Source organism: Microbacterium sp. NPDC058269 (assembly GCF_042881445.1).
In the GTDB taxonomy this organism is placed as follows: domain Bacteria; phylum Actinomycetota; class Actinomycetes; order Actinomycetales; family Microbacteriaceae; genus Microbacterium.
Genome location: NZ_JBHVXT010000003.1, coordinates 621,734 through 733,675, shown reverse-complemented (window position 1 = coordinate 733,675; position 111,942 = coordinate 621,734). Strand labels below are relative to the sequence as shown.

The window sequence follows — 111,942 nt, the reverse complement described above, 5'->3', positions numbered from 1 at the left end:
CCCGATCCCGTTCGACATCGTGCCCACACCCGGAGTGCCGGTCACCGGGTTCGGTCCGGAATGGCCGATCATGCCGAGTGCTCTGCGCGACCTCCTGGTCGACCTGCACACCCGGCATCCGCAGCTGCCGCCCGTGATCATCGGTGAGAACGGTGCCTCGTTCCCCGAGCCCGACCGTGCCGCGCGCGTCGAGGACACCGATCGGATCTCGTACCTCGCCGGACACATGGCGGCTGTCGGCGAAGCGATCGATGCCGGGGTGCCCGTGGAGGAATACACAGTGTGGTCGCTGCTGGACAACTGGGAGTGGGCCGACGGCTACACCCAGCGGTTCGGGCTCGTCCACGTCGACTTCGATACGGGCGAGCGGACGCCCAAGGCTTCATACGACTGGTATCGAGAGGTCATCGGGGCCTCGCGTGCAGCGGCTCCGTCGACAACGGGTACGGGGGAGCCGCGATGACCGGGGTGGCAGGCACTCGTACCGTGCGCGCGGGTGCCCGATGGATGACCCTGTTCACGTTGGCGTGGCTGGCGATCTGGACCGTGCAGCTCACGCCGGTGCAGCTGCTTCTGCCGCTGCAGCTCGACACCCCGGAGGACGACTGGATCCGCGGGGTCGTCTCCTCGGGACTGGTGTTGGGGATCGGCGGGCTCGCGGGCATCGTCGCAGGTCCCGCTGCGGGTGCCCTGTCGGACCGCGCAGCCGCGGGGCGCCATCGTCGTCGCCCTTGGGCCGTGGGCGGTGCGCTGTTCACCGCTGTCTGCCTCGTGCTTACGGGGTACGCCCAGGGCCCGTGGGCCGTCGGCGCCGGTTGGGTGGGGGTGTCCATCGGTGTCGCCGTCTCGTCTGCCGCCTTCACGGCGCTCATCGCCGATCAGCTGCCGACCACGCAGCGCGGTGCCGCCTCGGCCGCGGTCGGCTCCAGCCAGGCCGTCGGAATCGTGGTCGGGGTGGGGCTCGTCGTCCTGCTCGGCCTCGAGATCCGTCACGGGTACCTGCTCCTCGCCGGGATCATCGCGGTCGTCGGTACGACGGCTGCGCTGCTGCTGCCCGATCCGCCGAGCACGGAGGCGATGCGACCGAAGCAGATCGGACGACGCCGTCTGGCCTCGCTGCGAGATCGAGACTTCGCCTGGATGCTCTCCGGGCGCCTGGTGACGAATGTCGGCAACGCCCTCGGAACCGCGCTGTTCCTGTTCTTCCTGCTGCACGGCCTCGGCCAGCCCAGCACGGTCGCTCAGGACAACCTGCTGCTGCTCATCGTCGTCTACACCGTGTTCGTGGTGATCGCTTCGGTGGTCACGGGAATCGTCTCCGACCGCACCGGGAATCGCCGAACGCTCACGGTGGCCGCGACCGTCGTCCAGGCGGCCTCGGGGGTGGCGATCGCGCTGGTGCCGACGTTCGAGATGACGATGGTGGCTGCCGCTCTCATGGGCCTCGGCTACGGAGCGTTCTCCACCGTGGGCCTCGCTTTCGCCGCCGACCTGCTGCCCGACGAGCAGGATCACGCGAGAGATCTCGGGATCGTGAACGTGACGGCCGCTCTCGGGCAGCTCATCGGGCCGGTACTGGGAGCGGGGCTGGTTGCGCTGGTCGGCGGCTTCTGGCTCGTATTCGTCGCAGCGGCGGTGCTGTCCCTCGTCGGCGGGCTGCTCACGGCCTTCGCGCGGCAGCCGGCCCGGGAGTCATGAGCCCGAGGAGTCAGGCGCCTCGCCCTGCTCGGCGTCATGCTCCACCGTCGCGATGGCGAGCTGCAGCACGGCGTTGAATATCTGTGGCCGCATCGCGGTGACGAGGTGCGTCGTGCGCGGCACGATGATGAGCTCGGCGTGCGGGGCCAGCCGTCGGAACAGCGACTCGTTGAGCCTGAGCTGGTCGTACTGCCCGTTCACGAACCAGAGCGGAATCGTGATGCGCGGGATCGCGGCGGCGATGTCGAGCGCGGCCAGGCTGCGCAGTGCGGCGTCCTGGGTGTCGAGCGCGTAACCACCGGCGGCGAAATCGGATCGGGTCTCCCGCGGGATGGTGGCCTCCAGCATCCGTCTGGTGAGCCACATTCCGCGGTCGGGGAGTGAGTCGACGGCCCGGGCGAACAGGCGGTAGGCCCGTAGGCCGGCGCCACGGGGGAGCGACGTACAGGCGGCGGCTATCAAGCCGGCGACCGGCGGGCGCTCTGCACCGCCGGCGTAGGCGAGGCACAGCAGCCCACCCATCGAGTGACCCACCAGCACCACGGGACCGTGCTCTGCGGCGGCGCGCACCGCGACATCGATCGTGTGCAGTGCCTCGTGAAGGGTGAAGTCCTCCTGCATCCGGGTGCCATGCCCCGGGAGATCGACGGCGGTGAAGGAGTAGCCGCGCTCTTCGAGGTAGACGGCCTGCGACCGCCACATGGTGGCTGAGGTGCGGATGCCGTGCACGAAGACGATCTGGACGCTCACGGGATCAGCATAAGGAAAGCGGGGCCGGTGGATGAACCACCGACCCCGCTTCGACACGATGTGTGTCAGAGAGTGTTACTTCTCCCAGCCGACGTTCTCGACCGGGGTGATGCCGAACAGGTCCAGACCGACGTAGGGCTCGGGCGTGAGGTTCGCCAGGCCTTCCTTGACGGTGTAGATCTGCGGGCCGTTGTACAGCGGGATGAGACCCCAGCGCTTGTAGATCTCCGGCTCGAGCTTCATCGCGGCCGCGGTCTGCGCCTCCGGGTCGGACTGCGACTCGACCTTGTCCTTGATCTCGGCGTCGAGTTCCTCGTCGCCGACACCCGAGAGGTTGAGTCCCGAGTCCGAGCAGTACAGCTGGCAGAACCAGGCGGCACCGAACGGGTCGGAGGAGGTGAAGCGGAGACCGGAGACATCCCAGTTCTTCGAGGTGTAGTCCTCGGAGAACTGGCTGGCCGGACGGACCTCGACCTTGACGTCGATGCCGATCGCCTTCTCCTGCGCCTGCAGCGACTGTGCGAGAGCCTTCTGCGTCGCGGAGTCCGCCCAGATCGGGTAGACGACGGAGAGCTTGACGCCGTCCTTCTCGCGGATGCCGTCGGAGCCTTCCTTCCAGCCGGCCTCGTCGAGGAGCTTCTTAGCGCCCTCGACGTCGAACTTCCAACCGGCGGCCTTCATCGAGTCCTCGTAGCCGGGCTGGAACGAGAACAGGGTCAGCGAGCCGGCCGGGTCCTCTTCGTAGCCGAGGCCGTTCCAGGCGATCTGCTTCTGCTGGTCGATGTTGATCGCCTTGAAGAACGCCTCGCGAACCTTGACGTCCTCGAACTGCGGCTTGGTCGAGTCGACCTGCAGGATGGTGTTGGCGGTCTGCTGAGCGCGGTACACCACCGCGCCGTCGACGTCCTTGACCTGGTCGATGAGCTCCTGGGAGCCCGTCTCGACCATGTCGACTTCACCGTTCTTGAAGGCGTTGACGCCGGCCTGGGCGTCCATGCCGGTCATGGTGACTTCGTCGAGGAGCGGTGCGTCGCCCCACCACTCGGGGTTCGGCTTGAAGGAGATGTAGCCCTTGTTGGCGTCGAACTCGTTGACGGTGTACGGACCAGCGCCCCACTCGGGGTGCGGGTTCTCGATCATCGCCTCGTTGAAAGTCGTCGGGTCCGCGAGCGCCGGGTGGATCACGCCGCCGTTGAACGGCATCTGCGGCCAGGCGAACTCGCTCTTGAACGTGACGATCGCGGTCTTCGCGGTGTCGCCCTGTTCGACCGACTCGATGTCCTTGTAGCCGTCCGTCGCGTTGGGGTTGAAGCCCTCGTCGTAGGAACGGTTGGCCTTCCACGTGGCGTCGATGGCCGTCCAGTCCATGTCGGTGCCATCGTTCCAGTGCGCCTCATCGGTGAACGTGAAGGTCAGGACGGTCTTGCCGTCCTTGACTTCGTTCTTCCACTCGGAGAGGTAGTTGTCGTTCTTGTACTGCGTGCCGTCCGGCTTCATCAGGATGATCTGCGGCATGTACCACGACGCGACGCGCTGGGTGTCCGCGCTGCCGTCGCTGTTGAACGAGTTCAGCTGGGGCGGGAGCTCACGGATGGCGAAGTTGACCGTGCCGCCCTCCTTGAGGTTCTCGCGGGGCTGGGGGTTGTAGTTCGCCATCTCGACCTCGGCTGCTTCGCCGTTGTCGCCCTTGTCGCTACTGCCGGTGTTGCCGGTAGCGCACCCGCTGAGCGCGAGTGCGAAAGCGCCGGTGAGTGCCAGCGCTCCCATCAGCTTGTACTGCTTCATGGTGCTCCTTTCGCCTTGCGGCGTGTCATAAGGGGAGAATAGTTCGCCGAGTGCACGAATGCTCCTGCGGCAAGTGAATCTGGACTAACTGTTATCGGACGGTGATCCGTCGCCCGATCACGAGGCGACGGGACGCGCCGTCACCGTCGCGGGATCGAACACGATCCGTTCGCGGGTGCGCTCGATATCGGGGTCGGGGACCGGGATCGCGGACAGCAGCGCCTTCGTGTAGGGGTGCTGCGGGTTGTCGAAGACATCGTCGACGTCGCCGTGCTCGACGAAGTCTCCGAGGTACATCACGGCGACCCGGTCGGCGATGTGTCGGACGACGGACAGATCGTGCGCGACGAACAGGTACGACAGGCCGAGCTTGACCTTGAGGTCGTCGAGCAGGTTGATCACGCCGGCCTGGATCGACACGTCGAGCGCGGAGACCGGCTCGTCGAGCACCAGGATCTTGGGGTTCGTCGACAGGGCCCTGGCGATGCCGATTCGCTGACGCTGGCCACCGGAGAACGCCTGCGGGAAGCGATCGCTGTGCGCCGGGTTGAGACCGACGAGATCCATCAGCTCTTTCACACGCTGGTGCGCCTCGGCCTTCGGAGTGCCGATCGCCGAGAGCGGCTCCGAGATGATATCCGCGACCGTCATACGCGGATCGAGTGCGCCCATCGGGTCCTGGAACACGATCTGGATATCGCGGCGCAGCGCGCGCTCCACCTTGTGACTGTGGATGTCGTTGACGCTGGTGCCCGCGATGACGATGTCGCCGTCTGTCTGCTTCACCATGTCCATGATCTGGAGCAGTGTCGTGGTCTTGCCGCTGCCGGACTCGCCGACGATGGCCAGCGTCTCGCCCTCACGCACGTCGAAGCTGATGCCCTTGATCGCGTGCACCTCGCCGACCTTGCGCTTCAGGAACGCACCCTTGAGCAGCGGGAAGGTCTTGGTGAGGTTCTTCACCTCGAGCGTGATGGGGCGCTCCTCGCGGGGGAGTCGGGTGAGCGCGCTCTCCGGAGCTTCGCGCACCGGGTACACGGGGAGGCCGCCGAGCAGGCCGCCGTCGGTGATCTCGTTCGCGCGGATGCATGCCGCGCGATGCTCCTCGCCGCCACCGGTCAGCACGGGCAGCAGCTCGGGCTCGCTGGTACGGCACGCATCCATGACGATCGGGCAGCGGTCAGCGAACGGGCACGCGTCCGGCAGGTTGATCAGGAGAGGCGGGTTGCCCTTGATCGGGGTGAGCGGTTCTTTCTCCGCCTTGTCGACACGAGGGATCGCGCCGAGAAGACCGATCGAGTACGGCATCCGGGTCTGGTGGAAAAGCTCGCGCACCGGCGCCTGCTCGACGGGTTTGCCGGCGTACATGACCATCACATCGTCGGCCGTACGGGCGACGACACCCATGTCGTGGGTGATCATCATCACTGCGGCACCGGTTTCGGCCTGCGCCTTCTCGATCAGGTCGAGGATCTGGGCCTGGATCGTGACGTCGAGTGCGGTCGTCGGCTCGTCGGCGATGATCAGCTTCGGGTCGTTCGCCATGGCGATCGCGATGACGACGCGCTGGCGCATGCCGCCGGAGAACTCGTGCGGGAAGGACTTCATCCGCTTCTCGGGCTCGGTGATGCCCACCAGCTTGAGAAGGTCGATCGAACGTGCGGTCGCCTCCTTGATGCTGAGGTTGCGGTGCACCGTCAGTGCCTCGATCAGCTGGGCGCCGATCGTGTACACCGGGGTGAGAGAGGTGAGCGGGTCCTGGAAGACCATCGAGATCCCGTTGCCGCGGATGGCGGAGAGCTGCGTGTCGGTCTTGCCGAGGAGCTCCTGGCCGTCGAACACGATGGATCCGGTGACCTTGGCGTTCTCGTCGAGCAGGCCCATCACGGCGAGAGAGGTGACGGACTTTCCGGAGCCGGACTCGCCGACGATGCCGAGGGTCTTACCTGCCTCGAGGTCGAAGGACACACCGCGGACGGCATCGACGCGGCCGGCCTCGGACGCGAAGCTGACCCTGAGGTCGCGGACGGACAGTACAGGGCTCATGCGCGGCCTCCAGCAGCCGAAGTGGGATCGAGGGCATCGCGCAGTCCGTCGGCGATGAGCGCCATCGACACGGTCAGCAGGGTGAGGATCAGCGCGGGGAAGTAGAACAACCACGGAGAGCTGGTGATCGAGGAGCTGCCCTCACCGATCAGCGAGCCGAGGGACACATCCGGGATCTTCACGCCGAAGCCGATGAACGACAACCCCGTCTCGGTCGTCACGGCGGCGACGATACCGAGGGTGAAGTTGATCACCAGCAGCGATCCGATGTTCGGGATCAGGTGACGCGTCACGATGCGCAGGCCGCGGACGCCCATGTAGCGCGCGGCTTGCACATACTCCCGCTCGCGCAGAGACAGGGTCATCGTCCAGATGATCCTCGCAGGGAAGAACCAGCCGACGAAGATCATCACGAACGCGATGACCCACCACACTCCACCGGAGTCGTTCGAGATGATCGACAGCAGGAGGAAGGTCGGCACCACCATCATGAAGTGGATGAAGAGCAGGGCGAAACGCTCGAACCAGCCGCCGAAGTAGGCAGCCGCGGTACCGACGAGCGCCGAGAGGATCGTGGTGCCCACCGAGACCGTGATCGCGATCATGAGGGATCGCTGCAGGCCGATGGCTGTCTGCACGTAGGTGTCGTTGCCGGCGCCGTTGGTGCCGAACCAGTGCGCCGCGGACGGCGGCTGGCTCAGGGCGAGGAAGTCCATGCTGTCGACCTGGTACTGCGACAGCAGCGGTCCCAGTGTCGAGAACAGAATCAGCACGAGGAGGACGACGACGCCGCCGACGGCCGGCTTGTTGCGCATGAACCGGCGGGTGTAGAGCGCCCACTTTGACAGCGACTTGCCCGAGGCGCAGTCGGCGGTCGGTGGTGCGACCGGTGGCTCGACGAGAGGGTCGATCATATCGGTGGTCATAATCAGCTCACCCTCACTCGCGGGTCGAGAACGACGACGACGACGTCGGCGAGCACTGCGCCCACCGCGGTCAGCACGGCGCCGAATGCGGCGACGGCGACGACGCCGTTGATGTCGTTGTTGTTGATGGTGTCGAGGAAGTACCGGCCCATGCCCTGCCAGGCGAAGATCCGCTCCGTCAGGACCGCACCGGTGAAGATGGTCGGGATCGTGAAGGCGACCTGCGTCGCGACGGGGATGAGTGACGTCCGGAGGGCGTGCTTACGGATCGCCTGCGACTTGGTCAGACCCTTCGCACGCGCGGTGCGTACGTAGTCGGCGTTGATGTTGTCGAGCAGGAGCGACCGCTGCAGGAAGTGGTACTGCGCGTACCCGACGATCACGAGCGCGATCGTGGGCAGCGTGAGGTGCTGGAGTGTGTCGACCAGGACGGGGAAGAAGCCGGTGACTCCGGGACTCGACGAGCCGGTGACGTAGAAGATGCGCACGCCGGTCCACTCGTTGAGGGCGATCGCGAGAAGCACGACGGCGAGACCGGCCACGATGATGTTCACGTTCATCGTGATGATCGAGGTCGCCTGGCCGATGCGGTCGGCGAGCTTGTACTGGCGAGAGGCGGTGTAGACGCCGAGCCAGATTCCCAGCACCGCGGCGATGATCGTCGCCCCGAGAACGAGCTCGGCGCTGACCCACATGCGGTACGAGACCTGTTCGTTGACAGACTGACCCGTCGGGCTCACACCCCAGTCCCAGCGGAACAGGATGCTGCTGAACCAGTTCCACCACCGCTCGATCAGCGGGACCGTGTCGCTGAGGTTGCGCGGGATGAGGACGTTGTCGATCTGCTCAGGGGAGAGCGGTGGACGCCGTCCCACGTAGTTGCTGCGCGGATCGAGGAAGCCCCACGCCAGGAAGAACGTGAGATTCGTGGCGACCACGATCATGAGCAGCCAGCCGAGTGTTCGGCGCAGGAGGTACTTGATCAAGGGGGGTCAGTCTTTCTCTTCTACAGACGCGCTCGGGATCTGCCGACGCAACGCTGAGTCAGTTGGATACACAATCGCCATCCACCGAACTCTGCGACGCGACGACCATCACGGGGTGTATGACGGAGTCTTATCGCTTGCGGGATCCGGTGTCACGGATTTTCCCTTGGCAACTTCGGGAGACTATCACCGGTATGGCCGAATCGGGGATTAGCCTCCCCTGACCGTACAATCGAGTGGACATGTCCCCACGCGCTCTCACTCCTCTTCAGCCTGCTGCGACGCCGGCTGCGCAGATCCGTAACTTCTGCATCATCGCCCACATCGATCACGGCAAGTCGACGCTCGCCGACCGCATGCTCCAGATCACGGGGGTCGTCTCCGATCGCGACATGCGCGCGCAGTACCTCGACCGCATGGACATCGAGCGCGAGCGTGGCATCACAATCAAGAGCCAGGCCGTTCGGATGCCGTGGGAACTCGATGGGCAGACCGTCGCGCTGAACATGATCGACACGCCCGGCCACGTCGACTTCACGTACGAGGTCTCGCGTTCGCTCGCGGCCTGCGAGGGAGCGATCCTGCTCGTCGACGCGGCGCAGGGAATCGAGGCGCAGACCCTCGCGAACCTCTACTTGGCGCTCGAGAACGACCTCCACATCATCCCCGTGCTGAACAAGATCGACCTGCCGGCGGCAGATCCGGAGAAGTACGCGAAGGAGCTGGCCTCGCTCATCGGCGGCAAGCCCGAGGACGTTCTTCGGGTCTCCGGCAAGACCGGCGTCGGCGTCGAGGAACTCCTCGACCGGTTGGTCCAGGAGATCCCCGCGCCGACCGGTGACGCGGATGCTCCGGCCCGTGCGATGATCTTCGACTCCGTATACGACGCCTATCGCGGTGTGGTCACCTATGTGCGCATGGTCGACGGAAGCCTGTCGCCGCGCGAGCGCATCCAGATGATGTCGACCGGCGCGAACCATGAGGCGCTCGAAGTCGGCGTGTCGAGTCCGGAGCCGACCCCGACCAAGGGACTCGGTGTCGGAGAGGTGGGTTACCTCATCACCGGTGTGAAGGACGTGCGCCAGTCGAAGGTCGGCGACACCATCACCACGTCTCGCAAGCCGGCGTCCGAGGCTCTGCCCGGTTACACCGACCCGAAGCCGATGGTCTTCTCGGGTCTGTACCCGATCGACGGCAGCGACTACGCCGAACTGCGCGAGGCCCTCGACAAGCTCAAGCTCTCCGATGCTTCCCTCGTGTATGAGCCGGAGACCTCGGTCGCGCTCGGTTTCGGTTTCCGTTGCGGTTTCCTCGGGCTGCTGCACCTCGAGATCATCACCGAGCGCCTGGCCCGAGAATTCAACCTCGACCTCATCACGACCGCGCCCAGCGTGATCTACGAGGTGCTCACGAGTGACACCGGCGAAACGGTCACCGTGACCAACCCGAGCGAGTACCCCGACGGGCGCATCGGCTCGGTGTCGGAACCGATGGTCAAGGCGGCGATCCTGCTGCCGAAGGACTACGTCGGCACGGTCATGGAGCTGTGCCAGTCGCGCCGCGGAACGCTCCTCGGCATGGAGTACTTCTCCGAGGAGCGCGTCGAACTGCGGTACAACATGCCCCTCGGCGAGATCGTGTTCGACTTCTTCGACCAGCTGAAGTCGAAGACCCAGGGGTACGCGTCGCTCGACTACGAGCCCTCCGGACAGCAGGAGGCCGACCTCGTGAAGGTCGACATCCTCCTCCAGGGCGAGAAGGTCGACGCGTTCAGCTCCATCGTGCATCGTGAGAAGGCATACGCCTACGGAACGATGATGGCCGAGCGTCTGCGCAAACTCATCCCTCGCCAGCAGTTCGAGGTGCCGATCCAAGCCGCGATCGGTGCGCGCATCATCGCCCGCGAGACCATCCGCGCTATTCGCAAGGACGTGCTCGCCAAGTGCTACGGCGGTGACATCACCCGCAAGCGCAAGCTCCTCGAGAAGCAGAAGGAGGGCAAGAAGCGCATGAAGATGGTCGGCCGCGTCGAGGTCCCCCAGGAGGCGTTCATCGCCGCGCTCTCGGGAGACGTCGAAGGCAAGGACAAGAAGTAGCGACGCCTGATCGCGCCCGGGGATGTGACCTCCCGCGGCGCGTGGGGGTGTTCGCTCAGGCAACGCGAAGTAGGGTGGAAGTCATGCGGCGCGGGACTTTCCGAGACGACACGGTGGACTATGCGGCCGTGGGTGCGACCCATGCGCCCGACCTGATGCAGTACCCGCCGGAGCGCAGCATCCCGGCGGAGGAATCCTGGCGGATCGGCAGTGGCCTCGAGCGGTTCCAGACCGCCGGTGAAGCGCTCCTGTCGTGGACGGCGCAGCGCGCTGCCGGCCTTTCGGTCGAGGATGTGCGTCCTGCACCGGGGCCCGCCTACGCCGGGGTGAGCTTCGATGCCGAGGGCAATCCGATCGCTCCGAGCAAGCGCGATGTGGAGCCGCGTTACGACGCCGAGGGGATGCCCTTCGTCGGGGCGGGGATGACCCTGCACCTTCGAGGACGTGTCGCCGGCATGCGTGCCGATTCCGAGCTCCGCGTGATCTCCGTCACAGAAGAGACCCGACGCGTCGGGTTCGTCCTCGGCACGGTCGGCGGCTCGGTGGTCAGCGGCGAAGAGTCTTTCGACGTGGACTGGCGCGAGGACAACGACGAGGTCTGGTTCACCGTCCGGGCCTTCGATGCGCCGAACGGTCTTCTCTATCGCACGATTCCCGCACTCGTGAAGCGTCGTCGTCGTGAGCTGTTCGCACGCTATCTCCGGGCGATCTCTCCGCTCTACGCGACCCCGCTCTGATGGCGGGACCGCTTCCCCTCGGGGATCCCGCGCCAGCGGACGGGCGTCTGCCGTCCGACCTCGCGATCGACACGGCCGTTCCGTTCTCGGCATACCTGCACATTCCGTTCTGCACCGTGCGCTGCGGTTACTGCGACTTCAATACCTATACGTCGACCGAGCTGCGCGGGGCGAAGCAGGAGGACTACGCCTCGACGTTGATCTCCGAGATCACTCTGGCCCGTCGGGTACTGGACGACGCGGGTGCGCTGCGGCCGATGGACACGGTCTTCTTCGGCGGTGGTACGCCGACGCTTCTTCCCGCGGGTGACCTGGCTCGCATGCTCGACGCAGCGACCGGTGCCTTCGGGCTCTCCGAGGGGGCGGAGGTCACCGTCGAGGCGAACCCTGACACGGTGACGCCCGAGGTGGCGCGCACTCTGGCGGACGCCGGGGTCACGAGGATGTCGGTGGGGATGCAGTCGGCCGTTCCCCACGTGCTCGCCGCGCTCGATCGCACCCACCGCCCCGAGAACGTGCGCACCGCCGTCGCCGCTGCGAAGGACGCCGGTCTGGCCGTGAGCGTCGACCTGATCTACGGGGCGCCGGGGGAGTCGCTCTCCGACTGGGAGGCCTCTCTCGATGCCGCTCTCGCCCTCGAGCCCGACCACATCTCCGCCTACGCGCTGATCATCGAGGACGGCACGAAGCTCGCCCGCCAGATCCGCCGCGGCGAAGTACCGACGCCTGATGACGACCTGCAGGCCGACATGTACGAGCTGGCCGATGCTCGTCTCGCCGACGGCGGCTTCGACTGGTATGAGGTGAGCAACTGGGCGCACACGCCCGATCGCCGTTCTCGGCACAACCTCGCGTATTGGCGGGGGAGCGACTGGTGGGGCTTCGGTCCTGGTGCGCACAGCCACGTCGCGGGGCTGCGCTGGTGGAACGTGAAGCATCCCGCCGCCTACGCGCAGCGCCTCGCGGCATCCGAGTCTCCGGCGGCCGGTACCGAGCGCCCGGACGACGAGTCGCGGACGCTCGAGCGCATCCTGTTGCTCAGCCGCATCCGTGAAGGGATCGCCGTCGAGGACGTGCCGAGCGCGAACCGGAGCAGAGTCGCCGGGCTCATGGCCGATGGACTCGTCGATCCGGTCGCGGCGCTCCAGGGGCGTATCCAGCTGACCTTGCGCGGCCGCCTTCTCGCCGACGCCGTGGTCCGCGAGTTGACCGACTGACCGCCGGTCGGGCTCAACCCGGGAGCAGATCCATCCCGGCTGTTCGTCGCTGCGTCACCGTCGCGCTGTCCGCATCGAAGAGACGGGTTCGGCGACCGGACCCGTAGACGGGCCAGCCGGGGTCGCCCGAGGTCACGAACCCCACCCATGCCGAGTTTATCTCGACCGCGAGTTCACGCGGGGCACCGGGACCGGCCATGCGCTCGGCCTCGGCATCATCGAGCCGGTCGAACACGAAACCGAGCTCGAGAGCATGGGCCGCTCGCAGGTCTCGCACCGGACTCGGCCAGGCGAACTCGTAGACGTGGGTCACCCCCGGGCGGGCGGCCGCCACGCGGCTCAGGGGCGCGCGCAACATCAGGTCCGTGACGAGCTGACCGAACACCTCACCCGTGCTCGCCCCGGGGAAGGCGGATCGGTACTCGTTCACGGCACGTCTCGGGATGCGCGAGAGCAACCGTGCGGCCTGCAGCTTGAGCTCGCTGATGCCGGCCAGTGCCTCAGGCGGGAACCAGAGTCGGTATTCGTCGGTGTTGCTGCCGATCAGCAACGGAGTGTCGATCTCCTTCAGCACCTCATGCGGTGACCGCGGAAGGCTGTCGGGGTCGATGGCGAACTGGAAGCCCGGCGCCCCTCCGAGGGGCGAGGATCCTGCGGACTGCGCGCGCCGAGCCTCCAACAGCTGCTCTGGCGTCAGCGCGGCGAACGCGTCGCGATCGGCGCGGACGCCGAGTCGCTTCGCCAGCTGCGCCGTCACGCGCCCTGCCTTCTTCGGAGTCTGCGCCTGAAGCGGTCCCGACTCGATGATGGCGCGACGGATCAGCTCACGGGACTCATCTCGAGCGAGGAGCCCGGCGACGATCGCCCCACCGGCGGACTCGCCCATCGCGGTGATCTGCGCGGGATCGCCCCCGAACGCGCCGACCTCGCGGTACACCCATTCCAATGCGGCGGCGGCGTCGCGCAGACCGAGGTTTCGCGGAGCCCCTTCCAGCACCGAGAAACCCTCCGACCCGAGCCGATAGTTGATCGAGACGAAGACGATGCCGGCCGCGGCGAAGACCGTGCCGTCGTAGAGGGGCAGCGCAGCGGTGCCCCTCTCCAGCGCGCCGCCGTGGATCCACAGCAGGACGGGTGCGCCTGAGGTACCGGACGGAGCCCAGACGTTCGCTGTGAGGATGTCGTCGCCGTCGATGCGCACGGATCCCAGAAGCTCGCCGATCGCCCCCGCGTACGGAACCTGCGGTGGAGTGGGGCCGAACTGCGTGGCGTCTCGCACGCCCTCCCAGGACGCGACCGATCGCGGTGCGCGGAACCTGTTCTCGCCGAACGGGGCCTGTGCATAGGGAATGCCGAGGTAGCGGACGATCCCGGCCTCCTCGGTGCCGCGGACGATGCCGTTCGACAGGGTGACGTGGGGCACGGGGGTCATGAGCGTCATCCTAGGGTCGCGCGCACCCGGTACGGGGAAACCCGAGCTGCACGGGGTAGGATTGGCACTCTGAACGTCCGAGTGCCAGCGGAAGGGAAGGGTGATGGTCACAGAGCGAGGACTCCAGGTTCTCCGCGCGATCGTGCAGGACTACGTCGAGACCCACGAACCCGTGGGTAGTCGATCCATCGTCGACCGGCACTCCTTCGGCGTCTCGGCGGCGACGATCCGCAACGACATGGCGCTGCTCGAGGATGAGGAGCTCATCACGGCTCCGCACACCTCGTCCGGCCGTGTGCCCACAGACAAGGGCTACCGCGTGTTCGTCAACCACCTCGCCCAGCTGCGGCCGCTCTCGTCGGCGCAGCGGTCGGCGATCGAGTCGTTCCTCGGCGAGCCAGCCGACCTCGACGACCTCATGGTCCGCACGGTGCGGGTGCTGACGCAGCTGACCGGTCAGGTTGCACTCGCCCAGTATCCGTCGTTCGCGCGCGCCCATGTCACGCATGTCGAACTGGTCGCGCTTGCACCGAATCGACTTCTGATCGTGCTCGTGACCGATGCGGGCGGGGTCTCGCAGCGCATGGCCGTCGTCTCGGAGGCGATCGACGACGCCGACATGGCGGTGCTCCGTGCTCGGCTGTCCGCGTTGATCACCGGTCAGGGCATCGGCGAGGCGTCCGACCGTCTCCAGGCGCTGCTCGCCGCCGAGGAGAAGCCTCAGGACGCGGTGCTGCGCACGCTCGCCGGTGTCGTCATGGACGAACTCGGCGGATTCCGCCAGGAGCGCCTGGTGATGGCGGGAGCGGCGACCCTCGCCCGCCGGGAGCAGGACTTCCGCGGCAGCATCCATCCCCTTCTCGAAGCCATCGAGGAGCAGGTGACGCTGCTGCGTCTGATGAGCGAGATGGTGACGGACGAGCACGGGCTCGCCGCCAGCATCGGCACCGAGAACGCACCGTTCGGTCTCGGCGAGGCGTCGATCGTCGCCAGCAACTACGCCGCGCCCAGCGGCACTGCACGCGTCGGCGTGATGGGGCCGACGCGCATGGACTACCCGAGCAATCTCGCCGCAGCGCGGGCCGTGGCCCGCTACCTGTCGCGGATGCTCGACGAAGACGAGGCCGGCCGCTGACGCGGCCGCCGACGGACACACGCAGAAAGGCGATTGTGGCGGACCACTATGAGGTTCTCGGGGTGTCCCGAGACGCTTCCACCGACGAGATCAAGAAGGCGTACCGACGCCTCGCCCGGCAGCTGCACCCGGATGTGAACCCGGGAGAAGACGCTGCGGAGAAGTTCAAGCTCGTCACGCACGCGTACGACGTGCTCAGCGACGATGATTCCCGCCGGCGATACGACATGGGCGGCGGAGACGGCGCCGCGGGCAACTTCGGAGGATTCGGAGGCTTCGGCGACATCTTCGAGACGTTCTTCGGGGCCTCGCAGGGCGGCGGTCGGGGTGCGCGTCCGCGTTCGCGCCGAGAGCGGGGTCAGGATGCGCTCGTCCGTGTGACGCTCGACCTGGGAGACGTCGTGTTCGGTGCGCATCGCGATATCGACGTCGACACGGCGGTACTGTGCGAGACGTGTCAGGGATCCTGCTGCCAGGAGGGAACCTCTCCGGTCACCTGCGACATCTGCGGTGGCTCCGGTCACGTGCAGCGGCAGGTGCGCAGCCTGCTCGGCAACGTCGTCACCTCGCAGCCCTGCGGCACGTGCGAAGGCTACGGCACGACGATCCCGTACCCCTGTGGCACGTGTGGGGGTCAGGGGCGTGTACGTTCGCGCCGCACGGTGTCGCTCGACATCCCGGCCGGCGTCGAGACGGGGCTCCGTCTGCAGCTTCCCGGCTCCGGCGAGGTCGGCAAGGCGGGTGGCCCGAACGGAGACCTGTACGTCGAGGTGACGGTCAACCCGCACGCGGCGTTCAGCCGTGAGGGCGACGACCTGCTCGCGACGCTCGAGGTGTCGATGACCGACGCGATCCTTGGCACCGAGACCAAGATCCAGGGGCTGGACGGTGAGGTCGACCTCGAGATCCGCCCCGGCGTCCAATCCGGCGACGTGCTCACGATCAAGGGCCGGGGCATCACCCCGCTCCGGGGCACGCAACGCGGTGACCTCAGGGTCGGCGTGCAGGTGCTGACCCCGACCCGCTTGGACTCCGCGCAGCGGGCGCTGATCGAGGAGTTCGCGAAGAAGGTGAAGTCGCCGGAGCCTCAGCTGGCGCAGTTCCAGCAGGGACTCTTCTCGAAGCTCCGCGACCGTTTCCGCAGCCACTGATCATGGCGCTGCACTTCCTCGTCGAATCGTCGACCGGCGTCGGAGTCGGGGACCTCGTGTCGTTGACCGGTGCCGAGGCGAAACACGCGGCCGTCGTGCGGCGGCTTCGCGTCGGTGAGGCCGTCACGGTCGGCGACGGCGCGGGGGTGTGGTTGGTCGGCGTCGCCGAAGAGGTGTCTCCCGCGCGAGTCGACGTGCGTATCGCGGAGCGTGTCGACCATCCCGCGCCGGTGCCGAGAATCGTCCTGGTCCAGGCGCTCGCGAAGGGCGATCGCGACGAGCTCGCCGTGCAGGCCGCCTGCGAACTCGGCGTCGACGAGATCGTGCCGTGGCAGGCGAGCCGCAGCGTGTCCCGCTGGGAGGGGCCGAAGGCGGTCAAGGGGCGAGAGCGCTGGGCGACCATCGTGCGCGAGGCGGCCAAGCAGTCCCACCGCGCGTGGCTCCCGCAGGTGGTCGCGCCGGTCTCGACGAAGCAGCTCGCCGAGCGTACGGCCTCGCAGCGTGTCCTCCTGCTCGATCCGACGGCCCCCGTGCGGCTGTCGGAGATCGAGCCGGACGGCCGTGACCTGGTGCTCGTCGTGGGCCCGGAAGGCGGGATCTCCGAGGAAGAACTCCACCGGCTGACGGAGGCGGGGGCCGAGCGCGTGCTGCTCGGTGACACGGTGCTGCGCACCTCGACGGCCGGCCCCGCCGCGATCGCCGTGCTGTCGGTCGCCCTCGGCCGATGGTGACCGCGCCACGACAGCCCCGCGACAGGCGCAGGGCTGTGTGGACGCTGTGGTCAGTAGACTTGACGGCATGACGGAACCCTCGATCTTCACGCGCATTCTGAACGGGGAGATCCCTGCCGAGATCATCGGCGAGACCGACCGCCTCTTCGCCCTGCGCGACATCGCCCCGCAGGCACCGGTGCATCTGCTCGTCGTGCCGAAGACTGCGGAGTACCGCGATGTCACCGAGCTCGCTGCCGGCGACCCCTCCCTGCTGGCGGACATGGTCGCCTTCGCGGGCACGCTCGCGGGGGAGCACACCGACGACGGTGACTTCCGCCTCGTCTTCAACACCGGCGTCAACGCCGGACAGACCGTTTTCCACGTCCACGCGCACGTGCTGGCCGGGGGATTGACCGAGAAGAGCGTCGGTGCCTGAGAACCACGAACCCCAGGAGCGCAGTCTGGGCGGCCAGCCGCCTGAGGCGGTCGAGAAGATCTATGCCGACGGCGTCGCGATGGTGCAGCTGCTCGGGCCGCAGGACCGCCTGCTCCGGATGCTCGAGAAGGAGCACCGCGACGTGCAGGTGCTCGTGCGCGGCAACGAGATCACGCTCAGCGGCAGCACGGATGCGGTCGCGAGGGCGAAGGCGCTGGTCGACGAGCTTCTCGCGATGACCAAGGCCGGTCATGATCTGGCTCCGAGCGACGTCTCCAGTTCAGCGCGCATGCTGCGGCAGGAGGGGGGACCGCGCCCGAGCGAGGTCCTGGGAGAGGCGATCCTGACCACACGTGGCAAGGTGATCCGGCCCAAGACCCTCGGGCAGAAGGAGTACGTCGACGCGATCGAGGAGAACACGATCGTGTTCGGCATCGGTCCCGCCGGCACAGGTAAGACCTACCTCGCGATGGCGAAGGCCGTCCAGGCCCTGCAGCGCAAGGAAGTCACCCGCATCATCCTCACGCGTCCCGCCGTCGAGGCGGGGGAGCGGCTCGGATTCCTCCCCGGCACGCTCACCGACAAGATCGACCCCTACCTGCGCCCGCTGTACGACGCCCTCAACGAGATGATGGATCCCGAGATCGTCCCGCGGCTGATGGCGACGGGCACGATCGAGGTGGCGCCGCTCGCCTACATGCGCGGCCGCACGCTGAACGACTCCTTCGTGGTGCTCGACGAGGCGCAGAACACCACGCCCGAGCAGATGAAGATGTTCCTCACACGTCTCGGCTTCGGCACGCGGATGGTCGTCACGGGCGACATCACCCAGGTCGACCTTCCGCAAGGATCCTCCGGACTCCGCCTGGTCACGCGGGTTCTCGACGGCATCGACGACATCCACTTCTCCCGCCTCACCAGCGATGACGTCGTGCGGCACTCGCTCGTCGGTCGCATCGTCGACGCCTACAGCGAGTACGACGAGAAGCGCACGGCGCAGCGGTTCGAGCGCGAGCAGGCGGCGGAGTTCGCCAACCGGGCCGAGCGCAGGGGAGCACAACGACCAGGACCGCGTGACCGCGCGCCGAAACGAGGACTCTCATGATCGAGATCAACAACGAGTCGGCCATCGACGTCGACGAGACCGTGCTGCAGCGACTGACCGATTTCAACCTCGCGCAGCTGCACGTGAGCCCGGACGCCGAGGTGGCCATCGTTCTCGTCGACGAGGGCGCCATGGAGGCGCTGCACGTGCAGTGGATGGACGAGCCCGGGCCCACAGACGTGCTGAGCTTCCCCATGGACGAGCTGCGCCCCGGTACGGAGGACCGCCCGACCGCGCCCGGTCTGCTCGGCGACATCGTGCTCTGCCCGCAGGTGGCGGAGACGCAGGCCCAGGCCGCAGGACACACCCTGATGGACGAGCTCATCCTGCTCACAACCCACGGGCTGCTCCACCTCCTCGGATTCGATCACGCCGAGCCCGATGAGGAGCGTGAGATGTTCGGACTGCAGAAGGAACTGATCCAGGGTTTCGCCGCGGCTGAACGCCGGCGATGACCGCGGCTCTCCTGCTGATCGCCGCCGTGCTGCTGGTGGCGTTCGGCGGTCTCATGTCCGCGATCGACGCGGCGTACGGAGTCACTTCGCGCGCGGGGCTCGCCGACATGGCCACGGAGGGGCGCAGGGCCAAGGCACTGGGGCGTATCGCCGCGGACCTCGATGCGCACGTGAACGCCGTGGCGTTCATCCGCGTGCTGGCGGAGGTGACGGCCGCCGTGCTCGTGACGGTGGCGTTCACCATCCTGATCGAGAACAACTGGTGGGCGATGCTCGCCGCCGCCGTCCTCATGACCGCCATCACCTTCGTTCTGGTGGGGGCGAGCCCACGATCGTTCGGACGCCAGCACGCCGAGGGCATGATCCGCGGCACGGCGTCGATCGTGCGGGGGCTGCGCATATTCCTCGGTCCGCTCGCTCAGGGTCTCGTGGTGCTCGGCAACCGGGTCACTCCCGGCACGGGGCGCAGCTCCTTCACCAGCGAGGATCAGCTCTTGAGCATGGTCGACGAGGCGGCGTCGAACGACCTCATCGAGGAGGACGACCGCGATCTCATCCACTCGGTCTTCGACTTCACCGATCAGTTCGTCCGCGCCGTGATGGTGCCCCGCACCGAGATGGTGACCGTCGACGCCACGGCGACCACGGACGAGGCGATGTCGCTCTTCCTGAATCGCGGCGTGTCCCGGATGCCCGTCGTCGACGACGATGCCGACGACGTCGTCGGGGTGCTGTATCTCAAGGATCTGGTGCAGTTCGCCTACCGCGACGACAGCGCGTGGCGGGCGGCCTCGATCCGTCCGATCGCGCGACCGGCGACCTTCGTGCCGGAGTCGATGCGCGCCGAGACCCTCCTGCAGCAGATGAAGCGTGACGCCGTCCATGTCTGCCTGGTGATCGACGAGCACGGTGGGATCTCGGGGCTCGTGACGCTCGAGGATCTGATCGAGGAACTCGTCGGCGAGATCTCCGACGAGTACGATCAGGTATCGGCGGAGTTCGTCGATCTCGGTCACGGACGATACCGCGTGAGCGCCCGCCTCTCGCTCGAGGACGTCGGCGACCTGTTCGGTCTCGAGCTCGAGGACGAGGACGTGGACTCGATCGGCGGCCTGCTCGGCAAGGCGCTGGGACAGGTGCCGCAGCCCGGTGCAACGGCGACCGTGGAAGGTTTGATACTCACGGGCGGTGCGTCGCGCGGTCGTGGGCGAGGAATCGCGACGGTGTTCGTGGAACGTGCGGCGGGGGAACCCGACGCTTCGCAGGATGAAGGAGATCGAGACGATGACTGACGACACTCGAAGCGGGTTCGTGACATTCGTCGGCCGCCCCAACGTCGGGAAGTCGACGCTCACGAACGCGCTCGTGGGTGAGAAGATCGCCATCACGAGCGAGAAGCCGCAGACGACGCGTCGAGCGATCCGTGGCATCGTCAACCGCCCGGAGGGGCAGCTCGTCATCGTGGACACCCCGGGGATCCACAAGCCGCGCACGCTGCTCGGCGAGCGGCTGAACGATCTCGTGGAGCAGGTGCTGGGTGACGTCGACGTCATCGGCTTCTGCGTTCCCGCGAACGAGAAAGTCGGTCCGGGAGACCGACGCATCGCCGCCTCGCTCGACGGCTACCCGCGCGCGAAGAAGATCGCGATCGTGACCAAGATGGATGCGGCCGGACGTGACGAGGTCACAGAGCGGCTGATGGAGGTCGACTCGCTTCGGGAGGACTGGGCCGCGGTCATCCCGCTGTCCGCGCTGACCCGTGAGCAGCTCGACGTCCTCTCGGACGAGATCCTGACGCTCATGCCGAAGGGACCGGCACTGTACCCCGAGGGCATCACGACGGACGAGTCGCAAGAGGACCGGATCGCCGAGATGATCCGGGAAGCCGCCCTCGAGGGCGTGCGCGATGAGCTCCCGCACTCGATCGCCGTCGTCATCGATGACATCGCGTCGAGGGAGGGCACCGACCTGACCGATGTGCACGCCTCGATCGTGGTGGAGCGCGACAGTCAGAAGGCGATCATCATCGGGCACAAGGGAAAGCGGCTCAGCGAGGTGGGGGCGCGAGCGCGTGTCGGTATCGAGGAGCTGCTGGGAACACGTGTGTTCCTCGGTCTGCATGTCAAGGTCGCGAAAGAATGGCAGCGCGATCCGAAGCAGCTCGGCAGACTCGGATTCTGAGATGACATCCGGCACCACGTCGATGGCGGCGGGAAGGCCGCCGACCCCGGCGACATGAGGGGTCGCAGCGAAGACCCGAATCCGCTGCGCAACGAGGTCTTCACCCGAGTGTTCGATGAGCACTGGGCAGCAGTACGTCACCACATCGAGGGCGTGGTCGGCGCGGAGGAGGAAGTCACCGAGATCGTCTCGGAGGTGTTCCTGCTCGCGTGGACGAAACTCAGACCTGCTCGACCGCCGAGTCGGGTCTGGCTGCTGCGCGCAGCGGATCGGCGGCTGCGTGCTCGTTCAGGCCGGGCATCGACTCCAGCCGGTGCGATCGACGCCGTGCATCTCGGTGTCTCGGGTGAAGGCGGAACGCAGGATCACCGCGGCCGCGTGGAGGTGATCCGGGCTTTGGCTGTCCTCACCCCAGGTCAGAGGCGTATCATCATGCTCACGTACTGGGATGGACTCGCGGTGGGGGAGATCGCGGAGCTGTTGCGCGCTTCTGAGTCCCGAGTGCGGAAGACGCTGGGACGTGCGCGGGAACGCCTGCATGCGGAGCTGGGCTCGGAGGGGCTGATAACGGGTGATGACTGAAAACGCCGTGCTCGAACGGCTGCTGAGCGACGCCGATCCCGCGCCGACGCCACGTGACGCCGCCCCCGACGCGCGGGCCCTCGCGACTCGCGACCGCATTCTCCGCACGAGCACCGCACCGAGACGTCGTCGTCGACGCGCGCTCGGCTGGGCATCTGGCCTGACGGCGGTGGCAGCCTCGACGGCGATCGCGTTCGCCGTGTTCTCGCCCCAGGGCGCTGCGGTGGCGGGGATGCCGTCACCGCTCGACTTCGACGGCTCGGTCACGGTCGCTCAGATCGTCGACGGCGCCGATGCAAGCCTCGCCGCGACGCCCGGCCCCGCGGTCCCGGAGCGCTCGGTCAGAACCGCCTCCTGGGGGTTCAACGTCGAGGTCGATTCGAGGACGACCACGGTGGTGCCTCAGCTTTCGATTCTGACGTGGGAACCGGATGGTTCCGGACGCGCGACCACGATCGACGGGGTTCCGTACGATCCGTCCGATGCGGTCGCGAGCAATGCCGCCGAGGTCACCAGCAGCGGGAGAGTGGTCAACGATCTGGTGATGGCGCCCGGCGACTTCACGACCCCCTGGACGACCGTGCCCGGCGAGACGCGCGACGACATGGTGGCCATCCTCCGTGCGTTCGGGATGCCGGAGGAGCCGACCGCATACGACGTGGAGATGGCGTTCACCTCCATCCTCGGACAGTGGACGTTGACGAATGCGCAGCACCGAGAGCTCCTGCTCCTCCTCGAAGAGGCCGGTGGCGGTCAGGCGCTCGGAACGACGACGGATCGGCTGGGGCGTCCCGTCACCGGCATCCGCGTGCTGTCTCCCGACGGGGCGGTGAGCGACGTGGTCCTGGTGTCCCGCGATACGGGCCGGATCGTCGGGGTCGAGCGCACCGTTCTGATCGCCGATGAGCTCTTCGCCGCAGGCTCGATCATCTCCTACCAGATGTGGGACGTCGATGAGGAGGTGTTCCGATGAGACGATCGAAGACTCTCGCGGCGATCATCCTCGGGATGGTCGTCACGCTCGGAGCGACTCCGGCGATGGCGGCGGAATCGGGCGATCGTGAGGTCGATCCCGCTGTCGCGGCCATGCTCGAAGAGGTGCCGGGCGGGATCGTCCTCGATGCGACGCGAGCCGTATGGCCGGAGCTCGGCATGGAGTTGCAGGTCACGGCGAAGTCGAGCATCTCGGCGCGCACGGTCGGAGGCTGTGCGACCGGCAAGACCTGTGCTTTCAGCCTCGCGTCCCTCGGCGGGAACATCCTGAGCTTCAGCTCGTGCAGCGTCAACACCGTGCCCGCGAGCTTCGTGACCAGGTCAGCGGCGAATGCACGGACCTCCGGGTACATGCAGGCGCGGAACGGATCGTCGGTGCTGGCCACGATCTCCGCGGGGAACTGGTCCAACGTGTCGGGCACGGTCACGAACCTGCGTTGCGTCCTCTGAGAAAGCGTCGTGCGCTGTGACCTCGGCTGACCTGAACCGCGCGCGGCACTGGGTCGCGAGGATGTGGGGCTCGCCCGATATCTGGGAGTTCGTCGAGGCCGAGGTGCCTGCTCCCGATGCCGGTGAGGTCACGATCCGTGTCCATGCCGCCGGGGTCAACCCCGCCGATGCGAAGCATGTCGCCGTCCCCCGCTCGGGCGTCCAACTTCCCGTTCCGATCGGATACGAGGTCTCGGGAGAGATCTCGGCGATCGGCGCGGACACCCGGATCGGCTCGGGTGCTGTCGAGATCGGCGACGAGGTCGTCGCCTTCCGCGTGCGCGGCGGTTATGCGACGGAGGTCACGCTTCCCGCCGAGAAGGTGTTCGCCAAGCCATCGACTCTCACACATCCGGAGGCGGCGAACCTGCTGCTCGTCGGCACCACGGCCGCGGAGATGCTCGCTGTCACCGGTGCGGCGCCGGGGGAGACGATCCTGCTCCACGGCGCTTCGGGCGCGGTCGGCGTGAGCGTGCTGCAGCAGGCGCGGCTCCGGGGCATACGGGTGATCGGGACGGCGAGCGAGGCCCGCTTCGACGAAGTGCGAACGTTCGGAGGTCTTCCCGTTCAATACGGCCCCGGGCTCGCGGATCGAGTGCGTGACCTGGCGGACGCTCCGATCGCCGCAGCACTGGACGCGGTGGGGACGGACGAAGCCGTCGACGTCTCCCTCGAACTGGTCTCAGACCGTCAGCGGATCGTCACGATCGCCGCCGCCGGCCGCGCGGAGGCCGAGGGAATCCTGGCCATCGCGGGGTCGATGCCGGAAAGTGCCCGCTTCCGCGACGAGGTGCGCAGCGAGCTGATCGCCCTGGCGCAGAACGGCGATCTCGTCGTCCCCGTAGCCCGCACCTTTCCCCTCAGCGCGGCGCCCGCGGCGCATCGACTTCTCGCCAGCGGCCATCCCGGCGGCAAACTCGCGTTGATCCCGTAGATCAGTCGATCTCCCGGAGCACGGACGTGACGACCACGACACCGTCGCCGTACTCCGAATCTGCCGCGTCCTGGATCGCGCCGTCGTCCCACACGACGCTCAGCCAGACGTAGCCCCGATCGGTGCGGAGTGTGAGGGCCCCATCACCGAGGCGGGTCGAGAGGTCGTCCTGGATCTGCGTGAGCTCGTCGGTCGGCGTCTTCCCGTCGACACCGTCCGTGGGGTCTTCCGGCGCGATCGGGTCGTACAGTGCGAGCATGATCGGTGCGTCCGTGGTCGTGAGTCGCTCGCCGTCGTAGGTCGCGTACACGGCGTACGCACCCCACGTGATCTCGCCGCTGGACTCGCTGCCCTCCACACCTTCCCAGGACCAGTCGTCGAGGGGGACGCCGCTGCACTGCGGAGGATACGACTCCATGATCGCTCCCATGCACAGCTGCACCTCCCCGGCCACGTCCAGCACCGTGCCCACCCCGATGACGCGCCCTTCGGGGAGGTCGGGTCGGACGTTCTCGAGGCGGTGCTCGGCGGGCACCGTTGTGCTCGTCGGGGCGGCGGAGCTTCCGGGACCCGTCGTGCAGGCGGTCAGCAACAGGAGGCCGACGGCTGAGGCCGCGGCGATGATCAGGCGACGCTGCGATGTGCTCATACCGGCAAGTGTCGATACCGTCCGGATCGTCTCACGCTCGTCGAAACCGCGAGGGCATCCCTGCTAGCATGACCTCATGCCTTTCGGCGGTCTGCTTCTTCTTAGCTGCCGCGACGAGTCCTAAAGCTAGGGCCTTCCTCGTCGCGGCGCTTGTGTTGGCCCGTTCATCTTGACGAAGAGAAGAAGCCCCATCATGCAGAACACTCAGCGCCCGTCCGCGATGCCGATCCACAAGTACCGGCCGTTCCACGAGCAGATCAGCGTCCACCTGCCTGACCGCACCTGGCCCGACGCCCGCATCACCGAGGCGCCTCGCTGGTGCGCGGTCGACCTCCGTGACGGCAACCAGGCGCTCATCGATCCGATGTCGCCCGAGCGCAAGCGCGTGATGTTCGAGCTGCTCGTCAGCATGGGCTACAAGGAGATCGAGGTCGGGTTCCCCTCGGCGAGCCAGACCGACTTCGACTTCGTCCGCCAGCTCATCGAAGAGAATCTGATCCCCGACGACGTCACCATCCAGGTGCTGACTCAGGCGCGCGAGCACCTCATCGCCCGCACCTACGAATCGATCGCCGGCGCCAAGCAGGCGATCGTGCACCTGTACAACTCCACGAGCGTGCTGCAGCGCGAGGTCGTCTTCCGCACCGACAAGCAGGGCATCATCGACATCGCGCTCGAGGGCGCGCGCCTGTGCCGCCAGTTCGAGAAGACCATTCCCGACACGAAGGTCTACTACGAGTACTCGCCGGAGAGCTACACCGGGACCGAGCTCGAGTTCGCGGTCGACATCTGCAACCAGGTGATCGAGGTCTTCGAGCCGACTCCCGACCGCAAGGTGATCATCAACCTGCCGGCGACGGTGGAGATGGCTTCCCCGAACGTATACGCCGACTCGATCGAGTGGATGAGCCGCAACCTCGCGCACCGCGAGAACGTGATCCTGTCGCTGCACCCGCACAATGACCGCGGCACGGCGATCGCTGCGGCCGAGCTCGGCTATATGGCCGGAGCCGACCGGATCGAGGGCTGCCTGTTCGGCAACGGCGAGCGCACCGGCAACGTCGACATCGTCGCGCTGGGGATCAACCTGTTCACGCAGGGCATCGACCCCCAGATCGATTTCAGCGATATCGACCAGGTCAAGCGCACGGTCGAGTACTGCAACCAGCTGCCCGTGCCGGAGCGCAGCCCGTGGGCGGGCGACCTGGTGTTCACGGCGTTCAGCGGTTCCCACCAGGACGCGATCAAGAAGGGTTTCGAGGCCATGGCCGTCCGCGCCGAGGCCGAAGGCGTCACCGTCGACGACATCCCGTGGGCTGTTCCGTATCTGCCCATCGACCCGAAGGACCTCGGGCGCTCGTACGAGGCCGTCATCCGCGTCAACTCGCAGTCGGGCAAGGGCGGCGTCGCCTACCTGCTGAAGGCCGACCACGCGATCGATCTGCCCCGCAAGCTGCAGATCGAGTTCTCCGGTGTCGTGCAGGCCAAGACGGACGCCGAGGGCGGAGAGGTCACGAGCGAGCAGATCTGGTCGATCTTCAACGACGAGTACCTGCCCGCCGCCGACACCGCGGCCAAGTGGGGACGCTTCGAGCTCCTCGCGACGCAGACCCGCAGCGACATGTCGGGTGACGTCGCGCTCGACGTGGTCCTGCGCGACGACGACCAGCAGGTGTCGGTCACGGGGAACGGCAACGGCCCCGTCGCGGCTTTCGTCGAGGTGCTGCGTGGTCAGGGCTTCGACATCACGGTGTACGACTACGTCGAGCATGCTCTCAGCGCCGGAGGCGACGCACAGGCGGCGGCCTATGTCGAACTGCAGGTCGGCGATCAGCGCCTGTGGGGCGTCGGCATCGACGGCGACATCTCGACGGCTTCTCTCAAGGCCATCGTGTCGGGAGTGAACCGCTCGATCCGCACGCGTCAGCAGGAGCTCGCGGCGGTCTGACTCTCCGCACAGACGACCGCGGCCGGAATCCCACGTGGAATCCGGCCGCGGTCGTCTGAAAGCGCGAGCGTCGTCGTCAGAGGGTCATTCGACCCACTGCACCAGCTGCCAGATGAGCCCGTTCGGATCGGCGAACTGGCAGAAGCGCTCTCCCCACGGCTCGGTCTCCGGGGGAGTGACGACCCGCGCCCCGGCGTCGGCGATGCGCGCGAAGTCGCCGTCGATGTCGTCCACGACGAACACGAGCAGCGTGCCTTCGCCCGCGGAGCCGGCGACCTCCCGCGGGCGGAAGGTGCTCAGCCCGGTCTCGAGGAAGATGACGTTCGGCGGCGAACCGGGATGCTGCAGCGAGACGAAGCCCTCAGCGGACATCGCCTCCTCGAATCCGAAGTGTGTTTTCGCGAAAGACGCCGAGGCGGCGACGTCAGGGACGTTGAGCGAGATGGCGGTCTGGGTGATGTTCACGGTCTCTCCTGTCCTAAACTACGTACAACGTAGAGAGTTAAGTCGTGCCGTAGGGAGGATATTCCGAAATGGCGAAGAATCTCGTCGATCTGCTCTGGCGCAAAGAGGAGACCGCCGTCGCCGAAGGCCGCCGGGGGCCGCGTTCCCGGCACTCGACCGATGAGGTGGTGGCGCGGGCCGTCGAACTGGCCGACGCCGACGGCCTCGACCACGTGACCATCCGCGCACTCGCACAGTCGCTCGAGCTCACCGCGATGTCGATCTACACGCACGTCAACAGCCGCGACGACCTGCGGGCGCTGATGGTCGACGAGACGCATGCACGGATGGTCGGGAGTCCCGTCGACGGGCCAGGATGGCGCGCTCGCGTGCGTGGTGTGGCCGCGGACAACCTCGCTCTGCTGTGTGCGCACCCGTGGTTGCTGGACATCGACGACCCGCGCATCGTGGCGGGACCCGGCACCATCGCGAAGTACGACCGCGAGCTTCACGCATTCGATGACGTCGGCCTGTCCGATGTCCAACGCGATGCAGCGCTGTCCTTCGTGCTCGACTTCGTCAGGGCGACTGGGGCGAGAATGCGCGAGAGTGCCGAACGGGAGCAGTTCGGACCGTTCTGGGCCGAGGCCGGCCCGCGGCTGACACGGTACCTCGGCGAGGGCTTCCCTCTCGCGCAGTCCGTCGGGCGGGCGGCCGGCGAGGCGATGGATGGACCCTATGACGCCGACGTCGCGTGGGAGTTCGGGCTCGCGCGCGTGATCGACGGGCTGGCCGGCATCATCTCGGACTCGTGAGGGCGCTGAGCGGGTGCGCCCGTGCGTCTCAGAGTTCGGCGCTGGGCTTCACGATCGCGATGGCGCCGGTCTCGGCGGCGACCTTGCGGCGGTAGATGCGGCGCTGCTCCGGCAGGGAGACGTCGAACGTCACGGCGAGGATGCGGATCACCGTCGTCACGGCGATGCCGACGACGGCGGCGATGGTGATGGGCATTCCCAGCGCCACGGCGATCACGATGAATGTGCACCCTGCGCCGGCGGCGACCGCATACAACGAGCCGACGTGCATGATCGCGGTCGGCAGACCCATCAGCATGTCGCGGAGCACGCTGCCGCCGACCGCGGCGCAGACCCCGATGAAGACCGCCGGTACCTCGGGGATCCCGAACGCGAGGGCCTTGCTCGTGCCGAAGGCGCCGAACATGCCGATCACCACGGCGTCGAGCACCACGATCGCCGTGTTCAGACGGGTGAAGAGTCCTGCCAGCAGCATCCCGAGGAGAGCGGCCCCGCCCGCGGTCACCAGGTACCACTGGTTCTGGAGCGTCGCGGGAGTCTGCCCGAGCAGGATGTCGCGGATCAGACCACCGCCCATCCCGATCATGATGCCGATGATCGCGACCCCGAGCCAGTCGAGCCGACGCTGGCCCTGGAACCCCGATGCGAACATCGCGCCCTGGACTCCGCCGAGGCCGACGCCGAGCAGGTCCGCCCACAGCGGAATGGTGAAGAGCGGTTCGGTCACGCGTCCATTCTCGCGCACGGAGGATAATCGAAGGGTGCCCACCTATCGAGACGAAGCGGTGATCCTGCGCACCCACAAACTCGGTGAGGCGGATCGCATCGTCACGATGCTCTCGCGCCGTCATGGCAAGGTCCGCGCGGTGGCGAAGGGCGTGCGCCGGACGTCGTCGAAATTCGGTGCCAGACTCGAGCCGTTCATGGTCGCCGACGTGCAGCTCTATCAGGGACGCTCCCTCGACATCGTGCAGCAGGCCGAGTCGCTCGGCTCTTACGGAACCGACATCGCCGCGCACTACGACCGCTTCACCGCGGCGAACGCCATGGTCGAGACGGCGGATCGTCTGAGTGACGCCGAGGCGACCCCCGATCAGTATCTGCTCCTCGTCGGCGGACTGCGGGCGCTGTCTCGCGGAGAGCATGTCGCCCGGAGCATCCTCGACTCGTATCTGCTGCGCGTGATGTCGCTGTCGGGGTGGGCGCCCTCGCTCGACGAGTGCGCACGGTGCGGCACACCCGGGCCGCACTCGCGGTTCGTCGCGCAGCTGGGCGGCGTGGTGTGCCAGAACTGCGCCCCCGCCGGCAGCCCGCGCGTCGCCGAGAAGACCCTGGGCCTGCTCCGATCTCTCATCGCGGGGGAGTGGGACGTGATCGACGCCGCTCCACACGCCGACACCGCCGCTGCGTCCGGACTCGTCTCCGCCTACGCCCAATGGCACCTGGAGCGCGGCATCCGCTCGCTCGCCCACGTGTCCGACATCACCTCAGGAGGAGAACGGTGAGCCCGAAGCCGTACACGCACAAAGACGCCGTGGCCTATCGCCCCCTGGACTGGACGGGCGTGCGCCCGCCCGCATTCCGGGCAGTGCCCGAGCACGTCGCGATCGTGATGGACGGCAACGGCCGCTGGGCCAACCGCCGCGGTCTCAACCGCATCGAAGGCCACAAGGCGGGCGAGGAGGTGCTGCTCGACGTGGTCGCCGGCGCGATCCAGGCGGGCGTGAAGCACCTCTCGGTGTACGCCTTCTCCACGGAGAACTGGGCACGATCTCCGGAAGAGGTCCGCTTCCTCATGGGCTACAACCGCGACGTGCTGCACCGCCGCCGTGACCAGCTCAACGAATGGGGAGTGCGCATCCGCTGGGCCGGCCGCAAGCCGCGGTTGTGGGGAAGCGTCATCAAGGAGCTGCAGCACGCCGAGCAGCTGACGCGTGGCAACGATGTGCTCACCCTCACGATGTGCGTGAACTACGGCGGCAGGGTCGAGCTCGTGGACGCGATGCGGGCCATCGCCGAAGACGTCGCCGCCGGGCGCGTGAAGCCAAAGGCGATCACCGAGAAGATGATCCGCCGGAATCTGTACGTGCCCGACATGCCGGACGTCGACCTGTTCCTGCGCAGCTCGGGGGAGCAACGCACCTCGAACTTCCTGCTGTGGGAGTCGGCCTACGCCGAGATGGTGTTCCTCGACACGCTGTGGCCGGACTTCTCGCGCGAGGAGCTGTGGCGGGCGATCGGGATCTACCTCTCGCGTGACCGGCGCTTCGGCGGCGCGATCGACACGCCCGACGCCCCGGCCTGAGCCCGGAGCCACCGCTCCGCCTCCCGTGGATGCCGCAGGCGCACGACCGTCAGGTGCGGGAAGCGCTCCTGCAATTCGGGGAAGCGCTCCGCCCACTTGTGCAGCGTCGCCCTCTGCCACGCGAGGATGTTCTCCTCGGGATCGCGGTTGAGCAGGTTCCACGGCCCCTTCTCGCGGTTGCCGTTCCAGAGCTCTCGTCGCAGGATCCCTCGGGCCAGGGTTCGCCTGATCAAGCGGCCGCGCACCACCCGGTAGGGGTAGTCCAGCCAGAGGACGAGCTGGGCGCGAGGCGCGAGGATCTCGTCGGTTCCCTTGCTCGTGTACTGCCACTCGGTGATCCAGCGATCGTCGGCGGCGAATGCGCGCACGTCGTCGAGGAACTCCGGCCGCGGCGTCCAGTTCGGGCCGTGGAACAGCGCGTCGATCTCGATGTGACGGAGACTCCATTCGGCGCCGATGCGACCTGACAGGGTGGTCTTCCCCGACCCGGAGACGCCGGCCACCAGGACTCGCTCCGGGACGAACGGCAGCGGATCGTCGACGGAGAGCATCCGAGAATCCTATCCGCCGGTCCGCCAGGCCACGGAATAGCTCACAGGCGCATGCGGTTGGATGAAAGTGTGACTGAACCCATCTCCATCGACATCTGGTCCGACATCGCCTGCCCGTGGTGCTACATCGGCAAGCGCAACCTCGAGAAGGGTCTCGAAGCGGTGGCGGCCGATGAGGACGCACCGCAGGTCAACATCACCTTCCACTCGTTCGAGCTCTCGCCTGACACTCCCGTCGACTTCGACGGCGACGAGATCGACTTCCTCGCCGGACACAAGGGCATGCCGCGCGAGCAGGTCGAGCAGATGCTGTCGAACGTGACCGGCGTGGCCGCGAACGCAGGGCTCGAGTACCGCTTCGATCTGCTGCAGCACACCAACACGGTGAAGGCGCACGAGCTGCTGCACTTCGCCAAGGCCGAGGGGCTTCAGCACGAGATGGAGGAGCGGCTGATGTCCGCCTACTTCACCGAGGGCAAGCACGTCGGGCGCATCGATGACCTCGTCGAGCTCGCGGTCGAGGTCGGCCTCGACGCCGACCGCGCTCGTGCCGCGCTCGAGAGTGAGCAGTACCTTGCGGCCGTTCGCCAGGACCAGGCCCAGGCTCGCGCCTACGGCATCCAGGGCGTGCCGTTCTTCGTCGTCGACGGTCAGTACGGCATCAGCGGTGCGCAACCGCCCGCCGCGTTCGAGAACGTGCTCCGCGATCTCTGGTCGAAGCGCGCAGAGCCGGAGGCGGAGAACGCCGCTGTCTGACGGGGGCGCGCCGCCTAACGGGTCAGTGCTGCTTCGATCGCGCTGACGATCTCGGGGGCGTCCGGCTTCTGCTTCGGGCGGAAGCGCAGGACGTCTCCGTCCGGCAGCACGAGGAACTTCTCGAAGTTCCACTCGACGCGGCCGGCCTTGCCCCCGGCGTCCGGCGTCTCCTTGAGCGCCTTGTACAGCTCGGAGGCGTTCTTGCCGTTGACCTTCACCTTGTCGTTCACCGGGAAGGTGACGCCGTAGGTCGTCGAGCAGAACTCGAGGATGTCGTCCACCGAGCCCGGCTCCTGGCCGAAGAACTGGTTGCACGGGAAGCCGACGACGGTGAATCCGCGGTCGCCGTACAAGCGCTGCAACTCCTCGAGCTGCTCGTACTGGGGAGTGAGCCCGCACTTCGAGGCGACGTTCACGACCAGCACCACGTCGGCGCCGAGATCGTCGAGCGTCTTCTCCTCGCCCTTCGCGTCGGTGAACGGGATCGTGCGGAGCGCGGAATCGGTCATATTCACAGCTTAGATCGCAGCATCCCTCCCGGCTCCGCGTCTGGGAGAATAGAGGGGACATGACTCTCGCCACCGCCCCCGCCCGCCCCCTTCGCATCGGTCCGATCGATCTCGACGTGCCGGTCGTCCTCGCACCCATGGCGGGGATCACCAACACCGCCTTCCGGCGTCTGTGCCGTGAGTACGGCGCCGGCCTCTACGTGAGCGAGATGATCACCTCACGTGCCCTCGTCGAGCGCAACGAGACCACGATGCGGCTGATCCGCCACCACGAGTCGGAGACGCCGCGGTCGATCCAGCTCTACGGCGTCGACCCGAAGACCATCGCCGAGGCCGTGCGGATCATCGTCGCCGAGGACCACGCCGACCACATCGACCTCAACTTCGGATGCCCCGTGCCGAAGGTCACGCGTCGTGGTGGGGGAGCGGCGCTGCCATGGAAGTCGAAGCTCTTCGCCGACATCGTCGACCAGGCCGTCAAAGCGGCGGGCGACGTGCCGCTCACGGTGAAGATGCGCAAGGGCATCGACAAGGACCACCTGACGTTCCTCGACGCCGGTCGAGCCGCCGAGGACGCGGGGGCGGCCGCGGTCGCGCTGCATGCGCGTACGGCGGGCGAGTTCTACTCCGGCTTCGCCGACTGGAACGCCATCGGCGAGCTCAAGCAGGCTGTCACGAGCATCCCGGTGCTCGGCAACGGCGACATCTGGTCGGCCGACGACGCGGTGCGCATGATGGCCCAGACCGACTGCGACGGCGTCGTGGTCGGGCGCGGCTGCCTCGGACGCCCGTGGCTGTTCGGTGAGCTGGCCACGGCTTTCGGAGGCGAGGGCAAGACGGTCGATGCGACACTCGGCTTCGTTGCGAGCGCATTCCGGCGTCACGCCGAGCTGCTCGTCGAGTTCTTCGAGGACGAGGACCGCGGATGCCGCGATGTGCGCAAGCACGTGTCGTGGTATTTCAAGGGTTACCCGGTCGGCGGAGACATCCGCACAGGACTCGCGACCGCATCCAGCCTCGCGGAGATCGACGACTTCCTCGGGCGGCTCGATCACACGGCGCCGTATCCTGGCGCGGATGCCGAAGGCCAGCGCGGTCGGTCAGGACACCCCAAACGGACGGCACTGCCGGACAAGTGGCTGGAGTCGCGAGAGCTCGCGTCGTCCGCCTCCGAGATGATGCGTGGAGCGGAGATCGAGAACAGTGGCGGTTGACCCCCAGGTCGGCCTGCGCGCCGACGGCTACGACGCGCGTGACGCCGAGCGCTTCTTCGCCGAGACCCATCGATCCGAGCGCAACGACTTCGCCCGCGACCGCGCGCGCGTGCTGCACTCCGCAGCGCTGCGTCGGCTCGCGGCGAAGACGCAGGTGCTCAGCCCCGCCAGCACGGCCGATTTCGCGCGCAATCGCCTGACGCATTCCCTCGAGGTCGCGCAGGTCGGGCGGGAGCTCGCCGTCGCCCTCGACGTCTCGGCCGATGTCGTCGACACCGCATGCCTCAGCCACGACCTGGGGCACCCTCCCTTCGGTCACAACGGCGAGCGCGCACTCAACGAATGGGCCGAGCCCATCGGCGGCTTCGAGGGGAACGCCCAGTCCCTGCGCATCCTCTCCCGACTCGAGGCGAAGGTTCTCGACGACGATGACCGCTCGGTCGGCCTGAACCTGACCCGTGCCAGCCTCGACGCGACATGCAAGTACCCGTGGACGGTCGACAGCCCTGTGCCCGACCCCGGTGGACGCCTGAAGTTCGGCGTGTACCCCGAGGACGAGGCGGTATTCCGTTGGATGCGCGAGGGCGCGCCCGGGCGGCTCCGGTGCATCGAAGCCGAGATCATGGACCTCTCCGACGACATCGCCTACTCGGTGCACGACTTCGAAGACGCGATCGTCAACGGGTATGTCGACGTCGCTCAGCTCGCCGACCCGCGCCAGCACGACGCCCTCGTCGGACGCATCCAGCAGTGGGTGGGGTACGACTTCACCCGCGACGAGCTCGCCGACGCGCTCTACCGCCTCGCGTCGCAGCCCATGTGGCTCTCGTCCTTCGATCGCTCCCGCCAGGCTCTCGCGCGTCTCAAGAACCTGACGAGCGACCTGATCGGACGATTCGCCCCAGCCTCGGTCTCCGCCACCAAGGAGGCCTACGGAACGACGGCCCTGGTCCGCTACAACGCCCACGTCATCGTCCCGCGGGTGATCGAGGTCGAGATCGCCGTCCTCAAGGGCATCATGGGGCAGGCGATCGTCACGATCGAAGCCCGCAAGGGCGTCTACAAGGAGCAGCGGCGCGTGCTGAAGCGACTCGCCGACGCGCTCTGGTCGACCGACGCGCTGTGGTCAGCCGGCTCCGATGTGCTCGAGCCCGCATTCGCCGCGGACTTCATCGCGGCGGAGAACGATGCCGAACGCGCCAGGGTCGTGGTGGATCAGATCGCGAGCCTCACCGACCAGAGCGCCATCGACTGGCACAACCGCCTCGTCGGCGAGATCGATCCGGCCGAAGTCGGGATCTGGACTCCCCGTCACGCCCGTCCTGGCGCGCAGGCGCACGCCGAGCGGCAGCCCGTCGCCGAAAGGGCGCACTGATGCCGCGGATCCTGCAGGCCGATGTCGACGAGGTGAAGGCGCGGACGAACATCGCCGACATCATCGGGGAGCGTGTCGCTCTCAAGTCGGCCGGCGTCGGGTCCCTCAAGGGGCTGTGCCCTTTCCACGATGAGAAGAGCCCGAGCTTCCATGTGCGCCAGCAGGTGGGGTACTACCACTGCTTCGGCTGCGGCGAGTCGGGTGACGTGTACTCGTTCCTGCGGGAGATGGACCACGTCAGTTTCACCGAGGCGGTCGAGCGTCTCGCGGGACGCATCGGGTACACGTTGCACTACGAAGACGGGGGAGCCGCTCCCGAGACGAGCGGCCGCAGCCGGCTGTACGCGGCCAACACCGCGGCGGCGGAGTTCTTCCGTGCACAGTTGCTCACTCCCGACGCCGAGGCCGGGCGACGCTTCCTCGGAGAGCGCGGATTCGATGCCGGAGCTGCGGCGCATTTCGGAGTCGGCTTCGCCCCGCGCGGCTGGGACGGGATGCTCAAGGCGCTCACCGCGCAGGGGTTCACGCGCGAAGAGCTCAGCAACGCCGGCCTCGTCTCCACGGGGCAGCGTGGTGTCTACGACCGATTCCGCGGGCGCCTGGTGTGGCCGATCCGCGATGTCTCCGGACAGACCATCGGATTCGGCGCACGCAAGCTCTTCGACGACGACCAGGGTCCGAAGTATCTGAACACCCCGGAGACGCCGATCTACAAGAAGGCGCAGGTGCTCTACGGACTCGACCTCGCCAAGCGCGACATCGCTCGCGGTGATCCTCGCCGGGTCGTCGTGGTCGAGGGGTACACCGACGTGATGGCCTGTCACCTCGCCGGCCTCACGACGGCGATCGCGACCTGTGGCACGGCCTTCGGCACCGAGCACATCAAGGTGCTGCGCCGGGTGATGGGCGACGACAACGCATCGGGGGAGGTCGTCTTCACGTTCGACGGTGACGAGGCGGGACAGAAGGCGGCGTTGCGGGCGTTCACGGAAGACGACCGGTTCAACGCGCAGACGTTCGTCGCCGTCGCTCCCGACGGCATGGACCCCTGCGACCTGCGACTCCAGCGGGGAGACGCGGCTGTTCGCGGCCTGATGGACACCAAGCAGCCGATGTTCGAGTTCGCGATCGACCGCAAGCTCGGCGGCTTCGACCTCTCCACCGTCGAGGGGCGCGTCGGCGCGCTGCGGGCGGCCGCTCCCATCGTGGCTGAGATCCGCGACCAGCTCCTTCGCCCAGGGTACGAGCGCGTGCTGGCGCGTCGGCTCGGGATGGACCCCACTGAGGTGCGCAGCGAGGTCGAACGCGCGGCACGCGGGGCGTCGGCTCCGCAGCAGGTGCGTCGGGAGGCTCCGTTGATCGACGCGGTGACGGGCGCTCCCGTCGTCGCTCCGGTCACCCTGGCGAGCCTGCCGCGCAGCCCTGATGTCGCGGTCGAACGCGACGCGCTGATGGGTGCCCTGCAGTACGGGCACCAGGTGGATCAGGCCCTCCTCAACCGGGCTCTGGAGGCCCCGTTCCGGACTCCCGGTCTGGACGCCGTGCGCGAGGCCGTCGCCGCGGCTCCCGATCGCACCAGGGCCGGATGGGTGACGGAGGCGGTGAACAGCGTCCGTGAGCCTTATCGCTCGCTCGCGGGGGAACTGCTGATGACGCCGTTCCCCGCCCGCGACGAGGAGCGCGCCGTCGCCACCGTGGCCGACCTCACCCGCCGCCTCGTCCTCCGCCAGCTCGAGCGTGAGAAGCAGGAGCTCCTGGGTGCGGTGCAGCGCGTGCCCGCGGAGTCCGACGGCGGTCGCGCGCTGCGGATGCGTCTGCGCGACATCGACGCAGAGCGTCAACGCTTCGCCGAGTCGTAACGCCGACCGGCATCGTGCAGAGGGCAGGATGGAGTCATGTCCCGCAGGCCCGAATCCACGAACGCGATCGATTGCTCTGATCTGGTGATCGACCGCATCGGCCACGGGATACCGACGCGAGCCGTCGACGGCGTCACGTTCTCCCTCGCTCCCGGCGAGCTCATCTGCGTCGCCGGTCCCACCGGGTCCGGCAAGTCGACGCTGGTCGCCGCTCTCGCCGGCTCCACCGATCCCTCGGTCAAGGTCGTCGGCGGGCGCGCTCAGGTGTGCGGTGTCGACGTGCGCCGACCGGGCCGCAAGCACCGGATCCTCACCTATCGCACCGGATTCGTGCCGCAGGGTGCTGGCGCCGACCTGCCTCCGCGGCTGACGGTGAACGAGGTGATCGCGGAGCCGATCCTCATCCGCGAGCGCCGGGTGAACACGAAGGCGCTCTCGATCCGCGTGGCCACGCTGCTCGACGAGCTGCACCTCCCGCTCGGCACGGCGGCGAAGTTCCCCTACGAGCTCAGCGCCGGCATGCGTCAGCGTGTGGCGATCGCACGGTCGTTCGTCCTGGAACCGAAGGTCCTCATCGCCGACGAGGTGCTCGCGAATCTCGACCTCGAAGTGCGGCCTGTGGTGTTCGATGCGATCACCCGTCGACGCAAGGAGCAGTCGATGGCGGCGCTCCTCGTCACCAACGATGCGGACTTCATCCGCGAGCTGAACGCTGAGACGCTCATGCTCCGCAGCGGACACGTCGTCGCGCGCGGCGTGGGCAAGGACCTGCTCTGGGTGCCGAACGCGGAGTCGGATTCGCGCCACTGAGCCCGACACGCCCGGCATCCCGGAACGGCGCCCCGGTGTCGTGAACAGCTCCGGGAGTTTGCTAAGCTTGTCGAGTTGCCCGCTCAGCGGTGCACATTCCTCGGTAGCTCAATTGGCAGAGCAGCCGGCTGTTAACCGGCAGGTTCTTGGTTCGAGTCCAAGCCGGGGAGCCAACGAGAGAAGCCCCCTCCACGGAGGGGGCTTCTCTCGTTCCCGCCGACGTCGAACCCCTGACGCGAGGAGAGGAGCCCCCTCGGTCGAAGGGGCTCCTCTCGTCAGCGGGGCAGGGGATCAGCCGACACCCTCCATCGCGCTCGTCTCGGTGTTGCCGATGCGGGCGATGACCTCGGGGCGACGTCGCACCAGGTAGGCGTACCGGGTGAGGGCCAGGGTGACCGTCACGAGGAACACGTACGGGATCACGTTGTACGGGAAGGCCGGCACCGGCCACACGTTCGCGAAGAACACGTAGGCCATGGTGACGACGGCGACGGTCGCGCACACCTTCACGAGTCCGTTGCGCATCTTCGCGCGCTGCGTATAGACCACGCAGGCGATCGCGACGAGCGCGTAGGCCACCATGTAACCGTAGGTGCCCCAGGTGTTCACCCAGACGAGGATCTCGCCGGTCGCCGCGCCCGACAGCAGCAGTACGATGTCGACGGTGACGGCTGCCGCGCCGGCGATGATCAGGACGCGGTGAGGCGTCAGATGCTGCTCGTGGGTGCGTCCGAACCGCTCGGCGACGACACCCTCCTTGCCCATCACGTAGACGATGCGCCCGATCACGTTGAGGGGAGCGACGACGACGGCGAAGAACGAGGCCGAGACCCCGATCGTGAGGGCGGCGGCGAACCAGCTCGGCATGCCGATCAGGGCCGACATGCTCTCCAGCGGGCTGGACGAGGTGGCGAGGTCGTCACCGAGCACCGTGATCTGCGTGTACGCGGCGAAGACGTACAGCACACCCACGCCGAGCGCGCTCCACATGATCGCGCGCGGGATGGCCTTATACGGCTCCTTCGCCTCGCGGCCGAGCGCGTCGGCCGAGGAGAAGCCGACGAAGCCCAGGATGCCCAGCACCATGCCGGAGGCGACGCCCTGGAACGACGAGCCGGTCGCGAGCACCTGTGCGGGGTCCCACGCGGCGGGACCGGCCCACACGAGCGCGGCGATCAGGAGCACGAGGATGATGCCCACCGAGACGAGTTCGAGCACGAGCGAGACCCGAGCGGACAGCCGGATGCCGCGGATGGTGAACAGCGTCGCCAGCCCGCCCAACGCGATGGCGAGGCCGATGTCCCACCCGAGACCCTGGGCCGGGAGGCCGAGCATGCGGAGGAACTGCGCCATGTAGCTGACGGAGCCGCTGAGCGATGCCGCCGCGATGCCGAAGCAGCCGATCAGCAGGGTGACGCCGGCCAGGAACGCTCCGAACGGACCGAGCCCCTTCGAGACGTAGGTGTACAGCGACCCGGCCGAGGCGTGCTTGCGGGCGAACACGACCACGCAGTAGCCGACGCACAGGATGACGATGGTCGCGAGCGCGAAGGCGTAGATGGTGCCGTTACCGGCACCGAGGAAGATGGCGGCCGCGGTGAAGGCGATCACGGCGCTGGGGGCGATGTTGGCGATGGCCTGGGCGGCGAGTTCTGGTCCGCTCATGACGCCGGTGCGAAGACCGGCATCCTTGGGTGCGCCAGGCGGGGCGACGACGGTGTCTGACATGGTTCTCCTGGATTCGGGTTTCAGGGTTTTGGGGGCGGGAGCCGCAGGGCAGGGTCCCGGGCGTGCGATCAGGGGATGAGGAGTGTGCGGAGGGCGGAGCCGGTCTCGAGATCGTCCAGCGCGGCGGCCGCCTCGGACAGCGGGCGCCGGCCCGAGATCAGCGGGTCGATCTTGAGCTGTCCGTCCATGTAGCGGTCAACGAGCGCCGGAACGTCGATCGAGGGGCGAACCGAGCCGTAGTTCGACCCGAGGATGCGCTGGTCGGCTTCTGCGAGGACGAGCGGTTCGAACGATGCGCGAGCGCCCGTGGGAGGAAGCCCGACGATGACGGCGGCACCGCCGAGGCCGAGCATCTGGATGGACTGCTCGGTCGTCGATGTGCGGCCGATCGCGTCGAACGCGTAGTCGACGCCGTCGGGGATCAGCTCGCGCAGCTGGGCGACGGCGTCACCCTGCGAGGCGTCGATGCGATCGGTCGCGCCGAACTGCAGCGCCATCTGCGTCTTCTCCGGGCGCACATCGATCGCGACGATGCGCTCCGCACCAGCCAGGCGTGCACCTTGAACGACGTTGAGGCCGACGCCCCCGCAGCCGATCACGACGACCGTGGAACCGGGCTCGACCGCTGCCGTGTTGAGGACGGCGCCCACGCCCGTCGCCACGGCGCAGCCGACGACGGCGACGACATCCAGTGGAGCGTCGTCGCGGACCTTGACGGCACCGGACGCGGGGACCACGACCTCCTCGGCGAAGGACGAGACTCCGAGGTAGTGGTGCAGCGGTTCGCCGTCGCGGCTGAGGCGAGAGGTGCCGTCGAACAGCACACCGAGAGGAGCGACCACGGTCGCGACCTTCTGGCAGCGTGCCTCGTGGCCGGCTCGGCAGTAGCGGCACTCGCCGCACGGCGGCACCCAGCTGAGGACGACATGATCGCCGACGGCCAGGGTCGTGACGCCCTCGCCGAGTTCGGTGACGACACCGGAACCCTCGTGCCCCATGACCAGGGGAGCGGCCGCGTCCCACTCGCCGCGCTTCACGTGCAGGTCGGAGTGGCACACGCCGGCGGCGGCGATGCGCACGCGCACCTCGCCCGCACGCGGGGGAGCGAGGTCGACATCGACGAACTCGATCGGTGACTGGGGATCGCGGAAGACAACAGCTTTCATGACATCCTTCGGGTGGAGAGGGGATGTCGACGATGCTAGGAGAGTGCTGAGCGCCGGGCATCCGGCAAATATGTGGATGCGATCACGCGCGTTCACACTTTGTATGATCAACGGGTGGCTCGTGATGTCGCCTCCGTGGCGCGGTACCTCCAAGGCGAGCTGCTGCATGGCGGGGTGCCGAGCGCACGGCATGTGAACTCGGTCGTCGCTCTCGACTCTTTCGTCGCTTCGACTGACCGCCTCTTCACCACTCTCGTCATCGTCGACGAGGCGCAGCTCGATGATCTCGCCGACGACGCGGACCAGCTCACCCTGCTCCGGGACGTGGTCGTGGTCACGAGCGCGGACACGCCGGCGGTGCGCCGCACGCTCGATGAGGGCGGCATCACCGCGGTCGTCGGTGCGGGGGCATCGCGCGAGCTGCTGATGCCGACTCTGACCGCGCTGCTCGCCGTCGACCAGGCGGCCGAGGCAAGAGCGATCACCTCGGCGATGCGCGTGCTGACCCTCGCCGCACGCCGCAGCGGCATCACGGGGGTCATCGCCGAGCTCGCACACCGGATCGACGGCTGGGCGGTGCTCCTCGACCGCCATGGAGAGGTGATCACGACCGCAGGAGCGGGGAGCCTGCACATCGACGATGCGATCGCGGTCGCTGTCGGACGGCCCGTGCGGGTGCGCCACCGCGCGCTCCAGGTGCATCCGGTCGGACCGGGGCAGGACGTCACGGCGCAGCTGGTCACGGCTCCCCGCAACGACAGCTCCGGTCGGGGGAGGGAGCTCAGCTCTCAGGCCGCGGCATTGCTCGACCTCCTGATGCGCACGCGAGACAGCAGTCACCTCGAACGCCTCGGCCGATCCATGATGCTGGAGACCGTCCTCGAGGGAGGGGAGGAGGCGACGCGTCTCCTCCGGCGCTGGGGCGTGCACGAGCGCAGCCTGGTCGGATTCGCCCTGGTCTCGCGCACGAGCGGTGTCGACGTGGAACATCTGCTCGCGCTCTGGCTCGATGAGCTCGGGGCGGAGCACGTCTTCGCGGCGCAGCGCGGGCTCATCCGCGGGGTCGTGCGTGAGGACCATGCGGACGAGATCGCGCATCGAGCGCGCGCCTTCGCGTCGACGCTGTATCTCGGGCTCGGGCGTCCGGCCGCGACGGATGCACTCGCCCGCAGCATCGACGAAGCCCGTCAGGCATGCGAGACGGCCCGCGCGGGAGGGGAGCGCGTCGTCCGCTACGAGACGATTCCGACCGTATCGTTCGTGCTCGGGCAGCTGGATCCGGATCAGACCCGGCGGATCGGGAGGCTCCTGGACCCGTTGAGAGACGGTGGGCAGCATGCGGAGCTTATCGAGACCCTGCGCGTCTTCCTCGCCACGAACAGCGCGTGGGGCGAGAGTGCCACGCGGCTGCGGATACACCGGCAGACGCTCGCCGCGCGGATCCGACGGATCGAGGACCTGATCGGACTGTCGCTGGCGGATCCTGACGATCGTGTGGCCGCCTGGCTCGCTCTGCGCGCCTCGACCGACTGATCCATCCCGGAGACGAAGAAGGGCCCCGCCGGATGGCGGGACCCTTCTCAGCGGCTGTCGGTCAGCGCGCGGCGCCGGCCAGCGAACCGGTGGTCTGCCCGGCCGGGTCGAAGATGATGCACTGGATCACACGGTCGTTGTTCTGCTCCCACGATTCCTTGGTGGGAACGAGCGTGGTGACATCGAGCGCCGAGTCCTGGTAGCCCACACCGACGAACGTCGTGTACGCGTCGCCGATGCACTCCTGTGAGGCGGTGTCGATGTCGGTGTCGGCGAAGTCGCCATCCGGCATCGTGATCTCGTAGTACACCTCCTGGTCGTGCGGGTCGGTGCACGGGAGGATGTTGGCGTCGGTGAGCGTACCGGAACCGGTGTCGAGCATGCAGTCGCCGAGCTTGACGGAGAAGACGTCGACGTTCGCGCTCTCCGTGACCTGGCCACTCTCCTCGTCGCGGTTGGCGTCGCCGGAACCGCTGCCGAGAATGCTGTTGAGAGCACCGCAACCGGTCAGGGCGACCGAGAGTGCCACTGCGGATCCTGCGAGCATCAGAGCACGTCGAGTGCGCATCTTCATCATGATTTGTTTCCCCTCCGAAAGCGTGATGTGGAGGCATGCGAAAGCCCCCGCCGCGAACACGCTATCCGTCGGCGAGTCTGTGACGCAACTTGAAGGATGCTGTGGTTCGGCTGGGAGCGGCTCAGCCCTCGAGGTCGTCGACGCCCGGCATCCAGCTCGCACCGGGGCGTCCCCACCCACGCTTGCGGGCGATCTTCTGGACGGTCTTCCAGTCTCCGTCCGAGAGACGATCGACGTACAGGATGCCGTCGAGGTGATCGAACTCGTGCTGCATGATCCGCGCGCGCCACCCGTCGACGTCGATGGAGACCGGTTGGCCGTCGAGATCCGTCGCCGTCACGTGGACGCGTTCCGACCGGCGCAGGGGGAACCGCTCGCCGGGGAACGAGAGACAGCCCTCGGACTCGAGGTCGGGGTCGGGGTCTCCCGGTTCGAGAGGAACCATCCACAGCACGGGATTGATCAGGACGCCGCGCCACGGCTGGTCGTCGTCATCGACGTAGGCGTATGTGTAGATGCGCAGGGGGACTCCCACCTGCGGGGCCGCGAGGCCGACTCCCGGGGCCGTGTCCATCGTCTCGAACATGTCGGCGACGAGGGTTCGGATGTCTTCGGTGATCTCGTCGACAGGGGAAGCGGGGGAGTGCAAGACGGGGTCGCCCATGATGCGAATCGGAAGTACAGCCACGTCACAACCCTAGTCGGCGGCACTGGCCAGGTAGGGTCGTACTGTGAATGCTGGGGTGTGGATGAACGCGGTCGAGGACGTCGGCGATCAGCTCGTCGGCGCGTTCCAGAACCCCGGTCTGCTGCTCGGCATTCCCCTCGCCCTCGCCGGTGCCGTCTTCATGTCGCTCGGTGCGCAGTACCAGCACCGTGGTGTCGAGAAAGTCGAACGTCTCAGCGGGTCCAACGGCGCTTCGGGTCTGAGCTTCGATCAGCTCAAGCGCCTCCTGACCCGTCCGTCGTGGCTCATCGGCACGCTCATGCTCGGGCTCGCCGTGATCTGTCAACTCGCCGCCCTCGTGAAGGCGCCGCTGATCGTCGTGCAGCCGCTGGGGGCCATCGCTCTCGTCATCACGACTCTGCTCAACGCTCGTGTCTCCGGGCATTCGCCCACCAAACAGTCGCTCACCGCGATCGTCGCCTGTGTGGGCGGCATCTTCCTGTTCGTCTTCTTCGCGGCGATCTATGCGACCGAGCAGGATGTGACCGACCGCGAGCTCTTCGTGATCCTGGCGCTCCTGCTGGTCGTCATCATCATCCTCGGAGCCTGCTGGCTCATCCTGCGCCACCGGATGCGCGCGCTGTTCTACGTGATCGGCGCCGGCATCCTGTACGGATTCGTCGCCACTCTCGCCAAGGTCGTCATCAAGCGCATCGAGGCCGGCCAGTTCGAGTGGATCACAGGTATCTGCGTGCTCGCACTCGTTTCTGCGGCTGCCGTCGGCGCATACTTCGTCCAGACCGCGTACAGCTCGGGTCCGCCCGACCTCGTGATCGCCGGGCTCACCGTCGTCGACCCGCTCGTCGCGGTGCTGATCGGAATGGTCGTTCTGGGTGAAGCCGCGGCCGCGCCGTGGTGGGTGCTCGTGATCTTCGCCATCGCGGGAGCCATCGCCGTGTGGGGCGTCGTGGGTCTGGCCCGCTACCACCCTCAGGTGCTCAGCGACAGTCAGGATCTGGGGCTCCAGCGAGGCAGCACTCCGACTGGATCGGTGCAGGGCGACTCTGAGCACGCGGGTCCGTCGACGCCCCCTGCCACGGACCTTCCTGAGCGTGCGACCGGGTCGGCGAACCCGGAGACTCCTCCGAGGCGCGACGGTTCGTCAGAACGCCCGTAGAGCAGCTCCAGTCGCCGGTGGTGACGCGGACTCGGCGGTGACGCGGACTCAGTACGCCTGGTCGATCAGATCGACGGAAACCTCGGCTGCCGCGGCTTCGTCCACGAAGAACACGGTGCGCTTGCGTCCCTTCGCTCCCGCAGCGGGCACGCTCGTGTAGCTCGCTCCCGCGAGAGCGAGGCCTAGAGCCGACGCCTTGTCCGCACCGGTGAGCACGAGCCACACGCGCTTTGAGGAGTTGAGCACGGGGCGGGTCAGTGTGACGCGCTCGGGCGGCGGCTTCGGAGAGTCGCGGACGGCCAGGACAGCGGCGTCGGTCACCGTGACCTCTTCCCGGTCGGGGAAGAGGGAGGCGATGTGCCCGTCGGGGCCGACACCGAGGAAGCACACGGCGAACGAGGGCCAGGGATGCTCATCGGTGCCGAAACGGGCGAGCTCGGCAGCGTACGCCGCTGCGGACTCGTCGAGAGTCAGACCGCTGTCGGGACCGGCGACTTCGTGCACGTTCTCTGCCGGCACCGGGACGTGGTCGAGCAGAGCCTGCCGCGACTGGAGTGAGTTGCGGTCGGCATCGTCACGTGGCACGAACCTCTCATCGCCCCACCAGAAGTGCACGAGCGACCAGTCGATCTCCGTCGCTCGCGGGTGCTCGGACGCCGCACGCAGCACCGCACCGCCCATCGAGCCGCCCGTGAGGGCGACGTGCGCGAGGCGACCGTTACGGGTGCGTGCACGCACCCGCGTCAGGAATCGGTCGGCTACGCGGGTGGCGAGGGCCGCGGGTGTGGCTTCCACCACGACCCGCTTCTCTGCGGACGATGTCGTCATCGACGTCACTCTCCTGTCTCGGGCGGACCCAGTTTCTCCCAGCCCTCGGTGATGACTCGACCGTACAGGACGTCGGGGTCGAGTCGGCGCAGCTCCTCTGCGAGGCACTCACGAAGGGTGCGTCGCGGCAGGTGCAGGTCGTGGTTCGGCTGGCCGGGCTGCGTGAGCACCGCGACACCGGGCGTCGGGCGCTCCAGGAGGATGTCCCCGGATTCGCGGGTCAGGCGCACCGACTTGATGCCCTCCGCCCAGTGCTCGGGATCTTCGTACGACCAGCGCACCGGAACTTCGAGGGCCATCTGCAGCCACGCGGCCAGCAGGGCGGTCGACGGCGATGCCGCGGCTCCCCGCACCTCGACGCCGGTGATCGGCTCGTACGGCGGCTGGTCGAGGACAGCGGCGAGCTGCTCGCGCCAGTGGGTCAGTCGCGTCCACGCCAGGTCGGTGTCTCCGGGAGCATGGGTCTCGCCCAGGAGAGCGAGCCGGTCGCGGACGTCGCTCGCCGTCGCGGCATCGGTGATGCGGCGTTGAGCGATCTTGCCGAGCGGAGACTGCGCAGGGGCTGCGGGGGCGGCTTCCGGCCACCAGGCGACCACAGGAGCGTCCGGCAGCAGGAGACCCGTGATGAGGCTCTCCTCGTTGCTGGCGGCGTCTCCGAAGGCCCGCAGGACCACGACCTCGCTGGCGCCGGCGTCTCCGCCCACCCGGATCTGCGCGTCGAGCCGGGAGTCGCCTTCGCCCGTGGTGATCACGATCACGCGCATGGGGTGCTCTCGCGACGCATCGTTCGCGGCGTCGATCGCTGCTTCGGCGACGCCGTTGCGTGCGGCGATCACGAGGGTGAGCACGCGTCCGAGGGCGACGGCTCCGCCCTCTTCGCGCACCTTGACCAGTTGCTTCGCGACCTGGCTGACGGTGGTGTCGGGAAGGTCGATGATCACGGGCGTCTCCAGACTCGTCCATCGCGGGCCAGCAGGTCGTCGGCGGATGCCGGTCCCCACGAGCCGGGCGCGTACTGCTCGACTGGACCGCCTTCGGCTGCCCAGTACTTCTCCACGGGATCGAGGATCTTCCAGGAGAGCTCGACCTCCTCGTGCCGCGGGAACAGCGGCGGGTCGCCCAGGAGCACATCGAGGATCAGGCGCTCATAGGCCTCGGGGCTCGCCTCGGTGAAGGCATGGCCGTACCCGAAGTCCATCGTCACGTCGCGGACGTTGGAGCCGCTGCCGGGCACCTTGGACCCGAAGCGGATCGTGACGCCCTCGTCCGGCTGCACACGGATGACGAGAGCGTTCTGTCCGAGCTCGGAGGCGTTGCCTCGACCGAAGAGGTGCTGCGGCGCGCGCTTGAACACGACGGCGATCTCAGTCACGCGGCGTCCGAGGCGCTTGCCCGTACGCAGGTAGAAGGGTACGTCGGCCCACCGGCGCGTGTCGATCTCGAGCTTGATCGCGGCGTACGTCTCCGTGGTCGACTCGGGGTTCATCCCGTCTTCTTCCAGGAAGCCGGTGACCTTCTCGCCGCCCTGCCACCCGCCCGCGTACTGACCGCGGGCGGTCGCGAGAGAGAGGTCGTCCGGAACGTGCACCGCCGCGAGCACCTTCTCCTTCTCGGCGCGCAGGTGCTCCGCCGAGAGGCTGATCGGCTCTTCCATGGCGGTGAGCGCCAGCAGCTGCAGCAGGTGGTTCTGGATCACGTCACGCGCCGCACCGATGCCGTCGTAGTAGCCCGCGCGCCCTCCCACGCCGATGTCCTCGGCCATGGTGATCTGCACGTGGTCGACGTAGTTGCGGTTCCAGATCGGCTCGTACAGCTCGTTCGCGAAGCGCAGCGCGAGAATGTTCTGCACCGTCTCCTTGCCGAGGTAGTGGTCGATGCGGAAGATCGAGTCGGCCGGGAAGGCCACCTCGAGTGCGGCGTTCAGAGCACGCGCCGATTCGAGGTCGTGCCCGAACGGCTTCTCGATCACGACGCGGCGCCAGCGCTCGTCGTCGTCGCTGTTCTCCCCGACGAGGCCCGAGTCCTTCAGCTGCTTGGCGACCAGCGGGAAGTCCTTCGGTGGGATCGACAGGTAGAACGCGTGGTTGCCCATCGTTCCGCGCTCGACGTCGAGCTTCTCGATGGTCTCGCGGAGCTTGCGGAAGGAATCCGGGTTGTCGAACTCGCCCGAGACGAAGCGGATACCCTGCAAGAGCTGCGTCCACGTCTCCTCACGGAAGGGCGTGCGCGCGTGCTCCTTGACGGCGTCGTAGACGACCTGCGCGAAGTCCTGGTCCTCCCAGTCGCGGCGGGCGAAACCGACCAGGGCGAACCCGGGTGGGAGCAGTCCGCGGTTGGCGAGGTCGTAGACCGCGGGCATCAGCTTCTTGCGTGACAGGTCTCCGGTGACGCCGAAGATCACGAGGGCGCTGGGGCCGGCGATCCTGTTGAGACGGCGGTCATCGGGGTCGCGCAGCGGGTTGTGCCCGCGCGAGAGGGGAACAGACATCGGTGGGGGACTCTCCTGCTGTTACTTCTGTGCGGCTTCGAAGAGGGCGAGCACGTCGTCCGAGGACTCGGTGATCGTCAGCGTGACGACGGGGCGACCGTGCTCGGCGAGCACAGCGGCGTCACCGGCGGCCTGCGCCTGGATGAGCTGCCCGAAGGTGAAGGGGCGGTCCGGGATCTCGAGGTCGACCTCGGTGCGCTCCAGGATCTGCAGGAACACACCCTGCGCCGGCCCGCCCTTGTGGTACTGACCGGTCGAGTGCAGGAACCGCGGTCCCCATCCGAACGTGGTCGGCCGCCCCGAGTCCGCCGCGACGAGCTCGCGCAGACCCTGCAGCTGCGGCACCTCGAGGCGATTGACGTAGGCCTGGATCGACACGTAGCCGTCTGCCGGGAGCTGAGCCCAGAGGGCATCGAGCACACCCTCCACGTTGCCCGACGCCGCCAGAGCCGGATCAGATACGCGAACCTCGACCCCGTTCTCGACGAACGCGGGAGCGGTCGGCTCCGGACGCGCGTCGAGAAGGCCGCGGGCGGCGACCTTGGCCGACTCGACATCGGGCTGGTCGAACGGGTTGATGTGCAGCAGGTGTCCGGCGATCGCTGTCGCGTACTCCCACACGATGAGCTGGGCGCCCAGCGTGCCGCTGACGAGGATCTCGCCCTCGTGACGTTCGTGCAGGTGGAACTCGTTGGCGTCGTCGACAAGTCGCACGATCTGCAGGTCGGCGGGCACCGGGTCGAGCTCGGGGGAGACCGGGAGCAGGACGACCGGGAGGATTCCCGTGCCCTCCTTGCCGGTGGACTCGGCGATGAGCTGCTCGATCCAGTCCGGGAGGCCCTTGATGTGCGTGCCGTCGGTGATGAGACCGAGCTTGTCGCGTCGCGGGTTCGTCGCCGCGATCGCCGCGCCCAGTCGGAGGGCGGGGTTCTCTGCCGAGTCGACGGCCACCTCGAGCAGCGAGGCCTCGGCCTCGTTCAGCAGCTCGTCGATGTCGACACCGGCGAGGCCGGAGGGTACCAAGCCGAAAGCGGTGAGCGCCGAGTAGCGTCCGCCGACGTTCGGGTCCGCATTGAAGACGCGGTATCCCGCCTCACGGGCCGAGGCGTCGAGCGGGGAGCCGGGGTCGGTGACGACCACGATGCGCTCCACCGGATCGATGCCGAGGTCGCGGAACGCCGCCTCGAACGTGCGGCGCTGCGAGTCGGTCTCGACGGTGGAGCCGGACTTGGATGAGACGACCAGCACCGTGTCGGTGAGGCCCTCGTCGAGAGCGGCGAGGACCTGACCGGGAGCGGTCGAGTCGAGGATCGTCAGCGGCACGCCTGCGGTCTGAGCGATGACCTCGGGCGCGAGCGAGGAGCCGCCCATACCGGCGAGCACCACGCGAGTGACGCCCTTGGCCTCGAGGTCGGCGCGCAGCGCGACGATCTCGGCGACCAGGGGACGGGAGATCGACACGGCCTCGACCCATCCGAGTCGGACGGAGGCCTCCGCCTCGGCAGCCGGACCCCAGAGGGTCGCGTCGCCACCCGTGATGCGCGAGGCGACCAGATCGTGGACGAGGCTGGGCACCGTCTCATCGATCGCGGCGCGCGCTGCACCCGACGTGTGGATCGAGAAGGTCATCGCTGCGACTCCAGACCCTCGGAGACCTGCGCCAACAGGTCGTGCCACGAGTCGATGAACTTCGCGACGCCCTCGTCTTCCAGCACCTGGGTGACGTCGGCGAAGTCGATGCCGACCTCGGCGAGACCGGCGAACACGGTACGTGCCTCGTCGTAGCCGCCCGTGATCGTGTCGCCGGTGACCACGCCGTGGTCGAAGGTGGCCTCGAGCGTCTTCTCGGGCATCGTGTTGACGACGCCCTGGGCGACGAGCTCGGTCACGTAGAGGGTGTCGGGGAGCGCCGGGTCCTTGACACCGGTCGACGCCCACAGCGGGCGCTGCAGGTTCGCGCCGGAGTCGAGCAGTGCCTTCGCGCGGTCTCCGGCGAACGTCTGCTCGAAGAGCTCGTAGGCGAGGCGCGCGTTGGCCAGGCCGGCTTTGCTCTTCAGCGCTTCGGCGGCGTCGGTGCCGATCGCGGTGAGGCGCTTGTCGGTCTCGGTGTCGACGCGGGACACGAAGAACGAGGCGACGGAGTGGATGGTCGACAGGTCGATTCCCGCAGCCTTCGCCGTCTCGAGGCCGGTCAGGTATGCGTCGATGACCTCGGCGTAGCGCTCCAGGCTGAAGATCAGCGTGACGTTGACGCTGATGCCGGCACCGATGGCCTCAGCGATGGCGGGAAGACCTGCCTTGGTCGCGGGGATCTTGACGAGCAGGTTCGGACGGTCGACCTTGGCCCACAGCTCCTTCGCCTGCGCGACGGTGCCCGCGGTGTCATGAGCGAGGTCGGGGGAGACCTCGATCGAGACGCGGCCGTCGACGTGGTTCGAGGCCTCCCAGACGGGACGGAAGACGTCGAGGGCCGCTGCGACGTCCTGGGTGGTCGCGGCGAAGACCGCTTCCTCCGCCGTAGCGCCGGAGGCGGCGAGCTCGGTGACCTGCGCGTCGTACGACGTGTCGTTCTTGTCGGTGATCGCGTTGGCGAAGATCGTCGGGTTCGTCGTGACGCCCACGACGTTGCGCGACGAGATCAGGTCGGCGAGGTTTCCCGAGGAGATGCGGGTGCGGGAGAGGTCGTCGAGCCAGATGCTGACGCCGGCGGCGGCGAGCTGTGCGGTGGGGGTGCTCATGCGTTCTCCTTGGTGCTGTTGGCCGCGAGGGTCTCGCGGGCGGCCGCGATGACGGCCTCGGTGGTGATACCGAACTTCTCGAACAGGGTCTTGTAATCGGCGGAGGCGCCGAAGTGGTCGATGCCGACCGAGCGGCCGCGGTCGCCGACGATGCCGCGCCAGCTGAGTACGGAACCCGCCTCGACAGACACGCGTGCAGTGACGGAGGCGGGCAGCACGCTCTCGCGGTACTCCTCGTCCTGCTCGTCGAACCACTCCAGCGACGGGGCGGAGACGACGCGCACGTTCACGCCCTCCGCGGCCAGTGCCTCACGGGCGCTGACGGCGAGCTGCACTTCGGAGCCGGTAGCCACGATGATGACGTCCGGGGTGCCGTTCGGCGCCTCGGCGAGCACGTAGGCGCCCTTGGCGGCGTTGTCGGCGGAAGCGAAGGTGTCGCCCGAGGCTGCACCTTCGCCACGCGCGAACACCGGGATGTTCTGGCGGGTCAGCGCGATGCCGGCGGGGCCTTCGTGGCGGCGGAGGATCTCCAGCCACGTCGCGGCCGTCTCGTTCGCGTCGGCCGGACGCACGACCGTGAAGTTCGGGATCGCGCGGAGCGTCGCGAGCTGCTCGACGGGCTGGTGGGTCGGACCGTCTTCACCGAGGGCGACGGAGTCGTGCGTCCAGACGAAGATGCTCGGCACGTTCATGAGCGCCGCGAGACGCACGGGCGGGCGCATGTAGTCGCTGAAGATGAGGAAGGTGCCACCGAATGCGCGGGTCGGGCCGTGCAGCACGATGCCGTTGATGATCGCGCCCATGGCGTGCTCGCGGATGCCGAAGTGCAGCACACGGCCGTAGGGGTTGCCCGACCACTCGTGGGTCGACCACTCGGCGGGGATGAACGAGGGTGCGCCCTTGATGGTGGTGAGGTTCGACTCGGCGAGGTCGGCGGAGCCGCCCCACAGCTCGGGGAGCTCGGCGGCGAGGGCGTTGATGACCTGGCCGGACGCGGCGCGGGTCGAGACCTCCTTGCCGGCCTCGAACACGGGCAGCGCGCTCGTGATGTCAGCGGGGAGATCCTGCGCCTCGAGGCGGTCGAGGAGCGCCTTCTTCTCGGGGTTCGCGGCAGCCCAGGCGTCGAACGACTCCTGCCAGGCGGCACGGGTCTCGGCGGCACGCTCTGCCAGGGCCCGGGTGTGGGCGAGCACGTCGTCGGCGACCACGAAGTTCTGCTCGGGGTCGAAGCCGAGCACCTTCTTGGTCGCGGCGAGCTCATCGGCGCCGAGAGCGGAGCCGTGGATCTTGCCGGAGTTCTGCTTGCCGGGCGACGGCCAGCCGATGATGGTCTTGAGGATGATCAGCGACGGCTTCGAGGTCTCGCCCTTGGCGGCCTCGACGGCGGCGAAGAGTTCGGCGACGTCTTCGACGTATTCGCCGGTCTTCTTCCAGTCGACGACCTGCACCTGCCATCCGTACGCCTCGTAGCGTGCGGCGACGTCCTCGGTGAAGGCGACGTTCGTGTCGTCCTCGATGGAGATCTGGTTCGAGTCGTAGATCGCGATCAGATTGCCGAGCTGCTGGTGGCCCGCGAGCGAGGAGGCCTCGCTCGTCACGCCCTCCTGCAGGTCGCCGTCGCCGGCGATCACGTAGACGAAGTGGTCGAACGGGCTGGTGCCCGGTGCGGCCTCGGGGTCGAACAGGCCGCGCTCGTAGCGGGCGGCGTACGCGAAACCGACGGCGGAGGCGAGACCCTGGCCGAGGGGGCCGGTGGTGATCTCGACGCCCTTGGTGTGGCCGTACTCCGGGTGACCCGGGGTGAGGGAGCCCCACGTGCGCAGCGCCTTCAAGTCGTCGAGCTCGAGTCCGAAGCCGCCGAGGTAGAGCTCCACATACTGCGTGAGCGAGGAGTGTCCTGCGGAAAGGATGAAGCGGTCGCGGCCCAGCCAGTCGACGTCGGTCGGGTCGTGGCGCAGCACGCGCTGGTAGAGGAGGTACGCGGCCGGAGCGAGGCTCATGGCTGTGCCGGGGTGACCGTTACCGACCTTCTCGACGGCATCGGCCGCCAGGATTCGGGCGGTGTCCACCGCGCGTCGATCGATCTCATCCCACTGCAATTCCGACACGTTCATGCCCTTTCCGACAGTTTCGAGGGCGCCCTTATTCCCTGGCGCATCCGCAACTTCCCTGGCGCATCCTGCACCGTCGCGGAGACGGGGGAGGGGGGTGCGCAGCGCCGGGCGCGCGAGTGCTCTCAGCATAGCGAAGACGACTGTCGTGCCACGCGAGCGGACGGCGCGGACGACGTCATCCGGTGTCATAGACTGGAGAGGTTGTCCGGTCACATGTGCGGAGGAGGCGATCGAGATCTCGACGATGTCTGATCAGACCGTGAGGAAGTCGTCCATCGGTCGCACGGTGAAGGCCTACGTCACGCTCACCAAGCCGCGTGTCCTCGAGCTGCTGCTCGTGTCGACCGTGCCGGTGATGTTCCTGGCGCAGGGGGGATTGCCGAACCTGTGGCTCGTGCTGGCGACCGTCATCGGCGGCTCGTTGAGCGCGGGTTCCGCCGCCGCGTTCAACATGTACCTCGATCGAGACATCGACGCGCACATGCACCGCACCGAGAACCGTCCGCTCGTCACGGGCGAGATCAGCCCGCGCGGCGCACTGATCTTCTCCTGGACGCTCGCGATCGTCTCGACGGTCTGGCTGCTCGCCACGACCAACTGGCTGGCCGCCGCGTTGTCCGCGACGGCGATCTTCTTCTACGTCGTGATCTACACGATGATCCTCAAGCGCCGCACCGAGCAGAACATCATCTGGGGCGGTATCGCCGGATGCTTCCCCGTGCTCATCGGCTGGTCCGCCGTCACCGGATCGCTCGACTGGCCGGCGTTCGTCCTCTTCCTCCTGATCTTCCTCTGGACGCCGCCGCACTACTGGCCGCTGTCGATGAAGTACAAGGACGACTACGAAGACGTCGACGTGCCGATGCTGGGTGTCACCCGCAACGCCTCGCAGGTCGGCCTCCAGGTCATCCTCTACGCGTGGGCGACCGTCGCGTGCTCGCTCCTGCTGGTTCCGATCGCGAACATGGGGCTCGTGTACACGATCTCCGCAACCGTTTTCGGCGGATGGTTCATCTACGAGTCGCACCGTCTGTACAACCGTGCGGTCCACGGGACCGAGCCGCGGCCGATGCGGGTGTTCCACGCCTCGATCACCTACCTGACGCTGATCTTCGTGGCCGTCGCTGTCGACCCGCTGCTGCCGTTCTGACACCAGCTCTGATAGGACGCTCGAAACGACGGAGCGGCGCCGATTCCTCGGCGCCGCTCCGTCGTTCCTCCGCTCAGGCGATCAGCGGGTGATCGACGGAGAGTCATCCGGGTTGGCGCCGTCGACATCGCTCCGGTCGGGGGAGTCGTTCCGCTCGACGTCGGCTTCGGGGACGACGGTTGCGGCCGCGTCATCAGCTGCGGTGACATCCGACGTGGCCGCTGCCTCGGCGGATGCGGTGGTCGGCGCAGGGAGCTGCGTCTCGTCGGCCTCGACAGTCCAGTCGATCGCCTCGACGACGGCCGGGGCGGGCGTGGGGACGAGCGATCGTGCGGCGACGAGTCCGAGCGTCAGCAGGATGCCGACGATTCCGGCCGCGAGCACTCCGGCACCCACCACGACGAGCGACTGACCGACGTACACCTCGATGCCGGTGGCCGTGCCATCGAGCAGGGTGGTCGTCATCGTGCCGATCTGACCGGAGATCAGCCAGGCGCCGACCGCCGTCGTGGCGAGGGAGACGACCAGGAGCAGCCAGAATCCGATGCTTCGTGTGAGTGACTTGTTCATGCCGCCCACCATCGCGGACTCGCTGATGAGTCCGCGATGTGAAAGCTATGGATGGACTGTGCGGCGCTCAGACGTCGACCGGGACCGAGCGCTTGAGGTGCAGCACGACGACCGTATAGGTGGCCGCCGAGAGCGAGGCCAGCACCATGTGGATGCCGACGAGAACCGGGGGGAGCCCCTCCCGCGCCTGCCACACGCCGACCCCGACCTGCACCAGGATCGCGAGCACGAGCACGAACAGCCAGCGCCTCGGCTCCAGGCGCAGCACCCAGGCCGAGATCGTCAGGAAGAGGACCAGGGCCGCGAGGATGTACCCCGGCCACGAGTGCACGTGCGCAAGGACGGTCGCATCGAAACCGTGGCGCAGCACGTCGGCATCACCGGAGTGCGGACCCGATCCGGTCGTCAGCACGCCGAAGACGATCGTGACCGCCAGCGCGAGGCCGGTCACGTGGGTGACGGCTGCGAACCACACGGGCACCGCGCGCTCACGAGGTCCCGGGGAGGTCTTCAGACGCACGAGGAAGGCCGCGGTGATGCAGACGAGCAGCAGCGACGACGTGTAGTGGAAGCCCACGATGAAGGGGTTGAGTCCGGTGAGGACCGTGATGCCGCCGACGAGCGCCTGCGCCACGACGCCCGCCAGCGCGATCCATGCCAGGGCGACGAGGTCGCGTCGGGCGGGCGTCGTGCGCACCGAGTAGACCGCGCTCGCGATGATGGCGATGAGGAGGACACCCGTCGCGAAGGGGAATGCGAGGAGAGCCGGTCCCGCTGCAGCCAGGCCGTAGAAGAGGGTCGCGACGAAATATGTGAGAGCGGCCGCGGCGATGCCGCCGACAGCGAACCACAACGCCCGGACCAGGCCGCGCTTCCCGCTGAACAGGTGGAGCACCAGCAGCACCACGGCCAGGGCGATGATGCCGACGACGCCGGTCATCAGACGGTTGCCGAACTCGATGATCCCGTGGATGCCCTGCACCTCGAGGATCGGCACCAGGGAATCCGGGGTGCACAGCGGCCAATCCGAGCATCCGAGGCCCGAGCCGGTGAGGCGCACGGCGCCGCCGGTGCCGATGATGATGGTCTCGCTGACGAACGACAACCACGCGAAGACCGTCAACGCACGTCCCCATGACGCGGAGCGAGGCGGCACAGCCTGCGTCGTCGAGGTGGCGGGGATCATCGTCTCGGGCATAAGTCCTCCGGACCGCACGAGACGCGGCGGGCATGGCCCGTCTGTCAGGCGGAACCTGTAGAATCGGATTGTTGCGATGAGCGCTGACAGCGCTGAAGCATCGTCAACAGTTTAGGCGCGATGGATGCGCCGGTGATGAGGGCCCACCAACGGCACCCGCTCCCGCAGACTCGACGGGGATCAGGTGTGTCGGGGCGGATGACACCGTTTGGGACCTGTGAGGAGAGTGTTGGATGTCGGATGTGCTGATCGACCGCCCGGAGCTTGATGGACTGGGGGTGTACGAATTCGGCTGGCACGATGAGGATGCTGCGGGTGCCATCGCGAAACGCGGTATCTCCGAAGACGTCGTCCGTGGGATCTCGGGCCTCAAGAACGAACCCGAATGGATGCTGAAGACCCGCCTCAAGGGATACCAGCTCTTCGGGCGCAAGCCGATGCCGACCTGGGGCGCAGACCTCAGCGAGATCGACTTCGACAACATCAAGTACTTCGTCCGCTCCACCGAGAAGCAGGCGCAGACGTGGGAGGACCTTCCCGCCGAGATCCGTGAGACCTACGAGCGCCTCGGCATCCCCGAGGCTGAGCGTCAGCGCCTTGTGGCCGGCGTCGCGGCTCAGTACGAGTCCGAGGTCGTCTACCACCAGATCCGCGAGGACCTGGAGCAGCAGGGCGTCATCTTCATGGACACCGACACCGCGCTGCGCGAGCACCCCGAGTTCTTCGAGGAGTACTTCGGCACCGTCATCCCCGCGGGCGACAACAAGTTCGCTGCGCTGAACACGGCCGTGTGGTCGGGCGGCTCGTTCGTCTACGTCCCCAAGGGCGTTCACGTCGAGATCCCGCTGCAGGCGTACTTCCGCATCAACACCGAGAACATGGGCCAGTTCGAGCGGACCCTGATCATCGCCGATGAGGACAGCTATGTCCACTACATCGAGGGCTGCACGGCTCCGATCTACAAGTCGGACTCCCTGCACTCCGCCGTCGTCGAGATCATCGTGAAGAAGAACGCCCGAGTTCGATACACGACGATCCAGAACTGGTCGAACAACGTCTACAACCTGGTCACCAAGCGCGCCGTGGCCTACGAGGGCGCGACCATGGAGTGGGTCGACGGCAACATCGGCTCCAAGGTGACGATGAAGTACCCGTCGATCTATCTGATGGGCGAGCACGCCAAGGGTGAGACGCTGTCCGTCGCCTTCGCCGGTCCCGGTCAGCACCAGGACGCCGGCGCCAAGATGATCCACATGGCGCCCTACACGCAGTCGTCGATCGTCTCGAAGTCGATCGCTCGCGGCGGCGGCCGTGCGGGATACCGCGGTGAGGTGCGCGTGGATGCCGCAGCGCATCACTCCGCGAACACCGTGCGCTGCGACGCTCTGCTCGTGGACACCAAGTCGCGCTCCGACACCTACCCGGCGATCGACATCCGTGTCGACGACGTGCAGCTCGGCCACGAGGCCACGGTCTCGAAGGTGAGCGAGGAGCAGCTGTTCTACCTGCAGTCCCGTGGCATGCCCGAGGACGAGGCGATGGCGATGATCGTGCGCGGCTTCATCGAGCCGATCGCGCGGGAGCTCCCCATGGAATACGCGATGGAACTGAACAAGCTCATCGAGATGGGCATGGAAGGATCGGTCGGCTAGTGACGGCCTCGACGACAGCGCCCGCCGAGGCGCAGCACAGCAACGCGCCCGCGGGCGCGCACATCGACCCGGCGGCGCAGGTCGCCGCCGCGGGGTTCGTCCCCGTCCAGACGCGCTCGGAGCGTCCGCACTCCTTCGAGCCCGCCGACTTCGGTGCCCCCACGGGGCGCGAGGTCAACTGGAAGCACACGCCGGTCGCTCAGCTCACCTCGCTGTTCGAGGTGGCGTCGCCGAACGACGGCGTCAGCTACACGTACGGCGCGGGGGAGCAGTACATCGCCGAGCCGCTCGCCGTCGGCGCGGCGCCTCGCGGTGAGGTGTTCCTCGCCGAAGACGTGACGGCCGCCGTCGCGTGGCAGGGCAGCACCGACGCGCTCCATGTGCGCATCCCGCGTGAAGAAGAGGTCGCCGAGCCGGTCTTCATCGCCATCGCGGGCCTCGGAGCGGAACGTCGTGCCGACGCGCACATCGTGATCGAAGCCCTCGAGCACAGCTCCGCGACGGTCGTGCTCCAGCACACCGGTTCCGCGAAGTACGCGCAGAACGTCGAGATCATCGTCCGCGACGGCGCGAAGCTCACGGTCATCAGCCTGCAGCAGTGGGCCGATGACGCGGTTCACACGGCTGCGCACCAGGCGCGGGTCGGCGCCGACGCGACGCTAAAGCACTTCGTCGTCAGCTTCGGCGGCGGAGTGGTGCGCGTCAACCCGAACGTCGAGCTTGCCGGCTCCGGCTCCGAGGGCTACCTGTACGGCCTCTCCTATGCGGATGCCGGGCAGCACCTCGAGAGCCAGGTCTATCTGCACCACAAGGGACCGCACACCAAGGGCGACGTCCTCTACAAGGGTGCGCTGCAGGGTCAGGGCGCGCACAGCGTCTGGATCGGCGACGTACTGATCGGCGCCGATGCGACGGGTACCGACTCCTATGAGGCGAACCGCAACCTGGTCCTGACCGAGGGTGCACGCGCCGATTCGATCCCGAACCTCGAGATCGAGACCGGCGACATCCTCGGTGCCGGACACGCGAGCGCCACCGGTCGTTTCGACGACGAGCAGCTGTTCTACCTGCAGGCGCGCGGCATCACCGAGGAAGAGGCGCGACGCCTGGTCGTGCTCGGTTTCCTCACCGACATCGTGCAGCGCCTCGGCATCCCCGCCCTCGAGACCGAGTTGCTGGCGGCCATCGAGACGGAGCTCGCCGAGGTGAGTGCATGACCGCCGAACGCGTCTGCGGTGTCGCCGACCTCGAGCAGGACATGCCTCTGCGCGTGGACCCGAGCGGCGTGCCCATCACGGTGATCAAAGACGGCGAGGGAGTCATCCACGCCATCGGCGACACCTGCACCCACGGCGACATCTCGCTGTCCGAGGGCTTCGTCGAAGGCGACACGGTGGAGTGCTGGGCACACGGCTCCGCCTTCTCGCTGCTCACCGGCAAGCCCCAGAATCTCCCCGCATATGAGCCCGTCCCGGTCTATGTCGTCCAGATCGACGGCGACGACGTGCTCATCGATCCGACTGTGATTAAGGAAGTCTGAAGAATGTCTGTTCTCGAGATCCGCGACCTGCATGTGACGGTCGAGACCGATGCGGGGACCACCCCGATCCTCAACGGAATCAACCTCACCATGAACACGGGTGAGACGCACGCCATCATGGGCCCCAACGGCTCGGGCAAGTCGACCCTGGCGTACACGATCGCCGGTCACCCCAAGTACACGGTGACCTCCGGTTCCATCACGTTCGACGGCCAGGACGTCCTGGAGATGAGCGTCGACGAGCGCGCCCGTGCCGGGCTCTTCCTCGCGATGCAGTACCCGGTCGAGATCCCGGGCGTCACGGTGACGAACTTCCTGCGCACAGCCAAGACGGCTCTCGACGGGGAAGCGCCCGCGATCCGCGGCTGGACCAAAGACGTCAAGGCGGCCATGTCGAACCTCCGCATGGACCCGAAGTTCGCGCAGCGCAACGTCAACGAGGGCTTCTCCGGTGGCGAGAAGAAGCGCCACGAGATCCTGCAGCTCGAGGTGCTGAAGCCCAAGTTCGCGATCCTCGACGAGACCGACTCCGGCCTCGACGTCGACGCGCTCAAGATCGTCTCCGAGGGTGTCAACCGCGCGAAGGAGTCCACCGGACTCGGCGTGCTGCTGATCACGCACTACACCCGCATCCTCCGCTACATCCGCCCCGACTTCGTCCACGTCGTGGTCGCGGGGAAGATCGTCGAAGAGGGCGGCCCCGAGCTCGCAGACCGGCTGGAGAACGAGGGATACGATCGTTTCCTCGACCCTGCAGCCCCTATCGAGGCGTAGGCTGATCGCATGACAGCGACCCTCACGGACGAGAAGTACGACGCGGTCACCGAGGCTCTCAAAGACGTCATGGACCCCGAGCTCGGGATCAACGTCGTCGACCTCGGCCTCATCTACGACCTCGCCTGGGATGACGAGAACGATGCTCTCGTCATCCACATGACGCTGACCAGCGCCGGCTGCCCGCTCACCGATGTCCTCGAGGACCAGACCGCTCAGGCTCTGGACAGCGTGGTCGATCGCTTCCGGATCAACTGGGTCTGGATGCCGCCGTGGGGTCCGGAGAAGATCTCGGACGACGGGCGCGACATGATGCGCGCCCTCGGTTTCGCGATCTGACCCCTACGGGAAGCACCGCCGGGTGGATTCTCTGCGCGCGTCGAATCGGATGACACCGCGACGGCGCGTGTCGGGACCTCGGGAGAACGAATGCTTCAGGTGAAGGCTTTGCCTCTGGCGGAACTCCGCGAGCGCAGCAGCGCGAAGTGGCGGGAGTACCCCGCGGACGTCCTTCCGCTGTTCGTCGCGGAGACCGACTTCCCGCTGGCTCCGGCGATCTCGACGGTACTGCAGCGTGCTGTCGAGATCGGCGATACGGGGTATGTCGCCTCGAAGACGTCGCTCGCCGAGTCGTTCGCGGCGTTCGCGGGCCGCCGCTACCGGTGGGACCCTGACCCCGCACGGATGCGCAGCACCGCTGACGTGAGCATGGGGATCGTCGAGATCCTGCGCCGCGTGACGCAGCCGGGAGAGCGCGTCGTCGTGACGCCTCCCGTCTACCCGCCGTTCTACGATCTGGTCGCCGAGGCCGGTGCAGAACTCGAGCGGGTGCCGCTCCGTGATACCGGAACCGGGTGGGAGCTCGATCTCGACGGGATCCGCGCGGCCTTCGACGACGGTGCGACGGCGATCCTGCTCTGCAACCCCCACAACCCCACCGGCACGGTACACGGCCGGGACAGCCTGGCCGCCCTGGCGGAACTGGCAGACGAGTTCGGCGTCGCGGTGGTCTCGGACGAGATCCACGCCCCGCTCGCGCAGCCGGGAACGGGGTTCACGCCGTTCCTCGCCGCGAGCGACGCCGCGCAACGCGTGGGCTACGCGGTGGTGAGCGCCAGTAAGGCCTTCAACCTCGCCGGGCTCAAGTGCGCCCTCATGGTCACGGGCGACGACGAGACGAGTGCCGTCGTGCGCGGCCTTCCCTCCGAGGTCGAGTGGCGCACCGGGCAGTTCGGCCTGCTCGCGGCTGTCGCCGCCTTCTCGGAGGAGAGCGACGCCTGGCTCGACGGGCTGCTGCGCACCCTCGACGAGAACCGGGTGCTGCTCGAAGACCTTCTCGCGGCTCGCCTTCCCGGCGCGCGCTACCGAATCCCCGACGCCGGCTACCTCGCGTGGATCGACCTCTCCGCGCTGGAATGGGGCGAGAACCCGGCTCGACGCATCCTGAAGGACGCCAAGGTCGCGCTGCACTTCGGCCCGGCTTTCGGCGCGGAGGGCGCGGGGCACGTGAGACTGAACTTCGGCACCAGCCCGGAGATCCTCACCGAGGCCATCGAGCGCATCGCGTCGCTCGTCGGCCGATGACCGCTCCGACCGACGCCGCGACGATCTGGGACCGCCAGCGCATCTGGGTGACCTTCGGCGCGGTCGCACTGATCTTCCTGGCCGCGATCGAGGCCTTGGCCGTCACGACCGTGATGCCGATCGTCAGCGAGGCGCTGAACGGCGAGGCCCTGTTCGCCGTGGCCTTCGCCGGGACACTGGCGACCAGCGTGATCGGTATGGTCGCGACCGGGGCGTGGTCGGATGCTCGCGGACCTCGCGGTGCCCTCTACGTCGCGGTGACGCTCTTCATCATCGGCCTGCTGATCTCGGGCTTCGCGGTCACGATGCACCAGTTCCTGATCGGTCGACTGGTCCAGGGGCTCGGGACGGGAGGGCAGACGGTCGCACTGTACGTCGTGGTCGCCCGCCTGTACCCGCCCCACCTGCACGGTCGGATCTTCGCTGCCTTCGCCGCGGCCTGGGTCGTTCCGTCGATGGTCGGTCCGTTCCTGGCCGGAGCCGTCGCCGAGTACCTCGATTGGCGCTGGGCGTTCCTCGGTGTGGCCGTGCTCACGGCTGCGGCGTTCCTGATGATCGCAGTCCGCCTCCGCGGGGTCGACCTCGGACGCGGTGAGCCGCAGGATCGCAGAGCGCTGATCGTCCGGCTGGTGCTCGCGGTGGTGGTCGCGGTGCTCGCCGTCGTCGTCGGCTTCTCGGCAGAGCTGAAGCCGTCGATCAGGTGGCCCGTCGCGATCGGAGCCGTGCTGGCGATCGGCTTCGCCGTGCTGCCGCTGCTGCCGCGGCGCACTCTTCGCGCAGGCCCCGGTTTACCCAGCGTGGTGCTGATGCGTGGAATCGTGGCGGGGGCGTTCTTCGCCGCCGAGGCGTACATCCCGTATCTCCTGATGAGGAAGTTCGACTTCAGCGCGACCTGGGCGGGCATCGCGCTGATGCTCGCGGCGCTGGCCTGGGCAGGTGCCTCGGCCCTGCAGGGACGGTACGGCGAACGGCTCGGCAACCACCGCATCACGACGATCAGCCTGGGCGCACTGCTGATCGCGATGCTCTGCGTGCTCACTGCCGCGGTGTTCGACGTCTCCGCGGCGGTCGTCGTGGTCGGCTGGGCATTCGCGGGCGGTGGCATGGGGCTGCTCTACCCTCGCCTCACCGTGTTGACGCTGGCTTACTCGAACGAGACCAACCAGGGGTTCAACTCCTCGGCCCTGTCGATCTCGGATGCGTCCGGATCGGCCGTCGCCATCGCTCTCGCCGGCCTCGGTGTCGCGACGCTCGGCGGCGAGGTGGGGGCGTTCAGCGCGGTCTTCGCGTTCTGCATCGCCCTCGTCGTCCTGGCCGTGATTCCCGGTCTCAGGCTCGGGCACGCCGCGGAGTCGCCGGCGCGCTGAAGGTTCCTGCCAGGGCGGTGACCCCGAGGTCGAAGACCCGATCGAGTCCGGCGGTGACATCGACATCGTCTGTGTCGGGCAGAGCGCCATGGCTGTCGGCATGCATACGTTGCTGCACGAGCGTGGCGTGTCCCAGCACGAAATGCAGGATCGCTGTGCCCCGGTCCTCGGCATCGGACGCCCCCTGCGCGATCAGAGCGTCGATCAGCGCGGTCAGCGCCTGCGATGAGCCGAGCTGGAGCGCATACGTGCTGAGGACCAGCTCCGCGCCGTCGCGGTAGGCGAAGAGCGCGTCGCGGATGCCACGTGCCGTAGCGACGATATCGGTTCCTCCGCGCGGTATCGATGCGGTGATGCGGTCGGCGAGGTCGGCGAGCAGCTGCTGCTTGTTCGCGAAATGCCAGTAGAGCGCGCTCGGCTGCACGTCGAGACCGGCAGCGATACGCCGCATCGAGAGGTCCGCGAGCCCGACCTCGTCGAGCAGGGCGAGGGCGCTCCGCGCCACGCTGTCGCGGTCGTGACGTGCCGGATTGGGCTCTGGACTCATGCTCCGATTATAGTGAACGACGTTCAGGTGAACACTGTTCAGGTCGTGTGAGTGGAGAGGCCCGAGGTGACGAGTTCTCCCCGGATCGGCATGGCGCCGATCGTCCTCGATCGGGTCTCGGTCGAGCTCGACGGGCGTGCGGTGCTGCGCGACGTCAGCGTCGAGCTCACGGCACCGCGGATTGCGGTGATCGGGGCGAACGGCTCCGGCAAATCGACCTTCGCGAGACTTCTGAACGGTCTCATCGCTCCTCACAGCGGCGCGGTCTCGGTGCAGGGACTCGACACGGTGCGTGAGCGCGCCGCCGTGCGCCGACTCGTCGGCTTCGTGTTCACCAACCCGGACGCGCAGATCCTCATGCCGACCCCTGCCGAAGACCTCGCCCTGTCGTTGCGCGGCCTTCCGAAGGCAGAGGTGTCCGCGCGCGTCAGGGAGACGCTCGAGACGCATGGATTGGCGGAGCATGCCGAGGTCCCCGCATCGAGCCTGTCGGGCGGGCAGAAGCAGATGCTCGCGCTGGCCTCGGTGCTGATCGCCGGACCGCGTGTGATCGTCGCCGACGAGCCGACGACGCTCCTCGACCTGCGCAACGCCCGCCGCATCGGTGACCTCCTGCTCGCCCAGCAGGCGCAGGTCGTCGTGGTGACCCACGACCTCGAACTGGCGGGGCGCTGCGACACCGTGCTGTACTTCGCGGACGGACGGCTCGTCGCCTCGGGCGCCCCGGCGAGCGTGATCGAAGCATATCGCCGGGCGTGCGCGTGATCGCGCTGTATCGTCCCGGAACCGGGGCCCTTCACCGAGCACCGGCAGGCTTCAAGCTCGCGGTGCTGGCGGCCGGAGCACTCGTGCTGTCGCTGTACCCGCACGATCCGCTCAGCATCGCCGTCTCGCTCGCGGTCGTCGGAGGGCTCTACGGCGTGAGCGGATTGCCGGTCCGGGTGCTCGTGACCGAGACCTGGCGTCTGCGCTGGCTCATCCTGGTCCTCGCCGCCGCTCTGCTGATCTTCGTGTCGCCCGTCGCGGCATGGATCAGCACGGGGAGGGTGGTGGCGGTGCTGCTCCTGGCGAGTCTGCTCACCCTGACCACCCGGATGTCGGACCTTCTCGACGTACTGCACCGGCTCATACGACCGCTCCGCAGAGTCGGAGTCGATCCGGAAGCGGTGGCGCTGACGATATCGCTGACGCTCACGATGATTCCGGTGATCGCCGGGTTCGCCGCGCGCGTGCGGGAGGCGGAGCAGGCCCGTGATGTGCGTCTCGGCATCCGTACGGTCGTGCCCCTGCTGGTGCTGGCGCTGAAGCATGCGGATGAGGTCGGCGACGCGCTGGCGGCGAGGGGCATGGGCTGACTCAGGCCGGTACGAGCGTGCTGGTGCGGATCGACGACCGCGGGGCCCCGGATCGCGGCGACGGCAGTGACGACAGCCGCAGGGAAGCGGCCATCAGCGCGATCGCGATGAGCGCGGTCGCGACCGAAGTGCCCAGCGCGAGGAGGAGAACGATGCCGACCAGGCCGCTGAGGGTTCCGATGAAGATGCGAAGCGACGAGGAAGTCGCCGCGGGTGCCGGCTGCGATTCGAAGCGAGTGAACGCGACGGCGACGAGAGCTGTGAGAGCGAGCGCGGTCGCCAGCCAGAGCGGTCGTCCGGCCCACCACGCTGCGCTGTCCAGTGCCGGCAGAGTGACGCCGGCGATGAGCGCGTAGACGGCGGTCGAGCCGGCCATGAGAAGCAGAACAGGCATGTGCCAGAGGTAGATCGTCATCGTGCGCACCGTGACGAAGGCGGTGAACGCGGCGACGCGCGGCCTGCGGCTGAAACGCTCGAGACGTTCGCGGTGCAGCGACAGCAGGCTGGTGTGCGCGACGCCGACGAGGAGGAGAGCGGTTGTCGGCGGGTTGATGTTCGCGATGAGGTCGGGGGAGTAGATCCCGACGACGAACGTGGCCACGAGCAGCAGAACAGCGACGGTTCCTGCCGCGGCACGGACCCGCCTGCTGAGGCGGTTGATGCTTCCGTCGGCAAGGAAGAAGCCGAGCTGCTGAAGGGCCATCCACACGAAGGCGAGGTTCAGGAAGCCCAGGGCTTCGAGGCCGGAGGCCCCTCGCAGCACGTCGACGACGACCGCAGTGAGAGCCAGAGCGCCGATGGTGCGCAACGGCGCGCGCTCGTGAGCCGCGGCGAACAGGGGGAGCAGCGCCTGGCACAGAAGGAAGACCCCCAGGAACCAGAGCGGCTGCCCGTAGCGGAACCCGGCCGTCGCGATGAGGTCGGCGGGAACGCCGAAGACGGTGAGCAGTGCGAGTGCGACCGCGACGACGGCGATCGTGAAGATCGCAGGACGCAGCAGACGGTGCACACGGCCGGCGATGAAGCCGACGGCCGTGCCTCCGCGCTGACGCATGCGCCGGTAGGCGAGGAGTCCGGAGAACCCGCCGATCACGAAGAACAGCGGCATCACCTGCAGGAACCAGCTGAGCGGCGCGATCCAGCCCGTCCCGTCGCTGGCGTTGTCGAAGACCGGACCGGACTCGCCGACGGTGACGCCGACCATGATCGCGTGCAGGAGGACGACGCCGAGGACGCAGAGCGCCCGGAGGAAGTCGATCCCGGTGTCGCGGGATGCGCGCGGGGGAGCCGCGGTGATGCCGGCGCGCGGTGCCTGGGCGATGGTCATGAGTCCTCCTCGGAAGCGGTGTTCCAGGAGACTATGGACGTGGTGTCGGCGGGGGCATCACCCTCGGGTGCCGTTACGACCCCCTACGACGGGGTGAGTCAGGACGACGGCTCGACGAGTCCCGTGTCGTAGGCGAGGATCACGGCGTGCACGCGATCACGGAGATTCAGCTTCGCGAGCACCTTGCCGACATGCGTCTTGACGGTCTGCTCCGCGATGAAGAGGTCGGCGGCGATCTCGGTGTTGGAGCGCCCACGGCCGATGAGCACGAGCACTTCACGTTCGCGGTCGGTGAGCTCGGCGAGGGCTGTCGCCGAGCGCGGTGCTCGAGGGCGACGACCGGCGAACTGCTCGATCATGCGTCGGGTCACGCTGGGCGCGAGGAGCGCATCTCCGCCGGCGACGACCCGCACGGCGTGGACGAGCTCCTCCGGCAGAGCATCCTTCAGCAGGAAGCCGCTGGCGCCGGCCTCGAGTGCGTCGTACACGTAGTCGTCGATGTCGAAGGTCGTGAGCATGAGTATCCGTGGCACGTGCGCGGCGGGATAGGAGGGGCCGAGGATACGTCGAGTCGCTTCGATCCCATCCAGTTCCGGCATCCGCACATCCATGAGGATCACGTCGGGGTCGAGGCGGGCCGCCAGGGTGACCGCCTCGGCACCGGTCGCGGCCTGCCCGGAGACCCGTATGCCCTCGTGGGCGTCGAGAAGTGCGGCGAATCCTGCGCGGACCATGGCCTGATCGTCGGCGATGAGCACGCTGATCGTCACGGGTTCTCCTTTTCGAGAGGGGTGGCGGCCGACGGGGCGGCCGACGGCGAGGGGGCGGTCGGGTCGGATCTCGGGTCTGCTCCCAAGGGGAGGATCGCCTCGACATCCCACCCGCCGTCGGAAGCCGGGCCGGCGGAGAGGCTTCCGCCGAGAATCTCGGCGCGCTCCCGCATCCCGCGCAGTCCGTACCCGCCGCCGTGGCCCTCCGGGCTGCGCGGCGGCGCGGTGTTGTGCACCAGGATGCGAATGCTGCGGGCCTCGGCTCGCACGCGCACGGAGATCCGCGCGCCCGCAGCGTGTCGCACGGCGTTGCTCAACGCCTCCTGAACGATTCGGAACGCGGCGATCTGCACCGCGGGGGTGGCGGAGGCGCCAGCCTCGCCGCCTTCCAGTGCGAGTCCGACCTCGACGCCCGCGCGGCGGATGCTGTCGACGAGGGTGGGGATGTCGTCGATGCCCTGTTGCGGGGCGAGCTCGGCGCTCTGGTCCTCCGTGCGGAGCACGCCGAGCATGCGTCGCATCTCGGTGAGGGAGCTTCGGGCGGTCGCTGCGATGTCATCGAACTCCGCGATGGCCGCGTCTTCGAGCTCGGGGATCCGGTACTTCGCAGTGGAGGCCTGCACCTGGATCACCGACATGCTGTGCGCCACCACGTCGTGCAGCTCCCTGGCGATCTTCGTGCGCTCCTCCACGAGGGCGCGTCTGGCCTCTTCGAGTGCACTGTGTTCCTTCTCGCGCGTCAGTTCGGCGGCCACTCTGACGCGTCCGGCGACGAGCGCTGCGATGAGGAACATGGCGGAGGCGACGGCAGTGGTCACGATGAGATCGGCCGTGGCGCTGGCGGATGACTCGGGCAGTGCCACCATGTCGGGGCGGAGGACCGGAGAGAGAAGGGAGGCGATCGCTCCGAGGATCAGTGCGAAGGCCCCGAGTCGCGCGCCGTGGAGGAATGTCAGCACGCCGACGAACAGGACGAACGTCAGGAGCGCGGGGACGGACCAGGGCCACGGGGATTGGATCGCCAGTTCCGGTACGACAGTGAGGGGAAGCGTGAATGCTGCGGCGGTGAAGAGCCCGATGGCCCAGTGCGGGCGCGAGATCGCCAGCAGAGGAGAGCCGCACAGAGCCGCGCCGAGAATGAACGACAGCGGCAGCGGGGTGCCGTACAGCACGCTCTGCAGAGACACGAGGACCGCGAACAGCGCGACGACCGCCGCACACAGCGCTACGAAGGCGGAGGTGCGGCGGCTGATCCGTGGTCGGCGAGGTGAACGCTCGCGGCGGCGTGCCATGACTGTCATCCTGCCAGCTGCAGCGTCTGCGCACGGCGTCGACGAGCTGCGGCGATCCTGTCGATCACGAAGCCGATGATCAGCGCGATGACGATTCCGAGCCCGGCGCTGAGCAGCGGCTGGTCCTTGATCCAGGCGCCGGCGAGCAGGCCGATCGCGAGGCTGAAGACGCTCCAGCTGAGTCCGGCGATCAGACTGAGCGGGAGGAAGCGCCGCCAGGGGAAGTCGAGAGCCCCCGCCGTCATGTTGACGGCGACCCGCCCGACCGGAATGTACCGGGCGCCGAGGATCAGGGTCGCGCTGCGACGGTCGAGGGCGTCCTGGGCATACGCGAACGTCGCAGCGACGCGTGGACGGCGCATCCAGGCGAAACGGGTGGTGCCCAACCCGCGGCCGATCAGGAAGGCGATGTTGTCGCCGATCGCCGCGCCGATCGCGGCGACGGCACCGAGCAGCAGCAGGTTCCCCTCGCCGGTGGACGCGGCGACGGCCGCCGCGGCGACGAGCACGGTCTCGCTGGGGATCGGGGGGAAGAAGCCGTCGATGACGGTGACGGCGAACAGCACCAGATACAGCCAGGGGGAGGCGATCGCCTGCATGATGAGCTCGTTGAGGATGTCCACTCCCGCACGCTATGCGGGGGACGATGGTGCGGGCATCCCTCTGCGGTATCGGTGCACTACCTCTCGGGGCTGATCTTGCTGACCGCGACTCCCGGCGACGCCGCTTATACTGGGAGGCTGGCCGATCGGCCGAACAACCTCCCCGAAAGAACGGACGTCCGCTGTGCTTGCCGTGCACGACCTCGAGATCCGCGTTGGCGCGCGCCTGCTGATGGAGAACGTCTCGTTCCGCGTCGCCGACGGAGACAAGATCGGACTCGTCGGCCGCAACGGGGCCGGAAAGACCACGCTCACCAAGGTGCTCGCCGGTGACGTCCTGCCGTCCGGTGGGAGTGTGACCCGCTCCGGCGAGCTCGGCTACCTGCCCCAGGACCCTCGCACGGGCAACCCCGAAGACCTGGCGCGCACCCGCATCCTCGATGCGCGTGGGCTCGGTCAGCTCAACCTCGGAATGACCGAGGCGGCTCTCGCGATGGGGTCCGACGACCCTGCGGTGGCCGACAAGGCGATGAAGCGCTACGCCCGCCTCACCGAGCAGTTCGAAGCGCAGGGCGGCTATGCGGCAGAGGCCGAGGCCGCATCCATCGCGAACAACCTCTCGCTTCCCGATCGCATCCTCGACCAGCCGCTGTCGACGCTCTCCGGTGGTCAGCGTCGCCGCATCGAGCTCGCACGCATCCTCTTCTCCGACGCCGAGACGATGATCCTCGACGAGCCGACGAACCACCTCGACGCCGACAGTGTCGTGTGGTTGCGCGAGTTCCTCAAGGGCTACAAGGGCGGGCTGATCGTGATCAGCCACGACGTGGAGCTCGTCGGCGAGACCGTGAACCGCGTGTTCTACCTCGACGCGAACCGCCAGATCATCGACACCTACAACATGAACTGGAAGAACTACCTGCGTCAGCGGGTGGCGGATGAGGAGCGCCGCAAGAAGGAGCGCGCGAACGCCGAGAAGAAGGCGACGACGCTGCAGCTGCAGGCGGCGCGCTTCGGAGCGAAGGCCTCGAAGGCCGCCGCGGCGCATCAGATGATCGCGCGCGCCGAGAAGCTGCTCGCGGGGCTCGACGAGGTGCGTCAGGAAGACCGGGTCGCCAAGCTGCGCTTCCCGAAGCCGGCGCCCTGCGGCAAGACGCCGATGATGGCATCCGGCCTCTCGAAGTCGTACGGATCGCTCGAGATCTTCACCGATGTCGACCTGGCGATCGATCGCGGCTCCAAGGTCGTGGTGCTCGGCCTCAACGGTGCGGGAAAGACCACCCTGCTCCGCATGCTCGCGGGCGTCGACCAGCCCGACACCGGCCAGCTCGAGCCGGGTCACGGCCTCAAGGTCGGCTACTACGCGCAGGAGCACGAGAACCTCGACGTGAACCGTTCGGTGCTGGAGAACATGGTCTCCGCCGCACCGCACATCACCGAGACCGAGGCCCGCAAGGTGCTGGGATCGTTCCTGTTCACGGGCGACGACGTGCTCAAGCCGGCGGGAGTCCTGTCCGGTGGGGAGAAGACGCGTCTGTCGCTCGCGACGCTGGTCGTGTCGTCGGCGAACCTGCTGCTGCTGGATGAGCCCACCAACAACCTCGATCCCGCGTCGCGCGAGGAGATCCTCGGTGCGCTCGCGCACTACGAGGGCGCTGTCGTCCTCGTGTCGCACGACCCGGGCGCGGTGCAGTCGCTCAATCCCGAGCGTGTGCTGATCCTGCCGGACGGCGTCGAGGACATCTGGAGCCAGGAGTACCAGGACCTCATCGAGCTCGCCTGAGCTCTCGCGACTCCGCGTCAGCACCCGAACTCTCGCGGCATACCGAGTGGCGCCGACTGAGCGGTCACCGCACGTCGAGCAGCTCGTCTTCGATGTCGGCGTCGTGGTCCTTGCGACGCGACTTCTTGACGGGAGCCGGCGCGCCTTCGACCTCTTCCCGATGCTTCACGATCTCCGTGCGGATGATGTATCCGATGAAGATGAAGCCCATCAGAGCGAAGAGGATCCACTGGATGGCGTACGACAGATGGGGGCCGGGGTCGTCGGTGGGGGAGTCGAATCCGCCCAGTGCGCCGTCGCCTGCCGGCTTCTCGCTGATCACGCGACCATACGCGCCGGTGATCACATCTCCGTCGACGAGTTCCGCGATGGAGGGCAGGTTGATGGTCGGAACCTGTCCTTCGGGGGCGCCGCGCCCCGAAGCCGGAAGCTGCTCACCCGGTCGGAGGCGCACGGTGACCTCCGTCTCGCCGGCGGGGGGCGCCGGCACCGAGTCAGGTGCGTCCCCGTCGCCCGGCGGAACCCAGCCGCGATCCACGATGAAGACGCGCCCATCGGCGTCCTGGAACGGCACCAGCACCTCGAAGGCACTCGTCCCGCCGTGCGGACGGTTCCTCACCAGCAGCTGCTGGTCGGCCAGGTACTCGCCTTGGAGGGTCACCGGTCGCCACTCATCGGACGGATCGAGGGCGCCGTCTTCTCCGATGAGGTCGGTCAGCGGCACCGGGTCCGCGTCGTAGTTCTGCTCGACGAGTTCGATCTGCGCGGCCCGGGATTCGTTCCGCTCGAACTGCCACTGCGACAGGAAGACGCACGCGACCGCGAAGCCGATCGCGATGAGCACGTACACGCCCCATCGGGTCAACCGTCGGCTCATGCCGGGATTCCGTCGCGAACGGTCACCGGGAAGTCCCGTGCGGCGAGGTAGTCGCGGAGGTAGTCGACATGCTCGTCGCACGCCAGCCAGATCTTCTCACGATCGGCGGCATGGATACGAGGGTTTCGCCACACGACCTGTCTGGTCGCCGCACTCCGGCACCCGGCGCGCGAGCATTCGAGGTCTGTCATCGGTCCTTCGGGCCTTCGTGGATCGTGAACACCGAGGGAGTCGTCGTATCGTTCTCGATCGGCGCGGGTCCCGGGGCTTCCAGCTCTTGCAGGGGGGACTCCGCCGTGGTGTCGGTGCTGTCGCTGCCGGCGTTGGCGAAGACCACGGCGATGTAGGGAAGCACGGCCGCGGAGACGCCGAAGACCCAGGTGTACCAGCCGTAGGGTTGCACGAGCACCATGAGCGCGAAGCAGGCGATGCGGATGGACATCGTCAGGACGTATCGGCGCACGCGATGGTCAGCCTCATCCCGCGGAGATTGCGGCAGTGAGGTGACGGCCGGGACTTGACGCGCGTTCTTCACGATGTCTCAAGCCTACGCCGGTACCGGCCGCTCGGCGTGCCGCTTCCGAGTCGGTTCAGCGCGAGTAGACGAAGGGCAGGCTGAATGCTCCGACGAAAAGGAAGCTGATGATGATGCCGATGAGGGTGAACGCGCCGATCGCGATCATCGCGTAACCGAGGATCAGGCCGGCGATGGCCATACCTCGACCGGCGATTCCCGGATCGCGCTTGGTCAGGCCCAGCGCCATATGGCCGGTGATGACGGCGGCGATCGATGCCAATACCGGCACGATCGCCCAGAACAGCGCGATCCCGGCGATGCCACAGATCAGGGAGGTGACGGCGAGCCCGCTCGTGGGGCGTGGCGCGGTAACGGGATAGACGGGCGCACCGTAGAGCGGATAGCCGGGCTGAGGCACGGTCGTGGGCGTCGGGGCGCTGTACGTCGGCGGGGCGCCCGGATAGCTCTGCGTCGGCTGCGGGGCGGGTTGCACCGGATGTGCGGGAAGCCGCGGGGCCGCGGGAGGGGGCACCGGTGCAGGCGGCGGAGGCGGTGTGAGCGCCGGCTCGCCGGTGGGAGGAGGAGTGGGGGTGTCGCTCACGGTGAAGCCTTTCGTCTCGATCAGGCTTCCAGCCCCGTCCGCGCGTGTCAACGTCGTGACGGGGTCGGGCGCGGCATCGTCGGTAGGATCGATGACGGCTCGGGAACTCGGGCCGCAGGTCCAGAGCAGGAGTGTCCCCATGAGCGCTGAGCGCGTCGTCCTCGTCACCGGCGGAAACCGCGGTATCGGCCGTGCGATCGCGGAGCGCTTCGTACGGGACGGCTATCGCGTGGCGGTCACCGCTCGCAGCGGAGAGGGCCCGGAGGGAACGCTCACCGTCCGAGCGGATGTCACGGATGCTGCCGCGCTCGATGCGGCGTTCACCGAGGTGGAGCAGCAGCTCGGCCCGGTGGAGATCGTCGTCGCGAACGCCGGCATCACGAAGGACACGCTCCTCATGCGCATGAGCGAGGACGACTTCGACAGTGTGGTCGCGACGAACCTGGGCGGCACGTTCCGCGTCGTCAAGCGCGCCTCGAAGGGCATGCTGCGGGCGCGCTTCGGCCGCATCATCCTGATCTCGAGTGTCGTGGGCTTGTACGGCTCCGCCGGCCAGGCCAACTACTCCGCCTCGAAGAGCGCACTGGTCGGCTTCGCCCGTTCGATCACGCGTGAGCTCGGCGCGCGCGGGATCACCGCGAACGTCGTCGCTCCCGGCTTCATCGAGACCGACATGACAGCGGAACTCCCCGAGGAGACGCAGAAGCAGTACAAGGCGAGCATCCCTGCCGCACGCTTCGCCACCCCCGACGAGGTCGCCGGTGTCGTGACGTGGCTCGCGGGGGATGATGCCGGCTACATCTCGGGCGCGGTCATCCCCGTCGACGGTGGTCTCGGGATGGGACACTGACCCCGAGCAGGGCGTCTGCTCTCAGCGCGCGATCGCGGCGTTGAGGAGTTCGCCGAGTCTCTCGGGAACGGAGAACTGCGGCCAGTGGCCGGAGCCGATGCGCACGACCTCGGCGTCGTCGATCGCACGGTATTCGTGGGCGTACGTGCCCCACTGGTCGATCATCCCCTCGAACGAGGCCTGATCGAGGCCGCCCATCAGCAGCGTCACCGGGACGCGGTATCGCGCAGGGTTCTCCAGCGCGATGCCGTCGGTCGGCACTCTGGCGGGAACGCTGCGGGTGAGCGGTGCCGTACGCGCTCGCGTCGATTCGTCGAGATCGTTGACATCCTCGTCGGGGAAGAAGTCCCAACCGGGGAAGGGCACGACCCCGTCGACGATCTCGAACTCGCTGATGCCGCTCCCGGGCGGCGGTGGCACGGTATCGACGAAGATGACACGGCGCACGCGCTCGGGGCGCGCATCGGCGACGCCCCAGGCCACGTTGCCACCGCCGCTGTGGCCGACCACCACGACGTCTCCTGACACCGCGTCCACGGCAGTCACCGCTGCAGCGATCCAGCGCGCGATGCCGATCTCGGACGAGGCCGAAGCCGGTGAATCGAGTCCGGGCAGGGTGAGAGGATGCGCGCGATGCCCTGCTTCTTCGAGGGCCGGGATCACCTCTTCCCAGCTGGACGCATCGAGCCAGAGCCCGGGGATGAGGATGATGTCCATGAGGCGACGCTAGCGGTGGCCTCGGACTTTCTCCACCGGTTTCCGTCTAGGGCAGCAGGGCGATGACCTCGGCCAGATCCTGCGGACCGATCACGAGACTCGCGGCCTTGCGCACGGCGGGCTTCGCATTGAACGCGAGACCGAGTCCGGCGACGGCCATCATCTGGAGGTCGTTCGCACCGTCCCCGATCGCGATGGTCGCCCGAGGATCGACGTCGAGCTCAGCGGCCCATTCCAGAAGCGAAGAGGCTTTCGCGGCGCCGTCCACGATCTCGCCGTCGACCAGGCCGGTGAGCACGCCGTCTGCGACTCCGAGGCGGTTCGCGCGCCAGCGATCGACGCCGAGGCCGGGTGCGACGTTGTCGAGGATCTCGTGGAAGCCTCCTGAGACGACGCCGACCACACCACCGCGGTCGTGGGCGGCCGCGGTCAGCTCACGTACTCCCAGGGTGGGTTCGATCCGTGCGCGTACACGCTCGAACGCCGACACCGGTACGCCCTCCAGCGCGGCGACCCGGGAGCGCAGGCTCGTCGAGAAGTCGACGTCGCCGCGCATCGCCGCTTCGGTGGCGGCCTGAACCTCGGCCCGCCGGCCCGCTTCGTCGGCGAGCAACTCGATCACCTCGTTGCGGATGAGGGTGGAATCGGCATCGAGGACGACGAGGAAACGCGTGGCAGTCACCCGACGAGCCTAGCGATCACCGGAACGGTCGATGCGCGGTGTGACGGCCTCAGCGTTCGATGAAGACGCCCTTGCCCACGACGGTGATGCCCGACTCGGTGACGGTGAAACCACGGGCCAGGTCGCGTTCGCGGTCGACGCCGACCGTCGCTCCATCCGCCAGCACCACGTTCTTGTCGAGGATCGCCCGGTGGATGCGCGCTCCCTGGCCGACGTGCACGTGGTCGAACACGACCGAGTCCGTGATGGTCGAGCCGCCCCCGGCCAGGGTCCACGGACCGACCACGCTGCGTTCCAGGTGCGTGCCCGACAGCACGGAGCCGAGCGAGACGATCGAGTCGATCGCGTTGCCGATCCGACCGACCGAATCGCGGACGAACTTCGCCGGCGGCGAATTCACCGCCTGCGAGTGGATCGGCCACTCCATGTTGTAGAGGTTGAACACGGGCAGCGTCGAGATCAGATCCCGGTGCGCGTCGAAGAAGGAGTCGATGGTTCCCACGTCTCGCCAGTACGAGCGGTCGCGGGGCGAAGAGCCGGGGACCTCGTTCTGCTTCATGTCGTAGTAGCCGGCCTCGCCGCGATCGACGAAGTAGGGGACGATGTCGCCGCCCATGTCATGCCCCGACACCGGTGATTCGCCGTCGGCCTCGACCGCGGCGATCAGTGCGTCGGCGTCGAAGATGTAGTTGCCCATCGAGGCGAGCACCTCGTGGGGAGAATCCTCGAGACCCGCGATGTCGGTGGGCTTCTCCAGGAACTGCTTGATGCGTCCCGATTCCGCGTCGGCGTCGATCACGCCGAACTGCGACGCGAGCGCGAGCGGCTGGCGGATGCCGGCGACGGTCGCCTTCGCGCCGGATTCGATGTGCGCATCGAGCATCTGACGGAAGTCCATGCGATAGACGTGGTCGGCGCCGATCACCACGACGATGTCCGGCTTCTCGTCGTTGATGAGGTTCATGCTCTGCAGGATCGCGTCGGCCGAGCCGGAGAACCACCGCTTGCCGAGGCGCTGCTGAGCGGGAACGGACGTCACATACGAGTCCAGAAGCGCCGACATCCGCCAGGTCTGCGAGATGTGCCGGTCGAGGCTGTGCGACTTGTACTGCGTCAGCACCACGATCTGCCGCAGTCCCGAGTTGATGAGGTTGGAGATCGCGAAGTCGATGAGTCTGTACTGTCCGCCGAACGGCACTGCGGGTTTCGCTCTATCGGCAGTGAGAGGCATGAGGCGCTTGCCCTCGCCGCCGGCGAGGATGATCCCGAAGACCTTCTTTGGAGCGGACATGGCTCCACCATAGATGCCTTCCTCGTCGCTGTACTAGCGTTCAGACATGCGAGTTGAAATGATCACGAAGGAGTACCCGCCGGAGATCTACGGCGGTGCCGGCGTGCACGTCGCCGAGCTCGTCGCGGCCCTCAGGGAGCACGTCGACGTGCAGGTCCGCGCGTTCGGAGGGCCGCGTGACGAGGCGGGTACCTTCGCGTACCGCACTCCGGTGGAACTCGCCGGAGCGAACGCCGCGCTGCAGACGCTCGGCACGGATCTGGAGATCGTCTCCGCCATCGCCGAAGCCGACCTCGTGCACAGTCATACCTGGTATGCGAACTTCGCCGGTCACCTCGCCTCACAGCTGCACGGCATCCCGCACGTGCTCACTGCGCACAGCCTCGAGCCCCTGCGGCCGTGGAAGGCGGAGCAGCTCGGCGGGGGATATGCCGTCTCCAGCGGGATCGAGCGGCTGGCATACGAGAACGCCGCAGCCGTGATCGCCGTGAGTGCGGGGATGCGCGCCGACATCCTGCGCAGCTACCCGCAGGTGGATCCGGCGAAGGTGCGGGTGATCCATAACGGGATCGACGTCGAGCGCTGGCGTCCGGTGCAGGATGAGTCGTTCCTGCAGTCGATCGGGATGGACCCCGCACGCCCGTCGGTCGTCTTCGTGGGGCGCATCACACGGCAGAAGGGTCTGCCGTACCTGCTGCAGGCCGCGCGACTGCTCCCGCCCGACGTGCAGCTGGTGCTCTGCGCCGGGGCTCCGGATACGCCGGAGATCATGGCCGAGGTCCAGGAGGGTGTGCGTCTGCTCCAGAAGGAGAGAGACGGGGTCATCTGGATCGAGCGGATGCTGCCGCGCGACGAGCTGTCGGCGATCCTCACGGCCGCGACGACGTTCGTGTGCCCGTCCGTCTACGAGCCGCTGGGGATCGTGAACCTCGAGGCCATGGCCTGCGGCGCAGCGGTCGTCGGAACTGCGACCGGCGGGATCCCCGAGGTCGTCGCCGACGGCGTCACCGGCCGCCTCGTCCCGATCGAGCAGGTGCAGGACGGCACGGGCACGCCGGTCGACCCGGAGCGCTACGTCGCCGACCTGGCAGCCGTGCTCACCGAGGTCGCGATGGATCCGGAGAGAGCGCGCGTCTACGGCGAAGCCGGACGCGAGCGGGCGCGCAACGAGTTCAGCTGGGCCGCGATCGCCGAGACGACGCGCGCGCTCTACGCGGAGCTGACCGCCTGAGCCGATAGGCTGGGGACATGCCGAGCGCTCTGGAATTCACCGACGTCGTCGTGCGCCGTGAGGGGCGCAACATCATCGATCACGTGACCTGGGAGGTCGACGACGATCAGCGATGGGTGATCCTCGGCCCGAACGGTGCGGGCAAGACGACGCTCCTGCAGCTGGCCGACACGCTCATGCACCCGACGGCCGGAACGGTGACGGTGCTGGGGGAGACCCTGGGTCGCACCGATGTGTTCGAGGTGCGTCCGCGCATCGGCTTCGCCTCGTCGGCGATGGCCAAGCGCGTGCCTCGTGACGAGACGGTCCTCAATACCGTGCTTACTGCCGCCTACTCCGTACTGGGCCGCTGGAATGAGAGCTATGAGGACATCGACGAGCGTCGCGCCCTCCGTGTCCTCGGCGACTGGCGTCTGGCCCACCTGGCCGACCGCACCTTCGGCACGCTCAGCGACGGCGAGCAGAAGCGGGTCCAGATCGCGCGTGCGGTGATGACCGACCCGGAACTCCTGCTGCTCGACGAGCCGACGGCCTCGCTCGATCTCGGTTCTCGCGAGGAACTCCTCGCGCTCCTCAGCGGATACGCGTCCTCGCCGACCACTCCGGCGATGCTGATGGTGACGCACCACGTGGAGGAGATCCCCGTGGGATTCACCCACGTGATGCTGATCCGTGACGGTTCCGTGGTCGCGGCGGGCCCGATTGCGGAGACCCTCACGGCAGAGGCGCTCACGGACACGTTCGGCATGCCGATCGTGCTCAGCAGCGAAGACGGCCGCTACGCCGCCCGCGCAGCATCCTGATCAGCGTCTGATAGAATTGACCCTTGGTGCTCTCTGCACCGCAGACTTCCCTCGTCCCTGGCACAATCCAGGGCAGCAACTAAGGAATCCCATGAAGACTGACATTCACCCCGAGTACAAGGCTGTCGTGTTCCGCGACCTCGGCTCGGGAGAGACGTTCCTCACCCGTTCGACCGTGACCGGCGACAAGACCATCGAGCTGGACGGCCTGGAGTACCCCGTCATCGATGTCGAGATCTCGTCCGCGTCGCACCCGTTCTACACGGGCAAGCAGCGCATCATGGACTCGGCCGGCCGCGTCGAGAAGTTCAACCAGCGCTTCAAGGGCTTCGGCGGTTCGTCCAAGTAACGACTGCCATGAAGAAGGCCCCACGCTCCTCGGAGTGTGGGGCCTTCTTCATGCTCGGACGTGTGCTCCGGATCCGACGGTGCGCGGGTGCTTCAGATGTCGAGCCGGATCCGGCCGTCGTCGATGGTGTCCGGCGGATCGCCGGGTGACGGTGCCGGGGCGGTCCGCTGCGTCTGACGGTCGCGCTCGATACCCGCGTCGTGGGCCGTCGGCGACCAGACGGCGTCGAACGCGCCGCCGAGTCCACCTCTGCTGGTCTCGTATTTCTTGTCGATGGGGACCTTCGAGAACCCGAAGGCGATCACGACGATCACGGTGGACACCAGGAGCAGCAGTACTCCGACCGTGACGATCACGCCCACACCCTGTTCCATGTGTCCAGGGTAGGCGGCGGGTGGGAGGAGGGCATCCTCCTCCGGGCGGAGATGCTCAGCGGATGCGACGACCGTGCGCGAGGTCGATGAGGTGCGACAGCACAGGTCCCGAGCGCAGGCCGTTGTGCTCGTGCTCGCTCGTCTGCCAGAGCTGCACGCCCGGGACCAGCTTCGCGGTCTCGAGAGAGAACTCGTAGGGCACGTAGACGTCGTTGACGTAGACCGCGGCCGCGCCGGTCGCTCCCGACGCGGCGATCGCTGCGGCGTCGTAGATGCGGGGCCACTCGAACTCGGCGAGTTCGAGGGCGACGTCGCGCCACGGCTGGAACGCGGGCACCGTGTCGGTCCACTCACGGCGGATGTGCTCGCCCGTGAACAGCGTCGGGTCGTCGCGGAAGTCCGTGGGCTCCGTGCGCTCGGCCGACCACCGGGTGGCGTGGCCGTCGGCGTAGCTCGATTCGTGGAACGCGAAGTACAGCGGGTTGCGGCCGTCGTAGGGCATCGCGTGCATCAGGTCGTACCGGAAGGCGTTGGAGGACGGATCGCGTTCCAAGAGCGACCAGACGCTCTGCCAGCCGTCGTTCGTGCCGAGGGCCGACCCCATCGACCGCAGGCGCGAGCGCGAGACCACCTCGCCGTCGGGAAGGACGATGTCACCGGCATCCGCGAGATCGACGAGTCGTCGCATGACGTCGCGGTGTTCCGGGAAGCGGCGGTAGTAGCGCTCCGAGGCGTCACGCATCTTGTCGTAGCAGAGCGCGTACACGTCGTCGGGGTGTCGACCGACGGCGCTGAGCCCGCCGGTGATGAAGACGTCTTCGAGCGAGGCGGCATCCGTCGACAGGTACGCCAGGGTCGTGAAGCCGCCGAACGACTGTCCGAGCACGCTCCAGGTGGTGGCGCCCAGGTGCTCCCGCATGGCCTCGCAGTCACGCACGATCGCATCGGCGCGCAGGTGGGTGAGGTGCTCGGCCACGGCAGACGCACCGCGTTCGAGGTCCTGGTCACCGACCGGTGTCGAGCGTCCGGTACCGCGCTGATCGAGAAGCACCAGACGGTAGTGGGCGAGCGCTTCGTCGAGCCAGGCCGGCGACGTCGACGAGTGGAACGGACGCGGAGCCTCGTGCCCCGGTCCGCCCTGCAGGAACACCAGATAGGGGAGCGCTTCACCGCCTTCGCGGGCGACCACGCGCGCGAAGATGTCGATCGTGCGGTGGTCGGAGGGGTCTCCCCACACCAAGGGGACGGTGAGGGTGTGCTCTTCGACGGTGAGATCCTGCAGTGTGCGGACGACGGTGCTCATGTTCACATCACATTTCCGATGTAGGAGTATTTGACGAAGACCTCCGAGGCGATACCCGACTCCTCGAGCACACCCTGTACAGCGGTCATCATGTAGTTGGAATCCCAGCCCATGTAGAGGAAGTGGCCCTCGTCGAGCTCGTCCCACTGGCCCTTCCACGCCATGTCCTGGTAAATCGGTCCTCCGTGAGCGGCGCAGTACGCCAGCGCCGCTGTCCTCGTATCCGTCCAGGCGCGGCGGAAGATCCGGTTGAACAGGTACTTGACGTCGGGCACCTCCCAGCGCTCACCGCGGTACTCGACGTAGTCGAACTCCCGCTCCCAGCCCGTCGGCCACCCGCGGCGGCGGACGGCGTCGAGGATCGGCGTGAGGCCGTCGTCGTCGATCTCCGGCAGGGCGGGTCGCGCCCAGATGCGGACCAGATCGGCCGTGAGCGCGATCGTGCGCCGAGTGATCGCCGCTGTGTTCCAGGCGTCGACCTCGGTGAGCTCGCGCGTCGCCGGCACCGCGCTGCGGGCGTAGGCCTCGGTGCGCTTGACAGGAAACGTGGCGCCGAACACCCGCTCGGTGAGGGGCTGTTCGAGCAGAGTCAGGTTGCCGAGGGTGGGGGCGAGGGCGCGGTGGCTGTTCTGCTCATCCTCGGAGTACTCGATCCACGGCCGCTCTCCGTCGCCCGACCATGCGTCGCCCGGCACCGTCGGGACGATGTGTTCGACGTCGAAGGAGTCGAGGTCGTCGACGCCCTCCAGTCGTCCCAGGACATAGGCGGGGTGAGGGAGCTCGCTGTACTTCAGGACAGCACTCACGCGCTCGTCGGACGGCGTGATGCGCGCGAACGCACGTGCGAGTGCGTCGCGACCGTCGCGGCGCGCGCGGCAGAGCCTGGCGACGAGTCTCTCCCCGGGCAGATTCACGAGAGCGCGGCGGAGGTACAGGGCCTGCAACCACTCCAGGGTCTCGATGAGCTCGCCGCGGTCGATCACGCCGCGCAGGTGATCGCTGTAGGCGCTCATCACGAGCGGATACGAGGAGCGACCGAACGTGTTGACGTGGCGCAGCTGCCGCGCGATCTCGGGGTCCGGCTCTCTCGTCGGATCCAGCAGGGTGCCGTAGATCTCGGCGTAGTGCCGCCACTCGCCCGCGTCCGCCTGCAGGTGGGCGACGTCGACGCGCGGGAACGACTGCCGGAACGCGCTGTACACGCCGTGCTCGCCGTTCGCCGCGACCTCGCGGCCGGTGACGAGCACGAGATAGTGCCGCCAGAAGGCGCCGATCGCCTCTCCCGTGTGGCGCTCGATCGGCACCCAGAAGCGGGCCTCGACGTCGACCTGCTCCGCGTGACTCAGCCCCATGAGGATGTAGTTGTGGATGAGCTCGTGGTCGCGCAGCGGCTCACCCGTCGAATTCAGGCTCTCGAAGATCTGCTGGGCGTTCGCCCTGGCGCCGAGGGTGATCGACACGTGCTCGAGCTTCTGAAGCCCGCGCCAGATGGTCGGCACCTCGTCGACGTGGATCTGGCTGCGGAAGAAGGCGTAGTTGTCGTCGAAGCGCGACTCGCGGTCGGTGTCATCGCGTCGATCCAGGACCACGGACTCGTACAGGTCGGCCCAGGCATCGTGCGGGCGGAGCTTCGTGCGGTCGGGGGCATCGGAGCGCACCAGCACGCGTTCGAGGGCGGCGGCCAGGACCGTGTCGGTGTCGCGGATCGCATGATGCAGGGCGGCCACCAGCAGCATGAGTGTGGTGATGCGCTGCTGGCCGTCGATGAGGATCAGGTCGGAGTCCGCTGCAGAGCCGTCTTCGGCCGACAGGATCGAGCCGATGAAGTGGCGGTGGGCGTCGTCTTCGCCGGCCACGGCGCGGATGTCGGCCAGGAGACGTTCGCAGCCGCCGATGTCCCACCGGTACTGCCGCTGGTACACGGGGACCACGATGGTGGTGCTCCCCGTCGCGAGCCACTCGATCGTGTTGACTGCTGTCGCCTCGACGTTGGTCGCGGTGCTCATGCTGGTGTCTCGTCCTCCCGTAGCGACGGGTGCCGAGGACTCGCCGGGCGCCCCGACCAGTCTATTCGGTTATGCACGGCCGACCTCCGAGGGGCTCGCGGAGGTCGCTGTTAGGCTTGCCTTATCAGGGCCTGTTAAAACGTGCTGGCCCCCGATGAAAGGAACATGACTCGATCATGGGTTACATCAAGTCCGCTGCCCTCGAGGAAAAGGGATTCGTCGTCCTCGACAGCTACAACCAGGAGCTCGACCCCAAGGAATGGCTCGACATCGAGTACAACGACTGGAAGTCGTCGGGTGACACCCGCTTCGCTCCTCTCGCCAGTGCCTTCGGCGACATCGAGTGCAACGGTTTCTGGAACCACAAGCCGCCGCGCACCGACAAGGACGGCGTCTGGATCGACTCGCAGACCGAGAAGGCTCCGAACCTCACGCGCCGCGCGCAGGAGCCGGGTGCGAACGTCGGCCGCTGCCGCGTCATCGAGCTGCAGCCGACCCCGTACGGCGACTGCCTCTACAACCTGCACCAGGACGACAACAACCGCCTGAACCCGGACGGCACCGGCTGGGTGGTCCGCGGCTTCTTCAACCTGACCGACGACAAGGACAGCTACTTCGTCCTGCGTGAGAACCGCACCGACCCGAGCATCGAGTACCGCATCGCCCTTCCGGCCGGCGCGCAGCTCATCGTCGACACGCAGCGTCTGTGGCATGCGGCCACGCACAACGGCACCGAGCCGCGCTACTGCCTCATCACGTCGTGGACCTCCGGCCCCGAGCTCGACGCCTACATCGAGAAGTACAACGGCACCGACGACGTCCCCAACTACGAGGTCGACCAGGAGACGCTCGAGTTCGGCTACGCCGAGCAGGCGCGCAAGGATGCCGCTCGCGCGGCTTACTACGCCGCCAAGGGCCAGCAGGTCAAGCAGGCCATGAGCGAGGCCTGACCCTCGACATCCCAGGACTGTTTTCGGTCCGAAGGCCCCGATCCCGGTGATCGGGGCCTTCTTCATGGAATGACATGCTTGTGATTTTCACAGATCTCGGCGAGAATGGGCGCACAACCGCATATTCTCGCCACTTCGTGGTTCAGGTCGTTGGGGAAGACGCACCTGATGAAACGGAGAGATCATGGCGACGGCTTACGCACGCGGAGTGGTGTTCATCCACTCTGCGCCTCGCGCGCTCTGCCCGCACCTCGAATGGGCGGTGGGTCGCGCTATCGGGCGTGCGGTGAACTTCGACTGGACCGAGCAGCCCGTTCTCGACGGCGCTCGACGTGCGGAGTTCTACTGGGACGGCCCCGTCGGTACCGGTGCCGCTCTCGCGACGTCCATCCGCGGGTGGGAGCACCTCCGTTTCGAGGTGACCGAGGACCCCACGCCCCGCAGCGACGGAGGCCGCTGGTTGCACACGCCCGACCTCGGCATCCACTACGCCCAGACCGACGCTGCCGGCAACATCGTGATCGGCGAAGACCGGATCCGCTATGCGATGGAGATCGCCGCCGGCAGCGCGATCGAGTTGCAGCGCGAGCTCGACATCGCCCTCGGATCGGCGTGGGACGAGGAACTCGAACCCTTCCGTCACGCCAGCGATGACGCCAGGGTCGTCTGGCTCCACAAGGTCGGCTAGTCCGACACCACAGACCCGGAACGGGGAAGGCGTGAGTATCGGATGCCGGTGAGTCATCCCGGACGCTGAGAAGACGTATCCCCGCTCCGCACGACGAGGACCCCGCCCCGGAAACGAGGCGGGGTCTTCGTCGTCTGCGTCAGATGACCGCTGCGTGCTGCAGCTGCTCGTGCGGGGATGCGTTGCCGCCGCGCACGTCGTCCCAGGCCAGGGACAGGCGCAGCATCGCCTCGGCCGTGCGCTCGGGCGGGAGGGTGATGGGGATGCGCAGTCGACGTTCGAGGACACCGCCCGTCGTGAAGCGCGGGCCGGGCGGCAGGATCAGATGCCGTGCGCGCGCGGCGAGGGAGAGCGACGTGGACAGCGGGGCGCCGATGTCCACCCATGCGGAGAGGCCTCCCGGCGTCGGCGGCATCCGGAATCCGGGAATCCCGACCACGCCAGCCTCGACCGCTGCACGGCCCGCGTGCAGACGTCGGCGCACGTGGGAGGTGAGCGCAGGCATGTCCGTGAGCAGCTCGACGGCGATGCACTGCTCGAGCAACGCGGTGCCGAGCTCGAACGAGGGACGCACGGCGAGCAGACGCGCGATGATCGAGCGCTCCGCACGGATCCAGCCGATGCGCATTCCTCCCCACGCGATCTTCGACATCGACCCGACGGTGATCACGTTCGGGCCGCTCGCCGCCATCGGGGCGGGGGACCAACCCCGATCGATATCGAGCTCGGTGGTCGTCTCGTCGACGATCAGCTGAGTGCCCACGTTGCGCGCGGTCGTCACGATGCGTCCCCGCTCCTCGTCGGGCAGGGTGGCGCCGGTCGGGTTGTGGAAATCGGGGATGAGATATGCGACATGAGGCCGGGAGCTCAGCAGCGTCTCGTTCAGATGCCGGGTGTCCCAGCCGTCGACGTCGACGGGCGTGGGGAGCAGCCGGTAACCGTGGCGGTGCAGCGCTTCGAGGGCATGCGGGAAGGTCGGCTGCTCGACCAGTGCCCTCTCGCCGCGTCGCCCGACAGCGGTGAGGATCAGGTTCACCGCGTTGAGTGCTCCGGACGTGATGATGATCTCATCGGGGGAGGTCGGCGCTCCACGATCGCGGAAGCGCTGGGCGACGGCCTCCCGGAGTTCGGGGAGCCCTTGGAGCGAATACCCGCTGGTGCCACGCAGGGCCGCGAGGCGGGGAAGGGACCGGACCGTCGCGTCATACAGTCCGGGGGTCGAATCCATCGAGGCGATGGACAGGTCGATGGCCTCGTCATCGGCATCCGCGCCTGGAGCGGTGTATCCGTTGGGCAGCGTGACGCGCGTGCTTCCGCCGTGGAGACGGGAGACATATCCGTCGGTCTCGAGCAGTCCGTATGCGCGGGTGATCGTGGAGCGGGAACGGCGAAGCTCCATCGCGAGGGCTCTTTCGCTCGGTAGACGCTCACCGACCGTGAGGCGACCGTCGAGGATCAGTGCCCTGATCCGGTCCGCGAGGGTCGTCGCAGTCGAGCCTGCCACGTTGTGCGCTCCGAGCTGTTCCACGAGTCGTGATCCCATGGTTCCAGCATGACGCAAAGTGGCCTGATGAGTGCAGGCCACTTTGCGGTGACTGGATTCGCCTTCGCACGCGTTCGACAGACCAGGGTAGAAGGATGCTCCTCCGCTCCGTGCTTCTTCCCGTGACGGCCACCAGTCGGCGGGACCTCGTCGAACGGCTCGTGCAGCTGCTCGTCGGCCTGTTCCTCTACGGCGTCGCCCTCGGTTTCATGGTTCGAGGCGGCATCGGCGTGGCGCCCTGGGACGTGCTGGCACTCGGACTCGCCGAGCAGACCGGGCTCGGTTACGGAGTCATGACCGTTCTCGTCTCGATCGTCGTCCTGCTGCTGTGGATCCCGCTACGTCAGCGTGTGGGGCTCGGCACCGTGTTGAACGCGCTTCTCGTCGGACCCAGCGCCGATCTCGCGCTCGCTCTGATTCCGCAGCCAGCTTCGGTGTGGATCGGTGCCCCCATGTTCGTCTTCGGATTGCTGCTGCTGGCCTTCGCAACCGGGCTCTACATCGCCGCCGACTTCGGTCCGGGCCCTCGCGACGGGCTGATGACGGGCCTCGTCCGACGCACCGGCTGGGCCGTGTGGCTGGTCCGGACGCTGATCGAGGGGAGCGTGCTGCTCGTCGGCTTCCTCCTCGGCGGCCCCGTCGGCGTGGGAACCGTGCTCTTCGCCTTCGGCGTCGGCCCGCTGATCGGCTGGTTCCTCCCGCGCATCACGCGGACGCGCGTGGCCCGCTCGCAGAAGCTGGGCGCGCTCCGCTCGGCCTGATCGGAGCATGACTGCCAGAGATATGAAGAGAGGCCCTCGGAATCCCGAGGGCCTCTCTTCATGCTCGATGCGGTGTCAGTCGGCGCTGGCGACCACGAGGACGGCGTTGTGCCCGCCGAATCCGAAGGAGTTGCTGATCGCGATCTGTGGACCCTCGCCGAGCGGCGTGGCGTCGCCGGAGAGACGGAACGGAACCGCCGGGTCGGGCTCGGTCATGTTGATGGTCGGCGGTGCCACGCGGTCGCGCAGGGCGAGGAGCGAGAAGATCGCCTCGAGTGCGCCGGTGCCGCCGAGCAGATGCCCCGTCGATGCCTTCGTCGCCGAGACGGGGATCTCGTCGATCCGGTCGCCGAAGACCTTCTTGAGCGCGACGTACTCGTTGGGGTCGCCGACCGGCGTCGACGTCGCATGTGCGTTGATGTGCGTGACCTGGTCGGCGGTGATACCGGCCTCTTCAAGGGCCTGCGTCACTGCACGTGCTGCACCGTTGCCCTCGGGGTCGTTGCCGGTGATGTGGTAGGCATCGGCCGTGACGCCACCGCCGAGCACGTAGCCGTAGATCTTGGCGCCGCGTGCCTTGGCGTGCTCCTCGGTCTCGAGGATGAGCGCGGCTGCGCCCTCGCCCATGACGAACCCGTCGCGGTCGATCGCACCGGGACGCGAGGCGTGGGCGGGGTCGTCGTTCCGACGCGACAGGGCCTGCGCGGAGGCGAAGGAGGCCATCGTGATCGGGTGGATCGCCGATTCGGTGCCACCGGCGATCACGACGTCGGCGAGACCGTCCTGCAGGTGGTGGAAGGCGTGGATGATCGACTCGGTGCTGGAGGCGCACGCGCTGACCACGGTCTGCGCGTAGGCGCGGGCGTGGAACTGCAGCGACAGGTTTCCAGCGGCGGCGTTCGGCATGAGCATCGGGACCGTGAGCGGCATGACGCGGCGCGGACCCTTCTCGCGGAGGGTGTCCCAGGCGTCCAGCAGCGTCCAGAGGCCGCCGATGCCGGTGGCGAAGTCGACGCCGAGCCGTTCGGGAGCGACTTCGGGAGAACCGGCGTCCTCCCAGGCCTCGCGCGCCGCGATCAACGCGAACTGCGACGAGGGGTCGAGACGCTTGGCCTCGTGCCGGGGGAGAACCTCTTCCGGGCGGACGATCGCCTCGGCGGCGAAGGTGACGGGCAGCTCGTACTGCTGTACCCAGTCGTGTTCGAGCGTGCGGGTGCCGGACATGCCGGCCAGCAGGTTCGTCCAGTTCTCCGGGGCCGTTCCGCCGATGGCGGAGGTGGCGCCGATGCCGGTGACGACGATGCGCTTGGTCATGGGGTGTGGTTCCTTGTCGAAACGAAGTCGAACGGGTGAGAGGGCAGGTCGGAGGATGCCACTCCCCGCGAGCGCGGGGGTGGCATCCTGCCGGAGTTACTCCTGGCCCGCGACGATGAAGCTGACGGCGTCGCCGACGGTCTTCAGGTTCTTGACCTCGTCGTCGGGGATGGTGACGCCGAACTTCTCCTCGGCGTTGACGACGATCGTCATCATCGAGATGGAGTCGATGTCGAGGTCATCCGTGAACGACTTCTCGAGGGCGACCTCGGAAGCGTTGATGCCGGTCTCGTCGGTGATGAGCTCTGCGAGGCCAGCGAGGACCTCATCGTTGGTGAAAGCCATGTGGTCTTCCTCTTTCTTGCGGGTTGTTTTCGGAACCGTGGAACAGTCTAGGGAAGGTCAGCGCATTCTCAGGGAAGGACGACGACCTGTGCGGCGAACACGAGACCGGCGCCGAAGCCGATCTGCAGCGCGAGGCCGCCCGACAGCTCGGGGTGTTCGGCCATGAGGCGGTGGCTCGCGAGCGGGATCGAGGCTGCGGAGGTGTTGCCGGTGGTCTCGATGTCGCGGGCGATCACGGTGGTCTCGGGCAGCTTCAGCTGCTTGGCGAACTCGTCGATGATGCGCATGTTGGCCTGGTGGGGGATGAAGGCGGCGATGTCGGAGGGCTCGACGCCCGCCTTGTCGAGCGCCTCGCGCGCGACCTTCGCCATCTCCCAGACCGCCCAGCGGAAGACGGTCGGGCCCTCCTGGCGAAGCGTCGGCCACGGCACCACTCCGTCGCGGAAGTCGGTGAGGGTGCCGTTCATGCCCACGGCGTCAGCCTTCGAACCGTCGGAGCCCCACACGGCGGGCGCGATGCCCGGCGTGTCGCTCGGGCCGATCAGTGCGGCACCCGCGCCGTCGCCGAGGAGGAACGAGATGCTGCGGTCGGCCGGGTCGACGACGTCGGAGAGCTTCTCGGTGCCGATGACGAGTGCGTAGCGAGCGGCGCCGGCCTTGATCAGCGCGTCGGCCTGAGCGATCGCGTAGGCGTATCCGGCGCAGGCTGCGTTGATGTCGTAGGCCGCAGCGGGGTTCGCTCCGACACGATCGGCGACGATCGCGGAGACCGACGGGGTCTGCTTCGGGTTGCTGATGGTCGCGACGATCACCAGGTCGACCTGATCTGCCGGAACCCCTGACTTCTCGATGGCCTCGGCAGCCGCCGTCGTCGCGAGGTCGATCGCGTCGGTGCCCTTGTCGGCGCGAACACGGGTGATGATGCCGGTGCGCTGGCGGATCCACTCGTCGCTGGAGTCGATAGGACCGATCAGATCCTCGTTCGGCACGGCGTTCTCTCCGCGGGCAGCGCCGTAGGAGTAGATGCGCGTGTACGCGGGGCCGGTGACCTGGGCGAGGGTGACGCTCATGCGGCTTCTCCGTTCAGCAGCGCCACGGCTGCATCGAGGTCTTCAGGGGTCTTCACAGCGACGGTCGGCACTCCGCGGAGGCCCCGTTTGGCGAGGCCGACCAGCGCGCCGGCGGGGGCGAGCTCGATCACTCCCGTCACGCCGGCGTCGGCGAACGACTGCATGCAGAGATCCCAGCGGACAGGAGAGGACACCTGGTCGACGAGGAAGTTCAGTGCCTGCGCGCCGTCGTGAACAGCGGAGCCGTCGCGGTTGGTCCACAGGGTGATGTCGGGGTTCGCGGGGGCGACGTCGGCGACCGCGTCGCGGAGCGCCGCGACGGCCGAGGCCATGTACCGCGTGTGGAAGGCACCGGCGACCTGCAGGGGGACCACGCGGGTTCCCCTGAGCGGATCCTCGGCGAGAGCAGTGAGAGCGGAAAGCGCACCGGCGACCACGATTTGTCCACCACCGTTGTAGTTGGCGGGGGAGAGATCGAGCTCGGCGAGACGGGCGAGGAGGGCTTCCTCGTCACCGCCGAGCACCGCGCTCATGCCTGTCTGCTCCTGCGCGGCGGCGTCGGCCATCGCGCGGCCACGGATACCGACCAGACGCATGCCGGTGTCGGCGTCTATCACGTTGCTGCCGACGAGTGCGGAGATCTCGCCGACCGAGTGTCCGGCGATTCCGTCGGCGCGTCGACCGGCGCGCTGCGTCAGAGCGTCACCGGCGATCAGTGACGCGGCGACGATGAGGGGCTGCGCGATGCGCGTGTCCCGGATCGTGTCAGCATCCGATGCCGTGCCGTGTTCGCGAAGATCGACCTCCGCGGCCTCCGAGTACGCGGCGAGGCGTTCGGCCACCCCGTCGAGCTCGAGCCAAGGGGCGAGGAATCCGGGGGTCTGCGAGCCCTGACCTGGGCATACGACGACAATCACCCACCCAGTCTGCCAACGTTTGGGGCAGAGCGGTGGATGATCCATCACAAGATTCCGAAAAACCCTTGTGTGTGGCGCACAGAGAAGGGATCAGCGCTGGGGGCGTCGGAGCGGGGCGCGCCGACGGACCTGATCCGCCGCACCGATCGAGCCGAGGATCAGAGCGGTCTGCAGGATGAGCGCTTCGCGGGGGCCGGTGGCATCCCAGCCGATGACTTCGCTCACGCGCTTGAGGCGGTAGCGCACGGTGTTGGGGTGCACGAACAGCTCGCGTGCCGTCGCCTCGAGGGAGCGCCCGTTGTCGAGATAGCTCCACAGAGTGGTGACCAAGTCGGTGGAGTGCGCCTGCAAGGGCCGGAAGATGCGCTCGATCAGCGTCTGCTTCGCCAGTGGGTCTCCGGCGAGTGCACGCTCGGGGAGCAGATCGTCGGCTTCGACGGGGCGGGGAGCGCCACGCCACGCACGCGCGACCGCGAACCCCGCGAGAGCAGCGCGTGCGCTCTGACTCGCGTCCACGAGGGCAGCGACCTCGGGGCCCAGCACGACGTACCCAGGGCCGAACGACGGTTCGAGGCGCGCGGCGATCTCCTGGAAGCCGAGCTCTTCCTCCTCGCCCTCCTGGCCTTCGACGCGGGCGCGGCCGAGCACGAGGACGAGGCGGGAGCCCTGCACTCCGATGAGCACGTCGACGGCGAGTTTCCTGGCCGTACGGCGAACCAGGTCGACGTCGAACTGCGGAGGCGTCGTGCCGACGAGGACGGCGACCTCGCCATGGCCGTGCCATCCGAGCGCGGCGATCCGGCTCGGAAGTTCTTCGTCGGCCTCACCGGTGAGGATCGAGTCGACGACGAGTGCTTCGAGGCGGGCATCCCAGAGGCCGCGGGCTTCTGCGGCTCTCGCGTAGACGTCAGCTGCTGCGAAGGCGACGTCGCGTGAGTAGAGGAGGATCGCCTCACGGAGATCGTTCCCGCGACCCGCGACCCGTTCCTCGGTGACCTCGACGGTCACGCGGATGAGCTGCAGTGTCTGCTGGAGGCTCACGCTGCGTAGCAGCTCGCGCGGGGCCGCGGCGAAGATGTCGGCCGCGATCCACGGGGTGGAGGTGGGGTCTTCGTACCACTGGATGAACGACGTGATGCCGGCCTGGGCCACCAGCCCGACCGCAGAGCGGCGGGCTGGTGGCATGTCGGCGTACCACGGGAGGGTGTCCTCCAGGCGTTTGATCGTCACCGAGGCGATGTCACCGGAGATCCGGCGCAGCCAGGTGAGCGTCGCGGCCTTGTCCATGCCGGAAGGAGAAGAACCGGTCACCGAGGGCTCAGCTTTCGCCGCCCGCGTTGCCGCTGGTCCCGGCGTTCACGTCGTGCAGGCTGTACTTCTGGATGGCCTGCGCGGCGAGAGAACGGTCGACGACCCCGTCCTCGGCGAGCGACTGGAGCGTACGGACGACGATCGACGGGCCGTCGATCTTGAAGAAACGACGTGCGGCGGCACGCGTGTCGGAGAAACCGAAGCCGTCGGCACCGAGCGTGGCGAAGCGCTGCGGGACCCAGGGCCGGATCTGGTCCTGCACGGCGTGCATGAAGTCGCTGACGGCGACGACAGGTCCTTCGGCACCCTGCAGCTTCTGCGTGAGGTACGCGGTGCGGGGCTCTTCCTCCGGGTGCAGGAAGTTGTGCTCGTCGGCGGCGAGGCCGTCGCGACGCAGCTCGGTCCAGGAGGTGACCGACCAGACATCGGCGATAACGCCCCAGTCGTTCTTCAGCAGCTGCTGTGCCTCGAGTGCCCAGGGGAGTCCGACGCCCGACGCGAAGAGCTGGGCGCGAGGGCCCTCGCCCTCGCCGACCGAGACGCGGTGGATGCCGCGCACGATGCCGTCGACGTCCACGTTCTCCGGCTCTGCCGGCATCACCATCGGCTCGTTGTAGAGCGTGATGTAGTACATGACGTTCGGGTCTTCGTGGTTGCCGCCGTACATGCGCTCGAGACCGGAGCGCATGATGTGCGCGATCTCGTAGCCGTAGGCCGGGTCGTACGAGACCGTCGCCGGGTTGGTGGCGGCGAGCAGGTGCGAGTGGCCGTCGGCGTGCTGCAGGCCCTCACCGGTGAGGGTGGTGCGACCTGCCGTCGCGCCCATGATGAACCCGCGGGCCATCTGGTCGCCGGCCGCCCACTGGGCGTCGCCGGTGCGCTGGAATCCGAACATCGAGTAGAAGAGGTAGATCGGGATGAGCGGCTCGCCGTGCGTGGCGTAGGAGGTGCCCGCCGCGGTGAACGCCGCGAGTGCGCCCGCCTCGTTGATGCCGACGTGCACGATCTGGCCCTGCGGGCTCTCCTTGTAGGCGAGGAGGAGCTCACGGTCGACCGAGGTGTAGTGCTGGCCGTTCGGGTTGTAGATCTTCGCCGACGGGAAGTACGCGTCCATTCCGAACGTCCGTGCCTCGTCCGGGATGATCGGAACGATGCGGTGGCCGAAGTCCTTCGAGCGCAGCAGATCCTTCAGCAGGCGGACGAAAGCCATCGTCGTGGCGATCTCCTGCGTGCCGGAGCCCTTCTTGGGCAGAGCGTAGGCGGTGTCGTCCGGCAGTGAGAGGCCGACGTGGGTCGAACGGCGCTCGGGGAGGAAGCCGCCGAGCTCGTTGCGACGCTCGAGCATGTACTGGATCGTCTCGTCCTGGGGGCCCGGGTTGTAGTACGGGGGCAGGTACGGGTTCTCCTCGAGCTGGGCGTCCGTGATCGGGATGTGCATCGCGTCGCGGAACGTCTTGAGGTTGTCCAGCGTCATCTTCTTCATCTGGTGGGTCGCGTTGCGGCCCTCGAAGTGCGGACCGAGGCCGTAGCCCTTGACGGTCTTCGCGAGGATGACGGTGGGCTTGCCCTTGTGCTCGGTCGCTGCCTTGAACGCCGCGTAGACCTTGCGGTAGTCGTGGCCACCGCGCTTGAGGTTCCAGATGTCGTCGTCGGAGTAGTCCTCGACCAGGGCTGCGGCGCGCTCGTCGCGTCCGAAGAAGTGCTCGCGGACGTACGCTCCGGACTCGGCCTTGTACGTCTGGTAGTCACCGTCGGGGGTGACGTTCATCAGGTTGAGCAGCGCACCCTCGGTGTCGCGGGCGAGCAGGTCGTCCCATTCGCGACCCCACACGACCTTGATGACGTTCCAGCCCGCGCCGCGGAAGAACGATTCGAGCTCCTGGATGATCTTGCCGTTGCCTCGCACAGGGCCGTCGAGGCGCTGCAGGTTGCAGTTGACGATGAAGGTGAGGTTGTCGAGGCCCTCGTTGGCGGCGACCTGCAGCTGGCCGCGGCTCTCGACCTCGTCCATCTCGCCGTCGCCGAGGAATGCCCACACGTGCGACTGCGAGGTGTCCTTGATGCCTCGGTTCTCGAGGTACTTGTTCGACATCGCCTGGTAGATCGCGTTGATCGGGCCGAGGCCCATCGACACGGTCGGGAACTGCCAGTACTCCGGCATCAGACGCGGGTGCGGGTAGGAGGGGATGCCGTTCGGGGCGTGCGACTTCTCCTGGCGGAATCCGTCGAGCTGGTCCTCGGTCAGGCGTCCTTCGAGGTACGACCGGGCGTAGGTGCCGGGGGAGGCGTGGCCCTGGACGAAGATCTGGTCCGCACCGCCGGGGTTGTCCGCACCCTTGAAGAAGTGGTTGAAGCCCACCTCGTACAGAGCCGCGGAGGAGGCGTAGGTCGAGATGTGACCGCCGACGCCGATGCCGGGGCGCTGCGCACGGTGCACCGTGATCGCGGCGTTCCACCGGATCCAGGCGCGGTAGCGGCGCTCGACCTCTTCGTCACCGGGGAACTCGGGCTCGTTCTCCGGTGCGATGGTGTTGATGTAGTCCGTCGTCGGGACCATCGGCACGCCCAGGTGCAGCTCCTTCGAGCGCTTGAGCAGGCTGAGCATGATCTCGCGGCCGCGGCCGTGGCCCTTGGCATCCACCAGCTCATCGAGGGACTGCTGCCACTCGCCGGTCTCCTCCGGATCGCTGTCGAGGGGGCCCTGGGAGTACGGATCCTGGTCGTGCACGGTCACGGGGGAACCTTTCGTCAAGCTGGCAGGTCATGCCAAGGAAACGGGAAGCGACACGGGCAGCCTTGTCAGCTGTGCACAACGCGCGCCGGATTCAGCCTATCCCTCTTCTACGACACGGGTGCGCACCGGCCTCCCGATAGACTGATGACACCAGGGCCTTTAGCTCAGCTGGTAGAGCGCCACGTTTACACCGTGGATGTCGTCGGTTCGATCCCGGCAGGGCCCACCTTCCGCTGACGACGAGCGACCAGCGCGCCTCGAGCGCATTCTCACTCGGCGAGATCGAGCCACCCCTGGTAGGCGTGGAGCTCGGGAGCCGCCACGGTCGCCTCGTGCCACTGGGTCATCCAGCGGCGCCGAACCTGGGTCGGTGGCCAGGGGGTCGGGCGGAGCTCGAGGGGGATGAGGGGATCCTCCCGTAGGGCCGCGTCCAGCGATTCCGCGAGGATGAGCTGCCGCGCGACGGGGTCCCGGTCCCTGTCGTCTGCGCCGAGGATCGGCTCCATCGTCTCGTACAGGGCGATCGAGTCGCGAGCGGGCCATTGTGCCTCCGCTATGGCCGCGTTCTCGGTGATCCCTCGCACGCTGAGCGTGGTGACACTCGCGACGACGAGGTAGGAGTCGAGCTCCGGGGCGAGGAGCGCGGCGAGTGCGTGCGGTGTGAGGTAGAGCCCGGTCGAGATCGACACGGCGCCCAGCATGTGCATCTCCCGACGAAAGGTATCGCGGACCGCGCGCTCGCTCTCGGGAGCGCTGAGAGCGAGGAGGTGCCAGTTGCCGTCCCACGGTGCCTGACCCGCATCCTGGGCGAATGCGAGGCGGAGTCCGATCCGCTCTCGTTCGAGGCGTGCTCTCCCGGCGTCGGTGAGTTCGATCGAGCCGTTGCGTCCGCGGCCGTACTGGGTGATGTCCCCGGCCGAGATGAGGCGTCGCAGTGCCAGGCGCACGGGCTGGTCCTCGACCTGCAGCCGATTCGCGGTGTCGTAGATGATGCCCAGACTGGCTGCGCCCTCGAACGGCAGGAGCGCTTCGATGATGGTCCGGGGCGAGATCTGCGTGCTCAACGGGACACCTCCTTCTCCATCACGCTATATCGGTCGAACCCGTACACGTAGCCGAGCAGCCCGAGGGACCCGCCGCCGACCGTCGTGAATCCGCGGCGGCGATAGAGCGCCTCGGCGCGCGGGTTGCTGTCGACCACCGACAGCTGTACCGCATGGAGCCCGCGTTCGTGCGCATGTTGTTCGGCAGCGCCGAGGAGCGCTGTACCGATTCCGCCTCCGCGATGCGCCCGGTCGACGCAGATGCCGTCGAGTACCAACCGATCGCGGGCCTCGTCGCGGGCCAGCACACTTGTCGCCAGAGCGGCACGCGCGGCCTGATGAAGGGGAAGTGCAGACTTCAGCGTCGCCCAAGGGAGGTGCATCGCACCGATGCCCTGGTCCAGGAAACCGCATACCCCGACCACGACGTCCTCCACGCGCGCGACGAGCATCCGTTCTGCGCGCAGAGCGGCCCGAACGATCCGAAGGCCTGTCTCCTCGTCGGCGAACGCGGGCTGGAGCTTGCGGCGGAACGCCTCCCCGTAGAGCGAACCGACACGCATGCGTTCCGAATCGACGAATCCGATGGCGATAGCTGGAGCACCCATGCATCGAAACTATCACATAGACTACGAACGTGAAGATACTGAAAGTTAATCGTGGGATTCGTGTATGGGTCGGCTCCGTCGTGGTGCTGGTGCTGATCGCTGCCGGCGTGATCGTCGTGGGCAACGACTACAGGTTCGACCAGACGGCGGTCCGGATCCCGACCGCCAGCGGCCGGCTCGATGGTGTTCTCACGACGCCGCGCGGTACCGATGCGCGTGGCGTCGTCATCATGGTGCATGGGGACGCTGCCGTCGACGCGACGCAGGGCGGGCTGTACTCGCCGTGGTTCGAGGGCGCGGCGGATGCGGGGTTCGCGACGTTGTCATGGAACAAGCCGGGAGTGGGTGGCTCCACGGGTGATTGGCTGGACCAGACCATGGACGATCGCGCTGATGAAGTGTCCGCAGCTGTGGATTGGGCTCTCGAGCAGTCCGGGCTCCCGACCGATCGCATCGTGTTGTGGGGGGCCAGCCAGGCAGGCTGGGTGCTTCCGAAGGTGGTCGCGCAGCGCGAGGACATCGATGCCGTCGTCGCGGTGGGGACGGCGATCACCTGGCTCTCGCAAGGTCGTTACAACCTGCTGGCTGAGCTCGACCACGACGGAGCAACCGATTCCGAGCGGTCGCAGGCCCTCGCCGAAAGTGACGAGATACGCGGACTTCTGGAGCGCAGCGCGGACTACGAGGACTATCTCGCCGTCACGACCGAGGAGTCGCCGATGACCAGGGAACGCTGGACGTTCGTCGCTCGGAACTTCCATGCCGACGCCACCCTCGATCTGCGTGATGCGGCCGACGCGACCATCCCCGTCCTCCTGATGGCCGGCGAACGCGATCGCAACGTCGACATGCATGAGACGGAGATCGTCTACGACCGGGTTTTCGGCGAGAACCTCACGGTCGAGCATTTCGACGCCGTTCACTCCCTCGCGCGGCCCGTCGTCGATGACAACGAATTCATCGGCGCCTCGGTCGGCATCTTCTGGCCACGAGCGCTTCTCGCCGCCGGTGTCGTCGATGCATATGGCGCATTCTTGCACCGCGTGGATTAGGCGAGCTTCCGAAGCGACACGTGCGGGTCCGATCGCCTACGGGTTCCTGGGCGCGTACGCTGAGGCGGAGTACTACTCGACGACCGAGAAGGGGACGCCCTCCGATGGCAGGACGCATCGTCATCAGCGGAGCATCGGGTCTCATCGGATCCGCCCTCGCCGGATCCCTCCGCGCCGATGGCGTCGAGGTCACCACGCTCGTCCGCCGCGCACCGCGGTCGGAGGACGAGGCGCAGTGGGAGCCGGGGGAGAGCGCGCTCGATCCGGAGGTGCTGGCCGGAGCCGATGCGGTCGTCGCGCTGGGCGGTGCCAGCGTCGGACGGCTGCCGTGGACTCGCGGCTATCGACGAGTGCTGGTCGATTCGCGTCTGCAGGCGACGCGGACCCTGACGACGGCCCTGCGCGCGCTGCGCTCCGATGCGCCGGCCCTCGTCTCCGCCTCCGCCGTCGGCTACTACGGCTCCGCGCCGGGCGAGGTCCTGACGGAGGACTCCGCCGCCGGGCAGACGTTCCTGGCGGATCTGAGCGTCCGGTGGGAGGCCGAGGCGCGCCGAGCTGAAGACCACACCCGCGTCGCTCTGCTGCGCACCGCGCCGGTCATCCACCGACGAGGAGTACTCAAACCGCTGATACAGCTGACCCGTTTCGGTGTCTCCGGACCGCTCGGACGCGGGACGCAGATCTGGCCGTGGATCTCGCTCGACGACGAGGTGCGGGCGATCCGCCACGTCCTGGACACGAAGATCGCCGGGGCCGTCAACCTCACCGGGCCCACGCCCGCCTCGGCGAACGACATCGGCCGAGCTCTCGCCGCTCGGATGCACCGGCCGTTCTGGCTCCCCGCTCCGGCCTGGGCACTGCGGTTCGCTCTCGGCGACGCGGCGGACTCGCTTCTGCTCCCCGATGCCGACGTGCGACCGCAGGTGTTGGAGCGGTCGGGGTTCCGGTTCACGCACGGGACTGCGACGGAGGCGGTCGCCGCGGCGCTGTGAGACCTTCGCAGCGAGCGGCTTTTCTTCCGGTGAGGCTCTTGCCGGATCGGCGCCATCCACTGCGAGACTGAGCTCATGGAGATCATCGAGAACTCGAAGCTCACGGTCGTCGGCGCAGGAAGTGTGGGATCGAGCGTCGCCTATGCGGCGCTGATCCGAGGCTCTGCCCGCCACGTCGCGCTGTACGACATCGCCACGGAGAAGGTCGAGGCCGAGGTGCTCGACCTCGCCCACGGCACACAGTTCACGGGTTCCAGCGACATCATCGGCGGCAGTGACATCTCGGTCGCCGCCGGCTCGCACGTCGTGGTGATCACGGCCGGCGCGAAGCAGAAGCCCGGTCAGACCCGCATCGAACTCGCCGAGGTCAACGCGGGCATCATCCGCCGCATGATGCCCGACCTGCTCGAGGTCGCCCCGAACGCGATCTACGTGATCGTGACGAACCCGTGCGATGTGCTGACGGTCATCGCGCAGGAGGAGACCGGGCTTCCTCCCGAGCGGATCTTCGCCTCGGGCACCGTGCTCGACACTTCCCGGCTGCGGTGGAAGCTCGGCCAGCGCGCCGGAGTCTCGACCGCCAGCGTCCATGCGCACATCATCGGCGAGCACGGCGACACCGAGTTCCCGCTCTGGTCCCGCGCGACGATCGGCACCGTGCCGATCCTGGAGTGGGAGACGCCCGGCCATCCCCGCTTCACGCTCGACGAGCTGCAGGAGATCGCGGTCGAGGTGCGCGACGCCGCCTACAAGGTGATCCTGGGCAAGGGCGCGACCAACTACGCGATCGGACTGTCGAGTGCGCGCATCGTCGAGGCGATCCTGAGTGACGAGCATGCCGTGATGCCGGTGAGCACCGTGTTGCGCGACTTCCACGGGGTCGACGGCGTCGCGCTATCGGTGCCGTCGATCGTGAGCGCTACGGGCGCCGTGCCGATCCGGAACACCTCGTTCTCAGACGACGAGCTGGCGCTGCTGCGACAGTCGGCCGACGCGCTCACAGCGGCGGCGGCATCACTGCGTCCCTGAGTGGGGTGCCGGTGCGGATCCGACACCCGCCCCGGATCAGCGCCCGTGCGGGTCCGTGCCGTTCAGCGTGGCGACGACCTGTTCGTAGTCGCCGCGGACCTCGGCGTAGCGGAGGAACTTCACGCGCTCGACCTGGATCTCCGTGGCGTCCGGCTGCGACTCGATCAGTGCCACGACCTCGTCGATGAACTCATCGAGCGGCATGGCGGACTCGTTGTCCTCGTGTCCGGGCATGAGCGGTGTGCGCACCGCCGGCGGTTCGAGCTCGAGCACCGAGACGCTCGTGTCGGCGAACTGCAACCGCAGCGACTCGCTCAGCATGTGGATCGCAGCCTTGCTGGCGTTGTAGGTGGGAGTCACCCGCAGCGGAGCGAAGGCGAGCCCGGACGAGACCGTCATGATCGTCGCGTCGGGCTGTGCACGCAGGTGCTCGATGAAGGCCGCGATCAGCCGGATCGGCCCGAGGATGTTCGTGGTGACGGTCTCCTCCGCATCGGACAGGAAGCCCGAGGGCGTGCTCCAGTCCTCAGCACGCATGACGCCGGCCATGGTGATGAGCACATTCAGTTCAGGGTGCTTTGAGATGACAGTTCTGGAAGCCTCGTCGATGCTGTCCGCATCCGTCGTGTCGATCCGCACCGTGTGGATCCCGGGGTGCTCGGCCGCGATCGCTGCGAGGCGCTCCTGTCGGCGCCCGCCCACGATCACCGTGTTGCCGCGGTCGTGCAGGCGAAGGGCGAGGGCGAGACCGATTCCGCTCGTCGCGCCGGGAATGAAGATGGTGTTTCCGCTGATGTTCATCACCCCAGCTTCGGCGTCGCCGGAGAGGCGCTCCAGAGAGCGTCCATCCAGGGATCGGGCGTCCCTGGATCGAAGGACGGCACCGGGGGATACTTCAGGGGTGGATCGCGATGAATTGGCCGAATTCCTCCTCCGTCGGCGTGAGGCACTGACGCCCGCCGACGTCGGGCTCTCGACAGGACCTCGGCGTCGCACCACGGGGCTGCGTCGAGAAGAAGTGGCGCAGCTGGCGACCATGTCGACGGACTACTACACGCGTCTGGAGCAGCGGCGGGGTCCGCAGCCGAGCGTGCAGATCCTCGCCTCTCTCGCGCGAGCGCTGCGCCTGACCGAGGACGAGCGTGACTACCTCTTCCGCCTCTGCGGCCACAGCGCCCCCGACCGTGCACACATCACGGAGTACGTGCGCCCCGGCATCCTCCGCGTGCTCGACCGGTTGCACGACACCCCCGCCTTCGTGGTCTCGGTCCTCGACGAGGTGCTCGTGCAGAACGACGCCTCCCGCGCGCTCGTGGGCGACTCGAGCGCGCTCACCGGGCTCGACCGCAGTGGTATCTACCGCTGGTTCGCGTACCCCGACATCGAGCGTCTGCGGTATCGAGAGGCCGATCATCCGCGACAGGCCCGTGCCCTCGTCGGGTCGCTCCGCGCCGCGCACGGCGTGATGGGAGCTCGATCCAGAGCGGGGGAGATCGTCGCAGAGCTGACCGCCCGGAGCCCGGAGTTCGTGGAGCTGTGGGACGCGCACGTGGTGAGTCGCCGGTTCGAGCAGCACAAGGTGATGGTGCACCCGGAACTGGGCGAGATCGAGGTCGACTGTCAGGCGCTCTTCACCGAGGACGAGTCGCACGCGCTGATCGTCCTCACCGCCGCGCCGGGAAGTGAATCGGCGAGCAAGCTCGAGTTCCTGCGGGTGCTGGGCACGCAGAAGGTCTGACGCGCGTCGGCCTCAGGACTCCTCGTGGGTTCGCGGGTCGGCGTCGAAGAGCCGTCCGTCCGGACGCCCGAGCGCGGTGATCGCCGTGACCTCGGCGTCCTCCAGCGCGATCTCCGCCGCCGCGAGGTTGGCCACCTGGTGTTCGAGCGACGACGCCTTCGGGATCGACACCGTGCCGCGGGCGACGTGCCACGCGAGGACCGTCTGCGCGGTCGTGATGCCACGTGCCTCGGCGATGTCGTGGATCACCTGTTCGTCGAAGAGCTCCTTCGCGCGACCCAGCGGGCTCCATGCCTCGGTGAGGATGCCGTGCTCCCGGTGGTAGGCGAGCTGCTCGTCCTGCGGGAAGTACGGATGCACCTCGATCTGATTGACGACGGGCCGCACCCCGGTCTCCTGCTCGATGCGCTCCAGGTGCTCCGGGAGGAAGTTCGAGACGCCGATCTGCCGGACGACACCACGGGCCTGAGCGTCGACGAGCGCGGCCCAGGCCTGGACGTACTCGTCCTGGATGGGGTTCGGCCAGTGGATGAGGTGCAGATCCGTGACGTCGAGACCGAGGCGTGAGCGACTCTCCTCGATGCTGGTGCGTGCCTTCGCGGACGGGTGATGACGACCGGGGAGCTTGGTGGTGACGATGATCTCGGAGCGCGCGACGTCGGAGGCGGCGATCCCGCGGCCGACGGAGCCCTCGTTCTCGTAGTTGAACGCGGTGTCGACGAGACGGTAGCCCGCGCCGAGGCCCCCGCTGACGGCTTCCGCCCCCGCATCGCCGTTGAGTCCGTAGGTGCCGAGGCCGATGGCCGGGAGGGCGAACCCGTTGTGGGCGGTGAACGAGGGGACGACGGGCTGAGTGGTCACGGTGCTCCTTCTTGGCCTTTTCCTCGAGCGTACGCTGAGGGGATGACAACGGAGGCGGAGATGGCGGCGGATGACGTCGTGATCGAGGACGAGGCGCGCTGCCCGTGTTCGTCCGGGGACGTGTTCGGCGGATGCTGCCGCCCGATTCTCGATGGTGCACCCGCTCCGACGGCGGAGCGTCTGATGCGCTCGCGGTACACGGCATTCGTCGTGCAGGACGCGACGCATCTCCTGCGCACCTGGCACTCGACCACCAGGCCGGAGTCGATCGACTTCGAGACCGACGTCGAGTGGCGGCGCCTGCTCGTGCTCGATCGCGTGGCCGGAGGCCCCTTCGACCGCGACGGCGTGGTGGAGTTCGAGGCGTTCTGGCGGCAGGGAGCCGCGAAGGGCTCGCTGCACGAGCGCAGTCGCTTCGTGCGGGAGGACCGGCACTGGTACTACGTCGACGGCGACATGCGCTGATGGGCGGATGTCGCGACAGCGACTAGATTTGGAAGCGTGAACGCCAGCCCCGAGAACCAGCGCACCCTGCTCGACATCGCCGACCTCGACCGGCGCATCGCGCAGGCCGAGCGTGCCCGAACGAAGCCGAGCCAGGCGGGGCGGATCACCGAGCTCGTGGCGATCCGCCAGGAGCAGCTCCGTGAACTGACCACGCTCGCCGGCACTCGTGACGATGTGCGCACCGAGCTGAAGCGTCTGGAGTCCGACGTCGCGGTCGTGGAGGCGCGTCGGAACCGCGACGCCGAGCGCCTCGCCGCGTCGACGAACTCGAAGGACGCGCAGGCGCTCGAGCATGAACTGGCGAGCCTCGCCCGTCGGCAGAGCGACCTGGAAGACGCCGAGCTCGACGTGATGGGCCGACTCGAAGAGGCAGAGGCCGCTCTCGCCGCGCAGCAGGCGCTCCTCGACACGACGACGGCCGAGGGTTCCGCCCTCACCGCACAGGCCAAGGCCGACGTCGCCGCAGCCACCGAGCTCGGCGCACAGCTGGCCCGCGATCGTGCGGCCGTCGCCGACGGGGTGTCGCCGGAACTGCTGGCCGAGTACGCCCGTCGTGCGACGAACAGTGCCGGAGCCGCGCTGCTCACCCGAGGTACCTGCGAAGGCTGCCGCATCCTGCTTCCCAGTACCGATCTGAACGACATCCGTCGCGCGGCCGACGACCTGGTGGTCTCCTGCCCCGAGTGCGGCTGCATTCTCGTGCGCACCGAGGAGTCCGGGCTCGCATGAGCGGCGCCTGCGCGCGCCAGCGATGACCACGCCGGCGTCGGGCGTCGAACGACGCATCGCGCTGATCGCCGTCGGCCCGCAGGAATACGTCGCGATCGAGCTCGACGGGAACGGCGTAGAGCAGGACCGCACGTCTCTGCGTGCCGATGACCTCGCCGGATGGGTCCGCTCCGCCGAGGCCTCCGATGCGCCGCGATGGATCATGCGCTCCGCCGCGGAGACGTACGCCCTGCTCCTCGCCGACGGCGTGCGGATCACGCGCAGTCACGATCTGGTGCTGTGTCACGCCATCCTGCGCGACACTGCGTCGGTACCGATCCCGCTTCCGGCGTCGCAGGAGTGGGAGCGTCGGGAGCCGACCGTGGCGGCGCCGTCGCTGTTCGACGTGTTCGACGACGTCAGCGGAGACGACGCGGTCGCGACGACTCTCGATCAGTACCGGGCGCAGCGCGAGGTGATCGCTGGGGCGCCGGACGGGCGTCTCACACTGCTGTGCGCGGCGGAGTCGGCGGGGGGACTCATCGCCGAAGAGATGCGGGTCGCGGGATTGCCCTGGGACGAGGGCGTGCACGATGCGATCCTGACCGAGACCCTGGGCACCCGGCCGGTCGCCGGCGGAGTGCCCAGCCGTATGGTCGAACTCGGTGCTCGCGTACGGGAGCTCCTCGGCGACGCATCGCTCCACCTCGACAGCCAGCAGAAGCTGCTCAGGGCGCTGCATCGCGTCGGGGTGCAGGTGGAGTCCACGAGCCGGTGGGAGCTCGCCCAGCATGACCACCCCGTCGTCGAACCGCTGCTCGCGTACAAGAAGCTCTCCCGACTGCTCAGCGCCAACGGCTGGGCCTGGCTCGCAGAGTGGGTGCACGACGGGCGGTTCCGTCCGGTCTACATCCCCGGCGGTGTCGTCACCGGGCGCTGGGCCTCCGCGGGCGGAGGTGCGCTTCAGCTCCCGCGGAGTCTACGACCCGCGGTGCGCGCGGACCCCGGATGGACCCTGGTCGTGGCGGACGTCGCCCAGCTCGAACCCCGGATGCTCGCGGCGATGGCAGCCGACGAGGGGATGGCCCGGGCGGCGCGGGGGAGCGACCTCTACGCGGGCGTCGTCGCTTCCGGTGCGGTCGCTACACGGGACGAAGCGAAGTACGCGGTCCTCGGCGCGATGTACGGAGCCACGACGGGCGACAGTGGACGACTGGTTCCGCGGCTGCGGAAGGTGTATCCCCGCGCCATGGCGCTCGTCGACGCAGCAGCACGCACGGGGGAGGACGGCGGCATCGTGTCGACGTGGCTCGGCCGTTCCTCACCTCGGCCCGCGGTGGAATGGATGCGACTGCAGTCCGAGGCGACCGACGCGGATGCCGACCCCGCGGTGGTCGCTCTCGCTCGGCGCAGAGCACGCGACTGGGGCCGGTTCACCCGGAACTTCGTGGTGCAGGGCACAGCGGCGGAGTGGTCGTTGATCTGGCTGGCCGAGATCCGTCACCGTCTGCAGCAGATCCCCGAGGTGTTCGCGGAGGCTGCGGCGTCCGGTCCTTTCGCACGCTCCCCGCACCTGGCGTTCTTCCTCCACGACGAGGTGATCCTGCACGTTCCGCTCGAACATGCGGAGGCGGCGGCTGAGGCCGTGCGAGAAGCTGCGGCCACCGCGACGACGAGACTGTTCGGCTCGTTCCCGATCGACGTGCCCCTCGACCTGCGCATCGCGGAGTCAGCGGAGAAGTAGCCGCGGGTCGCGGCCTCCGGAGAACGTAGACTGGAGACGCGAATGGGTCGACTGGACGGCCGCGTTGCGGGAGACCGCACCGAGGAACGTCCGGGCTCCTCAGGGCAGGACGGTGGGTAACGCCCACCCGGAGCAATCCGCGAGAAAGTGCCACAGAGAGCAGACCGCCCCGCAAGGGGTAAGGGTGAAAGGGTGGTGTAAGAGACCACCGGGGGCCATGGTGACATGGCCCGCCAGGTAAACCTCGTCCGGAGCAAGGTCAGACAGAGGATGTTGACGCGGCTCGCCGAGTCCTCGGGTAGACCGCTAGAGTGCCACGGCAACGTGTCGCCGAGAGAGATGGCCGTCGAAGGGGCGAAGAACCCCGGAACAGAACCCGGCGTACAGGTCGGCCCATTCGCATTAACCGATTTGAACACCCGGAGCCTGTCAGACCTGGCAGGCGCCGCAGATGGCCGCACGTCTTCTGAGCGTTCTCCCGAGTTATCAGAAGTACCCGAACGGGCCTCTCCAATCGGCCGGCTTCAGCTATGCCATGTTCGATGTCGAAGACGCTCAGGTGCAGCAGCAGATCCAGAAGATGTTGCACGGGCTGACAACGAGTGCCTGACGTCGGATGCCTGACGTCGCAGTTCTCAGCACGTGAGTCGTGGAGCAGCCTAGGATCATAGAGCCCACCCCAGGAAGGCACGTCCATGAGGCCTGCGCCATGAGAGATGTGACACGACGAGGTCTGGCGCTGTCGTTGATTCTCAGCGGCGTCGCGGGGTATGTGGATGCCATCGGATTCATCGACACAGGTGGCTTCTTCGTCTCCTTCATGAGCGGCAACTCGACGCAGGTCGGCGTGGATGTCCTCGAGCGGGGACTGGTCTCTTCGCTCCTGCCCCTGACGCTGGTCGTGGCGTTCGTCGCAGGCGTCGCCGCAGGCGCGATCATCGGCGGGAACGGGATCCGGCGCGCCTGGGCGGTGGCTGCATCGGCCTCCGCGGTCGCTCTGAGCGCTGGTCTCGCGGTGGTGGCACCGACGGGACCGGCGCGGTTCTGGATGCTGGCCTTCGCGATGGGGGCGCTGAACACCCTGTACCTCGCGGACGGACGTGCGCGGGTCGCGATCACCTACGCGACGGGAACATTGGTGAGTCTGGGGCTGGCGATCGCGGCGTTGGTCACCGGGCGTTCCGGATCCGCATGGCAGCGACCGCTCCTCCTGTGGGGCTCGCTCGCAAGCGGAGCAGTGGTCGGCGCCGCGGCGCACAGGCTCGGAAGCGGGGCCGCGTTGCTCATCGCCGCGATCGTGCTCGCCGTCGCCGCGGTGGGCGTGGCCACGAGGTTCCCCGGCCGACGGGAGCGATCGAGCGGCTGATCGGGGTGGTCGGCAGAGTGCAGCCGGTTCGCCTCACATGAACGAAGGCCCCGACGACTGTGCAGTCATCGGGGCCTTCGGTGTCAGAGGCGTACGCGGATCAGTCGCCCGCGAGGGATGCGGCGCCGATGATGCCGGAGTTGTTGCGGTGGATGGCCGGAACGATCGGGGTCTTGAGGTCGAGGAGCGGGAGGAAGTCTCCGGCGTTCTTCGACACGCCGCCGCCGACGACGAACAGGTCCGGACTGAACAGGAACTCGATGTGCGAGTAGAACGCCTGCAGACGCTCCGCCCACTCGGCCCACGTGAGGTTCTCGCGTTCGCGCGCGGAGGTCGCGGCGTACGTCTCGACCGACTCGTACTCGCGGAAGTTGAGGTGGCCGAGCTCGGTGTTCGGCAGCAGCACTCCGTCGTTGAGGAAAGCCGAGCCGATACCGGTGCCGAGAGTCGTGAGAAGCGTGAAGCCGCGTACGTCCCGTGCCGCACCGTGGCGCGCTTCGGCGACGCCCGCGGCATCCGCGTCGTTCACGAACACGATGTTGCGGCCCAGGCCGTCGCGGAAGAAGCGCTCCGCATCGAAATCGATCCACTCCTTCGAGACGTTCGCGGCGGAGAGGGTCTTGCCGCGCTTGACGATCGCGGGGAACGCGACGCCGAGCGGCAGCGTCGAGTCGTGCACGTCGAGCGTCTTCAGAACGGTCTGCACGGCGTTGAGCACGTCCTGCGGCGATGCACCCTCGGGCGTGGGGACCCGCACCCGGTCGGACGCCATGATGCCGTGCTCGAGGTCGACGATTCCTGCTTTGATACCCGTGCCGCCGATGTCGACGCCGATCGCTTTTGCCATGGGCGATAGCTTAGCGACCGCGGTGCGCGCCAGTAGGATCGATGACATCACGTGAAGAAGGGGCAGACATGTCTGACGGCGACCACAAGTACTGGTACAACTCCGAGACCGGCGAGATCGAGTACGGCATGATCTCGCCCTCCATCGACCGCATCGGTCCGTTCGACACGGAGGCCGAGGCCCGTCGTGCTCCCGAGGTCGTCAAGGCGCGTTCGCGCGCCTGGGCCGAGGAAGAGGCCGCCGAGCAGGGCTGGGATGTCACGGGCGACGCAAAGGGCCAGGGCGCAGAGTAGCCATGGACAAGCAGAGGGACTTCGTCCTCCGGACCATCGAGGAGCGCGGCGTCAAGTTCGTGCGACTGTGGTTCACGGACGTGATCGGCACTCTCAAGTCGGTGGCCATCGCGCCGGCCGAGGTGGAGGGTGCTTTCGCGGAGGGCATCGGATTCGACGGGTCGGCGATCGAGGGGCTGACACGCACCTACGAATCGGACCTGCTCGCCCAGCCCGATCCGACGACGTTCCAGACGCTGCCCTGGCGCGGTGAGATCGACCCGACCGCGCGCATGTTCTGCGACCTGACCACTCCCGACGGTCAGCCGGCCGTCGCGGATCCGCGGCACGTGCTCAAGCGCACGCTCGCGAAGGCTGCGGATGCCGGATTCACGTTCTACACGCATCCGGAGATCGAGTTCTACCTGCTCAAATCCTCTTCCTTCGGCCCCGACGGGCCCGTACCCGTTGACTCGGCCGGCTACTTCGACAACGTGCCCGGCGGTACGGCGCACGACTTCCGCCGTCGTTCGGTGCGCATGCTCGAAGACCTCGGCATCTCCGTCGAGTTCAGCCACCATGAGGGCGGTCCCGGGCAGAACGAGATCGATCTCCGTTACGCCGACGCGCTGACGACGGCCGACAACATCATGACCTTCCGCACGGTGATCAAGGAGGTGGCGATCGAGCAGGGCGTCTATGCGACGTTCATGCCGAAGCCCCTCAGTGACCAGCCCGGCAGCGGTATGCACACGCACATGTCGCTGTTCGAAGGCGATCAGAACGCCTTCTACGAAGAGGGTGCCAAGTACCAGCTGTCGAAGACGGGGCGCCACTTCATCGCCGGCCTGCTCCGTCACGCGAACGAGATCTCCGCGGTCACCAACCAGTTCGTCAACTCGTACAAGCGGCTCTGGGGTGGCGACGAAGCACCGAGCTTCGTCACCTGGGGCCATGCCAACCGTTCCGCTCTCGTCCGGGTGCCGATGTACAAGCCCAACAAGAGCCAGTCTTCCCGCGTGGAGTACCGCGGCATCGATTCGGCGTCGAACCCGTATCTCGCGTACGCACTCCTGCTCGCAGCTGGGCTCAAGGGCATTGAGGAGGGATACGATCTCCCGCCCGAGGCCGAGAACAACGTGTGGTCGCTGAGCGACGCCGAGCGTCGTGCACTGGGCTACGAGGCGCTGCCGGCGAGCCTCGATCACGCCCTGGAGTACATGGAGGCATCCGAGCTCGTCGCGGAGACGCTGGGCGAGCAGGTCTTCAACTACGTGCTGCTCAACAAGCGCAAGGAATGGGAGGCCTACCGCGGTCAGGTCACCCCGTTCGAGCTGAAGAGCAACCTCGAGCTGCTCTGATCCGCGCAGATGGCGCGTCCTGACGATTCTGTCTCCCTCTCCGCGCTGGCGAGGCTCGGCTTCTCCGAGTTGAGTGAAGCCGCGGCCTCCCTCGCTGAGCTGGCGGCCATTCTGGATCAGCCGCGAACGGTGCTGCTCGAGGCTGCGGACGCCGCCGACCCCGATGCTGCCGTCCGCGGGCTGCTCCGGGTGGCGCGTCGGGACGAGGCGCCGTTGCGGAGACTCCTCGTAGATGAGGAGACGCGCCGCCGTGTCTGGCGCGTGTTCGGCGCGTCGGAGGGGTTCGCCGGGTTCTTCCTCCGCCACCCCGAGCAGCTGACGGTCCTCGAAGGGGCGATCACCGCGTTGCCGTCGTCGGAGGAGTTGCACGAGCGGCTCCTGGCGTCGGTCGGTGCACGTGATGGCTTCGCGCAGGCTGGCGATGATGACGCCGTCGTCGCGATCAGAGTCGCGTATCGCCGGAACCTCGCCGCCATCGCCGCCTACGACCTCTCGCATCCGGCGCCCGCGACGATCGTCGGACCGGTGTCGGCCGCGCTGGCAGACATCGCGGGTGCGGCCCTCGAAGCATCGCTCGCCGTGGCGAGAACTCGGCTGCAGGAATCGATGGGCCGAGACGAGGTCGAAGCGACGCGCCTCGCCATCATCGGGATGGGAAAGGCCGGCGCGAGGGAGCTGAACTACGTCAGTGACGTCGACGTCATCTTCGTCGGCGGCAGTCATGATGAAGATGTCGTCTCGGAGGCGCGTGCGATCGACATCGCGACCCGACTCGCGCGGGAGACGATGCGAAACCTCGATGCGATCGAGGTCGAGCCGCCCCTGTGGGAGGTGGACGCCGCGCTACGGCCGGAAGGCAAGCAGGGGGCGCTGGTGCGCTCGCTCGCGTCTCATCTCGCGTACTACGACCGATGGGCGAAGAGCTGGGAGTTCCAGGCGCTGCTCAAGGCGCGTCCACTCGCGGGCGATGCCGAGCTCGGCGCCGAGTACATCGCAGCAGTGCAGCCGAAGATCTGGTCCAGCGCCGCCCGGCAGGACTTCGTCGAGAGCGTGCAGCGCATGCGTGAGCGCGTGATGGAGCACATCGATCCCGAGGACGCTCCGTATCAACTGAAACTCGGCGCCGGCGGCCTGCGCGACATCGAGTTCACCGTGCAGCTGCTGCAGCTCGTCCACGGTCTCACCGACGAATCTCTGCGCACTCGGGGCACTCTCGAGAGCCTCGATGCGCTCGTCGAAGGCGGGTACATCGGACGGGTGGATGCGGCTGCGTTCGCCGAAGACTATCGACTCCTCCGGCTCATGGAGCATCGCCTCCAGCTGCGAGAGCTCAGCCGCACGCACCTGATGCCGCGCACGCCGGCCGGCCTTCGGATCCTCGCGAGGGGGACCGGGTTGGCCGAGAGCGGCGAAGGCGTGTGGGCGCGTTGGGAGAGCGTGCGACGCGAGGTGCGCGAGATCCACACCCGCCTGTTCTACCGCCCGCTGCTCAGCGCCGTCGCCGGTCTGCCGGAGGAGGAGCGCACGCTCTCCGCCGCCCAGGCGCACGACCGCCTGGCGGCCATCGGATTCCGCGATCCGGCGGGAGCTCTGCGCCATATCGGCGCCCTCACGAGCGGGCTCAGCCGCAAGGCGACCATCCAGCGCCACCTGATGCCCATCATGGTGCGGTGGTTCGCGGACGGCAGCGACCCCGACTACGCGCTCCTCGCCTTCCGCCGCATCAGTGAGCGTCTCGGGGACACACCGTGGTTCCTGCGGATGCTGCGCGACTCCTCGGGAGCAGCCGAGAGCCTCACCCGCCTGCTGTCGTCGTCGCGCTACATCGGCGAGCTCTTGGAGTGGATCCCCGAATCCGTGGCCTGGCTGGACAGCACGGGGCGCCTGCGGCCGCGTGGCGCCGCCGCGCTGGACGAGGAGGCTCGCGCGATCCAGACGCGCCACGAGACGATCGGCGACGCCCTGCGTGCGGTCAGGGCGCTGCGGAGGCGGGAGCTCCTGCGCACCGCGATGGGCGCGGTCCTCGACGTCCTCACGATCGAAGAAGTCGCCACAGCGCTCACCGAGATCACCGAGGCGACGATCCAGGCGGCTCTGCGTGCGGTGATCCGGGAGGTCGTGCCGCCCGAGGCCGAGGCACTGGACTTCGCGATCATCGCGATGGGACGTTTCGGCGGCGCAGAGCTCGGCTTCGGCTCCGACGCCGACATCCTCTATGTCTACGACGCGAACGGAGTCGATCCCCAGCGCGCCCAGAAGCTCGCGACCCAGATCGTGGCGGGGCTGCGCGAGCACCTGACCGATCATCGCCTCCCGCTCGACCTCGATGCCGATCTGAGGCCGGAGGGACGCAACGGGCCGGTCGTGCGATCCATCGAGGCGTACACCGAGTACTACCGGCGCTGGTCGCTGTCATGGGAGGCTCAGGCACTGCTGCGCGCCCGCGGGGTGGCAGGGAGCGCCAAGCTCATCGCGCGGTTCACGGCTCTGGCCGACACGATCCGCTACCCGGAATCGGTCGACTTGCAGGGCACGCGAGAGATCAAACGCATCAAGGCCAGGGTCGAGGGGGAGCGGCTGCCGCAGGGCGCCGATCCGCGGCGTCACCTGAAGCTCGGACCCGGATCGCTCAGCGATGTGGAGTGGCTGGTTCAACTGCTCCAGCTGCAACATGCACACACAGTTCCCGGACTGCGCACGACATCCACCCTCGGTGCGCTCGAGGCCGCCGTGGCGGCTGATCTCGTGACCGAGGAGGATGCCGTGCGTCTTCGCGAGGCCTGGCTCCTGTCCAGCCGTCTCCGTTCGGCGATCACCCTGCTCACGGGCCAGACCAGTGACGTGCTGCCCGCAGATCGTCGACAGCTCGACGCGATCGGACGGCTCCTCGGGTATCCCGACCGATCGGCGACCGAACTCGAGGAGGACTACCTCGGGGTGACCCGCCGTGCGCGGAAGACGTTCGAACAGCTGTTCTACGGTTAGGCCTCGTCATCCGGTTCAGATGAGTTCGAGATTCGGACCCTCGTGGACGGCCCGATAGATGACGTTGCGGATCACGTTGGCCTGTTCCGAGGTGAGTGTGCGATCGATCGGACGCAGGACGATCCGCAGCAGGAGATTGACCTGCCCTTCTCGCGTTCCGAGGCGCGCACGCGCCGTCGTGGGGAGCTCCTCGTGCGTGGTGCGATTGAGCACGTCGAAGGACTCGACGACGCCGGCATCGTCTCCCAGAGCAGTGCGGATGCGGTCGCCGAGGGTCTCCTCGTCCTCGTCGGCCATCGTCACCACCGAGATGTCGCGTCGCGTCGCGGGGAGCGGAGAGACGTGCTGCCAAGGGTCGAGAGTGAGCATCTGCGTCGCGATGCGCGGATCCTCGGCCCGGAGGTAGCGGATGTCCGGGATACCTTTGCGCAGCATCAGGGCACGGTCCAGCCCCATGCCGAGGGCGAGACCGGACCAGCGCCGGGGATCGAGACCGGACCCGCGCAGCACATCGGGATGGATGCGACCGCACTCGGCGAGTTCGAGCCATTCGCCGTCGTGGAGCACGTCGATCTGCCGGCCGCCGACCGTGTAGGGGTGCGACGCAGTGGTCGTCTTCCAGTCGGCGCCGGGCAACACGCTCTGGACGAGGCCCGCGATCATCGCGAGCATCTCGTCGTCGTCGGTTCCGGGGGTGCTGCGGATGCGCCACAGATCCACCTGGTGCGGCTCGCCCACGTGGCTCCGATCGACCGCGTCCCGGCGGTAGGCGAGCCCGGGCGTCACGATCAGCTCATCGATGTCGGCGCGTCCTGCGTAGTCTTCGAGTGCATTCGGGAGTTCTGCGCTCGTGTGGCTGCGCAGCATCACCGTGGGGCTGATGTATCGGGTGTACCGGCGGGCACGGGTCACGTCGCCGTCGTCGTAGCCGAGGCGGTCGTAGTTGTCGCGCACCGGCACGATCGGAGGATTCCGCACCTGGCGGACGGTCCCGCCCCATTCGGACTGCAACGCCGCCACCACGGAGGTGAGGAGGGCTTGGATGGCGTGTGCGCCGTGGGTGGGATCGGTGAGGTCGCGCAGATCCAGGGCGCGGAGGAGTTCAGCAGAAGTCAGATAGTCGGCGTGCGACATGAGGGAGGGTCTCCGTAACGATGGCAGAGGGCAGATGGAGGGAAATTCCCCCGGCCGTGCCTGCGGAGACCTGCTGCACTAGGAGCGCGCGTCGAAGTCCCCGCGGCCATGTCCCGGCCGGGGGTTCGGAAATCGCTGCTGCCTGTGCACGACACCACCATACATCCGGGACGGCTCGCCTCGGCCGGCGGCGCACCCCGCCGACCGGCGACGGCCGCTTCGGACCTGCCGAGTTTGCGGTATCGGACGAGGTGTCCCAAGCTGACGATATGACCCACGCGCGAATCGGCATCGTCTGGAACCCTTCGAAGGTCGAGCAGGAGGTTCTGCACACCGCGGTGAGCGGTGTGTTCGACGATCGGTACGACATCCGCTGGTGGGAGACGACTCCGGAGGACCCGGGGCGCGGCATGGCGCGCGAGGCCCGCGAAGACGGCCGCGACATCGTGATCGCGGTCGGAGGAGACGGCACCGTGCGCGCTGTGGCGGAGTCGCTGGCGGGATCCGAGACGGCGCTCGGGATCGTGCCGCAGGGGACGGGCAACCTCCTCGCCCGCAATCTCGAGGTTCCGCTGAACAACGTGAAAGCCGCGCTGGAGCGGGTGCGCGACGCCGAGCCCCGTCGTATCGACCTCGGCTGGGTGTCGTATGACGGCACCGAGCATGCCTTCGCCGTGATGGTCGGCTTCGGCGTCGACGCGCAGATGCTGGTGGAGACCGATGACGATCTGAAGTCCAAGGCCGGCTGGCTGGCGTACGTCGAGGCGATGGGCCGTGCCCTGGCCGGCACCGAGATGACCGACATCACCCTCGCGATCGACGGCGAGAAGGCCGTCGCCGTGCGAGGCCACA

The 111,942-nt window shown here is 67.8% G+C and carries 110 protein-coding genes, 2 tRNA genes and 1 other RNA gene (2 of these 113 only partly in view); 62 read left to right on the top strand and 51 right to left on the bottom strand.

Annotated elements, in window-relative coordinates; genetic code table 11:
• Nucleotides 1–463: the 3' portion of a glycoside hydrolase family 1 protein gene (locus ACFVWL_RS17135; RefSeq protein ID WP_387185299.1), read on the top strand. The gene continues 920 nt to the left of window position 1, outside the view; only the last 463 of its 1,383 coding nucleotides appear in the window; its start codon lies beyond the left edge, outside the window; the stop codon is at nt 461–463.
• A complete protein-coding gene (locus tag ACFVWL_RS17130) occupies nt 460–1,698 on the top strand; it encodes an MFS transporter (RefSeq protein ID WP_387185297.1) in 1,239 nt (412 codons plus the stop codon). Before ACFVWL_RS17135 ends, ACFVWL_RS17130 begins: the two co-directional genes overlap by 4 nt.
• Here the strand turns inward: ACFVWL_RS17130 and ACFVWL_RS17125 are convergent.
• The 5 genes from ACFVWL_RS17125 to ACFVWL_RS17105 all read right to left on the bottom strand — a co-directional run bounded on the left by ACFVWL_RS17125 (nt 1,693) and on the right by ACFVWL_RS17105 (nt 8,191).
• The gene (locus tag ACFVWL_RS17125; protein WP_387185295.1) at nt 1,693–2,448 is read right to left on the bottom strand and encodes an alpha/beta fold hydrolase; all 756 of its coding nucleotides are present in this window, start codon (nt 2,446–2,448) and stop codon (nt 1,693–1,695) included. The two genes, ACFVWL_RS17130 and ACFVWL_RS17125, sit on opposite strands and share 6 nt — an antisense overlap.
• Nucleotides 2,449–2,523: 75 nt before the next feature.
• Entirely contained in the window at nt 2,524–4,233 is a 1,710-nt protein-coding gene (locus ACFVWL_RS17120) for an ABC transporter family substrate-binding protein (RefSeq protein WP_387185292.1), read from the bottom strand.
• Between the two features lie 117 nt (nt 4,234–4,350).
• The gene (locus tag ACFVWL_RS17115) at nt 4,351–6,279 is read right to left on the bottom strand and encodes an ABC transporter ATP-binding protein (RefSeq protein ID WP_387185289.1); all 1,929 of its coding nucleotides are present in this window, start codon (nt 6,277–6,279) and stop codon (nt 4,351–4,353) included.
• Complete coding sequence (locus tag ACFVWL_RS17110) at nt 6,276–7,205, bottom strand: ABC transporter permease (protein WP_387185287.1); 930 nt, start codon at nt 7,203–7,205, stop codon at nt 6,276–6,278. Before ACFVWL_RS17110 ends, ACFVWL_RS17115 begins: the two co-directional genes overlap by 4 nt.
• Nucleotides 7,206–7,207: 2 nt before the next feature.
• Nucleotides 7,208–8,191 (bottom strand): ABC transporter permease, encoded by a 984-nt coding sequence (locus ACFVWL_RS17105; protein WP_387185284.1) that lies wholly within the window; start codon nt 8,189–8,191, stop codon nt 7,208–7,210.
• 242 nt (nt 8,192–8,433) lie between these two features.
• Between ACFVWL_RS17105 and lepA the strand changes: the two genes are divergently transcribed.
• The 3 genes from lepA to hemW all read left to right on the top strand — a co-directional run bounded on the left by lepA (nt 8,434) and on the right by hemW (nt 12,241).
• Nucleotides 8,434–10,287, top strand: coding sequence for a translation elongation factor 4 (gene lepA, locus ACFVWL_RS17100; RefSeq protein ID WP_017830359.1), 1,854 nt, complete (start codon nt 8,434–8,436; stop codon nt 10,285–10,287).
• A gap of 83 nt (nt 10,288–10,370) precedes the next feature.
• Nucleotides 10,371–11,024: a DUF1990 family protein gene (locus ACFVWL_RS17095; protein ID WP_387185281.1), complete on the top strand. Its 654-nt coding sequence runs from the start codon at nt 10,371–10,373 to the stop codon at nt 11,022–11,024.
• Nucleotides 11,024–12,241, top strand: a complete 1,218-nt coding sequence (gene hemW / locus ACFVWL_RS17090; protein WP_387185278.1) for a radical SAM family heme chaperone HemW — start codon at nt 11,024–11,026, stop codon at nt 12,239–12,241. The genes ACFVWL_RS17095 and hemW overlap by 1 nt, the downstream gene beginning before the upstream one ends.
• Before the next feature lie 13 nt (nt 12,242–12,254).
• Here hemW and ACFVWL_RS17085 read toward each other — a convergent pair whose 3' ends face one another.
• Nucleotides 12,255–13,673 carry a carboxylesterase/lipase family protein gene (locus tag ACFVWL_RS17085; protein WP_387185275.1) on the bottom strand — a complete coding sequence of 473 codons (1,419 nt, stop codon included), beginning with the start codon at nt 13,671–13,673 and terminating at the stop codon, nt 12,255–12,257.
• Between the two features lie 103 nt (nt 13,674–13,776).
• On the opposite strand from ACFVWL_RS17085, the gene hrcA reads away from it, so the two are divergent.
• From hrcA to ACFVWL_RS17025, 12 genes are all read left to right on the top strand, one after another.
• Nucleotides 13,777–14,808, top strand: coding sequence for a heat-inducible transcriptional repressor HrcA (hrcA, locus tag ACFVWL_RS17080; protein ID WP_387185272.1), 1,032 nt, complete (start codon nt 13,777–13,779; stop codon nt 14,806–14,808).
• Nucleotides 14,809–14,843: 35 nt separating this feature from the next.
• A complete protein-coding gene (gene dnaJ, locus ACFVWL_RS17075) occupies nt 14,844–15,959 on the top strand; it encodes a molecular chaperone DnaJ (RefSeq protein WP_387185269.1) in 1,116 nt (371 codons plus the stop codon).
• A gap of 2 nt (nt 15,960–15,961) precedes the next feature.
• Nucleotides 15,962–16,690, top strand: coding sequence for a 16S rRNA (uracil(1498)-N(3))-methyltransferase (locus ACFVWL_RS17070; RefSeq protein WP_387185268.1), 729 nt, complete (start codon nt 15,962–15,964; stop codon nt 16,688–16,690).
• Nucleotides 16,691–16,757: 67 nt separating this feature from the next.
• Nucleotides 16,758–17,108 (top strand): HIT domain-containing protein, encoded by a 351-nt coding sequence (locus ACFVWL_RS17065; protein WP_387185265.1) that lies wholly within the window; start codon nt 16,758–16,760, stop codon nt 17,106–17,108.
• A 79-nt stretch (nt 17,109–17,187) separates the two neighbouring features.
• A complete protein-coding gene (locus ACFVWL_RS17060) occupies nt 17,188–18,213 on the top strand; it encodes a PhoH family protein (RefSeq protein ID WP_387185356.1) in 1,026 nt (341 codons plus the stop codon).
• Nucleotides 18,210–18,668 (top strand): rRNA maturation RNase YbeY, encoded by a 459-nt coding sequence (gene ybeY / locus ACFVWL_RS17055; protein WP_017202321.1) that lies wholly within the window; start codon nt 18,210–18,212, stop codon nt 18,666–18,668. Before ACFVWL_RS17060 ends, ybeY begins: the two co-directional genes overlap by 4 nt.
• Nucleotides 18,665–19,960, top strand: coding sequence for a hemolysin family protein (locus ACFVWL_RS17050; RefSeq protein ID WP_387185261.1), 1,296 nt, complete (start codon nt 18,665–18,667; stop codon nt 19,958–19,960). Before ybeY ends, ACFVWL_RS17050 begins: the two co-directional genes overlap by 4 nt.
• Complete coding sequence (gene era / locus ACFVWL_RS17045; RefSeq protein WP_387185258.1) at nt 19,953–20,849, top strand: GTPase Era; 897 nt, start codon at nt 19,953–19,955, stop codon at nt 20,847–20,849. Before ACFVWL_RS17050 ends, era begins: the two co-directional genes overlap by 8 nt.
• A gap of 54 nt (nt 20,850–20,903) precedes the next feature.
• Nucleotides 20,904–21,431, top strand: a complete 528-nt coding sequence (locus ACFVWL_RS17040; RefSeq protein ID WP_387185255.1) for an RNA polymerase sigma factor — start codon at nt 20,904–20,906, stop codon at nt 21,429–21,431.
• On the top strand, nt 21,424–22,404 hold the full coding sequence (locus ACFVWL_RS17035) for a hypothetical protein (protein WP_387185252.1): 981 nt from the start codon (nt 21,424–21,426) through the stop codon (nt 22,402–22,404). The genes ACFVWL_RS17040 and ACFVWL_RS17035 overlap by 8 nt, the downstream gene beginning before the upstream one ends.
• Nucleotides 22,401–22,874 (top strand): hypothetical protein, encoded by a 474-nt coding sequence (locus ACFVWL_RS17030; RefSeq protein ID WP_387185249.1) that lies wholly within the window; start codon nt 22,401–22,403, stop codon nt 22,872–22,874. The genes ACFVWL_RS17035 and ACFVWL_RS17030 overlap by 4 nt, the downstream gene beginning before the upstream one ends.
• A 61-nt stretch (nt 22,875–22,935) precedes the next feature.
• Nucleotides 22,936–23,847, top strand: coding sequence for an NADP-dependent oxidoreductase (locus ACFVWL_RS17025; RefSeq protein WP_387185353.1), 912 nt, complete (start codon nt 22,936–22,938; stop codon nt 23,845–23,847).
• Between the two features lies 1 nt (nt 23,848).
• Here ACFVWL_RS17025 and ACFVWL_RS17020 read toward each other — a convergent pair whose 3' ends face one another.
• Nucleotides 23,849–24,496 (bottom strand): hypothetical protein, encoded by a 648-nt coding sequence (locus ACFVWL_RS17020; protein ID WP_387185246.1) that lies wholly within the window; start codon nt 24,494–24,496, stop codon nt 23,849–23,851.
• 193 nt (nt 24,497–24,689) lie between these two features.
• Between ACFVWL_RS17020 and leuA the strand changes: the two genes are divergently transcribed.
• A complete protein-coding gene (gene leuA, locus ACFVWL_RS17015; RefSeq protein WP_387185244.1) occupies nt 24,690–26,444 on the top strand; it encodes a 2-isopropylmalate synthase in 1,755 nt (584 codons plus the stop codon).
• Between the two features lie 84 nt (nt 26,445–26,528).
• On the opposite strand, the gene ACFVWL_RS17010 is transcribed toward leuA, so the two are convergent.
• On the bottom strand, nt 26,529–26,909 hold the full coding sequence (locus ACFVWL_RS17010; protein ID WP_387185241.1) for a VOC family protein: 381 nt from the start codon (nt 26,907–26,909) through the stop codon (nt 26,529–26,531).
• 68 nt (nt 26,910–26,977) lie between these two features.
• Between ACFVWL_RS17010 and ACFVWL_RS17005 the strand changes: the two genes are divergently transcribed.
• Nucleotides 26,978–27,703, top strand: coding sequence for a TetR/AcrR family transcriptional regulator (locus tag ACFVWL_RS17005; RefSeq protein WP_387185238.1), 726 nt, complete (start codon nt 26,978–26,980; stop codon nt 27,701–27,703).
• A gap of 28 nt (nt 27,704–27,731) precedes the next feature.
• Here the strand turns inward: ACFVWL_RS17005 and ACFVWL_RS17000 are convergent, their stop codons facing one another.
• Nucleotides 27,732–28,430 (bottom strand): trimeric intracellular cation channel family protein, encoded by a 699-nt coding sequence (locus tag ACFVWL_RS17000; RefSeq protein ID WP_387185235.1) that lies wholly within the window; start codon nt 28,428–28,430, stop codon nt 27,732–27,734.
• 34 nt (nt 28,431–28,464) lie between these two features.
• On the opposite strand from ACFVWL_RS17000, the gene recO reads away from it, so the two are divergent.
• Together recO and ACFVWL_RS16990 are read left to right on the top strand one after the other, a co-directional pair.
• Nucleotides 28,465–29,208, top strand: coding sequence for a DNA repair protein RecO (recO, locus tag ACFVWL_RS16995; protein WP_055867697.1), 744 nt, complete (start codon nt 28,465–28,467; stop codon nt 29,206–29,208).
• Entirely contained in the window at nt 29,205–30,008 is an 804-nt protein-coding gene (locus tag ACFVWL_RS16990) for an isoprenyl transferase (protein WP_387185231.1), read from the top strand. The genes recO and ACFVWL_RS16990 overlap by 4 nt, the downstream gene beginning before the upstream one ends.
• Here ACFVWL_RS16990 and ACFVWL_RS16985 read toward each other — a convergent pair.
• Nucleotides 29,948–30,559: an AAA family ATPase gene (locus ACFVWL_RS16985; RefSeq protein WP_387185228.1), complete on the bottom strand. Its 612-nt coding sequence runs from the start codon at nt 30,557–30,559 to the stop codon at nt 29,948–29,950. The genes ACFVWL_RS16990 and ACFVWL_RS16985 overlap by 61 nt on opposite strands.
• Nucleotides 30,560–30,628: 69 nt before the next feature.
• Here ACFVWL_RS16985 and ACFVWL_RS16980 point away from each other — a divergent pair, with 69 nt between their 5' ends.
• A complete protein-coding gene (locus tag ACFVWL_RS16980; RefSeq protein WP_387185226.1) occupies nt 30,629–31,315 on the top strand; it encodes a DsbA family protein in 687 nt (228 codons plus the stop codon).
• A 14-nt stretch (nt 31,316–31,329) separates the two neighbouring features.
• Here ACFVWL_RS16980 and ACFVWL_RS16975 read toward each other — a convergent pair whose 3' ends face one another.
• Nucleotides 31,330–31,824 carry a glutathione peroxidase gene (locus tag ACFVWL_RS16975; RefSeq protein WP_387185223.1) on the bottom strand — a complete coding sequence of 165 codons (495 nt, stop codon included), beginning with the start codon at nt 31,822–31,824 and terminating at the stop codon, nt 31,330–31,332.
• A 59-nt stretch (nt 31,825–31,883) separates the two neighbouring features.
• On the opposite strand from ACFVWL_RS16975, the gene dusB reads away from it, so the two are divergent.
• From dusB to ACFVWL_RS16950, 5 genes are all read left to right on the top strand, one after another.
• Nucleotides 31,884–33,038 (top strand): tRNA dihydrouridine synthase DusB, encoded by a 1,155-nt coding sequence (gene dusB / locus ACFVWL_RS16970; protein ID WP_387185220.1) that lies wholly within the window; start codon nt 31,884–31,886, stop codon nt 33,036–33,038.
• Entirely contained in the window at nt 33,028–34,413 is a 1,386-nt protein-coding gene (locus tag ACFVWL_RS16965) for a deoxyguanosinetriphosphate triphosphohydrolase (RefSeq protein ID WP_387185217.1), read from the top strand. The genes dusB and ACFVWL_RS16965 overlap by 11 nt, the downstream gene beginning before the upstream one ends.
• Entirely contained in the window at nt 34,413–36,272 is a 1,860-nt protein-coding gene (gene dnaG, locus ACFVWL_RS16960) for a DNA primase (protein ID WP_387185214.1), read from the top strand. The genes ACFVWL_RS16965 and dnaG overlap by 1 nt, the downstream gene beginning before the upstream one ends.
• A gap of 36 nt (nt 36,273–36,308) precedes the next feature.
• Complete coding sequence (locus ACFVWL_RS16955; RefSeq protein ID WP_387185212.1) at nt 36,309–37,082, top strand: ATP-binding cassette domain-containing protein; 774 nt, start codon at nt 36,309–36,311, stop codon at nt 37,080–37,082.
• A 97-nt stretch (nt 37,083–37,179) separates the two neighbouring features.
• Nucleotides 37,180–37,255 (top strand) — tRNA-Asn (locus ACFVWL_RS16950).
• Nucleotides 37,256–37,373: 118 nt separating this feature from the next.
• Here the strand turns inward: ACFVWL_RS16950 and ACFVWL_RS16945 are convergent.
• Together ACFVWL_RS16945 and ACFVWL_RS16940 are read right to left on the bottom strand one after the other, a co-directional pair.
• On the bottom strand, nt 37,374–38,810 hold the full coding sequence (locus ACFVWL_RS16945) for an APC family permease (RefSeq protein ID WP_387185209.1): 1,437 nt from the start codon (nt 38,808–38,810) through the stop codon (nt 37,374–37,376).
• 68 nt (nt 38,811–38,878) lie between these two features.
• Entirely contained in the window at nt 38,879–39,976 is a 1,098-nt protein-coding gene (locus ACFVWL_RS16940; RefSeq protein ID WP_387185206.1) for an alcohol dehydrogenase catalytic domain-containing protein, read from the bottom strand.
• Nucleotides 39,977–40,090: 114 nt separating this feature from the next.
• Here ACFVWL_RS16940 and ACFVWL_RS16935 point away from each other — a divergent pair, with 114 nt between their 5' ends.
• Nucleotides 40,091–41,509: a PucR family transcriptional regulator gene (locus ACFVWL_RS16935; protein ID WP_387185204.1), complete on the top strand. Its 1,419-nt coding sequence runs from the start codon at nt 40,091–40,093 to the stop codon at nt 41,507–41,509.
• 61 nt (nt 41,510–41,570) lie between these two features.
• On the opposite strand, the gene ACFVWL_RS16930 is transcribed toward ACFVWL_RS16935, so the two are convergent.
• Entirely contained in the window at nt 41,571–42,077 is a 507-nt protein-coding gene (locus ACFVWL_RS16930) for a hypothetical protein (protein WP_387185202.1), read from the bottom strand.
• Nucleotides 42,078–42,207: 130 nt separating this feature from the next.
• A complete protein-coding gene (def, locus tag ACFVWL_RS16925; protein WP_387185199.1) occupies nt 42,208–42,774 on the bottom strand; it encodes a peptide deformylase in 567 nt (188 codons plus the stop codon).
• A gap of 61 nt (nt 42,775–42,835) precedes the next feature.
• Between def and ACFVWL_RS16920 the strand changes: the two genes are divergently transcribed.
• Nucleotides 42,836–43,930 (top strand): DMT family transporter, encoded by a 1,095-nt coding sequence (locus ACFVWL_RS16920; RefSeq protein ID WP_387185351.1) that lies wholly within the window; start codon nt 42,836–42,838, stop codon nt 43,928–43,930.
• Between the two features lie 48 nt (nt 43,931–43,978).
• On the opposite strand, the gene pgl is transcribed toward ACFVWL_RS16920, so the two are convergent.
• Genes pgl through tkt form a run of 6 tightly spaced genes read right to left on the bottom strand, consistent with a single transcriptional unit; the run spans nt 43,979 to nt 52,092 of the window.
• A complete protein-coding gene (gene pgl / locus ACFVWL_RS16915) occupies nt 43,979–44,758 on the bottom strand; it encodes a 6-phosphogluconolactonase (RefSeq protein WP_387185197.1) in 780 nt (259 codons plus the stop codon).
• A gap of 5 nt (nt 44,759–44,763) precedes the next feature.
• On the bottom strand, nt 44,764–45,699 hold the full coding sequence (locus ACFVWL_RS16910; RefSeq protein WP_387185194.1) for a glucose-6-phosphate dehydrogenase assembly protein OpcA: 936 nt from the start codon (nt 45,697–45,699) through the stop codon (nt 44,764–44,766).
• Nucleotides 45,696–47,246, bottom strand: coding sequence for a glucose-6-phosphate dehydrogenase (zwf, locus tag ACFVWL_RS16905; RefSeq protein ID WP_387185191.1), 1,551 nt, complete (start codon nt 47,244–47,246; stop codon nt 45,696–45,698). The genes ACFVWL_RS16910 and zwf overlap by 4 nt, the downstream gene beginning before the upstream one ends.
• A 21-nt stretch (nt 47,247–47,267) precedes the next feature.
• Nucleotides 47,268–48,875: a glucose-6-phosphate isomerase gene (locus ACFVWL_RS16900; RefSeq protein ID WP_387185188.1), complete on the bottom strand. Its 1,608-nt coding sequence runs from the start codon at nt 48,873–48,875 to the stop codon at nt 47,268–47,270.
• Nucleotides 48,872–49,984: a transaldolase gene (gene tal / locus ACFVWL_RS16895; RefSeq protein ID WP_387185185.1), complete on the bottom strand. Its 1,113-nt coding sequence runs from the start codon at nt 49,982–49,984 to the stop codon at nt 48,872–48,874. The genes ACFVWL_RS16900 and tal overlap by 4 nt, the downstream gene beginning before the upstream one ends.
• Complete coding sequence (gene tkt, locus ACFVWL_RS16890; protein ID WP_387185348.1) at nt 49,981–52,092, bottom strand: transketolase; 2,112 nt, start codon at nt 52,090–52,092, stop codon at nt 49,981–49,983. The genes tal and tkt overlap by 4 nt, the downstream gene beginning before the upstream one ends.
• A 250-nt stretch (nt 52,093–52,342) precedes the next feature.
• Between tkt and ACFVWL_RS16885 the strand changes: the two genes are divergently transcribed.
• Complete coding sequence (locus ACFVWL_RS16885; protein WP_387185182.1) at nt 52,343–53,248, top strand: heme o synthase; 906 nt, start codon at nt 52,343–52,345, stop codon at nt 53,246–53,248.
• Nucleotides 53,249–53,329: 81 nt separating this feature from the next.
• Here ACFVWL_RS16885 and ACFVWL_RS16880 read toward each other — a convergent pair whose 3' ends face one another.
• Both ACFVWL_RS16880 and ACFVWL_RS16875 read right to left on the bottom strand, forming a co-directional pair.
• Nucleotides 53,330–53,818, bottom strand: coding sequence for a hypothetical protein (locus tag ACFVWL_RS16880; RefSeq protein WP_387185179.1), 489 nt, complete (start codon nt 53,816–53,818; stop codon nt 53,330–53,332).
• A 67-nt stretch (nt 53,819–53,885) separates the two neighbouring features.
• Entirely contained in the window at nt 53,886–55,016 is a 1,131-nt protein-coding gene (locus ACFVWL_RS16875; protein ID WP_387185177.1) for a heme A synthase, read from the bottom strand.
• Between the two features lie 233 nt (nt 55,017–55,249).
• Here ACFVWL_RS16875 and sufB point away from each other — a divergent pair, with 233 nt between their 5' ends.
• The 7 genes from sufB (at nt 55,250) to ACFVWL_RS16840 (ending at nt 61,933) form a co-directional block, all read left to right on the top strand.
• The gene (gene sufB / locus ACFVWL_RS16870; protein ID WP_055867748.1) at nt 55,250–56,668 is read left to right on the top strand and encodes a Fe-S cluster assembly protein SufB; all 1,419 of its coding nucleotides are present in this window, start codon (nt 55,250–55,252) and stop codon (nt 56,666–56,668) included.
• Complete coding sequence (gene sufD, locus ACFVWL_RS16865) at nt 56,668–57,885, top strand: Fe-S cluster assembly protein SufD (protein ID WP_387185175.1); 1,218 nt, start codon at nt 56,668–56,670, stop codon at nt 57,883–57,885. Before sufB ends, sufD begins: the two co-directional genes overlap by 1 nt.
• Entirely contained in the window at nt 57,882–58,208 is a 327-nt protein-coding gene (locus ACFVWL_RS16860; protein ID WP_387185172.1) for a non-heme iron oxygenase ferredoxin subunit, read from the top strand. Before sufD ends, ACFVWL_RS16860 begins: the two co-directional genes overlap by 4 nt.
• A 3-nt stretch (nt 58,209–58,211) precedes the next feature.
• Nucleotides 58,212–58,982, top strand: coding sequence for a Fe-S cluster assembly ATPase SufC (gene sufC, locus ACFVWL_RS16855; protein ID WP_021200757.1), 771 nt, complete (start codon nt 58,212–58,214; stop codon nt 58,980–58,982).
• Nucleotides 58,983–58,991: 9 nt separating this feature from the next.
• Nucleotides 58,992–59,321, top strand: coding sequence for a metal-sulfur cluster assembly factor (locus tag ACFVWL_RS16850; RefSeq protein WP_028501690.1), 330 nt, complete (start codon nt 58,992–58,994; stop codon nt 59,319–59,321).
• 90 nt (nt 59,322–59,411) lie between these two features.
• Nucleotides 59,412–60,566, top strand: coding sequence for a MalY/PatB family protein (locus ACFVWL_RS16845; RefSeq protein WP_387185168.1), 1,155 nt, complete (start codon nt 59,412–59,414; stop codon nt 60,564–60,566).
• A complete protein-coding gene (locus tag ACFVWL_RS16840) occupies nt 60,563–61,933 on the top strand; it encodes an MFS transporter (protein ID WP_387185166.1) in 1,371 nt (456 codons plus the stop codon). Before ACFVWL_RS16845 ends, ACFVWL_RS16840 begins: the two co-directional genes overlap by 4 nt.
• Here ACFVWL_RS16840 and ACFVWL_RS16835 read toward each other — a convergent pair.
• The gene (locus ACFVWL_RS16835) at nt 61,896–62,480 is read right to left on the bottom strand and encodes a TetR family transcriptional regulator (RefSeq protein WP_387185163.1); all 585 of its coding nucleotides are present in this window, start codon (nt 62,478–62,480) and stop codon (nt 61,896–61,898) included. The genes ACFVWL_RS16840 and ACFVWL_RS16835 overlap by 38 nt on opposite strands.
• Before the next feature lie 66 nt (nt 62,481–62,546).
• On the opposite strand from ACFVWL_RS16835, the gene ACFVWL_RS16830 reads away from it, so the two are divergent.
• Both ACFVWL_RS16830 and ACFVWL_RS16825 read left to right on the top strand, forming a co-directional pair.
• A complete protein-coding gene (locus tag ACFVWL_RS16830; RefSeq protein WP_387185160.1) occupies nt 62,547–63,245 on the top strand; it encodes an energy-coupling factor ABC transporter ATP-binding protein in 699 nt (232 codons plus the stop codon).
• Complete coding sequence (locus tag ACFVWL_RS16825) at nt 63,236–63,835, top strand: CbiQ family ECF transporter T component (RefSeq protein ID WP_387185159.1); 600 nt, start codon at nt 63,236–63,238, stop codon at nt 63,833–63,835. Before ACFVWL_RS16830 ends, ACFVWL_RS16825 begins: the two co-directional genes overlap by 10 nt.
• 1 nt (nt 63,836) lies before the next feature.
• Here ACFVWL_RS16825 and ACFVWL_RS16820 read toward each other — a convergent pair whose 3' ends face one another.
• The 4 genes from ACFVWL_RS16820 to ACFVWL_RS16805 form a co-directional block, all read right to left on the bottom strand.
• Nucleotides 63,837–65,162, bottom strand: a complete 1,326-nt coding sequence (locus ACFVWL_RS16820; protein ID WP_387185156.1) for an acyltransferase — start codon at nt 65,160–65,162, stop codon at nt 63,837–63,839.
• 98 nt (nt 65,163–65,260) lie between these two features.
• Nucleotides 65,261–65,932 carry a response regulator gene (locus ACFVWL_RS16815; RefSeq protein WP_387185153.1) on the bottom strand — a complete coding sequence of 224 codons (672 nt, stop codon included), beginning with the start codon at nt 65,930–65,932 and terminating at the stop codon, nt 65,261–65,263.
• Nucleotides 65,929–67,224 (bottom strand): sensor histidine kinase, encoded by a 1,296-nt coding sequence (locus ACFVWL_RS16810; protein WP_387185150.1) that lies wholly within the window; start codon nt 67,222–67,224, stop codon nt 65,929–65,931. Before ACFVWL_RS16810 ends, ACFVWL_RS16815 begins: the two co-directional genes overlap by 4 nt.
• Nucleotides 67,225–67,229: 5 nt before the next feature.
• Entirely contained in the window at nt 67,230–67,847 is a 618-nt protein-coding gene (locus ACFVWL_RS16805) for a DedA family protein (protein ID WP_387185148.1), read from the bottom strand.
• A gap of 163 nt (nt 67,848–68,010) precedes the next feature.
• Here ACFVWL_RS16805 and abc-f point away from each other — a divergent pair, with 163 nt between their 5' ends.
• Nucleotides 68,011–69,609, top strand: a complete 1,599-nt coding sequence (abc-f, locus tag ACFVWL_RS16800; protein WP_387185145.1) for a ribosomal protection-like ABC-F family protein — start codon at nt 68,011–68,013, stop codon at nt 69,607–69,609.
• A gap of 64 nt (nt 69,610–69,673) precedes the next feature.
• Here the strand turns inward: abc-f and ACFVWL_RS16795 are convergent, their stop codons facing one another.
• The 4 genes from ACFVWL_RS16795 to ACFVWL_RS16780 are packed head-to-tail and all read right to left on the bottom strand — an operon-like array spanning nt 69,674 to nt 71,604.
• Nucleotides 69,674–70,486 (bottom strand): SURF1 family protein, encoded by an 813-nt coding sequence (locus ACFVWL_RS16795; protein ID WP_387185142.1) that lies wholly within the window; start codon nt 70,484–70,486, stop codon nt 69,674–69,676.
• A complete protein-coding gene (locus ACFVWL_RS16790) occupies nt 70,483–70,677 on the bottom strand; it encodes a hypothetical protein (RefSeq protein WP_387185139.1) in 195 nt (64 codons plus the stop codon). The genes ACFVWL_RS16795 and ACFVWL_RS16790 overlap by 4 nt, the downstream gene beginning before the upstream one ends.
• Complete coding sequence (locus ACFVWL_RS16785) at nt 70,674–71,021, bottom strand: DUF3099 domain-containing protein (RefSeq protein ID WP_387185136.1); 348 nt, start codon at nt 71,019–71,021, stop codon at nt 70,674–70,676. Before ACFVWL_RS16785 ends, ACFVWL_RS16790 begins: the two co-directional genes overlap by 4 nt.
• A gap of 55 nt (nt 71,022–71,076) precedes the next feature.
• Complete coding sequence (locus ACFVWL_RS16780) at nt 71,077–71,604, bottom strand: DUF4190 domain-containing protein (RefSeq protein WP_387185133.1); 528 nt, start codon at nt 71,602–71,604, stop codon at nt 71,077–71,079.
• Between the two features lie 139 nt (nt 71,605–71,743).
• On the opposite strand from ACFVWL_RS16780, the gene ACFVWL_RS16775 reads away from it, so the two are divergent.
• Nucleotides 71,744–72,454 (top strand): beta-ketoacyl-ACP reductase, encoded by a 711-nt coding sequence (locus ACFVWL_RS16775; protein ID WP_017830420.1) that lies wholly within the window; start codon nt 71,744–71,746, stop codon nt 72,452–72,454.
• A 21-nt stretch (nt 72,455–72,475) separates the two neighbouring features.
• On the opposite strand, the gene ACFVWL_RS16770 is transcribed toward ACFVWL_RS16775, so the two are convergent.
• The 3 genes from ACFVWL_RS16770 to glgC are packed head-to-tail and all read right to left on the bottom strand — an operon-like array spanning nt 72,476 to nt 75,144.
• Entirely contained in the window at nt 72,476–73,171 is a 696-nt protein-coding gene (locus ACFVWL_RS16770; protein ID WP_387185130.1) for an alpha/beta fold hydrolase, read from the bottom strand.
• 46 nt (nt 73,172–73,217) lie between these two features.
• Nucleotides 73,218–73,853, bottom strand: coding sequence for a phosphoserine phosphatase SerB (gene serB, locus ACFVWL_RS16765; RefSeq protein WP_387185127.1), 636 nt, complete (start codon nt 73,851–73,853; stop codon nt 73,218–73,220).
• A 49-nt stretch (nt 73,854–73,902) separates the two neighbouring features.
• Nucleotides 73,903–75,144 (bottom strand): glucose-1-phosphate adenylyltransferase, encoded by a 1,242-nt coding sequence (gene glgC, locus ACFVWL_RS16760; protein WP_387185125.1) that lies wholly within the window; start codon nt 75,142–75,144, stop codon nt 73,903–73,905.
• Between the two features lie 46 nt (nt 75,145–75,190).
• On the opposite strand from glgC, the gene glgA reads away from it, so the two are divergent.
• From glgA to ACFVWL_RS16745, 3 genes are all read left to right on the top strand, one after another.
• Nucleotides 75,191–76,375, top strand: coding sequence for a glycogen synthase (glgA, locus tag ACFVWL_RS16755; protein WP_387185122.1), 1,185 nt, complete (start codon nt 75,191–75,193; stop codon nt 76,373–76,375).
• Between the two features lie 17 nt (nt 76,376–76,392).
• Entirely contained in the window at nt 76,393–77,178 is a 786-nt protein-coding gene (locus ACFVWL_RS16750) for an ABC transporter ATP-binding protein (protein ID WP_387185121.1), read from the top strand.
• A gap of 91 nt (nt 77,179–77,269) precedes the next feature.
• Nucleotides 77,270–77,527 (top strand): type B 50S ribosomal protein L31, encoded by a 258-nt coding sequence (locus ACFVWL_RS16745; protein ID WP_387185119.1) that lies wholly within the window; start codon nt 77,270–77,272, stop codon nt 77,525–77,527.
• Nucleotides 77,528–77,619: 92 nt separating this feature from the next.
• Here ACFVWL_RS16745 and ACFVWL_RS16740 read toward each other — a convergent pair whose 3' ends face one another.
• Genes ACFVWL_RS16740 through ACFVWL_RS16730 form a run of 3 tightly spaced genes read right to left on the bottom strand, consistent with a single transcriptional unit; the run spans nt 77,620 to nt 81,210 of the window.
• Nucleotides 77,620–77,901 (bottom strand): hypothetical protein, encoded by a 282-nt coding sequence (locus ACFVWL_RS16740; RefSeq protein ID WP_387185118.1) that lies wholly within the window; start codon nt 77,899–77,901, stop codon nt 77,620–77,622.
• Nucleotides 77,902–77,956: 55 nt separating this feature from the next.
• The gene (locus tag ACFVWL_RS16735; protein WP_387185115.1) at nt 77,957–79,210 is read right to left on the bottom strand and encodes an alpha/beta fold hydrolase; all 1,254 of its coding nucleotides are present in this window, start codon (nt 79,208–79,210) and stop codon (nt 77,957–77,959) included.
• Nucleotides 79,207–81,210, bottom strand: coding sequence for a DUF262 domain-containing protein (locus ACFVWL_RS16730; RefSeq protein WP_387185112.1), 2,004 nt, complete (start codon nt 81,208–81,210; stop codon nt 79,207–79,209). Before ACFVWL_RS16730 ends, ACFVWL_RS16735 begins: the two co-directional genes overlap by 4 nt.
• A 176-nt stretch (nt 81,211–81,386) precedes the next feature.
• On the opposite strand from ACFVWL_RS16730, the gene ACFVWL_RS16725 reads away from it, so the two are divergent.
• Nucleotides 81,387–82,160, top strand: coding sequence for a hypothetical protein (locus ACFVWL_RS16725; protein ID WP_105670086.1), 774 nt, complete (start codon nt 81,387–81,389; stop codon nt 82,158–82,160).
• A 184-nt stretch (nt 82,161–82,344) separates the two neighbouring features.
• On the top strand, nt 82,345–82,848 hold the full coding sequence (locus ACFVWL_RS16720) for a DUF3145 domain-containing protein (protein ID WP_387185110.1): 504 nt from the start codon (nt 82,345–82,347) through the stop codon (nt 82,846–82,848).
• Between the two features lie 139 nt (nt 82,849–82,987).
• Here the strand turns inward: ACFVWL_RS16720 and ACFVWL_RS16715 are convergent, their stop codons facing one another.
• Entirely contained in the window at nt 82,988–84,391 is a 1,404-nt protein-coding gene (locus ACFVWL_RS16715; RefSeq protein WP_387185107.1) for a PLP-dependent aminotransferase family protein, read from the bottom strand.
• Nucleotides 84,392–84,486: 95 nt separating this feature from the next.
• Between ACFVWL_RS16715 and ACFVWL_RS16710 the strand changes: the two genes are divergently transcribed.
• Nucleotides 84,487–85,152, top strand: a complete 666-nt coding sequence (locus tag ACFVWL_RS16710; protein WP_387185104.1) for a YitT family protein — start codon at nt 84,487–84,489, stop codon at nt 85,150–85,152.
• A gap of 75 nt (nt 85,153–85,227) precedes the next feature.
• On the opposite strand, the gene ACFVWL_RS16705 is transcribed toward ACFVWL_RS16710, so the two are convergent.
• The 6 genes from ACFVWL_RS16705 to aceE all read right to left on the bottom strand — a co-directional run bounded on the left by ACFVWL_RS16705 (nt 85,228) and on the right by aceE (nt 92,843).
• A complete protein-coding gene (locus ACFVWL_RS16705; protein ID WP_387185101.1) occupies nt 85,228–86,466 on the bottom strand; it encodes a beta-ketoacyl-[acyl-carrier-protein] synthase family protein in 1,239 nt (412 codons plus the stop codon).
• Between the two features lie 96 nt (nt 86,467–86,562).
• Nucleotides 86,563–86,811, bottom strand: a complete 249-nt coding sequence (locus ACFVWL_RS16700; protein WP_017830435.1) for an acyl carrier protein — start codon at nt 86,809–86,811, stop codon at nt 86,563–86,565.
• Nucleotides 86,812–86,879: 68 nt separating this feature from the next.
• Nucleotides 86,880–87,881 (bottom strand): beta-ketoacyl-ACP synthase III, encoded by a 1,002-nt coding sequence (locus ACFVWL_RS16695; protein WP_387185099.1) that lies wholly within the window; start codon nt 87,879–87,881, stop codon nt 86,880–86,882.
• A complete protein-coding gene (locus ACFVWL_RS16690; protein WP_387185096.1) occupies nt 87,878–88,798 on the bottom strand; it encodes an ACP S-malonyltransferase in 921 nt (306 codons plus the stop codon). The genes ACFVWL_RS16695 and ACFVWL_RS16690 overlap by 4 nt, the downstream gene beginning before the upstream one ends.
• Nucleotides 88,799–88,888: 90 nt before the next feature.
• Nucleotides 88,889–90,085, bottom strand: a complete 1,197-nt coding sequence (locus ACFVWL_RS16685) for a PucR family transcriptional regulator (protein WP_387185094.1) — start codon at nt 90,083–90,085, stop codon at nt 88,889–88,891.
• Between the two features lie 31 nt (nt 90,086–90,116).
• Nucleotides 90,117–92,843 (bottom strand): pyruvate dehydrogenase (acetyl-transferring), homodimeric type, encoded by a 2,727-nt coding sequence (gene aceE, locus ACFVWL_RS16680; protein WP_387185091.1) that lies wholly within the window; start codon nt 92,841–92,843, stop codon nt 90,117–90,119.
• Between the two features lie 153 nt (nt 92,844–92,996).
• Between aceE and ACFVWL_RS16675 the strand changes: the two genes are divergently transcribed.
• A tRNA-Val gene (locus tag ACFVWL_RS16675) sits at nt 92,997–93,069 on the top strand.
• A 43-nt stretch (nt 93,070–93,112) separates the two neighbouring features.
• On the opposite strand, the gene ACFVWL_RS16670 is transcribed toward ACFVWL_RS16675, so the two are convergent.
• Nucleotides 93,113–93,907, bottom strand: coding sequence for a PaaX family transcriptional regulator (locus tag ACFVWL_RS16670; RefSeq protein WP_387185089.1), 795 nt, complete (start codon nt 93,905–93,907; stop codon nt 93,113–93,115).
• Entirely contained in the window at nt 93,904–94,494 is a 591-nt protein-coding gene (locus ACFVWL_RS16665) for a GNAT family N-acetyltransferase (RefSeq protein ID WP_387185088.1), read from the bottom strand. Before ACFVWL_RS16665 ends, ACFVWL_RS16670 begins: the two co-directional genes overlap by 4 nt.
• Before the next feature lie 29 nt (nt 94,495–94,523).
• On the opposite strand from ACFVWL_RS16665, the gene ACFVWL_RS16660 reads away from it, so the two are divergent.
• From ACFVWL_RS16660 to ACFVWL_RS16650, 3 genes are all read left to right on the top strand, one after another.
• Entirely contained in the window at nt 94,524–95,546 is a 1,023-nt protein-coding gene (locus tag ACFVWL_RS16660) for an alpha/beta hydrolase family protein (RefSeq protein WP_387185085.1), read from the top strand.
• A 104-nt stretch (nt 95,547–95,650) separates the two neighbouring features.
• Nucleotides 95,651–96,538 carry a TIGR01777 family oxidoreductase gene (locus tag ACFVWL_RS16655; RefSeq protein WP_387185083.1) on the top strand — a complete coding sequence of 296 codons (888 nt, stop codon included), beginning with the start codon at nt 95,651–95,653 and terminating at the stop codon, nt 96,536–96,538.
• A gap of 75 nt (nt 96,539–96,613) precedes the next feature.
• Nucleotides 96,614–97,567 (top strand): L-lactate dehydrogenase, encoded by a 954-nt coding sequence (locus tag ACFVWL_RS16650; RefSeq protein ID WP_387185081.1) that lies wholly within the window; start codon nt 96,614–96,616, stop codon nt 97,565–97,567.
• Nucleotides 97,568–97,603: 36 nt separating this feature from the next.
• Here ACFVWL_RS16650 and ACFVWL_RS16645 read toward each other — a convergent pair whose 3' ends face one another.
• Nucleotides 97,604–98,368: an SDR family oxidoreductase gene (locus tag ACFVWL_RS16645; RefSeq protein WP_387185080.1), complete on the bottom strand. Its 765-nt coding sequence runs from the start codon at nt 98,366–98,368 to the stop codon at nt 97,604–97,606.
• A gap of 100 nt (nt 98,369–98,468) precedes the next feature.
• On the opposite strand from ACFVWL_RS16645, the gene ACFVWL_RS16640 reads away from it, so the two are divergent.
• The gene (locus ACFVWL_RS16640; RefSeq protein WP_387185078.1) at nt 98,469–99,305 is read left to right on the top strand and encodes a helix-turn-helix transcriptional regulator; all 837 of its coding nucleotides are present in this window, start codon (nt 98,469–98,471) and stop codon (nt 99,303–99,305) included.
• 12 nt (nt 99,306–99,317) lie between these two features.
• On the opposite strand, the gene ACFVWL_RS16635 is transcribed toward ACFVWL_RS16640, so the two are convergent.
• Nucleotides 99,318–100,166 (bottom strand): aldo/keto reductase, encoded by an 849-nt coding sequence (locus ACFVWL_RS16635; RefSeq protein ID WP_387185076.1) that lies wholly within the window; start codon nt 100,164–100,166, stop codon nt 99,318–99,320.
• Nucleotides 100,167–100,208: 42 nt separating this feature from the next.
• Here ACFVWL_RS16635 and ACFVWL_RS16630 point away from each other — a divergent pair, with 42 nt between their 5' ends.
• The 6 genes from ACFVWL_RS16630 to ACFVWL_RS16605 all read left to right on the top strand — a co-directional run bounded on the left by ACFVWL_RS16630 (nt 100,209) and on the right by ACFVWL_RS16605 (nt 104,491).
• Nucleotides 100,209–100,631 carry a YchJ family protein gene (locus tag ACFVWL_RS16630; RefSeq protein ID WP_387185074.1) on the top strand — a complete coding sequence of 141 codons (423 nt, stop codon included), beginning with the start codon at nt 100,209–100,211 and terminating at the stop codon, nt 100,629–100,631.
• Nucleotides 100,632–100,667: 36 nt separating this feature from the next.
• Nucleotides 100,668–101,402 (top strand): zinc ribbon domain-containing protein, encoded by a 735-nt coding sequence (locus tag ACFVWL_RS16625; protein ID WP_387185072.1) that lies wholly within the window; start codon nt 100,668–100,670, stop codon nt 101,400–101,402.
• A 22-nt stretch (nt 101,403–101,424) separates the two neighbouring features.
• Nucleotides 101,425–103,125, top strand: coding sequence for a bifunctional 3'-5' exonuclease/DNA polymerase (locus ACFVWL_RS16620; protein WP_387185071.1), 1,701 nt, complete (start codon nt 101,425–101,427; stop codon nt 103,123–103,125).
• Nucleotides 103,126–103,168: 43 nt separating this feature from the next.
• Nucleotides 103,169–103,525: RNase P RNA component class A (rnpB, locus tag ACFVWL_RS16615), an RNA gene on the top strand.
• Nucleotides 103,526–103,576: 51 nt separating this feature from the next.
• Nucleotides 103,577–103,735 (top strand): hypothetical protein, encoded by a 159-nt coding sequence (locus ACFVWL_RS16610; protein WP_387185069.1) that lies wholly within the window; start codon nt 103,577–103,579, stop codon nt 103,733–103,735.
• A gap of 99 nt (nt 103,736–103,834) precedes the next feature.
• Nucleotides 103,835–104,491, top strand: a complete 657-nt coding sequence (locus tag ACFVWL_RS16605) for a DUF1275 family protein (protein ID WP_387185066.1) — start codon at nt 103,835–103,837, stop codon at nt 104,489–104,491.
• A 100-nt stretch (nt 104,492–104,591) separates the two neighbouring features.
• Here ACFVWL_RS16605 and ppgK read toward each other — a convergent pair whose 3' ends face one another.
• Nucleotides 104,592–105,338, bottom strand: coding sequence for a polyphosphate--glucose phosphotransferase (gene ppgK / locus ACFVWL_RS16600; RefSeq protein ID WP_387185063.1), 747 nt, complete (start codon nt 105,336–105,338; stop codon nt 104,592–104,594).
• 68 nt (nt 105,339–105,406) lie between these two features.
• Here ppgK and ACFVWL_RS16595 point away from each other — a divergent pair, with 68 nt between their 5' ends.
• From ACFVWL_RS16595 to ACFVWL_RS16585, 3 genes are read left to right on the top strand one after another with little or no spacing between them, the layout of a single operon-like run.
• Nucleotides 105,407–105,631 (top strand): SPOR domain-containing protein, encoded by a 225-nt coding sequence (locus ACFVWL_RS16595; RefSeq protein ID WP_387185061.1) that lies wholly within the window; start codon nt 105,407–105,409, stop codon nt 105,629–105,631.
• Between the two features lie 2 nt (nt 105,632–105,633).
• Nucleotides 105,634–106,971 carry a type I glutamate--ammonia ligase gene (gene glnA, locus ACFVWL_RS16590; protein WP_021200708.1) on the top strand — a complete coding sequence of 446 codons (1,338 nt, stop codon included), beginning with the start codon at nt 105,634–105,636 and terminating at the stop codon, nt 106,969–106,971.
• A gap of 9 nt (nt 106,972–106,980) precedes the next feature.
• Complete coding sequence (locus ACFVWL_RS16585; RefSeq protein ID WP_387185058.1) at nt 106,981–109,956, top strand: bifunctional [glutamine synthetase] adenylyltransferase/[glutamine synthetase]-adenylyl-L-tyrosine phosphorylase; 2,976 nt, start codon at nt 106,981–106,983, stop codon at nt 109,954–109,956.
• Nucleotides 109,957–109,971: 15 nt separating this feature from the next.
• Here ACFVWL_RS16585 and ACFVWL_RS16580 read toward each other — a convergent pair whose 3' ends face one another.
• Nucleotides 109,972–111,090: a hypothetical protein gene (locus ACFVWL_RS16580; protein ID WP_387185055.1), complete on the bottom strand. Its 1,119-nt coding sequence runs from the start codon at nt 111,088–111,090 to the stop codon at nt 109,972–109,974.
• 269 nt (nt 111,091–111,359) lie between these two features.
• On the opposite strand from ACFVWL_RS16580, the gene ACFVWL_RS16575 reads away from it, so the two are divergent.
• Nucleotides 111,360–111,942, top strand: partial view of a diacylglycerol/lipid kinase family protein gene (locus tag ACFVWL_RS16575; protein ID WP_387185052.1) — the 5' portion only. 338 nt of this gene lie beyond the right edge of the window; only the first 583 of its 921 coding nucleotides appear in the window; its start codon is at nt 111,360–111,362; its stop codon lies off the right edge, out of view.

Coding starts and splice junctions, on each gene's coding strand:
- ACFVWL_RS17130 (WP_387185297.1), top strand. CDS start 460: ATGACCGGGGTGGCAGGCACTCGTACCGTGCGCGCGGGTGCCCGATGG.
- ACFVWL_RS17120 (WP_387185292.1), bottom strand. CDS start 4,233: ATGAAGCAGTACAAGCTGATGGGAGCGCTGGCACTCACCGGCGCTTTC.
- ACFVWL_RS17115 (WP_387185289.1), bottom strand. CDS start 6,279: ATGAGCCCTGTACTGTCCGTCCGCGACCTCAGGGTCAGCTTCGCGTCC.
- ACFVWL_RS17110 (WP_387185287.1), bottom strand. CDS start 7,205: ATGACCACCGATATGATCGACCCTCTCGTCGAGCCACCGGTCGCACCA.
- lepA (WP_017830359.1), top strand. CDS start 8,434: ATGTCCCCACGCGCTCTCACTCCTCTTCAGCCTGCTGCGACGCCGGCT.
- ACFVWL_RS17095 (WP_387185281.1), top strand. CDS start 10,371: ATGCGGCGCGGGACTTTCCGAGACGACACGGTGGACTATGCGGCCGTG.
- hemW (WP_387185278.1), top strand. CDS start 11,024: ATGGCGGGACCGCTTCCCCTCGGGGATCCCGCGCCAGCGGACGGGCGT.
- ACFVWL_RS17085 (WP_387185275.1), bottom strand. CDS start 13,673: ATGACCCCCGTGCCCCACGTCACCCTGTCGAACGGCATCGTCCGCGGC.
- hrcA (WP_387185272.1), top strand. CDS start 13,777: ATGGTCACAGAGCGAGGACTCCAGGTTCTCCGCGCGATCGTGCAGGAC.
- ACFVWL_RS17070 (WP_387185268.1), top strand. CDS start 15,962: ATGGCGCTGCACTTCCTCGTCGAATCGTCGACCGGCGTCGGAGTCGGG.
- ACFVWL_RS17065 (WP_387185265.1), top strand. CDS start 16,758: ATGACGGAACCCTCGATCTTCACGCGCATTCTGAACGGGGAGATCCCT.
- ACFVWL_RS17060 (WP_387185356.1), top strand. CDS start 17,188: ATGGTGCAGCTGCTCGGGCCGCAGGACCGCCTGCTCCGGATGCTCGAG.
- ybeY (WP_017202321.1), top strand. CDS start 18,210: ATGATCGAGATCAACAACGAGTCGGCCATCGACGTCGACGAGACCGTG.
- ACFVWL_RS17050 (WP_387185261.1), top strand. CDS start 18,665: ATGACCGCGGCTCTCCTGCTGATCGCCGCCGTGCTGCTGGTGGCGTTC.
- era (WP_387185258.1), top strand. CDS start 19,953: ATGACTGACGACACTCGAAGCGGGTTCGTGACATTCGTCGGCCGCCCC.
- ACFVWL_RS17040 (WP_387185255.1), top strand. CDS start 20,904: ATGAGGGGTCGCAGCGAAGACCCGAATCCGCTGCGCAACGAGGTCTTC.
- ACFVWL_RS17035 (WP_387185252.1), top strand. CDS start 21,424: ATGACTGAAAACGCCGTGCTCGAACGGCTGCTGAGCGACGCCGATCCC.
- ACFVWL_RS17030 (WP_387185249.1), top strand. CDS start 22,401: ATGAGACGATCGAAGACTCTCGCGGCGATCATCCTCGGGATGGTCGTC.
- ACFVWL_RS17025 (WP_387185353.1), top strand. CDS start 22,936: ATGTGGGGCTCGCCCGATATCTGGGAGTTCGTCGAGGCCGAGGTGCCT.
- ACFVWL_RS17020 (WP_387185246.1), bottom strand. CDS start 24,496: ATGAGCACATCGCAGCGTCGCCTGATCATCGCCGCGGCCTCAGCCGTC.
- leuA (WP_387185244.1), top strand. CDS start 24,690: ATGCAGAACACTCAGCGCCCGTCCGCGATGCCGATCCACAAGTACCGG.
- ACFVWL_RS17005 (WP_387185238.1), top strand. CDS start 26,978: ATGGCGAAGAATCTCGTCGATCTGCTCTGGCGCAAAGAGGAGACCGCC.
- ACFVWL_RS16985 (WP_387185228.1), bottom strand. CDS start 30,559: ATGCTCTCCGTCGACGATCCGCTGCCGTTCGTCCCGGAGCGAGTCCTG.
- ACFVWL_RS16975 (WP_387185223.1), bottom strand. CDS start 31,824: ATGACCGATTCCGCGCTCCGCACGATCCCGTTCACCGACGCGAAGGGC.
- dusB (WP_387185220.1), top strand. CDS start 31,884: ATGACTCTCGCCACCGCCCCCGCCCGCCCCCTTCGCATCGGTCCGATC.
- dnaG (WP_387185214.1), top strand. CDS start 34,413: ATGCCGCGGATCCTGCAGGCCGATGTCGACGAGGTGAAGGCGCGGACG.
- ACFVWL_RS16955 (WP_387185212.1), top strand. CDS start 36,309: ATGTCCCGCAGGCCCGAATCCACGAACGCGATCGATTGCTCTGATCTG.
- ACFVWL_RS16945 (WP_387185209.1), bottom strand. CDS start 38,810: ATGTCAGACACCGTCGTCGCCCCGCCTGGCGCACCCAAGGATGCCGGT.
- ACFVWL_RS16940 (WP_387185206.1), bottom strand. CDS start 39,976: ATGAAAGCTGTTGTCTTCCGCGATCCCCAGTCACCGATCGAGTTCGTC.
- ACFVWL_RS16930 (WP_387185202.1), bottom strand. CDS start 42,077: ATGCGCACTCGACGTGCTCTGATGCTCGCAGGATCCGCAGTGGCACTC.
- ACFVWL_RS16920 (WP_387185351.1), top strand. CDS start 42,836: ATGAACGCGGTCGAGGACGTCGGCGATCAGCTCGTCGGCGCGTTCCAG.
- pgl (WP_387185197.1), bottom strand. CDS start 44,758: ATGACGACATCGTCCGCAGAGAAGCGGGTCGTGGTGGAAGCCACACCC.
- zwf (WP_387185191.1), bottom strand. CDS start 47,246: ATGTCTGTTCCCCTCTCGCGCGGGCACAACCCGCTGCGCGACCCCGAT.
- ACFVWL_RS16900 (WP_387185188.1), bottom strand. CDS start 48,875: ATGACCTTCTCGATCCACACGTCGGGTGCAGCGCGCGCCGCGATCGAT.
- tal (WP_387185185.1), bottom strand. CDS start 49,984: ATGAGCACCCCCACCGCACAGCTCGCCGCCGCCGGCGTCAGCATCTGG.
- ACFVWL_RS16885 (WP_387185182.1), top strand. CDS start 52,343: ATGTCTGATCAGACCGTGAGGAAGTCGTCCATCGGTCGCACGGTGAAG.
- ACFVWL_RS16880 (WP_387185179.1), bottom strand. CDS start 53,818: ATGAACAAGTCACTCACACGAAGCATCGGATTCTGGCTGCTCCTGGTC.
- ACFVWL_RS16875 (WP_387185177.1), bottom strand. CDS start 55,016: ATGCCCGAGACGATGATCCCCGCCACCTCGACGACGCAGGCTGTGCCG.
- sufB (WP_055867748.1), top strand. CDS start 55,250: ATGTCGGATGTGCTGATCGACCGCCCGGAGCTTGATGGACTGGGGGTG.
- ACFVWL_RS16860 (WP_387185172.1), top strand. CDS start 57,882: ATGACCGCCGAACGCGTCTGCGGTGTCGCCGACCTCGAGCAGGACATG.
- sufC (WP_021200757.1), top strand. CDS start 58,212: ATGTCTGTTCTCGAGATCCGCGACCTGCATGTGACGGTCGAGACCGAT.
- ACFVWL_RS16850 (WP_028501690.1), top strand. CDS start 58,992: ATGACAGCGACCCTCACGGACGAGAAGTACGACGCGGTCACCGAGGCT.
- ACFVWL_RS16845 (WP_387185168.1), top strand. CDS start 59,412: ATGCTTCAGGTGAAGGCTTTGCCTCTGGCGGAACTCCGCGAGCGCAGC.
- ACFVWL_RS16840 (WP_387185166.1), top strand. CDS start 60,563: ATGACCGCTCCGACCGACGCCGCGACGATCTGGGACCGCCAGCGCATC.
- ACFVWL_RS16835 (WP_387185163.1), bottom strand. CDS start 62,480: ATGAGTCCAGAGCCCAATCCGGCACGTCACGACCGCGACAGCGTGGCG.
- ACFVWL_RS16820 (WP_387185156.1), bottom strand. CDS start 65,162: ATGACCATCGCCCAGGCACCGCGCGCCGGCATCACCGCGGCTCCCCCG.
- ACFVWL_RS16810 (WP_387185150.1), bottom strand. CDS start 67,224: ATGGCACGCCGCCGCGAGCGTTCACCTCGCCGACCACGGATCAGCCGC.
- ACFVWL_RS16795 (WP_387185142.1), bottom strand. CDS start 70,486: ATGAGCCGACGGTTGACCCGATGGGGCGTGTACGTGCTCATCGCGATC.
- ACFVWL_RS16790 (WP_387185139.1), bottom strand. CDS start 70,677: ATGACAGACCTCGAATGCTCGCGCGCCGGGTGCCGGAGTGCGGCGACC.
- ACFVWL_RS16775 (WP_017830420.1), top strand. CDS start 71,744: ATGAGCGCTGAGCGCGTCGTCCTCGTCACCGGCGGAAACCGCGGTATC.
- ACFVWL_RS16770 (WP_387185130.1), bottom strand. CDS start 73,171: ATGGACATCATCCTCATCCCCGGGCTCTGGCTCGATGCGTCCAGCTGG.
- glgC (WP_387185125.1), bottom strand. CDS start 75,144: ATGTCCGCTCCAAAGAAGGTCTTCGGGATCATCCTCGCCGGCGGCGAG.
- glgA (WP_387185122.1), top strand. CDS start 75,191: ATGCGAGTTGAAATGATCACGAAGGAGTACCCGCCGGAGATCTACGGC.
- ACFVWL_RS16750 (WP_387185121.1), top strand. CDS start 76,393: ATGCCGAGCGCTCTGGAATTCACCGACGTCGTCGTGCGCCGTGAGGGG.
- ACFVWL_RS16745 (WP_387185119.1), top strand. CDS start 77,270: ATGAAGACTGACATTCACCCCGAGTACAAGGCTGTCGTGTTCCGCGAC.
- ACFVWL_RS16740 (WP_387185118.1), bottom strand. CDS start 77,901: ATGGAACAGGGTGTGGGCGTGATCGTCACGGTCGGAGTACTGCTGCTC.
- ACFVWL_RS16730 (WP_387185112.1), bottom strand. CDS start 81,210: ATGAGCACCGCGACCAACGTCGAGGCGACAGCAGTCAACACGATCGAG.
- ACFVWL_RS16725 (WP_105670086.1), top strand. CDS start 81,387: ATGGGTTACATCAAGTCCGCTGCCCTCGAGGAAAAGGGATTCGTCGTC.
- ACFVWL_RS16720 (WP_387185110.1), top strand. CDS start 82,345: ATGGCGACGGCTTACGCACGCGGAGTGGTGTTCATCCACTCTGCGCCT.
- ACFVWL_RS16715 (WP_387185107.1), bottom strand. CDS start 84,391: ATGGGATCACGACTCGTGGAACAGCTCGGAGCGCACAACGTGGCAGGC.
- ACFVWL_RS16710 (WP_387185104.1), top strand. CDS start 84,487: ATGCTCCTCCGCTCCGTGCTTCTTCCCGTGACGGCCACCAGTCGGCGG.
- ACFVWL_RS16705 (WP_387185101.1), bottom strand. CDS start 86,466: ATGACCAAGCGCATCGTCGTCACCGGCATCGGCGCCACCTCCGCCATC.
- ACFVWL_RS16700 (WP_017830435.1), bottom strand. CDS start 86,811: ATGGCTTTCACCAACGATGAGGTCCTCGCTGGCCTCGCAGAGCTCATC.
- ACFVWL_RS16695 (WP_387185099.1), bottom strand. CDS start 87,881: ATGAGCGTCACCCTCGCCCAGGTCACCGGCCCCGCGTACACGCGCATC.
- ACFVWL_RS16685 (WP_387185094.1), bottom strand. CDS start 90,085: ATGGACAAGGCCGCGACGCTCACCTGGCTGCGCCGGATCTCCGGTGAC.
- ACFVWL_RS16665 (WP_387185088.1), bottom strand. CDS start 94,494: ATGGGTGCTCCAGCTATCGCCATCGGATTCGTCGATTCGGAACGCATG.
- ACFVWL_RS16655 (WP_387185083.1), top strand. CDS start 95,651: ATGGCAGGACGCATCGTCATCAGCGGAGCATCGGGTCTCATCGGATCC.
- ACFVWL_RS16650 (WP_387185081.1), top strand. CDS start 96,614: ATGGAGATCATCGAGAACTCGAAGCTCACGGTCGTCGGCGCAGGAAGT.
- ACFVWL_RS16645 (WP_387185080.1), bottom strand. CDS start 98,368: ATGAACATCAGCGGAAACACCATCTTCATTCCCGGCGCGACGAGCGGA.
- ACFVWL_RS16630 (WP_387185074.1), top strand. CDS start 100,209: ATGACAACGGAGGCGGAGATGGCGGCGGATGACGTCGTGATCGAGGAC.
- ACFVWL_RS16620 (WP_387185071.1), top strand. CDS start 101,425: ATGACCACGCCGGCGTCGGGCGTCGAACGACGCATCGCGCTGATCGCC.
- ACFVWL_RS16610 (WP_387185069.1), top strand. CDS start 103,577: ATGGCCGCACGTCTTCTGAGCGTTCTCCCGAGTTATCAGAAGTACCCG.
- ACFVWL_RS16605 (WP_387185066.1), top strand. CDS start 103,835: ATGAGAGATGTGACACGACGAGGTCTGGCGCTGTCGTTGATTCTCAGC.
- ppgK (WP_387185063.1), bottom strand. CDS start 105,338: ATGGCAAAAGCGATCGGCGTCGACATCGGCGGCACGGGTATCAAAGCA.
- ACFVWL_RS16595 (WP_387185061.1), top strand. CDS start 105,407: ATGTCTGACGGCGACCACAAGTACTGGTACAACTCCGAGACCGGCGAG.
- glnA (WP_021200708.1), top strand. CDS start 105,634: ATGGACAAGCAGAGGGACTTCGTCCTCCGGACCATCGAGGAGCGCGGC.
- ACFVWL_RS16585 (WP_387185058.1), top strand. CDS start 106,981: ATGGCGCGTCCTGACGATTCTGTCTCCCTCTCCGCGCTGGCGAGGCTC.
- ACFVWL_RS16580 (WP_387185055.1), bottom strand. CDS start 111,090: ATGTCGCACGCCGACTATCTGACTTCTGCTGAACTCCTCCGCGCCCTG.